Raw genomic sequence first — 81,792 nt, 5'->3', positions numbered from 1 at the left:
CCTGCGGGAACCAACCCACAACATTTTGTGCTTCGCGAAGTACTGTAATCAGCGCTCCGGGAGTTTCACGATGGCGCTCGATAACACAATCAACCTCTTTCCACATTTCTTGAGAAATTTCTTCACTGCAGCAGCTCATTGTTCCTCCTTACAGACTGAACGTCAGTCTGTAACACTGCGTGTATGCCGCTTCTCTATTTCCTACCAATCTAATTCAATACTATCAGTAGGACAAAAGGCCGTTAACTCACATACATTCAAGTTAACGGCCTTCTAAAACTATCGTTACAATCGATACCTCTAATCTATACTATCGACAAAGGGACTTATGAAGACCCAAGGTGACGCCATGCAGACGCGACAGTACTTTTCATGAGCATTGCGATTGTCATAGGACCTACGCCCCCGGGAACTGGAGTAATTTTACCGGCAATTTCTTTTGCTTTGGCAAATTCAACATCGCCGCTTAACAGCGCTTTGCCGGATGGTGCAGTACCAATGCGGTTAACACCAACGTCGATTACAGTAGAGCCCGGTTTAATCCATTCTGGTTTCACGAGATTCGGAACACCTGCAGCAACGATAAGAATGTCAGCACGTTTGCAATGCTCTTCTAAATCTTTTGTACGAGTATGAACCATGGTCACTGTACTGTTGGCACCCACGCCTTTTTGTCCCATCATAATGGAAATAGGCTTACCCACAATATTAGAGCGACCAACCACAACAACTTCCGCACCGCTTGTTTCCGTACCGGAACGCACGATCATTTCCTGAATACCCGCAGGGGTACACGGAAGGAAGCCGTCTCTGCCACCAAGAACCATACGGCCGAGGTTTACAGGGTGGAATCCGTCAACATCTTTATCTGGATTGATAGCAGTGATGACTTTTTCTTCATCAATATGCTTTGGAAGCGGCAACTGAACTAAGATGCCGTGAATAGAAGAGTCGTTGTTGTACTTATCGATAAGCGAAAGTAGCTCATCTTCAGTAATATCTTCAGGCTGGTTATCCTGAATTTCGTGAAAACCAAGGCTGAGTGCGGTTTTCACTTTAAGGGTCACATAGCTTATAGAAGCCGGATTTTCCCCGACAAGAATTGTCACAAGACCGGGTACGGTATCGTATTTTTCTTTAATAGCCGCTACTTCTCCGCGCAGTTCTTCAAGAATTGCTGCGCGCATCTCGGTTCCACTGATAATTTCAGCACTCATCGTCTGCTCCTTTTGGCAATGCGCATATAAGCGAGCTCCGTTAAAAACGGAGCTCGACAAAACAGCGCACGCGCGCTTTTTCTTGCTAGAATAACCCTTTTACCTGTCCGGTATCAGGATCAACATCAATTCTTCTAAATGATGGGTTAGAACCTGTGCCCGGCATGAGTGAAATAGCACCTGCTACCGGAACAAAGAATCCTGCGCCACCGAAGATAAGAACATCGCGAATGGTGAGACGCCAACCAGTTGGAACACCTTTTTTTGCTGGAGAATCGGAAAGTGACAAGTGAGTTTTTACCATACACATACCAAGCTCACTTGACTTTGGATCGGCTTCAATAGCCTTCAGCTTCCGAAGTGCTTCAACAGAATAATCAACACCATCTGCTCCGTATACTTCAGTAGCTACCCGCTCAATACGTTCGCGTGCAGGCATATCCCAAGTATACAATGGTGTAAACTCTGTATCATCTTCACAGGCTGCAATTACTGCGTCTGCAAGTTCAAGAGCACCGTCACCGCCGTGTTCCCAATGACGGGAAAGTGCTACACGGGCACCGGCTGCTTCACAAAGTTCACGTACTTTTGCAATTTCTGCATCAGTATCGGTAACAAATGCGTTGATACAAACAACAGGAGAAACGCCAGATTTTTTAACGATGTTAATGTGGTGCAGAAGGTTTGCACAACCTAATTCTACCCATTCAACGTTCTCGCCGTCGTATTCTGCGGGAAGCGGTTTGCCTGGAAGAGGCACCGGAGCACCACCGTGGCACTTAAGTGCACGGATAGTAGCAACAACAACTGCTGCATCAGGCTTAAGGCCTGAGTAGTGGCATTTCAAGTTCCAGAATTTTTCGTAGCCGATATCCGCGCCAAAGCCGGATTCTGTTACGTGGTATTCAGAAAGTTTAAGACCAACCTGATCTGCGATAATGGAGGACTGACCGATTGCAATGTTTGCAAACGGACCAGCGTGTACGATAACAGGCTGTCCTTCCAGAGTCTGGATAAGGTTAGGGTTAACGGCTTCTACAATCCATGCGGTCATAGCGCCGTCAACTTCGAAATCTTTAGTAGTAAGAGGCTTACCTTTCTTATCGTATGCAACGATAATTTTAGCCATGCGTTCGCGAAGGTCTTTAAGGTCTTTAGCTACTGCTAAAATTGCCATTACTTCGGAAGAAACAGCAATATCAAATTTAGAACGCATCATGTAGCCGTCACGCTCGCCATTTACGCCATCAATACCAATAATAATATTACGTAATGACTGACAGCAGAAGTCGATAACCCAGCCCATTTCAACACGACTAGGATCAACATCAAGACGCTTCATGCCAGAGAGTTTTTCCAGCTTCTCATCATCATAGTTACGCTCATGCTGCATACGTGAAGTAACAGCGACCATCGCAAGGTTATGAGCGTTCATGATAGAGTTAATATCGCCGGTAAAACCTAAGGAGAAAGGAGTAAGTGGAATGCACTGAGAGCGCCCGCCACCGGCTGCGCCGCCTTTAACACCCATGGTAGGGCCGCCGGAAGGCTGACGAATAGCAGCAGAAGATTTTTTACCACGCTTGCCAAGTCCCTGTACAAGACCGATAGTCGTTGTGGACTTGCCCTCACCAAGCGGAGTGGGAGTGATAGCGGTTACGTTAATATACTTACCGTTAGGTTTGTTCTCGAGACGTTTAAGTACTGCACGGTAATCAATCTTACCCATGTAGTGTCCGTACGGAAGAAGTTCCTTTTCAGAAAGTCCCATCTCGTCTGCAATCGCATAGATGGTCTTCATCCGTTTCTCAGCATCCTGAGCAACTTCCCAGTCAGCGTGATTCTTTGGATCCAAGGTCTTATGTTCTGTTTCCACAGCGGCCATCTCTTCACCCTCCCTTATAAGGTAAACGAACAGGTATTGCTCTACACAAGAATTTTCACCACATTTATGCGTCTCAACATGAGGATCCGAATCAAGCGCCCATTTCATAATCAAAGAAAAAAGCATTCTGTGTGAGCATTATAGTACATCAAGCCAATCATACAGACTAACACAATCCTAGTTTTGCAGCGTTGGATTAGTCCGCCGTACGAAACGTTATGCAGCTCGATGCGAGGAGAAAGAAAAGTGGCCTTCCCAGTTTGGCTACCTATCTTAGATAAAAGTCTATTTTGCTAAACTTTCATCATTCTGTTCATCCCGCAAACTTTGTGCATATAGCTAAGTAGTTCAATGAGCCATACACATACTTTTGCATTTACGTCAATATGCGTAGAATTTTTTGCAGAAAACTAAAAAATTGAGCGCTAAAATGACGCAAGCCTGCAAAAAGAATTTTTCAGATTGCTTTTTTTATTTTCTTCAACCGCATATTCTCTTACGTTGCGAGGCTTTCTCCGGTATAGAATGCATGTTACTTTATTCACATAAAACACACCTACTTACTGTTTATGCACACAAACTTTTTTGAAAAATTACCACGACTTCCTATCGATTCAAGCCTGTCTGAAATCGTGTCGACTCTTACAAAATCCCCGAATGCCGTGCTTCACGCGCCTCCCGGGGCAGGTAAAACCACACGAGTTCCACTCGCATTACTAAAAAATATTCATCTGACAGAAAAAAAGATTATTATGCTCGAACCAAGACGTTTAGCGGCTCGCACCGCTGCTGCGCGCCTTGCCAGCACCCTTGGTGAGCAAGTAGGCAAAACCATTGGATATCGTGTAAAAAACGATACCAAAATATCTTCTGAGACTAAAATTGAAGTCGTTACGGAAGGAGTTCTGACGCGGATCATCCAGAATGATCCTGAACTTTCCGCATATTCGAGCATCATTTTTGATGAATTCCACGAAAGAAGCCTTCATGCAGATTTAGGCTTGGCACTGGCAATTGAAATTCAGGAAGCTCTGCGCGATGACCTGCGGATTCTTGTCATGTCCGCAACGCTCGACACACAAGAAATTTCCACACTGCTCAACAACTGTCCCGTTATCAGCAGTGAAGGAAGAAGCTATCCTGTTACCATCAAACATGTGCCCATGCCACAAGCTCTTGCCACGCGTGTTGGTCAAAACATCCCCGCTCTACTCAACCACGTGGTCAAAACCATCCAGTACTCCATGACAAACGACGAAGGTAGCATTCTCGTTTTCCTACCCGGTGCCGGAGAAATAACCCGTGTTGCAGACATGCTCAAATCCACGTCACCGCAAAATGTGGACATCGCACCGCTGTACGGGAATCTACCACAGAAACAGCAAGACGCAGCCATTCTTCCAGCAAAAACAGGACGCAGAAAAATAGTTCTCGCTACTTCCATTGCAGAAACCTCCCTCACCATTGAGGGAATCCGCGTCGTTATCGACAGCGGTTTATCGCGTTCCTCACGTTTTTCACCTGCAACCGGAATGAACAGACTCATCACAGAACCTGTTTCCATTGCGGCTGCAACCCAACGAACCGGACGTGCCGGTCGCTTAGAAAGTGGTGTATGTTATCGCTTGTGGTCAGAAGTTCAGGAGAATTCATTCCGTGCATTCGCATCACCAGAAATCAAAGAAACAGACTTGGCACCGCTTGCCCTTGAACTAGCCCAATGGGGTGCCTACGGTGAAAATGGTGTCCACGCTCTCGCATGGTTGGATACTCCACCAGCAAGCAGCTACAGCCAAGCACTCACGCTCCTACAGCAGCTTGGAGCACTCAACACAGATTTTTCCATTACAGATCATGGCAAAACTATCGCAGCACTGCCGCTGCATCCACGGCTTGCACATATGATCGTCACAGCTAAAAACAACGGCTACGGTTACACCGCCTGCACCCTTGCCGCTATTCTCTCTGAAAGAGCACAAGGCTCAGACTTGCGACATCTCGTAGAACAGGCCGCATCCAGCCCTGCGATCGAAAAAACGTCCAAGCATCTTTGCAAACTCTTGAAGATTCCCGCAACAGAAAGGATCGACTCAGACGTAACCGGAGCCTGCCTTGCTCTTGCCTATCCAGATCGCATAGGCAAACTGCACGCTGGCAGCCGTACTGAATACAAACTTACAAACGGACGAAAAGCGCAACTGTCAGAAGACAGCCCTCTCGCCGCCACACCATTCATAGTTGTTGCTGAATTAAATGATGCACATGCTACCAGCCGCATATGGCGCTGTGCCCCCATAGATATTATTGAGATAGAAACACTCTTCCAAAAGCAAATCCGCACACAACATCTCGTAGCGTGGGTCAATAAAACCGCCTCAGTCGCGACCTTGCAAACAGAACAACTTGGCGAACTCATTCTTGCACAACAACCATCTTCAACGACGTCACAAGAGCAAATCCTTACTGCAATGCTTGAAGGCGTTAGAAGCCTTGGCTTGTCCTCATTGCCATGGACTACAGATGCCCTGCGTCTGCGCGAACGTCTTACATTTATGCATACACACCCTCAGTTGCGCAATTCCGCAACAAATCCATATGAATGGCCAGACGTGTCAGAAAAGTCGCTTCTCAGCACCCTCGAAACATGGCTTTCACCATACCTTACAGGAATGCGCAAAGCATCAGATCTACGTAAGCTAGATCTTGAAACTATTTTGCTTGCATCATTAGAATGGGCACAACAGGTCGCACTGCAAAAACTGGCTCCTACCCATTTCACCGTTCCGTCTGGTTCAACCATTCGAATAGACTACAGTGAACCAACTGCACCTACCCTACCTGTAAAACTTCAAGAAATGTTTGGGGCACCGCAAACGCCAACCATAGCAGGTGGACAACTACCATTAACTATACACCTGTTATCTCCTGCCGGAAGACCGCTGCAAGTTACGCGCGACCTCATATCCTTTTGGGGAAACGGATATACCTCAGTCCGGTCGGAAATGCGCGGGAGATACCCAAAGCATCCATGGCCTGAACATCCACTCACCGCAGAACCGACACGCAAAACAAACAGAGCGTTAAAGAAAAAATAAGAGTTCAGTTCTTTGTTTTTTTTGAAATTTTTGATTTTTTTTTGCCTCCGGCGGGCAGGGAGATGATCCCCCTGCACCCCCATGATTCGAGGTCGTATTATTCATAGTCCCAATTGCGGCTTAATCTCCACGCAGACAAGAGAGAGAATTTTCATCTTGGAAATTACAACTTCAACTTAGCAAAAACGATCAAGAAAAAGATTCAGAGTTCAGGCAAGATACATTTCATGGAGACACTGACATGAATGCACACGATCGCATCCGCTGCGCCCTACATTATATAGAGCAGCATTTAGACGAACCAGTATCCCTAGCTATGCTGGCAGAAAAAAGCATGTATGCACCGCATCACTTCCATCATGTATTCAGAGGCCTCGTGGGAGAAGGAGTTGCGGAGTATCAGCGTCGATTGAAAATGCAACGCGCAGCGAATGCGCTACTCTACAGCAACAGGCAGATCATCGATATCGCTCTACAGGCTGAATACGGTTCGCAGGAAGCATTCACTCGTGCATTCAAACGTTGGTGTGGCTACACTCCCAAATATTATAGGAAGTGTTCGCCGGAACATGAATTTATATCAGGAGAAACCCTCATGACAACCAAACATAGCCTGTTGAAAGAACACGATTTAACAGTAGATGTACGCAACATACCGACAATACATGTTGCATGTTTGAGGTATGTCGGAGACTACCAAGGCTGTGGAGAAGTACACGAAGAATTGTGTACTTGGGCTGGAAAGCAAGGTTTGTTTGAAAATCCGCCAGAATTTTTAGGACTCTGCCATGACGACCCTAAAACGACACCAGCGGAAAAATGCCGCTACGATGCATGCATGGTCATACCGGAATCTTTTACGGTGGCAAAAGGTGCAGACAAAAAAGAAATTGCAGGTGGCCGCTACGCCACAGTTACTCATAAAGGCTCTTATGAAACGCTCTACATTACCTATGCTGCGTTACTAGGTGAATGGCTACCTCAATCAGGAGAAGAACTGCAGGAAGCCCCATCAATTCAGGTCTACCTTAATGACATCGAAAAAACACCAGTTGATGAGTTACTGACAGAAATTCGTATTGCACTACAGTAATCATTCTAACAAACTCTATACTAAACAAGCAATTGCTTATTATTTTATTCACTACTACTGCTGTTTAAAAATAAGAAACAACACCTTTATTACAAAAGTCCCTGTTTTGAATATTTTTTAGCTTATTTATCATACACAACAGCATAGTATTTTCTCAAAATATCCCAAACGCAAAAGAGCGTCCTGTAGTAAACAGGACGCTCTTAAGTTATATGGGGTGCATATAAAGTGTAGGGAAGAATTATACGCTGAAGCACCAATAGGCGTAATGATATGCCTCAGCAGCTAAATCCAACTTATTATTTCTACAATTGCAGAAACTTTAATAACTTTGTAAACATCGATTTTCACTATGTCAATAGAGAATATGATTATGAAACAACAAAAAAAATCCATACTGAACAAGTATGTTGCACAAGTACATATCACGTTAGATAGCTATCTGAGTAAATCATAGTCTTTTAAGCATACATCAGAAATGGTATACATTGTAAAACTATCTTTAGAGTATGCATAATAGCCCTCTTATGAAAGCATTAATACTTTTTTTTACTTTAAAGCCCACAATACAAACATATTATAACAAACAATATATACTTTTTACGTATAATGTTTACTTTGTGCACACAACTTAATTGTACCTATCTGTAGGCTCTATCTTTCAATCTCTCTGCATGAAAACTTGTAGATTCATATAACTATCATTTTATTAATTACGATATCCCACAGCATGGATACATTTTAAAACACACTGATGTTGTACAAAGAACACAATGTACCAGCAGTTTCTTGCCAGCATGTGTCTATCGGCGTACAGTTATTAACATTATGAATCGTGAAAAATTACTTATGGATATGTTTACAGCTATCCGAAACGAACTTGGGAACAGTAACTGGTGGCCTGCTGACAGCACGTTTGAAGTGATGGTTGGTGCGGTCCTTACACAGAATACAAACTGGAAGAATGTCGAAAAAGCTATCCAGACCCTGAAGCAACAGAACCTACTCACACCACAGTCCATGCTTGACTTAACACAAGATGAACTGGCAGCACTTATACGCCCAGCCGGTTACTACAACCTAAAAGCAAAACGGCTACAAAATTTGCTCCGCTGGTTTAAGGACATTGCAAACTTTGAATTCTCGGCAGTTGATCATTTATCAATTGATGAATTACGTTCAGAGTTGCTAGCGGTTAACGGCATAGGACAAGAAACAGCAGACTCTATTTTGCTCTATGCATTTGGTCGCCCGTCTTTTGTTGTTGATGCCTACACAAGGCGTATTTTCAATCGCCACAGCTTAATTGAAGAGGACATTTACTACGATGACCTCCGTGATTTTTTCATGGATGTGTTGCCACATGATGTTGCCCTCTTTAACGAATACCATGCCTTCATAGTTCGTATCGCGAAGGAATGGTGTCTAAAAAAAGAGGCACGATGCGAGACATGCCCCTTGCGTAATTTTTTGGAATAAAGAGCAGCTACCCCTAAAAAGCCCTCCATAGCGTATGACTTTGGGGGATGAACTCTTGCACTTTTGCATTCTGCATCAAAAACAGATACGACATAGCAGATAAAGCAATTCAGCATTATTGCTACGCCCCACACGAACAATTTTCGTATGATTCGTAGCATTCTCTATGTCTGACCGGTGTCACGCGAAAGCCCCTAACATCGATGTAGATCTTGCCAGACTTCGGGCTTAACGTTTGCTTATGCATACCGCTGCATAATTATCTCAGCCAGCCATTCGACGTAAAAAAAGCATCAAAACTGTAATTTGATGCACACGTCACAAGTCTACCATACACAGTGATCTAGAATAACAGACTAAATAACACCATGAAGCGTAATTAGTTGCTATATGGGTAACATACCTTATTGTGCCCTAAGAATATATCCCCTCGTTCAAATTCGAGGACGTCCCTACGGGTAAAGGGCAAAGCCCCTCACCGAAGGCATCAAATGAAAAAGAATTTCCTGTACATACTCCTCATACTCATCATGTTGTCCTTTGTAACAACATGCCCCACTGCTTTTGCTGAAGATGCAGCATCTATCACTAAGAAGTTGAAACAGGAAAAACGGCAGGCTGAGAGTAAAAAGAAAAAACTCACAACGCTGAAACGCAAAGCACAGCGCCTACAGCGCACGCTCACTCAAGAAGAAACAATAGCAGCCAAACTTACCCGCACAATCGGCGCTCGAGAAAAAAAATACCTCGAGCTGACCACAAAGAATAAAACCTTGGTACTTGAATACAACAAGCTGAATACCAAGAATAAATTAGCACAAAAAGAATTGATATCATTGGTTAAAAAGTTATGGCCGTTGTACATTAATAGCCGAGTGCTTACCAGCAACGCAGCAGATAACTGGGACGAGCTGGACAGACGCTATACATGGACCTCGACACTGTACACAAAGGTAGAAAAAAAACAGCGCTCACTCTTGGAGCAAGAAGCCAAGCTAAAGCTACTTGCAACAAAACAGTCTGCACTTTCTGCCAAGGCAAAGCGACAACTTGCAGAAGTTAACAAAAAGAAAGATCAACTTTTGCAACAGAAGCTACGCCACCGTAAACAACTTAAAGAAGTCAGCAAGCAGCGAGCTTCAGCAGAATCGTCACTGCGTAACGTTCTCTCAATTATTGAAACGCTGAACTATAAACTTGAAGAGAAGGGAAAGGCAGGTGCAAACTTCCCTCTTCTCAAAGGTGTTCTGCCCTGGCCTGCCCATGGCGTTATCGCCAAGCGGTTCAAACCTAGGAATAAGCCCCCCGTTCGCGGAATCGGACTTGCTCTACAAAAAGGCAGCAAAATTAAGGCCGTCTCCAGTGGCAAAGTTGTGCACAACGATGTCTTACGAGGATTCGGACGAGTTGTTATTGTAATGCACGGTGAAGAGTATTTTTCACTGTATGCATTTCTCGCCGACAGTATGCTCAAAGTCGGCGATGTCATTAAACAAAAACAGATGATCGGCAATGCAGGCTTCTACCCCGCAGTAGATGGGACAGGAGTGTATTTCGAATTGCGCTTTCATCAAAAAGCAATTAATCCAGAGACGTGGCTCTCAGCACTGGATTAAAAATAAAGATCAACATCTGGAGGATCTTTGATAATGCGCATTACTATGTGGTTAGTCGCCATCATGACTACAGCTTTACTTGCTTTCTCTTCTATTCCCGGCATGGCTACCGATGCACAAAGCAAGTTTGAGTCTCTCAAGCGATTTAGCCAGATTCTGGATCTTGTTGAACGCTATTATGTACAGGACGTTCCAAGAACAGACCTCATTAACGGTGCCATTGACGGCATGCTCCAGTCTCTCGACCCGCACTCCACTTTCATGGATCAGGAAGAATACAAGAGCATGCAGGAATCCACCACCGGTGAATTCTTCGGCATCGGCGTAGAAATCACGCAAGATGAATCAGGTGTACTCCGAGTGGTAACACCTATTGAAGATACTCCTGCTGATAAAGCTGGCTTAGCTGCCGGCGATTTAATTCTTGAAGTAAACGGTAGCCTCACACAGGACTTAGGTCTGCGCGAGTCCGTTTCACGTATCAAAGGCGAAAAAGGCAGCAAAGTTAAGCTGACCATTCTTTCCAAAAAAGCAAAAGCTCCTCGCGAAGTAGAAATCGTTCGTGACTCCATTCCACTCATCAGCGCAAAAGTGCGTGAACTCGATGACGGAATCGTATGGATTCGCCTCAGCCGTTTCTCTGAGAACACAACAGACGAGCTTAAAGAAAAACTTACTGCTTACAAAAAGAAACATAAAATTAAAGGCGTTGTTCTCGATTTACGTAACAACCCCGGCGGCCTGCTCGATCAGTCCATTAAAATTGCAGATATCTTCCTTCAGGGCGGCACTGTAGTTTCCATCAAAGGTAAAGGGAATGAATCCCGTAACTTTGATGCTGCTAAACAGTCTGCGGACATCACAGCTCCTATGGTTGTGCTTATTAACGCAGGCTCTGCTTCTGCTTCTGAAATTGTTGCCGGCGCACTGCGCGACCATAACCGCGCACTGATTATTGGTGAACCAAGCTTTGGTAAAGGTTCTGTACAGAACATTATCCCGCTGAACGATGGTAGTGCTATCAAGCTTACCATTGCCCGTTACTATACCCCGAACGGCACCTCTATTCAGGCTAAAGGCATTGAGCCAGACCTTCTGGTTCCATTTGAAATCCCGGCAAAAGAAGAAAAAGATCCTATTAAGTTCCTTAATGCTCCACGCGAAAAAGATCTTAACGGTCATCTTGAAAAAGTTGGCAAAGGCAAAAAGAAATCTGCCTTCAAACGAGATAAAGCTGTGCAGGAACGCCTTGATAAAGACAACCAGCTCAGACTCGCTATGGATCTTGTTGAAACGCTCCCGCGTATCAAAAGCTTACACTAATATACCTACATTCCTAAGGGGAGAGCACAAACCGTGCTCTCCCCTTTTTTTGTATCTTTTAAATCGATCGACTCTGATGTATGAGTTTTGGGTATTTGAATTTTCCTTTAGGGAGCTTAGATGTCTGACTCGCGACAGAACCAGCCGCCGCGCTGGCCTTACTATGCACTTGCGGTTATTTGCTGTATTACCTTGGTCGCTCTTTTTTGCGTACTCACCAGTGCTCCTGATAAAAAGAACATTGAACCTATGGCAGAAATGCGCGCTCCGGTGAGCGCAGCATCCTTGCCGTATGAAGAAAGACTTGATGCCCCGATGGAAGAAGGCGTTAAGCGTATTGACTATGCCATCTTACGTGCATTGCAGGACGCAAAGGTTTCTACCTCCGACATTGAGCTTATAGCTATCGAACAGCAGCGGTTCGGCGATGAGACATTTCACTTCCAACAGTTACGCATTAACTCAAAGTATAATGCTGACGAACTCGTTACGCCGATTGCAACGGCGCTGGTTCAATGGTCAGACAAGGCAAATCTGACCAAACTCTCCGGCACCATGTACCGCGTAACCTTTAACGATGTGGAAACACATCTGCTTAAGTTTAACCAAACCGATGGCACAGTGGATCCCAATAAGATCCCTGCAACATTGGATATTGGCGGCCATCTAACTATTGTGATAGATGACCTTGGTGAAAGCATTTCGGCAGCACATTCGCTTGCAAGCTTAGACTATCCTGTAACCTTCGCCATATGGCCTCGTTCGTCGTATGCAAAAGAGATTGCAGATGTAGCTAGTGCTTTCTCCCGCGAAATCATCATTCATCAGCCAATGGAGCCGATGTCTGCTGATGCTAAGCCGGGACCTGGCGCCGTGTACGTTGATATGACATCTGAAGACATTCGAGCTACTCTCCGTGCTAATTTCAAACTTATTCCCGGGGCTGTTGGGCTAAACAACCACATGGGATCTAAGTTCACACAGAACCGTGAAGCAGTACGAGAGGTTGCACTGGAAGCAAAGGAAAGTGGGTTCTTTGTTCTGGACAGTATGACTCATGCAAAATCAGTGTTTTTCAATGAGGCGAAAAGGCAAGGGCTAATTGCCTTCAGGAGAAATGTTTTCATCGATAATGTGAAGGAAGTTCAGAGCACTTTACACCAGCTGAAAAAAGCTGAACGCATTGCATTGGCTAAAGGTACCGCCATTGCAATCGGGCACCCGTATCCCACCACCTTGTTAGCGCTGCAAGAGTGGGAAAAACAGCGCAACGGAAGGGTTGCGGTTGTCAAGTTGTCGGAGCTTCTGGACTTCTAGCGGGCTTGATACAACGGAAGTCGGATACCACATACATAAATCTCGACAGTTGTATCCTTCAATTACCTTTCTATTTGGAGGATCATTGGCAATGATTCAGAGAACTTTTTCTATCATCAAACCAGATGCAACTGGACGCAACCTCGAAGGCAAAATCCTTGCGCACATCCAAGGTGCAGGCCTTAATGTGGTTGCTATGAAAAAAATTCGCATGACAAAAGAACAGGCGGAAGGGTTCTATAACGTTCATAAGGAACGTCCTTTCTTCCAAAGCCTTATTGAATTCATGACATCAGGTCCTGTTGTCTGCTCTATTCTTGAAGGCGAAAACGCAATTGAAACCTATCGTGCAATTATGGGTGCTACCAACCCTGCAGATGCTGCAGAGGGTACCATCCGTAAAGAGTTTGCAGAAAACATTGAAGCCAACTCAGTTCATGGCTCCGATGCTCCTGAAACAGCTCTGTACGAGATTAATTACTTCTTTAATAATCTGGAGATCACTGGTTAACATGAATACGTTCGGCTGTATCGGTTGCGGTAATATGGGTTCCGCTATTTTAGGCGGTCTTGAGTCCCAAAAGAACATTTCCCTTATTGGATATGATCCAAGTGGTAATGTTCCGTGCACAGCATGCGACTCTAATATCGAACTTGCCCAGCAGGCTGATTTTATATTGCTTGCGGTTAAGCCCGACTATGTCGAAACAGTGCTCGAAGATATCCAGCCTGCACTCACTAAGGACAAGGTCATCATTTCTATTGCAGCAGGTGTTTCCATGGAAACGCTTATTAAACACAGCGGCGGAAACTGCCCTGTAATTCGCTGCATGCCGAATACGCCAGCAATGGTAGGCGAAGGCATCTTTGCTTTCTGCTTTGAAGACCCGTCCCTTACAGAGGTGCAACAGACAGCCATTCAGACCATGTTCAAACAGCTCGGTCAGGTTATGGTCTTGCCTGAATCTAAATTCAATGCATTCACTGCTATTGCCGGTTGTGGTCCTGCTTACGTGCTCTACTTTATTGAAGCCGTAACAGAAGCTGCCGTCAGCGTTGGTTTCCATAGAAACGATGCTACCGAAATGGCGATCAATCTCTTCAAAGGCACTACAAAGCTTGCGGACGAGTCTGATCACCACTTATCTGTACTTCGCGAAATGGTCTGCTCACCTGCTGGTGTTACCATTGCCGCTGTGAACCATATGGACCGAACTGCCATCCGCGGAAATATTATCGATTCTATTTTCAAAGCCCAAGATCGTGGCGTTGAAATGAGTAAGTAATTCGCTGCAAAAGTAAAAGGCGCACCATAATGGTGCGCCTTTTTTTTATGCTAAAAATCAGTCCACAAATTAATATGCTGCCCGCCAAGTATTCTGTAACTATTGCTTTTTAAGTTTTTTCTAGCATTCCGTAATATGTAGATTTTTACACAAGACTATTTCGCAACAAAAAACCCCCGTATCATAAAATGATACGGGGGATATATCTCATTAAGTCTAGGACACCTAGTCAAACGACGCTCTACTCACATAATGCATCAAGAGGTCGTCCCCTCCACAGTGGGAAGGGGTAAGCCATCCAATCAAGAGGTCTAACCTCCTGAGTCAAAGGGCACTTCGCCGGTATCTTACTAAAAGAATCTAAGAGGCTTTGGTTCCTGCTGGAACTTCACCGGAAGCGGTAAGCATTTCCATACCGTCAGCAGTTTTGAGCGCAAGCATCATGCCGTGAGACTCAAGACCGCGAATCTTACGAGGCTTCAGGTTTGCCACAACGACAACCTGACGGCCAAGAAGATCTTCTGCTGTGAAGTGTTCTTTCAGTCCTGCAAGAATCTGACGCGGCTTTTCTTCGCCGAGATCAACTTCGCAACGGAACAAACGATCCGCTTTAGGGTGATCTTCTACAACAAGAACCTTGCCGATACGTAAGTCAACTTTAGCGAAGTCATCAAACTCGATAGGAGCTGCAACTTCCTGCACGGATGTTTCTTCAGCTTTTTCTGCCTGCTTTGCAGCCTTAGCAGCTTCTTCAATTTCTTTACGAAGCTTGTCGACATCAACACGCGGGAACAAGTTGGAACCCGGAGCGATTTCGATGCCTACAGGCAGTGTGCCCCATGAGTCTACTTCGGCTGGCAGATTTGCAGTCAGCGGGTCAAATTCAAGACCAAGCTGCGCAACAAGTTTTTCAGCAGATTCAGGCATTACAGGCCACAGATGTACAGCAACTTTACGCATGCATTCAAGCATGGTGTACATTACGGTACCAAGACGAGCTGTGTCGCCTTCTTTTGCAAGAGTCCAAGGCTGGCTGGAATCTACGTACTTGTTCAACGCACGAACGAGTTCCCAAAGGGATTCAATACCGTAGGAAAAACGTACGTTATCAAACAACTGCTGAAAGTTTTTGCAGGAATTAGAAGCTAAATCACGTAATTCCATATCAGCTTCTGTGTACTCAGCAGGCTGTGGAACAACACCACCGAAGTACTTTTTAACCATGGAAAGTACGCGGCTGAAGAGGTTACCAAGGTCGTTGGCAAGCTCTGCATTGTGGCGCAGTGCAAGAGATTCTTCGGAGAAGCTTGCATCGTTACCAAAGTGCATGTCACGCAGCAGGAAAAAGCGGAAAGTATCGTTACCGTACTTTTTAGCCATATCAAGCGGAGCAACAACGTTACCGATAGATTTTGACATCTTGGTATCGTTCACAAGCCAGTAGCCATGAACGTTAAGGTTGTTGTACGGCTCAAAACCAGCTGCTTTCAGCATGGTCGGCCAGAAAATTGCGTGTGGTTTAAGAATATCTTTAGCAACAATGTGCTGCACGCTAGGCCAGAACTTTTTGAAGTTCTCTCCGTCAGGGTAATCGAGAGCAGAAACGTAGTTAAGCAGTGCATCGAACCATACGTAGGTAACAAAGTTGTTATCAAACGGAAGTTCTACGCCCCACTCAAGACGGGATTTAGGACGGGAGATACACAAGTCTTCCAGTTCACCACTATCAAGCAAAGAAAGTACTTCTTTACGGTAGCGTTCTGGACGAATGAAATCAGGGTTATCCTGAATGTGCTTCTTCAGCCATTCCTGATATTTTGACATTTTAAAGAAGTAGTTCTTCTCTGCAATGTATTCAGGCTTAGTCTGATGCTGTGGGCACAGACCGTCTTCTAATTCTTTTTCTGTGTAGAAACGCTCACAGCCGTAACAGTAATGTCCGCCATATTCACCAAAGTAGATGTCGCCGGTATCGTATACTTTCTGTAATACGTCCTGCACTACTTTTTTATGGGCAGCATCTGTTGTGCGAACAAAATGATCGTTGCAAATACCAAGCTCAGGCCAGAGATCTTTAAAGAGCTGGCTGATCTGATCAACGTATTCCTGCGGAGAACATTCGTTCTTTTCAGCAGCTTGAACAATCTTGTCGCCGTGCTCATCTGTGCCGGTAAGAAAGAAGGTTTCTTTACCCATCATCTGCTGGAAACGTTTCATTGTATCAGCAATGATTGTAGTATAGGCGTGTCCAAGATGCGGCTTAGCATTCACATAGTAAATTGGAGTCGTGATAAAAAAGCGTTCCAAGAGAATCTCCCGACGGCTTCGCCCGCTGGTAGCGGACGCTGGATTCTTTATTTTATTTTCTGGCTGCATACACAGCTGCATACAGCAAACACTCATTCTATAATTTTCGTTGAGAAAGACCTCATTACGGTAAAGCAATGAAGTCTTTTTTCAACGATATATTCTATCTTTAATCGCAACGATTATTCGTCGGACTTAGGCTTGCGTTTACGTTTACGTTTACCGCGGCTAGTGCGTTTCATAGGATCAGCACTCTTTACGCCCGGCTTGCGGACGAGCTGCTCGCGCAGGGTATCCACGTCAACGCCTTCAGCTTCTGCACGCTCTTCAAGTTCTTTTTCAACTTCTACGCGGCGTGCTTCTTCTTCCTCTGCTTCTATTGCTTCCTGCTCTTCGCGGGCAGCATCTTCAGCAGCTTTTTTAGCAGCAGCACGGGCAGCATCTTGCAATGCCTGATCCGGACGTGTTGCTTTCATTTCTGCCCACTCTTCAAGGGTTACTTCCATTTCTTCATTAAACTCAGAGAGCAATGAAACGCTGTTGCGGAACATGTTCGCACGCAGCACTTTAACGGAACCATCCTCAGTAAAGTACTTTTTACCAAGTTTAGGACATGCGCGGTGAAACTCTTCGTAGTTCTGCTGTTCATAAGAAAGGCAGCAAAGCAGTCTTCCGCAAATGCCGGAAATTTTGGCAGGGTTAAGAAACAAATTCTGCTCTTTTGCCATCTTAATGGTTACTGGAGCAAATTTACGTAAAAATCTGCGGCAGCAACAAACCATGCCGCAGTTACCAACCGCACCGACCATCTGTGTCTCATGGCGTACACCAATCTGACGCAGTTCAATGCGAGTGCGATAATTTTTGACGAGATCTTTTACAAGTTCTCTAAAATCTATACGGTTAGGTGCAGTGAAGTAGAAAATGATTTTGCTACGGTCGAAAAATACTTCAACATCAACGAGCTTCATATCAAGCTTACGTTCACGCACACAATCTAAGCAGTACTGAAATGCTTCTCGAGAAAGCCCTTCATTTTCCTGATGACGTGCCAGATCGTCGTTTTCCGCAAGTCTGTTTACTTGTTTAAGCTCATCACTTTCTGCATCTGCCGGTACATCGTCTCGTAGAACAACGACTTCACCAAGTCCCTGTCCCTGATCAACAACGACCCAGTCCCCCATAGAGACTTCAAGATCTTTTATTTCAAAATAGTATATGTTCCCATATTCTCGGAACTTAACACCAGCTATTGATGACATGGCGATCCACTCTTCGCACTGCTGCCACAGCAGCACGTATATGTTGTATGCTGAGCCATAAAGGTCATCAGCATTTATTTATTGAAAGAACATTTTCTTTTCGGCTTTATTGACGCTCGTGTCAACAAATCGAATATATGGTTGTGTTCTAGCGCATTCATGTTTATGAAAAATACGTTCGCATGATTTTGTAAATGTATTTCAGGAGAAGAAAAATGATTGATCGTGAAAGGGCTTTTCAACTACTGGACTCACAAAAACCTGAGCCACATTTGATTCACCATGCCATGCAAACTGAGGCAGTTATGACTGGACTGGCAAGGCATTTTGGTGAAGACGAAGACCTCTGGTCGTTGACCGGTTTACTACACGATCTTGATTTTCCGAGCACAAAGGACACACCTGAAGAACATGGTAAGCAATCTGTAGAACTACTCGAAGGAAAGCTTCCAGAAATAGCACTGAATGCTATTCTCGCCCATAATTCGGAACACACGAACCACGAACCCACTACAAAACTTGATCTGGCACTTCGCTGTGCTGAAACTGTTACCGGCCTTATTGCCACGAATGCGCTTGTTCGACCTAACGGCATGGAAGGCATGACACCTAAAAGCTTAAAAAAGAAAATGAAAGACAAGGCATTTGCTGCGTCTGTCAGTCGTGACCGAATTAAAGAGTGCGAGAAACTGGACTTGGATTTAGGCCAGTTTTTCCAACTGGCAGTTGAATCCATAACTCCCATAGCTGACTCCGTAGGATTAGCTAAACGTGCATAGCATAAGGATTCATAATCATGAAACTTTCTTTTGTTATTGTAACAAATAACACCAGTAAATTTATCGGGCGCTGTCTCGATTCAATTAAGCAAACTATTGAAAACCAAACCGCATCTAAATTTGAAGCAGAGATTATCGTTGTAGATAACGCATCTGCTGATGACTGCGGCACTATAGCAAAAACAGCTCTCCCAGAGATTGAGCTTATCCAAAACTCTGACGATAAGGGCTATGCAGCAGCAGCCAACCAGGCTGTAGCACGCGCAACTGGCGACCTTATTGTTTTCATCGATCCTAAGGTTGAAGTACTTGCAGGCTCCGTCCGCCGCCTTATGGATCAATTTGCTACTAACGCTTCCTGCGCTATCGCTGGAGGTAAAGTAGTTGGTGCAGACAACCTCGGCCTGAAAACCGTTGATCGTCTTCCGGGTATTGTTGCTAACTTTAAGCGCATGTTCGGTTGCACCTGTTCTAAAACTCGCGATGCCGACCAGCCAATGACTGTGAACTTTGTTCCTTTCACTTTTGCTGCTGTCCGTCGTGACATTATTACAAAACTCGGACAGCTTGATGAGCGTTTTTACGCCGGTCTTGCTGATGCAGATTTCTGCCGCCGTATTGTAAAATCACTTAACCCATCCTATGCAATCTACTACGTGCCGCAGGCTACTGCGCGCGTTCTCGATAAATTCTCCTTACAGTGTGAATGCGCTGATTACGCCCTTAACGGTTCAGCAGCGATCAAAGCGCGTACACGCAGCGAGCAGATGTACTTCTGGAAGCACTACTGTCCTTTTACCGCACTCTTTTTTGGCGGCATGGATATGCTCGTGTTCTCCGTTCGGTACGTTGCGTACCTCATTCCAGGAGTGGGAACCAAAGACAAACGTGGCTACGCTTGCACTGTTGTCTGTGAATCTGCAAAAGCGATTCTCTCCACCCAGCTCGGAAGCCAATTCCCTACAGAGTAATTCTGTAAGGCTATCAGCTCACCTAAAAAGGGATGCACTTATTGTGCATCCCTTTTTTTGATCATCACACTATCTTAATTCTACAGACTTCTTCTACGCATCAAGCCAACTTTGTCCGTCAGGCTTACTTTGCTCATCAAGATTACTCTACTCATCAGGCGAACTCTGCCCTTCAGACCCATCTTGCTCTTCAGACCCATTTTGTTCATCAGGCTCATTTTGTTCTTCAGGCGTACTTTGCTCACTAAGCTTTTTGTGCTCAAAATGATCAGCCTGCATAATTTTACGATTCAGCGATCTGCATAAACACATTATCGAGCCTTTTACGCACTTCGCACGCCCAATCGCCCTCTAAATAATCTGAGCATGACTAGACTCTGTATTCTTTCAAGATTGCACTGGAATCCTCTAAGAATTTACTGCTAGAATACCAACAGAGCTATCAGAAATTTTGTTACAGGCGGTATATTATGCTTCAGATATTAGCGCGCGGCGGCGGTGATGCCGTTAGGGACGATACATTCTCAGAAAGACTGGGAACTATCCCACACCCAAAAGGGCAAGAAATTCTTGTAAAAGTTTTAGCAACTTCCATTAACCCAGTTGACACAAAAGTCCGGATGCGTACTCCAAGTTCAACACACGTTGTTCTAGGACACGACACGAATGGAATGATTGTTGATACAGGGGAAGAAGTTACCCGATTTAAAAAAGGCGACCATGTCTACTTCATGGGTCAGGGCAAATATCCCGGTTCCTTTGCCCAGTACCAACTGGCAGACGCGCGCACTGCCGCCCTTACACCAAGAATTTCCTCATACGCTGAAGCCGCCGTACTCCCTGTAGTAACATTTACAGCGTACGACGCCCTCTTCACTCGCCTTGGCTATATTTCCGCAGGTTACGCCAACACAGGAAAGACCATCCTCATCATCGGAGGTGCCGGTGGTGTAGGATCAATGGCGATCCAACTTGCAAAATGGGTGGGGCTTACTGTCATAGCAACAGCATCTCGTGAAGAAACTGTGGACTGGTGCAAAGACATGGGTGCAGATTTCGTCATCACACATCATGGAGATCTTGTTGATCAGGTTCGCGCTCTCGGCATACAGTGGGTAGATTCTATATTCTGCACAACACACCTCAGTGCACATTGGGGAGCAATGGCAGAGTTAATCGAACCACAGGGAGCAATTGCACTTATTGATGACCCTGATGGCCCATTGGATATTCGTTTATTCAAAACAAAATCTGCACGAATATGCTGGGAGTTTGCACTGGTTCGCACCATGTACGAAACATCAGACATGCAAATGCAAGGCTTCACACTCACCAAAATTGCACAACTTATCGACTCCGGAAAAATCAGATCACCGCTGACTGAAACGCTCTACGGTTTGACCGTCAGAAACGTTCAAAAAGCGCACATACGCCAAGAGTCGAACACTATGGTTGGCAAACAGGCAATCATCATTTCACCATAGTTATGGTTTTGAAAGACGCTCTTGTAGTCCCATAAAGAGATGCCACAAAACAGGAACAATGAAGAGTGTAAGCAAGGTGGCAGTGCATAGCCCCGTAACAAAGGTAGACGCCATTGGCCCCCAGTTAAGTGAGTAATACGGGATACCGATAGCCATCGGCAGCAACCCCAAGGTTGTCGTAAGAGTGGTCAGCAAAATAGGACGCAGGCGCATTCGAACACCCTCATACACAGCCTCATCCCTGTGCATTCCGTCCCGGCTCAAATTATTGAGGAAGGCAATAAGCACAAGTGAGTCGTTAACTACAACCCCCGTTACCCCGATGGTCGCAATAAAACTGTTAATGGTGAATAACGTTCGGGTAAAAAAAACGCCATAAACAACACCAATAAAAGCAAAAACCACGGCAGAGAGAATGATAAGCGGCTGCACATATGAATTAAACTGTGTTGCCAAGATCATGTAGATAACAAGTAATGCAATTAAAAATGCGAACATGAGAGATGAGTATGACTTCTGCGTAGATTCATATTCACCCGCGAAGTTAAGCGTCGCTCCGGTATATTTTGTACGAATCGTCGAGTAATATTCCACCACATTATTCACGATATACGGAGGTGAGTACGGAGAACCCGGTTTCAAATTAGCAGAAAGAGTAATAGCCCTTTCTCCCTGAAATCTATTGAACTGTCCCGGCTCTGTGTATGTTTCTATTTTTACAAGATCACCAAGACGAATAGACCCCATATCTTCTTCAATAACAGGAATGCTCAAAGCATCTTCCGGTGCGCGTAAGAAGCGTTGATCCACCCGCATTCGTAAATCAATATCTTCATCATCCGCCCTGAATTCGCCCACAAGGGAACCATCCAAAATCGAGCCTGCCATTCTGGCAACAAGCCTTGGCGTTAGCTCGTACTGCGAAACTCGCATTTCATCCGGTACAAAACGCACAATTCTATTCGGATATCCCGTGTCGGGTCGTAAATCCACCAAGTACTCAGAATATTCTTCATTCGTTTTCATGTAATTCATAATATCACGGGTCAGCATATCAACCTTACCGGTATCAACACCCATAACGCGAATGGTCAAATCTTTCCCCGTCGGTGGCCCGTCAGATTCAGCGCGAACCCGTACCACCCACTGCTTACCCCAATTTTTATGAGCATATTCTGTCAGTTCCTTTCGCATTGTATCCAAATGCGCAATGGGGTCATTCTTTGGATAATCTGCAAATATACGGGTATTAACTTCAGGCAGTTCAACGTTAACCGTGCCATAATTTGATCCGTAAACCTGTTCATAATCTTCATTCACATAGAAACCGGCAAAAGCGGTGGCAGCACGAACAACATTTTTCCCTTTGGAATCAATATTGACCGTCATCTCTTTCAACCTGCGAGAAACCTCCTGAAGAGATGTGCCTGCTGGAGCCTCCACATTCACGTAGAAGATATTGTAGTTATCCGGAAAAAACTTAATACGAAGAAGCGGAAGTGTGCCGGAAACAGAAACACCGAAAATAAAAAAGTGCGCCTATGAATGCCACAAAAACCGCACAAATGCTCTTTGCACGATGTTTCATGAATATGCGCAATATCGCGACAGCAACATCTTTAAATTTGATTAAAAACGGTTGATCTACAGGAGGGGTATAGCCGTGAGCAAACTTCTCCCCCCCCGGCCAATCATAAAAATGTAAGGGAAGAATCAGCAGGCATTCAATAAGAGATGCTGCAATGGCAAAGCTGACAGCGATCGGAATCTGCGCAAAGAATTCACCTGTAGACCCAGACATAATGAGCATAGGTAAAAATGCCGCAACCGTCGTCGATGTAGCAGAAATAACAGGTACGGCCACTTCCGCCGCACCATCGATAACAGCAGTCTTTAATGGCTCTCCCAGCTGAATATGCCTGTAGATATTTTCGATCACTACAATAGCGTCATCAACAATAATACCGGCGACGAGCACAAATGCGAACAATGTAATTTCGTTAAGCGAGTTGCCGGACACCTTCATAAAGATCATCGTTACAAGAAAAGAAAACGGTATGCCCACAGTCGTAATGACGGCATTTCGCAATCCCATTACTATCCAGATAATTACCATTACGAGCGTAATACCAACGAGCAAGTTGGAACCCATAATGTTCATAGATTCATCAATGAATACACGCTGGTCCTGCGTAATAACAGGCTGTACTTTGCTCGCTGCAAGCCGCTCTGTATGTTTCTCTACTATCTCCTCAACAGCGTTACAAATATCGATGGCATTGCCCGTGCTCTGCTTCATAACCGCTATCGTAATACAATCTTTCCCGTTAACAGAAGTGATGACATGAGGGTCGCGATAACTGTACTCCGCCTTCGTCATCACATCGCCTACACGGACAAACGAACCTTCATTGTCTTTCCGCAGAATTACTTTCTCGATATCTTCCTGAGTCTTGAATCGTTCATCCACGACAACTATGTATTCTGTTTTTCCTGTATCAAAATCACCTGCCGGAATAGAAACGTTGGCATCCAATAATGCTTTACGAACCTCTTCCAGCGTAATCATGTATCGATTCATTTTGGCTGGAGACAAGTCGATATGAAATTCACGAGAATATTCACCGTTCAATCGAACGTCTTTTACACCCGGGATACGAGCAAATTCATTTTTAAGTTCTTCAGCAATAAGACTCAGAGCTCTGTTTGACCTCTCCCCAACAAGAATGACGTTCAGCGCTGGCAACCATTCATCAATAGCAATCTCTGTAAATTTAGGCGGGTCCATATCTATGGGTAAATCATTCTGAATAGACAAAACCTTGAAACGTAGTTCGTCATACAGTTTCTGATAGTCTGAATCATCAACAAATTTTACAAGAATGGAGCTGCGTTCACGGTATGAACGGGAGCGGATATATTCAACTTGTTCCAGACTATCGAGCGCATCCTCAATTTCTTTTGTCACAAGAGATTCAACATCAGACGGCGATGCCCCGGGAAGGAAAGTGCTAATATGCACCTTGCCCATTCTTACGTACGGCATCCTGTCCACTGGAATGGTAAGAATACTTATGACACCAAGAATCATAAGTACTAAAAAGGCCAGATTAACCAGCACCTTCTGATTAAGAGTAAATGCAATTACAGCGCGCATAGCATCTCCCTAAAAACCAGTTTGTGTAGGTTCAGTTATAAAGCGTTCTCCTGCAGAAATGTCTTTGGAGCGAACACGTTTTGTCTTCGGCTCATCACCTTTTCCCATTATGATAACCGGAACCTCTTCGCCATTTTCACGAACAAGAAATGCTTCTTCATATCCTTGAACCAGTGCACTGTCCGGAACAATAACGGCACCCTCTGCTTCATCCATCGGAATATAAAGCTCTGCTCGTACCCCGCCACGTTTTTCAATAGGAAACTCGTCTATCGCTAAATCAACCTGAATTTTACGCATGTCAGGATCAAAGTCCGGAGAAATATTTTCAATTCGTGCTGGAACTTTCCCATTCAATTCGGGCAGATCAATCGTAATGTCATCCATTTTTTTCAACGTGATCAATTCGGAAGGAGTAAGGGCAAGGGGGACAATAAGTACATTAAAATTGCCTACTTTTGCTAACACGTCCCCTTTTCGAGCCAACTCACCCGGTTCGAGATAGCGTTCAATCACCCGCCACCCTGCCGGAGCAAGTATGAAGTGACGTTTTTTATGCTCACGCAGAATTAATTCTTCAATTTTCAATGCTTCTGAATCTTCGCGTGCAAAGTCGAGATCACGCTCCAAGGCATCATACGTTGTCTGTGCTGCATATTCTTTTTCAATAAGCGTTTGATATCTATCAGCTTCTTTCGAATAAAAATTGACCGTACTATTGTTTGCCTGCTGCTTATCAAGATTACGACGGATATCAAGTTCGATAAAGGTAGGATCAAGACGTGCGAATAAACCGTCGCGCTTAATGGCATCTCCGATATCAGCATACACAGCAAGGCATCGTGCATTTTCTTCACTGGATATAGTCATCACGGTACGCGGACGAGTGAATCCCGTCATATGGACATGCCGCTTGGCAGCTTTTGCAACAAAAAATTTTTCGCTATGTGCTACTTCAACACCGACAAGAATTATAATCAGGATGAGAAAGAAAACTTTACGCCACATATGCGCTCCTTCAACTCTGACAAATGGTACAAGATGAATACTCATTTGTTATCTAAAAAAGAGCTCTAATAATAGCATTAACTCACTCATTTACTGTTATTTTTTATTCCGCCCCCGCCAGATGCGGAGTATATTCAATTCACTTTTTTTCAAAGAACACAAAAAAAGGCAGCCTTCATATGAAGGCTGCCTTGTACTTTTTATTTTTCAAATCAATGACTATCGAGAAGCCATGGCCTTGCGCAATGCAATTACGGTCGCAGTAATATCTTCTGCACCCACAATCTCGGAAACAATCGCGCAACAACGAGCACCATGCTGGGCTACGTCCTGAATGTTATGCAGTTTGATCCCACCAATAGCTACATGCGGGATATTGTGCTGCTGGGAAACGTACTCAAGGTACTCATACCCAACAGGCGCACAGACATCTTTTTTAGTCTGGGTCGCAAATATCGGCCCAACACCTACATAATCTGCACCAAGCTCAATTGCATGCTTACATTCTTCTGGAGAATGCGTGGATAGGCCGATAATTTTATCTGCCCCGATAAGCTGACGAACCTGCGGAACAGGGATATCTTCCTGTCCAACGTGCACACCATCTGCATCACAAAGCATAGCAATATCCACGTAGTCATTAACAATAAATTTGCAGCCTGCCTGTTTAGTCATGGCACGAATCTGCAAACATTCTTCCAACATTGCACCGGATTTTTTATCTTTTTCTCTGTACTGAAGTACTTTGATGCCTGCTTTAAGCATAGCATCTACAACTTCAACATTAGAACGACCTTTGGACAAGCCTTCGTCGGTCAAAGCGTAAATATCGGTATCTAAAATTTCTTGAAAATTCATGCTACTTCCCCAAAATATGCGTTAGCACTACATCTGCCTGCATAGCGGCTGCCATAAGCACTTTGGGTGCCATAGGCGGATGATCGGCAATATCAGTTGTAAAATCACCAACAAGCACGGCATCATCGCGAATCTGCCGCTTCTGCATGTATGGTTCACCCCACCCCGCCATACCGGAGGCTGAAACGAACAGACGTGCATCAGACAAATACTGCTCTGCCATCATTTTCTTACCGTCAATGCTATCTAGAGCTTCAATAATTATGTCGCTGTCAGCAAAGTATTGCGGTGCGGTGGTCGGCGTTATCTGCCCATTGTGTATCGTAATGTTCAAGGTACTGTCTATGCGAAGCAGATTCGTTTTGCAGATTTCAACTTTCGCCATACCAATCTGATCTTCGAAAAAGAACTGTCGGTTCAGGTTTGATGAATCCACAATATCATAATCTACAATGACAAAATTCCGAACACCACTTCGAGCCAGCATAAAGGCACAGTTAGACCCCAGCCCGCCGCAACCGGCAATGCCTACAGTGACAGAAGCAAGTTTTTCCAACTGCTCTGGTGTAAGATAGCGGGACAGACCTGTCTGCAACACTGAATTGATGGTCATAACGCCTTCCTGCATCGACTAAAAAGGTTGCCAGTCTTTGAATACAGGCTGAAATCCTTTCGATTCAATGGCTCTGCACATTTCCTCAACGCTACGGGGATCTGAAATATCAAACTGCGCAGTGCTTTCGTCATCAGATGTATGACCGCCAACCGCGGTGGTTACTCCGGCAGACATTTTGGTCACACCTAGTGGCATCATGTTATCACGCAGTTCTGCTGATTCCCGTGTGGAAATGGTAATGCCTACGTTATGCAGGAAAATACGTTGAGCCAGAACAAGCTGAACTAAATTTCTGTCCGTTACAATAGATGCAGGCTCATATGCGCCAACATGCGGGCGCATTCTCGGCGGTGAGATGGCAATGTTTGTTGCAGGATATTTACGCTGCAAATACTCCGCGTGTAGTCCTGTATAGAAAGCATCACGCTGCCATACAGATTCCAGTCCGAGTAATGCACCTACGTTTACAGTACGCATTCCTGCCTGACATCCGCGTTCAGGGGCATCGAGTCTAAAATCGTAATCGCGTTTCGGCCCTTTCGGGTGCAATTCAAGGTACAACGACTTGTTGTATGTTTCCTGATAAATTGTCAGTCCGTCAACGCCGCATGTTTCCAGATAAGCGTATTCTTCCTGAGTCATTGCATACACTTCTATGCTGATAGAAGTGAAAAACTCACTCAGGATCTTTGAACAGTCACCAATGTACTCAACTGTAGACTTAGCCGGAGCATCACCTGTAAGGATAAGGATGTGCTTTAATCCGGTTGCCGCAATGGCCTCGGCTTCTGTTCTCAATTCATCCGCAGAAAGCTGTGAACGTTTAATACGGTTTTCTGTATTGAAACCACAGTACACACACTGGTTGGTACAGTAGTTAGCAAGATACAAGGGGGTAAAAAGCTGAATCGTCTTTCCGAAATGACGTAACGTAATCGCATTCGCTTTCTGCGCTATAGCTTCAAGCATGCCCTCTGCTGCCGGAGACAGCAGAGTCAGATAATCGAGTGGAGTCAAAGAATGCTTTGCAAGCACACGCTCCACATCGGCAGCGGTAACTGCTGCCAGATACGCTGCCATGTCCAGCGTATCGTACTTCGAAAGAAGATCAGAAAATCCCATATTACATACCGCCTAAAAAGCCGGTCAGTGGAGATGAGGCATCGGCTGAACCAGTAGAGACTGCCGCTGTCTGCGCAATATACGCAGCACGACCGGCTCGAACAGCTTCACCAAACGCCCGCCCCATTGCCACAGGATCACCGGAAGCTGCAATTGCGGTATTCACCAGACAAGCTGCTGCACCCATTTCCATAGCTTCACACGCCTGTGACGGAGCGCCGATTCCTGCATCAACAATAATCGGTAAAGAAATTTCATCAATCAGAATACGAACCATTTCTTTTGTCATCAGCCCGCGGTTACTGCCAATGGGAGCACCTAACGGCATAACTGCCGCAGCACCCGCATTCACAAGATCGCGTGCAATGTACAAATCCGCATTTACATACGGCAAAACAGTAAAACCTTCTTTTGCAAGAATTTCTGTTGCCTTTGCGGTTTCGTATCCATCCGGCAATAAATATTTATTGTCGGAGATAACTTCAATTTTAATCCAGTCGCCACATCCGGCCGCGCGCGCCAAACGAGCAATTCGTACTGCCTCGTCGGCATTGCGCGCACCGGAAGTATTCGGCAACAACTGCATGTGCTTGGGAATGTGCTGCATTACGTTCCCGGTAGCCGCGTTTGTGTCAACTCTTCGTAACGCTACAGTGATGACCTGAGATCCGGACGATGCACATACATCAGGAATGATTGTATCTGAGCCATATTTGCCGGTTCCGGTTAATAGTCTGCTGGTCAAGCTGACTCCGCCGATAACCAATGCGTCGTTGTTGTTCGCTTCCATTAGCCCCCTCCTACGAATTGCAGGATTTCCAATACATTCCCGTCAGTAAGTACGGTAGTTCCAAAATCATCAGCCTTCACAACGATTCGATTCAGTTCCACGACAACCGCTTTTACATCCACGCCGTTGCCCTGCAGATATTCAAGCAGGGTTGTGTCGTCATTGCACAGTTGCATCTGACCATTTACAGTTAGTTGCATTGTAGGGTTCCTTTGCTGCTTTAATCGCATAAAAAAAGCTTGCACGAAGGCAAGCTTAGAATACGAGTTAAGTACTCAGCCTTCCTCCGGCGGTATAAACCGCGTCAGGTTCAAAGGGTCTGAACGCAATGTTCACTCTCAGCCCGAAGGCTCCCCTAGCTGTATGTAGACACACCCTGTATCCCATAAAACGCTGTGCGTTTTATGCTACAGGCATAAAAAAAAGCTTACCCCTTCGGATAAGCTTGTAGTTCTTGAAACGTAGTTGCTTTCCTCCGGTGGTATAAACCACATCAGGTTCAAGGGTCAGAACTATTACGCTCACTCTCAGCCCGTTAAGGCCCCCCTAGCTGTTCGGACATGTATAGTCAGTATTAACAATCCTGTAAAGCTGTTTATTTGATCAATTACATTTTTTAAGGAATAATACCTTGATTTCCTTACTCTATTCAAATCAAACAGAAGAAACTCAACTCTACAATTCAAATTCATAAAAAAAATATTGGCTTGCATATTTATATCAACAAGCTTGATGCGTGTTACTTTTTTCTATAACGTCACACGAGAAAAACGCCTATCCTAAACCGGACATACACATTCAACCTGCTTTTGTATCCTATATAATAAACAACACCGCAGGAGCCAACATGCGTCTATCAACCATATTTTTTGCATTCATTATTACTTGTATTCTTACCACATCAGCCTTTGCCCACCGAGTTAATATTTTTGCATGGGCAGAAGGGACGACTATACATACTGAGTCCTTTTTCTCCAGCGGTAGCAAAGCACAAAACAGTGCCGTTACCGCTACGGATAAAAAGACAGGGAAAGTAATCGCAAAAGGTATTACGAATAGTAATGGCGAATGGTCCTTCCCCCTTTCCGCTGACGCCATTAAGACCAAAGATCCAATCGTCGTCACTCTGGATGCAGGACAAGGTCACGCGAGTTCGTGGACTCTACAAGCGGAAGACTTTGCTGATGCCGCAGTTAGTGTCGCAACGGAGCAGCTAGCTTCCACAAAAACTACTGCTCCTACTACAGATACAAATGCTCAAGCTTCATCCCAGACGTCACCCCGAACAGCTGAGCAGGAATCTGAACAAAAAACAGCTACTCCCGCCGCAACTGTCACTCTGACAAAAACAGAGCTGGATACACTTATCCGTACCGCCGTGCGACAGGAACTTGTTCCAATTAAAGCACAGGTAGCAAAGCTGAATGCACAGATTCTTCAGCCGACAACAAACATGAAAGATATCTTTGGTGGAATTGGCTATATTTTGGGACTACTCGGACTTGCAGCATTCATGCAGTATCGTAAAAAGTCATAGAGCATTTTCGGGCGCCAATATTCCATAGGTTGTATGTCTGCGTATTGCTCTTCTGTCATAAAAACACTATGACGCGGCAGACATCTTATGAAAAAGGAGCCCCGCATGGCTAATTCCAAAAAAGACCAACAGAAGATTAAAAAACGCATTGCTGCAATTAAACGCCGTAAAGCGTCTACTGCTGACGATTTTTCCGACACCGTAATGAAGTTTTGCAAACCGCTTCTGGCGGAAGCTGAAAGCTTAAGCGGAGACGATAACGCTATCGGTCTTGGCGTATTTGCGTGGAACGCATCATTCCTTCCGCGTGACCGCTGGGAAGACGGCCTGCACCGCTCTCTTGAGCAATTTGAACTTACTGACGAAACAAAAACTACACTTGTTGACATTGTAGAAGAAATGGTTCGTCAGAAAGAAGTTATGCATCCAAATGACCTGCGCGTAATCACAGATTACAAAGTGCACGAAACTGAAGAAGGTCCAATCCTTACAGTAGATGCTAAACTTGCTAAAAAAGCCCTGCTGCCTTCTTTCAAAGGTGTACCGTCTGAATAGATAGTTATCTTCGGAAAAACTCTGCATAGAGACCTCCGACGGACTACCGCAGGAACATCTCCAAAGAACAAGACACTCTCTCCACAGGAGCCACCACCCGTAACGCTTGTTCCTCGTGAACACGTATTGGTGCCCCCAAGAAACGAGTGTAGACCTTGATCCTATTAAAGTGACTACTTTCCAAATCGTTATGTATATAAAAAGCCCGCTGTACTCGTACAGCGGGCTTTCTTTATACTTATTCAGCTACCTACTAGTCCGGACCAGGGCAAGCTACGTTGCTCAGTTCCTCTATTTTACCATTTTTGATACGCCAGTCACGAATGCCCTGCATATCCATGAACATCTGGAACATCTGGAAGAATCCATGCCAGTGTGCATAGTCAGGACCGTTCATTGCTGCACCCTGACGGGCACGACGGCCTTCATGGTGCCAGAGGTAGTACATCATACGCTGGAAGCCATCTCTCCAAGGATCATCACCAAGGAGGTTTTTAGCAGCGAGTTCCTTCTTCATAGCTACTGCTTTATCCCAGTAGATATTGTAGAGCTTCACTGAAGCATCAAGCGTATCCATTGTTGCATTTGTATGGAGTGTAGAATGACAATTCTTACATACTAAGCGCATGCGTTTGCCGCCTTCCACACCGGCACCACGGGTGCCTTCACGAATCTCGGAGCGCTTAGTGTAAAGCGTCCACTTCAGACGGGTTTCAGGGTTATGTGTGGTAGTCAGTTCACCGATACCACTCAAGTGACATACTGCACAGGTAGGTGCATCGTAATCGCCTGGTTCCCATGTATCCGGAGCCGCAGTAAAGTTCCACTTCTCTGAATGAGCAGCATAAACCTGACCGTGCTTGGATTGGTCATAAATTTCAATGTTTGGATGGTCAGGGCCGAGGTGACATGTACCACATGATTCCGGCTTACGTGCTTCCGCAATGGAGAACATATGACGGGTGTGACACACGGAGCAGTTACCTACAGAACCATCAGGATAACGCTGACCAGGACCGCCAGGCCATGTCATGTTGATAGGCTTATTATCAGCACCGAGCTGAATAATTGTACCATGACACATCTGACAACCGGAAGCGCGCGGAGCCATAGCTTCAGGGCTGTTACGGTCAACACCGGCAAACTCTAACCCTTCGTAGTAGTACATCAACTTATCGAAGGTAGGGTTGTTCATAATTGGCTCGGATGCCGGTTTAGCATGAGAGCTTTCAAGGAACTGTGAAACTTCTACAGGGTGACAGCGGGAACATGTCTTAGAAGATACCATCGGGCTGGTATAGATATTTGTTCCACGCACACCTTCACACTGGCTGGCCATTGGAGATGTTTTTTCCACAACGTGACAGTCGTAGCAAGAAACCTGCGCATGAGCCATGCGACCGTTTCTCCAGTTATCTACAATACCAGGGGTTGCTTTTGAGTGACATTCGATACATTTTTTAGCCGCTTCAGAAAAACCACGTTGTACGAGGATCTGCTTATGCAGTCCTCCAAGGGTAGCGTCCCCTTGCGATGTGGCTTTAGGTGTCGTTTGTTGCATCTTCTCCTCAGCCGCGGCAGAGCCTACGACCAACATGCAACAGAGCACCATACCAAGTAGGGTTACCAAAGTCCTCCGTATCTTCATTCCTTTTCCTCCACACACTTTCAGGTTTCCATTCGTAACTACAGTTATGAATCCCTGTTGAAATACTTGTTCACATAGAACATCATGTCCTTATGTCCCACATGCTCGTGGCACTTAACACACCGGAGTTTATTCTCTTCTCTCAGGTATTCGCGATGCGCTAAAATGGCCTTGATGCCCATTTTCGGGGCTAATAACTGGGCGTGACATTTACGACAAGAGTTGTCGTACGTGTAGTTTTCACGACTGTTCGGCCCCGCGCCCCAATCATGCGTATAGGGATCAATGATCATATTCATGATAATATCATGTGTACCGGTATATGCTTTGGCGGCAACGTACTCTACGAGAGTGCCATGTGGCAGATGACAGTCTACGCATTGGGCAACAACCCCCTGTGGGTTATTCCCCCCGTGAACCCCGGCAAGCCATGCCTGCCTGAAAGGTCTCATCACGTGGCACGTTACACAAAAGGTATCAGTGTTCGTCAGTGTAATCATATGACCAGAAGCCAAAACAAGGACGATACTTAATACAACACCGGTTACACCCCCTATCAACAATAGTTTTTTTCGCTTTTTCCTATCGTTGCTCTGAGGCATAAACCTCCCCTTTGCCAATATTTAAAGGGTAAACTCTAGACAATTGATAAATACTACCATGTTAGAGGTGTATACGTATTATATTTTTTGCTCTTATTTCCTAAAAATACGCAGGCGTACTCGCAACAACCCTGAACATCACACTAAGCGTACGATTACTTTTTTCACGTAGATAAACACAGGGCACAAAAAAAGCCCCGCACAAATGCGGGGCTGGAAATGCCAGTAAAGCGTAGTCAAAAATTACGGCACCTGATCCAATGATTCAGGTCTCAAGCTACCAAATTGGTTACTCTTGTTCCACTGCCAACCCTAATCTGGCTGGGCGAATATAGTAGCGGTAGTAACCGATAACATTACTTATGAGGAAAAAGCTCTCAAGCCCAATGGCAGACGGCGACCATACAACAATATTATGAGCAATCCACAGAACTACTCCAAAAAATGTAATTTCTCGCAGCCGCTTATCTGTTTTAGAAAAAGCCGCAATAGTCAGCACAAAGGTTGCACCGAAACTAAGAATGCTGACAAGCCCTGCATATGTCCAAACAGTACCAACCACAGCTAGCACACTGAAAAAATACATCCATCTGCGCTCCGTTGTATACCCACTCACAGCATAGCGTGCACCGGAAACAGCCATAAGCACTGTTGCCGTCCACTGATCGAGAAGCAAAAAGTGCGCTGCCATAAAGAAACAGGCGATTGCAATGGAATGCAGAATATATTTTCGATTCTTAAATTGAAAAGAAAGGATATCAAAAACGAGTGCTACGCCTACGAGCAACTGTGAAATGGCAAATACGGTCATAATAACCCTTAAACAAAAAATTATGGATGTCGTTATACAGCAGTACTCGTCTGTAGAAATCTATTGTAGACCATGGTGGTTGACAAATTAGCTCTCTAAGAAAGACCAGACCACTTTCTTTTTGCACATTACATCAAAAATATCTATTCGGCTATCTATCCTCTATCGCAACAACAGGCATAAACAAATATTTTATAGGTAGTTTTTTATCCATAAAAAAAGCTGACATTATTCCTCGTTGAAAGCTAAAGAGAAACAGAACCCAACCATCTGCATCCTCTCCAAAATACTGCTGGTATTTACAGTGACATACGAGTTAAGCCCCCGAAAAATGTCTTTCTGCATGCATCCCTACAAACCAGTGTACTGAGCGCCTCAACATTAAGAAATAATGTCAGCAACTAGTTACTAAAATGAGAATATCGCCAAGACAAGTAAAAATATCATTATTTTGAGGAAACTATAGATTTGCAAACATAGTACTACTTCGATCTATGCTATACACTACTAGATTTTCCCTTGGCATATCTACTAAAAAACTTTTTTCAACTTAAGCAATAATCAATCGGTGCAGGACTTCCAGATTTTTTATATCTTCGGAAAGATCTTCTCCTTTCGGAGTTTCAAGCACCATAGGCAAATCAATAAACCTTGGATCATTTACCAAGCGTGCAAAAGTCTCTTCTCCCAGTAAGCCCTGTCCAATATGATCATGCCTATCAAGATGACTTCCTAAACCGCCTTTGGAATCATTCACATGCATAAACTTCAAACGATCCATGCCGACAGTTGTTTCAAATTCATCAAAGGTTGCCTTGTACCCTTCTTCAGTTGCGATGTCGTATCCAGCAGCATACGCATGACAAGTATCAATGCACACACCAATCCTGTCTGCATTATCTGAATACTGTATAATAGCAGCCAGCTCAGCAAAAGAGCGGCCAAGCGTTGTGCCTTGCCCTGCCGTATTTTCGAGCAGAACCATTACACGCTCAGTGCGTGACTCAAGCAACGCTCTATCCAGATTTTTCGCAACACGTTCCAACGCTTCATCAACATTACTTCCCAAATGAGCACCGGGGTGCATCACTACATACGGAATATTCAACTGCTCAGCACGCTCAAGCTCATGAGCAAACGCCGCAACAGATTTCTCGACTCCATCTTCCTTAGGGGAGCCCAAATTAATTAAATACGAATCATGCACAGCAATAGGATGATCGCCCCAAACTGCGCAGGCTTCGAGAAAAGCATCTATCTGTTTTTGTTCCAGCGGCTTAGATTTCCACTGTCGCTGGTTTTTTGAAAAAATCTGTAAGGCGGTTCCGTTAACCTGCATTATACGTTCAACAGCTTTTTCCAACCCACCAGTAATAGACATATGAGCACCGAAATTTGGCATCTTTTCCCCTTTATAACTATCAGCAATACATGCTGAAATAAATTCAAAGAATCACGCAGTCCAGTCGTTACCGTTCTCATTGGTCTCGGCACAGCGTGTTAGTATTCATTTATTGTTCACGGCATCCATTGTCCACCGTAAAAACATACGCTATAACGCCTCATTCATAGCATACGGGAGTATATGATGTCGTCATCAATGAAATACAAATTTAATCTTTCCGATACTGTTGGCACTGTGGGATATGTTTCCTGCGAACCGCCAGCAGATATTACTTTTGAAGAAGCACTTGCATACCTTGAAGAGCATCCGCTTGACGAATTTATGCACAAATTTCTGCTGACCAGCGTTCAGAATTTTGATCAAAAGAAATTCAAAACGATGCTGAAAACAGCCGTAGAAGACTACACAATCATCAAACCTGTTCTTGCAGCATTGCTGTATGAAACATGCCTGCTTTACGGGAAATTCTCCAAAACGCTGGCGCTCTTCCCTAATGATGCCTCAGAACAGTTGCAGGAATATACTCCCCTTATCTACATCCGCTGGTTCAAGCGTGAAGATAAGTATGACCACATTGCATGGATCACCAAGTTTAAAGAAAATATCCACGACCACAAAATGCTTCCCTTGCCGGATGTTGCAGAAGACTTTGATCTGCCGATGCTCTACGAGCCTTGCACAGACGAATTTGTAACCGCCGCAACGATTCGTGAAGAACTGCTAAAAACTCCACACAGCAACCCGTGGTCACGCCCACCAGCGCAAGAAACAACAGACCTAGCACTCAGTCGGTTGAACAAAACACCACTGTTTGCCGATGTTGAAATGCGTCATATTGCATCCCTGTCTCCTATCGCGTTGTTACGCAAATGGAACATTGATCTCGCCGTTAAAAACGGTTCTCTAGACTACACACTGCAAGGCCTCGCCACATCATACGGTCGAGGGCTGGCTCTGAATGACGCACGAGTCGGACTTACCATGGAAGTTGTCGAGCGCTCATCTTCGTTTGTCTCTTTTGACAAAGCAGGCGTGGTCAACACTCTCAAAGATCATCCGCTCACACATGCCCGCTACTCTGAACTTACAGCACAGGGCATCGCAGCTTTCGATCCAAATTTACTGTCTCTTGAAGTTCAGTACGAAGATGAAAAACTCTACTGGATGGAAGGACACACGCCAAAGCTCGAAGGTGAAGGATACGAGCCAATCCTTGTGCCCGCGCAGATGGTCTACATGTTCTGCAACCTTGATGAGATTTCTCTACTCTCTTCACCGGGGTCAACCGGACTTGCATCCGGAAACATTCTGGAAGAAGCAAAAGTTTCAGCGCTTATGGAAATCTTTGAACGTGATGCAGAAGCAACAAAGCCGTTCAACAAAAAAGAATGCTTTACCCTTACCACCGAAGATCCAAAACTCAACATGCTGCTTAATGACTATTCAGCACGCGGTGTACATGTCATGTTTCAAGACATAACCACCGAGTTCGGCATCCCCTGCTACTATGCATTCGTCATGGGCAGACTTGGTGAAGTATTCCGCGGTACCGGAGCCGGACTTGATGGAAAAAGAGCCATCGTATCTGCATTAACTGAAACACCATATCCATACCCGCAAAGCCCGCCATCCGCACCAGCGCTTCGTGGTATCGAAACACGCAAGCAGGAAGAGCTTCCAAACGTCTCCATGGAAGATCCTATGCGCAACGTGCAGATGCTCGAAAAAATGCTCATCGCCAACAACAGGCGGCCTGTCTACGTTGAGCTTGCACGAAAAGATTTACAGTTCCCAGTCGTCAAAGCGCTTATTCCAAACATGGAACTTACAGCAGATTTCGACTCGTTTACTCGCGTCAGCCACAGGCTGTTTAGTAATTATTTGCGTATGGAAGACTAACTGTCGGCTGCCGTGTTGTCTGCGACGCTTTTTTGTCTTCGACGAGCCTCCGGCGGCTTAAGAACCCTTTTGAAAAAGGGCTTCTTAAGAATCTCCTAAAACTTTTACTTGCGAGGCCAACCCGTTGTTTCCAAAACCTCGCGGCTTACGCTTCACTACCTTTCAGAAAATAAAAAAAGGGCTGTCCTTAATTTAAAGGACAGCCCTTTTTCATTGTTCAAGTCAGTGGAATTAAGCCGCGTATTTTTTCATTAACGAAAGTTTATCGCATAATAAAAGTCTTTGGAAAGGGGTCTGGGGAAGAACCTTTCTACAGAAAGGTTTTCCCCAGCCGTCGGAGACAAACAAAAGCGTCGCAGACGCCCCGCTGACAAGCGCCGCCAGAGGCTAATAATTTGGCTAGAGCCTATGGCTGTTGAAGTGTCGGGGCAAGAACGATTTCACGGATGCATACAGCCTGCGGCTGTTCGTAAGCAAATACGATTGAGTTGGCTACATGTTGAGCACTCATCACGCCGCCCATTTGTTCTTTCCACTGATTGTAGCCGTCTTTGATTGTATCAGACGTGATATGGCTAAGAAGCTCAGTCTCTGCTGCACCTGGCGCGATGATGATTACACGAACATTATCGGCTGCAACTTCTTCACGGATATTTTCGCTCATAGCGTGCACGGCAAACTTTGTTCCGCAATATACAGCATGATTCGGAAATGTTTTACGTCCGGCAACTGAACTAATGTTTATGATTGTTCCTTGCTTACGTTCACGCATACTTGGGAGAACTGCGTAAATACCATTAAGAAGTCCGACCATGTTAACATCTATCATTTTTTGCCATTCTGCCGGATTCTGCTCATGAGCCTGACCTAACAGCATCACGCCTGCATTGTTTACTATGCAGTCTACAGGGCCGTAAGTAGCTTCGGCATCGGTTATAGCTTTTACCAATGCTTCGCGATCTGTTACATCTACCTTGGCGCAGATAGTATTAGGTAAATTTAATGCTTCAAGTCGATCAAGGCGACGGGCTATGAGAAGAAGCGGAAAACCTTTTGCACTTAAAGTACGAGCTGTTGCTTCGCCGAAACCTGAACTTGCGCCTGTAATGACTACGAGTGGTTTAGTCATGATGTATTCTCCAAATGATTATGGGCAGTGCCCGTTGTTTTTATTTTGGATAAGAATACACCGATTTTTACCTTTGTATAATATAGAGTTCTTTTGTTTATGATAGGCGTAGCCTATGAAACCATATTTTATATAGATTCAATCGATCAGTAGGCAGGGAGTGTTTATGGATTTACGATTATTACGCTACTTCATTGCTGTTTTTGAGGAACAGAATATTACACGTGCCGCTCAGCGCAGCCATGTTTCTCAGCCTTCCATTTCCAGCGCCATAAAACAGCTGGAAGAAATGCTCGGCGTTTCTTTATTCATACGCAGCAAACAAGGTGTGGTTATTACCGACGAAGCACATCACTTGTACCCTCGCGCTAAGCGACTCATAGAACAAGCACATAGCATCGAAGGCCTCTTCAAAGGAAACGATGAAGAGCGACATATTACATTAGGCGTTTTTCCCGATTTAAGCCCCAAGCGCCTTGCAGATGTTCTAGAAACTATGCGTCAACAAATCCCCGGACTCACACCACGGCTGGTTGATGTAAATGCAGACTGTGACATCCGAATCACTGTGGACATTCTCCGTAACCAAGGAGAAACATGGGTTCCGTTATGGGAAGAAGATTATGTACTCTGTATGCGCCCAGATCACGAACTTGCAAATCAGGAATTTGTATTACCTGAAGAGTTGCATCAATTCGATTTTATTGAATGCCCACCATGTGAGGCACATCAGCAGACCATCGGGCTATTAGCCTGCGCAGAATTGCGTATGAATATTGTCGCGAGCGGTGAACATAAGAGTCAGGTAATGCATCTTGTACAAGCAGGATATGGCATATCATTCTTACCAGACGGCGTATTGGAAACAGCATACGATCTGGTTACAGTTCCATTAAAAGCACCACGAATGTTTAAACGTGTCGGGTTTACCTATTCCGCCGATAAAACAACATCTGACGTTGTTTCAAAAGTTGTGGCCACCTTTATGCGATAACAATAATAACCACGCCGGAGTCTTTTAATAAAGCTCCGGCGTTTTCTATCCTGCCCCCTACCCTGCATCAACCTTAAGCTACGCCTTTCCTGTTTTCTAATCCTTATAGGTATTCTTTCTTTTATTTACAGGTAATTGTTGACATTTTCTGCCTTTTACCTCTTATACTATGCAGTAAGTTAGCAGCATGAGCTTCGCTATACTGATTTTCGTACTCCTTCTGTTCTGAACAATTCCTGCTCGATTACTCGTATACTTCGCGTCTAATTTTCCTCTCTCCTTTCTTCACGCTGTCTGCTCACCTGCATTCGTGGTTACTGAGGTATCCGGCATTGTAATGCTACAGGCATCTCCCGTCTGCTTTTCAAAAATGAAGCAGACGAGGGACTTATGCATGTATTATTACTGCCTTGTTTATTGTGGCGTACATGACCTAGCTACTTCTAATAAGGAGGAATGGTAATGGCAGAACAAAACAAGCAACAAGAAGAAGTTGTTGTCGATAAGGGGTATGCCAGTTGGTCTGATTTAGTAAAACTCGAAGACTACTGGGCAATATGGCTTGGCTTTGCAATTCTCGTTATCGGCCTCATTATCTATCTACCTAATGAGCCAAAAAATTTACGTGAAACCATTGCCGAGTCTAATGCGATCATGCAACTGGAAGCAAACAAAGCTCCTTTTAAAACAATTGAATACTACAAGGCTGCTGATGCAAAAGGCATGAAGGCAACGTCCTCTCCTATTGCAAAAACAATTAAAAAATTCCAAAATAAACCGCATGGCTGGTCTACAAACCCGGTCGATGCTTTCTTTATGGACAGCACACAGGCTGATGCTAAAAAAGCCAAAGCTGTTACCAAGTATGAAAAAGTAAAAAAAAGCTGCGGATGAATCTTTTGCCGCCGCAACCATTGCTCAGGGAGCTGCCGCTGAGGCAAACTTTGCCAATGCAGAACTGAACCAACAAGCAACAGACGCAATTAGTGACTGGCGTAACAAAAAGTTCGCTGCCGGTAAGGCTAAAAAGAAAACAAAAGCATCTCCATACAACCAACTTACATGGCTCATCATGCTATGCGTTGCCCTTGGTATTTTCTTTGCCATTGGACGCGCAGCAATGGGACACAGCCCTGTTAAGTTTTTTATCGGATTCTTTTTTGTTTTCGCCATTGCCACGCTTGCATATGTTTCTGCACAACAAAGCACCATGAAAGGACTCGGTATCGGGTACGCAGCATGGGCTATTCTCTTCGGTCTTCTCATCTCAAACACAGTGGGTACACCTAAGTGGGTTATGCCTGCCGTACAAACAGAATACTTCATTAAAACAGGTCTTGTTCTTTTGGGTGCTGAAGTTCTCTTTAGCAAAATTATCGCTATCGGCATTCCAGGCATTTTCGTAGCTTGGGTAGTAACACCAATTGTACTCATCACCACGTACATCTTCGGTCAGAAAGTGGTAAAAATGCCGTCTAAGACACTAAACATTGTTATTTCGGCAGATATGTCTGTTTGTGGTGTTTCCGCAGCTATCGCAACCGCAGCAGCGTGTCGTGCTAAAAAAGAAGAATTGACCCTTGCGGTTGGTCTCTCCCTCGTTTTCACATCTATTATGATGATCCTTATGCCTGCATTCATTAAAGCTGTAGACATGCCGTTTATTCTCGGTGGTGCATGGATGGGTGGTACGATTGATGCGACAGGTGCTGTTGCAGCGGCTGGTGCCTTCCTTTCACAGAAAGCACTGTACGTTGCAGCGACCATTAAAATGATCCAGAACGTACTCATCGGTATCACCGCATTTGGTGTTGCAATTTACTGGTGCACCCGTGTTGATTGCACTCCGGGGCGCTCTGTAAACGCATGGGAAATCTGGTACCGATTCCCTAAATTCGTACTCGGCTTCCTAGCCGCTTCTGTTCTTTTCTCATGGATTTATGGTTCAATGGGACCAGACGTTGGGTACGCAATGGTTGACCACGGCGTAATTCGTGGCTTCTCCAAAGCATTCCGAGGTTGGTTCTTCTGCCTTGCCTTTGTATCCATCGGTCTTGCGACAAACTTCCGCGAGCTCGCTCATTACTTTAAAGGCGGCAAACCGCTTATCCTGTATGTCTGCGGTCAGACTTTCAACCTTCTCCTTACACTGACAATGGCATACATCATGTTCTATCTGGTATTCCCGGAAATTACCGCGAAAATCTAACGTGTAACAATAAAGGATAATTCGTATGCAAAAAAGCAGCGCAAAACGCTTTCTATCGTTCGCATCCGGAGTTTTCATAATCTGGCTGTTTATGTTCGTACTCTCCCCGATGCTGCTTAAACATGTAGAATCTGCCAACACTCTTGCTACCTTCATCGAGCAGAACGACATTAATGCCGGTGCCATTTACTGGACTGATGTTGAAATTACTGCTGATGCCGAGCTTGGGGCAAGGTCGACAGTCACGTATCTCCCGAAAGGGAAATAGCAACATCAAAGGGAGCGGTTGAAACCGCTCCCTTTTTCTTATACCACCACCATAGAAGAACAAAAAAATATTGCATAACCTTCGTTGTCCCTTTGGTGCCTCTTCGATTTTATTGACTGGCCGCCTTTAGAAAACGCGAAGGTTTCACCCCGCCCTTTAACTTTTTAGAAAGACATCTCGCGCGACTCAAAAATAACTCTTTGCCGCACTTCATACCCATTTTGTTTTCACAAGCTAAAAGAGACATCATGAAATACAACCATCTTGGAATCCCCACAGATATTCCACAAAAAGACGAAATTCATCTTCCTCACTTAAAGATGCACGTCACTGATCACGAGAACAATCCATACGGAATTCAGTGGATGCGCTTCGAGACCGATGCCCCTTATCCTGAACTGGTAAAAACAGTTCCACATGTCGCTTTTGTTGTAGAAAACCTTACCGAAGCGCTAGAAGGGAAAAGGGTTATTATTGAGCCGAACTCGCCAAGTGAGGGGCTTACCGTTGCATTCATCGAAGAGAACAACGCACCTGTTGAATTGATGGAATACAAATAACCACAACTGCTTCAATTACATAAGCCATAAAAAAAGCCACTCCCAAAGGAGTGGCTTACTATCATCTATATAATTAAACTTGAAGCTGCCGATAGTGCGGATTGTATCCAAAAGAAATCAGACGCTATCCAGTTAAACCACTGCCCGTCACAACGCTCCTGGAAAAGCAATAGGCTGCAACGTCTACCATGTAGAAACAGATCACGCGTTACTATTCTCTGTTGTTACTCAGCTTTCTTTTTACCGTTCTTACGTGTCCACCAGTTACTATCAGGGCCTTTGTACCACCAGTCGGTGTGGTCTGTTTCACTGATTCGCTGAGCAAGCTCACGACCAAATTCTGTACGCAGACGCGGCAAAGCGCCTTGCATCCATTTACCGGCATATTTGTTACCGAGATCGAACTCTTCTTTAAGGTTCAGAATAAGATCAATCTGATCTGCATCCTGAGCAAGCTTTGCCTCCAGAGATTCCGCTTCTTCAAGCTCATCCCAGTATGGCATTACTAAACACTCAAGGCCTGTTCCTTCAAGGGCATGAGAAAATGCAGCCTTAGGATCGCTGGTGTTATAAATACGGTTTACGTAGTTAAAATCACCAATACGAGCCTCATGAAAATCATGAAAAAGGCACATCATTGCAGTATGTACGGGATCTGCACCTGCTTCGTTGGCGAGAACAAATCCGACAATGGCTGTTCTAAAAGAGTGCTCTGCGACGTTCTCACTACCGGAACCTAAAAACTGGTATCCACTACGCGGAGTTTTGCGCAGCATACCTGCTTCAAACAAAAAGTCAGCGAGGCGGGTAAGCTTCTCGCGTCCTTGTAAATTTACCTGAGGATCGCAGGCTGTCATCATCTCTCTCCTGTGCTAACTAATGCGCAATACTTATTCATTTGAATTCGTTACCGATTGCTTAAACACTTGTGTGTCAAAGCAGTAGCCGCAACTCATACGCCCTTTGCCTATCACTGTACAGCCGCACATTTCTCACGCATGTGTATTGACAACATGCTCATATAGCCATATTGCTAAATGGCTATTCAGGAGAACATATGCACAACTTTATTAGAATCACAAAAGCACTTTCAGACCCAACACGCGTGCGCATACTCGGCTTATTGCTCGGGGGCGAACTGTGTGTGTGTAATATTGTGGAAATTATGGGCCTTGCACAGCCTACAATTTCCCGTCACTTAAAACAGTGTACTGATGCCGATCTTACCATAGGCCGCAAAGCAGGCGGATGGACGCATTATCGCCTCGCAACAGATAGCACTGATATGTATATTTCAACGTTTTTAGATTTGCTGCAGCAAGCTATAAAAACAGATGAAGAGTTTACGGCCCTACAATCAAACCTGCTAACCTTAAAAAAAATTAAGAACATTCTTTAGCGAGGAACTACCATGAAACCACTCGAAATCACTCCTCCAAACAAAAAAGAAGAAGAAAAAAGTTCCTGCTCCATATATGGCTGAAACCCAGATAAAGGTGGCGAGTTCGCTGCCCAGGCTTTCGGAGCTCCTAAAACCGACAATGGCGCGCCGACAAATCCATTTGAATCTCCGTGCGCATGTGGTGCTGCTCCTGTTCAGGGTAAAAAGGCACGTTTTTCACTTACCTTCTACTGCATTGTAGGAACAATTGCCTTGCTCGGGTGGGGACTGCTCTATTCTCAGTTACCGACTATTGCGGATGTCCTGACTGGCATGATCCCAAATGTTGAAGCTGGCAGCCATCTATCAGAATCCATCCGGTTCTTCTTATATGATACTCCGAAAATTCTGCTATTGCTGAGTCTGGTTGTTTTCGCTGTTGGCGTTATGCGTACGTGGATTACTCCGGAACGTAGCCGTAAATATCTCACAGGCAGAGAATCCCTTGGTAACGTCATTGCAGCGTGTGTCGGCATTATTACGCCGTTCTGCTCCTGCTCTGCTGTACCGCTCTTTTTAGGATTCGTAGCAGCCGGTGTTCCGCTTGGTGTGACCTTCTCGTTTTTGATTGCCGCACCTATGGTTAACGAAATCGCCTTAGTTCTGCTGTACGGTCTGTTTGGATTCAAAGTAGCAGCACTGTACCTTGTGACTGGCGTAACCATTGCGGTTATTGCAGGCTGGGTACTTGGCAAGATGAAACTGGATCACATGTTGGAATCTTGGGTTCGTCAGATTCGTGATGATGGCACCAACAAATCCCCATCGTACCCTAGCTTTGCTCACCGCTTAGATTTTGCTTGGGATTCTGTTGTCGATATTCTGGGAAAAACATGGTTGTACATTGTTATTGGTATCGCAATCGGTGCCGGTATCCACGGCTATGTTCCAGAAGGTGCAATGGCATCTATTATGGGTAAAGATGCATGGTGGAGCGTCCCTGCCGCTGTTGCTATCGGCGTACCGATGTATGCCAGTGCCGCAGGCATTATCCCTATTGTCTCTGCCTTGCTAGGCAAAGGCGCTGCACTGGGTACCGCACTTGCATTTATGATGTCTGTTGTAGCACTCAGTCTTCCTGAAATGGTTATTCTTAGAAAAGTACTTAGCGTAAAGCTGATCACTATCTACGTAGCCATTGTTGCTTCCGGCATTCTGGTTGTTGGCTTCTTATTTAACATTGTTATTTAGTCTTGCTAATTAACTTTACTCGTCAACTTAGCTAGTTAACAAAATTCACATCATAGAAAACAAAAAAACGGCATGGAAGATTCCATGCCGTTTTTTTATTCAAGATAAATCAAAAGCCAACATTCATAAACTGTCAAAATTTGTAAAGACTTGCATACAACGAATGTCTTATTTGTAGATGAAGCTAACCGCGACTTCCCCACCGCTTACCAAAGACCCAGAACAAAATCAGTGTAACAACTGCTCCAAGGGTGTCTGCAAGCATATCTTTCTGCGCATCCCAAATGTCTCCCTGACTTCCGAGAAACTCAATGCCAGCTGTGCCGCCTTCAAGCACAGCATATTGCCATTCGATAATCTCATATGCTGCCGCAATGGACATGATGGTGAATAATGCAAAAAGAGTTGTAACTATCGGTCCCGCGAGTTTTCTACGAATAAACAATTCCGCAATCGGGTATGCATAGAATCCTACAGAAAAATGCCCGATCCTATCAAAGTGGTTACGTTCAAACCCAAAAAGATCTGTCACCCATTCAAAAGGCACGCCTGCAAAAGTGTAATGCCCGCCTATTGTATGCCAAAACAGCCAAAACGCCATTAGGCCATATGACACGTTTGAAAATCTAAAAAATGGAAACGTGACACAAAGTAAAATGAAAATTGCTGCAACAGGGATAACTTCCGCAATCCATACTTCTCTTGAAACAGGAGCTATGCCCATTACACCAAAAAAAATTGTAAAGACCGCGGCAAGAATGAATGGAAAATTTTGTGCAGTAAATATTCGACCCATGATTTCCTCCAAAGTAGTGTTTCACGATAATGTATTGCCAAAATCATTTGGAGCCTATAGTACAAAACTACTACATTTAACACACCAAATCATCGTTCAGCATAGATACAATGGGGCACGTTATGCAGCTACGATTTCGTTTTAGTTTAGCATGTACAGTTCTATGCTGTGCGTTCTTTTTCATCATACCGCGTTCTGCACACAGTGAACCTGTGCTCTTCATTACAGAGAGCCTACCACCCATTGTATATACTCAGAATGGTAATTTAAAAGGGTACAATATAGAAGTGGTGAAACGACTCTGGAAGTACATGGGTATGCCAGAGCACGAAATCAAAGTTCAGCCTTGGCCTCGCTCTATCAAAAATTTCGATTCCAGCACGCCAACGTGCCTTTTCCCTGTAGCAATGACGGAAGAGCGAAAGAAAAGGTATCGTTACGTCACAACACCCGTTCTATTTTCCGTAGCTATTCTCACACATAAACGAAACGAAAAACTCTTTTCGACACCTGATCATATTAAACGCGCCCGAATGTGCGTACCAAAAGCTGCGAGCATATTGCCTCTACTCCGCAAGCAGGGGTACATGGATAAAAACTTCGACTTCGGTACGACCTTTCCCTGTAGTGTGAAAAAATTCTTTAAAGGACGCGCTCCACTTATTGTCGGAAGCATTCCCAACATACTCTATAATTATCGACTAATCGGCGGAGATTCCTCAAAGCTGAGAGTGCTCAAGATTGTTGCTAAGACCCCTAACGGCTTCATATTTAACGACGCTGTGCCTCAAGAGTTTATAGATCACTTCCAAGAAGCAATGAACACGTTTGCTGATTCAAAAGAAGCAATAGAAATCTATAACAACTATTATCCCAAGCTATAGTCTGAAAAAAGCATAAAAAAAAAAGCCCACCAATGGTGGGCTTTCACTGTAACTATAGCTTAGTAACGAGGACGACGTTCGCGTGGACGAGCTTCGTTAACTTTGAGGCTACGACCATCGTGCTCGCTACCATTGAGTGCATCAATAGCTTCCTGAGCGCCGTTGTCTTCCATTTCAACAAAACCGAAACCACGGGAGCGGCCGGTTTCGCGATCTTCAACTACACGAGCAGAGATAACTTCACCGTAACCCTGAAAAAGGCCACGCAAATCATCATCACCAACAGACCAGGCAAGGTTGCCAACATAGATATTCTTAGACACGAAAAAACTCCAAAAAATAAAAAACAAGATGCGCGTGCGCACCTACAAAAGAAGTGAACCCCATATGGATCCAGTCCTTCTCCAAAACAACGGCAGAAATTAGAACAAACTGCAATCTGCCTATGCATAACGTAATTGCCTACGGCACACCACGCTTTAACATTTGTCTAAAAATCGAGGCACAACCTAAAGCCGAAGCTTGCTGACACTCGAGAGTACACTTGTAACACAACTGCCAAGCATTTGAAAATAAAATATTTCAAATACTAATTCTCAATACAAAAAATAAAAGGGGCACTTTCTTTGAGAATCTAACAAAATCTATAGCAATATATTTTTAATTTAAGAATTAGAATCTAATTATTTGATTCTAATAAATAAATTGTCGCTGGATCAATCAAAAAAAGTCGACCTTGCTTCAATTCTTCTTCACGGGTGCAAAAGCCATTTTCCGGTAGTGCGTGTGTTGCAGTTTTCTCTAAACTGGAATCAACAAAACGAATCTCACTACCCGCATATTCCTTCACAGCAGTCCAGTGGCTAATCAGTGGTGCACCACGGAATGGCAAATAGCGTTTAAACTGCAAAACAACTCCCTTGCCTCCCGCCTGTTCGAACAAAGTTGGCCCCTTATGTTTATCAACAGGGCTCCATTCGCGAACCACATCAAGCACATCAGCAATACTGGCCTTCCCATCTGGAAAAGGTTGTGTATAGTGTATTGGCGAACCTTCGTTACGAATCACTTTTATAAAGGACTGTATTTCCGCAATGTAGTCAGTGCGGTTGCATACGATTTTTTCCCAGCTTTCAACGTCCTGTGAAAGGCTCATCAGTCCTGCATGGAACAGCTTACGCGCTTCCCAGTGACTAATGCCGTGAGTTCGTTGCATTGCATTAAGTACTGCATATAATGCACAAAAATTATCCAATTTACCTTGAAACAAAGCTTCCATCTGGCAGTATGTCCTCTCTCTAAAATCTTTTACATTGTCTGATGTGACACAAACAATTTGCACTAGCAAGAGCTCTACTCGTTAGTAACTATAATCCCCATTATTCCTTTTTTAACTAGACAAGTTATTCTGATCCGTATATTGATTTCTCAAATATATCTGGATAAATTGATATGCAAATAATTACATTACCTGCTGAACTACAGAAAATTTGTCTCCGATGGCGCTGTGAAGGCGTTAAAGTTGGTCTTGTACCAACCATGGGCTACTTCCATGAAGGGCATAAAAACCTTATGCGCATTGGTCGTGAAAAGTCGGATAAACTCATTGTAACTCTCTTTGTGAATCCGACTCAGTTCGGTGCAAATGAAGACCTTGATGCGTACCCGAAAAATCACGAAGAGGACGCCAATACAGCCCGTGAACTGGGTGCAGATATTTTGTTTATCCCTGAGCCGGGAAGCATGTATGCTGAAGACCATGCAACATGGGTAGAAGTACCACAGCTTGCTCAAGGTCTATGCTCTACCAGCCGTCCAACACATTTTAGGGGAGTATCTACTGTAGTTACAAAACTATTGATACTAACCCTGCCTGAATACGCTGTATTCGGCGAAAAGGACTGGCAGCAGCTTGCAATTATCCGACGCATGACCCGAGATTTGAACCTGCCGACCACTATCATTAATGGTCCACTTGTTCGAGAAAATGATGGTCTTGCAATGAGTTCCCGTAATGCATACCTCACACCAGAGGAACGCGCGCAAGCCAAGCATATTAATGCTGGAATACGAGCCGGTGCAGATGCTTTTACACAGGGCGAGCGCGATGTTGAACAGCTTAAGGCTGTTATCCGTGAGTACTGGAACAAACATCTACCACTAGGCAAAGAAGATTATCTCGAATTTATTGATCCGGATTCTATCGAACCGATCACAAAGATTACCGATAAAGCACGCTGCGCAGTAGCTGTGTTCGTCGGAAAAGCAAGACTATTAGACAACTGGCCATTCTACCTGTAAACGGAGAAACCATGACCAAAACGCCGAAAAAGCGAACCCCATGGCAGCACCTAAAGTACTTTTTACGTGTTAATCTTATTGCCGGTTTTCTTTTTCTTGCGCCCATTGTCGTAACAGTCTTTATACTCCGTGTCCTTCTAAGATGGGCAGACGGTGCTTGGAAATGGGTACCGGACTCCATGAGGCTTCCTGAATATTTAGGAATCCCCGAAACCGGAACAGGTATCATACTTGTTTTTATTATTTTAGTATGCACCGGCTTGCTGGTTCGCAACTATGTAGGGAAAGTAGTCGCACGTACGATTGAAAAAATAATTCTTAAGCTTCCGGGAATAAACCGGTTTTACGCTGCAACGAATCAACTTTTCATTAGCGTCTTTAAACGTCCTGCGAAAGAGTTTAAACAAGTTGTTCTTATTGAATATCCACGCCCTAGGCTATACGCTTTGGCGTTTGTTACAGGTATCGCCGTTGGTGAAATTCAACGAAAAACGGAAGAGAAGGTGCTGAACGTATTCGTTCCTACAACACCGAACCCTACTTCCGGTTTTTATCTGATGGTTCCGCAAGAGGACACCATCAAGCTTGATCTTTCCGTCGAAGATGCATTTAAGATTCTCATTTCAGGCGGTATTCTTAATCCTGAATCACCTGAACTGAAACATAAAAAGAATTTGAATACAAAAACATCATCTGATTAGAGGAGCTTCCATAATGATGATCAACAACAAGGGTAAATACCACTTTACCTCTGAGTCTGTTACTGAAGGTCACCCGGATAAAGTTGCTGACGCGATTTCTGATGCAATTCTTGACACCATCATGGCTCAGGACCCTGAGTGTCGTGTTGCTTGTGAAACTCTTGTTACTACTGGCATGGCTGTTATTGCTGGTGAAATCAGCACCACTGGCTACGCGGACTTCCCTACCGTAGTTCGTGATACCATCCGTGAAATCGGCTACACAAGCTCTGACATGGGCTTTGATGCTGACACTTGTGCAGTTATCTCCTCTATTGATAAACAGTCTCCAGACATCGCACAGGGTGTTGATCAGACCGCTCCTGAAGATCAGGGTGCAGGCGACCAGGGCATGATGTTCGGTTACGCATGTAACGAAACACCAACCCTCATGCCAGCTCCAATTTACTGGTCCCACAAACTTTCCGAGCGCCTCACCGCTGCACGTAAAGACAACGATCTCGACTTCCTCCGCCCTGATGGTAAAACAGAAGTTTCTTTTGAATACCTCGACGGCAAACCGACCCGCATCGATACCGTTGTTATTTCTTCCCAGCACAAAGACGGCGTATCTCAGGACGACATCGTTGAAGGCATTCGTGAAGAAGTTATCAATAAAACTCTTCCTGCAGAGCTCCTCGACAGCGCTACCCGTATCTTCATCAACACCACCGGTCGTTTTGTAATCGGCGGCCCTATGGGTGACTGCGGTCTTACTGGCCGTAAAATCATTCAGGATACATACGGCGGCATGGGTCATCATGGCGGCGGCGCATTCTCCGGTAAAGATCCTTCCAAGGTAGACCGTTCTGCTGCCTACATGGGTCGTTACATTGCTAAAAACGTTGTTGCAGCTGGCCTCGCACCTACTTGTGAAGTTCAGATTGCTTACGTTATCGGCGTTGCTGAACCTGTATCTGTTCTTGCTACATCTTTCGGCACTTCTGAGATTCCAGACGAAATTCTGACTAACGCTGTTAAGGAAGTATTCGACCTGCGTCCTTACGGTATCAGCAAGACTCTTGACCTCAAACGTCCTATCTACAAAAAAACTGCATGCTACGGTCACTTTGGTCGTGAGCTTCCTGAATTCCGCTGGGAAGCAACTGACGCAATTGACGCACTTCGCACTGCTGCGAAAGTATAGCTGCTGTTTATATTGCAAAATAAAAAGGGTGGAGCTTTTGGCTCCACCCTTTTTTTATTCTAACTAGTTACCCGTATGTTTTCGTAGACGCTTTCCGGCAAAAAGACATTCCGTTCTCATCACATGATAAGGAACACCCTCTCATACAATTACATGAAACTACGTTTCACAGAGATACTACACTTCCGCCGTATACGGTGGTGCTGGATCATACTGTAGAATACGGCGTACTTCGCGGGCATGATCATGAGTATGTAACTGCCCAAGCAACCATAACGCCATATCAATCCCGGCAGATACCCCCTGTGCTGTAACAATATTTCCATCACGGACATAACGCATGTCTGGCAGCACTGTGACCGACTCATCTTTCTGCAATTCGGGAATAAGCTGCCAGTGAGTTGTAGCCTTTTTATTTTTTAACAATTCTGCCTTCTGCAAAATAAGTGCACCCGTACAAACCGCCGTGGTGTATTTAGCTGTTTGAGAAACTTTTTTAATCCAGCTCAGTGCTTTTGTACTTTTTAACGCAGAACCCAAGTCCATGGCACCCGGGACTAACAGCACATCAACATCCGGTGCATTTTCAAAGGTGTAATCTGGCAACACCTGTAAACCAGTGGCACTCGCAATTGGCCGTGCATCTTCTGCCACGGTAAACAATTTCCCCTCTCCTAAAAGGTACAAGGAGATACCAAAAGCTTCATGTGCGCCAATGTAGTCAAGATTTGCTACATTATCATATATATACATTCCATATGAAATACTCATTCAACTCTCTCTTTCGCCACTGAAAAGTGCGATCTGTATTGTCGTGGTGAAACGCCGAACGTTCGAATAAATGCCCTTCGCATTCTTTCCTCACGTCCGAAACCAGAGATAAGCGCAACGTGATCAAAGTAGCATTCCCCAGCGTCCAACATGGCACGAGCGTGCTCCAGTCGGACCTCTTCAACATATTTACCCGGAGTTTTTCCGGTTTCCTTTCCAAATACGCGCGCGAAATTTCGAGAGCTCATACCAGCTTTCTCTGCGAGCAGCTCTACAGAAAGCTTTTGAGAAAAATTTTGTAATATCCATTCTTGAAGCTTAGCAAAACGTTTCGTCAAACGAGTCTGCGCTTCCAACAAAGGGCTAAACTGAGTTTGCCAGCCCGGTCTACGGTAATAAACCACCAACAGCCGCGCCACACGCATTGCCAATTCGTGTCCAAAATCTTCTTCTACAATTGAGAGCGCTAAATCTATCCCTGTAGAAACTCCGGCACTTGTGTACACATGTCCGTCGCGTTGAAACAACACACTCGAATCGAAATGCACCTTCGGATACCTTATTGAAAATTCTGAAGTCATTCGCCAATGCGTTGCTGCCGTTCGCCCATCCAATATTCCTGTTGCCGCAAGAATGCCGGAGCCTGTGCACACAGAAATAACTTGTGAACTGGCACTCACGGCAAGATGAACCTTTTTCATAAATTCAACATCCGCAATTGCCGAATCAACTCCAAGTCCACCGGGAATTAAAAGCATATCGTTATAGCCGGTTTCACCGATGACTGAATCAATGCACATTGGAAAATTTCCATCCAAAGTAAATGTGCCCAACTCTTTGGCAGCATAGCAAAAATCATATCCGCCACCCAAGCCTGCTTCCTGCAACAAAGCTGTAGCGGCTGAAAAGACCGCGGTTGCTCCGGATATATCCAATGGCAACGCACCATCAAAAACTATGACTTCTATTTTTTTACGCATAAACCACTCCTCACTAATAGCACTGGCACAACCGTTCTGAGGTTTGTTTTAACAAGCCATCATTTTGTCTACAATGACATAGTTTATGCTTTTTCTGCCAAGTTCCAACTTCAAACTCCATTTGCATATTCAAAAGCATAAAAATACAACTGTAATCACCCTTACTAATTTGTAATCAATGAAGTTAATAGAAATTGATATCTGCAGAAAGTCACGCTACAGTGCGTCCATGCGTATGTATTATTTTTGTATGCTTCGCACTATTGCAGCTATGTCTCTTATACTAGTTGCATGTGCCATGCTCACCCCCACCACCGCAACTGCCAAAGGTAGATTACGCATTGTATACGACCTTCCCGAACCGGAAGATGTGGTTGCTGCACGTATTATTCATCAATCAGAAGTTGCAGAAGAAGTTGCCCAAATAGTTGAAGAATGGAACTTATTAACAGAAGATGTCGTATTGCGATTTGGAACGCAGATCGGACCGCACTTTGCAGTTCTGCATAACGGCAATTTAGAAATTCAAATCCCATACGATTTTTTTAGCAGTACTCAAGCCATGTTCGCTGAAAAAAAATATATTGCTCAAACGAGTCCCGCTACTTCTGCATTAAATACACTTCACCACGCCATATATCATGAACTAGGGCACGCTATAATATATTCCCAGCCAACAGGGATTACAGAAACAATGGAAGAAGAAGCTGTAGACAACCTTTCTGCAATTCTTCTTATCAGCGTGTATGAAGATGGGGCAGAAATCGCAGCAAGCGCTGCCAAAGCATTTCAGTTACTGGCGACCGAGCCTGAATCCAGACTCAATACAAAAGACGACATCCGCCGTGTACAGGAAATTAACTGTCTCATCTACGGCAGCAATCCCGAAAATTACAAAGAACTGTTAACAGATCTCCCTGTAAACAGTGAAGCGCTCTGCCCTGTTCGTTTCCTCAAATACCACAAACAGTGGGAAGATATTCTTAGTCTTCCATTGCCGGATTAACCCTGCTTGTCTGCGTTACGCCTCCCCCTTACATTCCATCATTAATGGTTCTCTAGAAAAAACCCAGCCCCTCAATTTAAAGACAAAAAAAGCCGAAATTCATTTAAATGAATTTCGGCTTTATCATTCTGGTCACTCAGGCAACCTACGACACAGGTTAAACCCGAATAGAAATTTTTGCTTGTGGTTTTGCAGAAGCTCTGTGGCTTCCAGAAGCTGAAGAAATTCGTGTTAGCGATGCAGCAACACCATGTACAACCTCTGTAGGACGTTCTGAGCTTTCCGCAGCACGATCACGGTCAGTAACCGCATCGTTACTACGCCGCACTTCCTTACTTTGATCACGATTCAAAAGTTGTCCAGCTCTAGCACCAATACGCGCACGTCTTGAATACGAAAGATCCAACGGCCCATGGTACGAAGCACTATTTTCAGCCTGACCACTCTCTTCAAAACTCATTTGCGCCTGAAGCAACGAAGTCATTGAACTCATTTTATTATCAAGAGCCTTATGCACAGCCCGTGAAGATTCAATTGATGCTCGAATATACTTAGAATGATCAGTCTGCTGATTCACAAATAAGTTTGAAACACCGCCCGCAGACTTCTTCTGCATGGCTTGCGCAGTTTTTTGAAGCTGTGTCATATCCACAGGCTTACTTAATAAAGAATTTACTAACGACATAACTACAACCTTTATTAAAAAGAATCACACAGACTAAAATCTTTACATACTTAAATAGTTAGTAATTATTTTAGATAGCAGACTACTTCATGACTACAATCTATACTCGAATAGATATCTTAGCCGGAGCTTTCTGCACTTTTACTGCACAGCGGCCACGTTCAGGAGCCGAGGGCACTGGCACAGACCGAGTAGCATCTGCCAATACAGTTTCAACAGCTTCAGAAGCCTCTGCTGCTCGAGCTTTAGTGCGTTCTTTTTCTGTAGTGGAATCATTGTCACTATGTACTTTCTTTGTTTGCTCAAGATCATAAAGAAGGGTAGCACGTTTAGCGACACGGGTGCGTCTTGAGTATGAAAGATCAAGATCTCCAACTTGATGGCTCGCTTCATAGTCCATTTGCATCTGCAACACCGACATAACTGTTGCTTTTCTATTATCAAATGCCTCATGCACAGCCCGTGAAGACTCAATTGTTGCTCGAATATACCTAGAATGATCAGTCTGCTGATTCACAAATAAATTCGAAACACCGCTCGCAGATTTCTTCTGCATGGCTTGAGCGGTTTTTTGAAGCTGTGTCATTTCCACAGGCTTACTTAATAACGAATTTATTAACGACATAACTACAACCTTTATTAAAAAGAATCACGCAGATTAAAACCTTTACATACTTAAATAGTTAGTAATTATTTTAGATAGCAGACTACTTCATGACTACAATCTATACTCGAATAGAAATCTTAGCCGGAGCCTTCTGCACTTTTACAGCACTGCGGCCACCTTCAGGGGCCGAAGGAAGTGGTACTGCCTTCGAAATATTTGCAAGAACTACTTCAACAGCTTCTTGAACTTGTTCCGCTTTATTTTCTTTTTTAACAGTCTCATCATTATCTTGGCGAATTTTTTTATCCCGCTGATTCGAGTAGATAGTCGCTACTCTATTTCTAACAGCAGCCTCACTTGCTTTACCATCTGGAGAATTTGTATCAATAGTAAGCGCCTCTGTGCCTATCAGCGAACTCTCCGCAGCTCGTTTATTTCCAAGTAACACCTCAATCGCTACAATCGCTTTCATTTTTGCTTTGAATGACTGCGAGTAGTCAGTCTGCTGATTAACAAACAGATTGGAAACAACGCTAGGGGCTGTATTTTTTTTTTACAGCCCTTATGGGTTGCTGAAGCTGAGTCACTTCAACGGGTTTTTGTAATAACGAATTTATTAGCGACATACTGATAACCTAGCTTATACTTTAAAGCCCCAAACTATGTGGACTCTAAATACTTATCGCCAGATCCTTATGAAATATTAATAAAAAATCAATATTTCTAAATAGATAGATTCTTAATTCTACACTTACAAAGGAGGAAATAGGTATCCCTATACGTCACCTACCTTTGTTACTTCTTCAGCCCCTTCTTAGGGCAAAATTCTTCCATCTCACAGACACTACATTGTGGGCTACGCGCAATACACACATCACGTCCAAACGAAACCAGCATATGATTTACAAAACCCCATTCTTCTCTTGGAAAAAGTGGAAGTAGCTCTTTTTCCACAATGGTCGGGTTCGTTGCTTTTGTCAGCCCGAGACGAAAAACGATGCGCTTTACATGAGTATCAATAGCAATGCCCTCGTTAATGCCATACCCATTCCAAAGCACAACGTTTGCAGTTTTGCGTGCCGCTCCCGCAAGCGTTATGACTTCTTCCGATGTCTTGGGGATTTCTCCATCGTAAACATCCACCACACGTTGTGCTGCAGCCACAATATTTTTAGCCTTATTCCGATAAAACCCTGTGGAACGCACAACCTCTTCTACATCTACTATGTCTGCCTCTGCCAACTCATAAGGGGTTGGCCAGCGATCAAATAACACTGGAGTAACCATGTTCACGCGCGCGTCAGTACACTGAGCAGAAAGAACGGTGGCCACGAACAATTCCCATACAGTTTTAAAATTTAAATGGGTTGATTTGGTTGGGTATCGCTTATGTAATCGCGCCAGCATTTCCAACGCACGTTCTTTCTTACGCATTATATCTCCAGACAAAGCTCGATGAGCGTTAATAATTCAATCATAACAGTTTAATATATAAATAAAAAAACTGAAGGCTAATTTTCAGTATTTTTGCAGTAGAAAGCCACTTTGGCAAGTTGCGATACCACAAAAAAAATACTCAGTTATATTTTTGTGGCCATCACTTTTTTATGTAAGTGCACGTTGAACAATTGCCCTCGCTCTCAACTTTTTGTACTGTCCTCCAGTTGTTAATGCACTTCAACAAATCGGAGATACCATGTCTTTTATCGTGTATATGACGGCTTCAACTCCAGAAGAAGCACGATCTATTGGTAAAGAGCTTGTTTCACAAAATCTTGCCGCATGTACCAACATTTTTCCCAACGTAGAATCAATCTACAAATGGGAAGGCGAAGTGCAGTCAGCGCATGAAGTTGTTTTGATTGCAAAAACATCGGAAGATAAAGTTACCGCACTCACACAAGCTGTGCGGAAACTTCATAGCTACGATGTACCCTGTATAGTATCTTTACCAATCACAGGCGGAAATCCAGAATTTCTGTCTTGGATTGAACACGAAACACGCTAGGAGCACTAGTTAAATGTCCATTTATGTATTCGGCTCAATCGCCTATGACCGCATTATGAACTTCGAAGGCAAATTTGCTGATCACATTCTTCCTGACAAAATTCACATGCTCAACGTATGTTTCTTCATCGAACGTCTGGAAGAAAAACTTGGCGGTACAGCAGGAAACATTGCTCACTCCCTCGCTCTGCTCGGCGAAAAACCAACTGTTCTCTCCACCGTTGGTAAAGATTTTGACCGTTACAAAAAGGTAATGGAAGAACAGAATCTGCCACTCGAAGGCATCCGTGTTGTTGACGACCTCTTCACTGCAAGTGCTCATATCACAACAGACCAGAGTGACAACCAGATCACTGGTTTCCATCCGGGCGCTATGATTCATCCATGCAACTATGAGTTCCCAAATATTTCTAAGGAAGATGACATCGCGATCATTTCACCGGGCAACAAAGATGACATGATGAATCTGCCTAAATATTTCCGCGAAAACGGCATCCGCTACATTTTCGATCCAGGTCAACAGATTACTATTTTCTCTGGCGAAGAAATGCTTGAATGCATCGAAGGTGCGTACATGCTCGTATCAAATGATTACGAACTTGAACTCATCAAAAATGCTACCGGCCTGTCAAAAGAACAGCTTCTCGAAAAATGCAACTACGTAATCACCACCCTCGCAGAAAATGGTTCCCGTATCGACAACGGCAGCCCTGTAGAAGTTGGTATCGCACAGCCGACCAAAGCTATAGACCCAACCGGTTGTGGCGATGCATTCCGTGCCGGTCTCATCAAAGGTATCATCGACGGTAAATCCGTAGAGGAATCTGCAAAACTTGGCGCGGTGGCCGCAAGTTATTGCGTAGAACACTACGGCACCCGCGAGCACTCCTTCACTCAGGAAGAATTCGACGCTCGTTACGCTGAAGCCTTCTGCTCCTAGTTCGCTTAAACTAGAGCCTGCGGCGCTTTTACGCATCCGGAGGCTGAAAAAAGTGAAGTAACCACAACAACCGTGTGCAGTTACTGTTTCCTATCTTGTTTTTTAAGCGGGTTGCGACTTTGTTGTCGCAGCCCGCTTTTTTATGAATTGTGGCAAAGACAATGTGTAAGTTTGAATAGCATGAAATCCATCGTATACTTTTGCGAAGGTACAGAATCAGCATAAGATACGTAGAGATTGACGACTTGGCCTTTTCCTGTGCACAGTTGTAGTAGATTCCTTCAAATTTCATTAGAACCACATACAGTGCGACGCAAAAAAACGGCACACTGTACATTTCACGCAACAAACAAGACGAGGAGATATCATGGCAAAATTTTTTAAAGCTAACGAAATAGCCACGATTGCAGTAGAAATTGAAAAGAAAGGCCGCGAGTTTTATCTGCGTCTGGAAGAAGCCGCTAAAACTGAAAAAACACGCGAACTCTTTCATTACCTTGCCGTTGAAGAAACAAAACATCAGGGTATCTTTCAGGCACTCGTAGATCGCCTCGGCGATATTGAACTACCGGCTTGGGCTACAACCGACGAGTATAGCTCATACATCGAAGGACTGATCGAATCTCACGCCCTGTTCTCCGACGAAGCCGTTGAAAAACGTATGTCAGCCATGGACGACGAAAAAGAAGCTATCAGAATGGCAATGAGTTTCGAAAAAGACACACTTCTCTTTTTCATCGAAATGGAAACCTTTGTGCCGGACTCTGAAAAAGCAGCAGTTCGAGAATGTGCTCAGGAAGAAAAACTCCATCTCATTAGACTTCAGGCTATGTACTCACAGATGTAATTAATAACATCAGAGTGGCGTTTTAAATTCGTGTAACCACCTCTGCACATAACCAGAAAATGGTTTCAGAATTGGAAACAGAGAATGAAAATGAGTTCTCTTTGCTATCTCACGCTGGATAGCTCTAAAAAGACTCTTTGGGACATACTGTGATGATTTTCATCCACCCAAATACATTCGCACACTCTTTGGTGTATTCGACAAAAAAAGCTTAGAAGGGAAACCTTCTAAGCTTTTATATTATTTTCCAGCTGCAAAAGAAGTCGACTAATCTGCAAGATAGCAAATCGAACCGCACCTCCACCTGCCCCATAGGGATACAGCAAGGTAGATTGCGTGTTTTTCAAATGTTCATCCCGCTCAGACAAGCCTCATCATTCACGACAAGAAACTAATTTTCTTCAGGCTCGTAGCCAGCGTCTTTAATCATTTCAGCGATAATTTCAGGATCAACACACTCAGTCGGGCCGTAAGTAACTTCGCCAGTTGCATAATTTACGTTAACAACTTCAACTCCATCCGCAGTTTTTACAACATTGGAGATGGTAGCAGCGCAATCAGGACTTTTCATTCCAGATACTTTCAAGGTCGCCATAATTTTCTCCTCCAGCTTGTAGAATGGAATACACAAAATAAAATAATCATAAGTAGGTAAAGATATCTTCCACGTATCATAAGAACAGCGCCAGCCCACGGAAGATAACATAATAGAAACAAACTATTATACGTCCCCATTATATCGCGTAATCCCTACCATGCCAATAGGAAATACGACTTGCTTCACTTGCACCCGCTACTGTTATACCGTATTGATACACACCGCAGTTACGCGGCAACGATACATTTTACGGAGAGTTGTCATGAACGATATGCTGGCACTTGATTTTTCCAACACCGGATATATCTACATGTTCCTTATCTGGTCTATCGCAGGATTTATCGGCGCAGGATTTGCTCACAAAAAAGGTCGCAATCCTTTCTTCTGGGGCATTCTTTGTTTGATTGTCCCAATGGCACTTTTCGCCATTGGCGGAATGCGTGCACCTGGCGAAGCTGTCCCTGAACGATTCCGCGAAGAAGACGACACACCCTCTCCTCAATAATACACTTCCCGTCTACCCCACGGACGATAACGAGATTTTTTTATGATTGAACGTAAATTTCATATAATGACATTTGGCTGTCAGATGAATGTCAGCGATTCCGACTGGCTGAAGCGTACTCTTGCATCCAGAGGCTTTACTGAATGCGAAAAACCGGAAGACGCTTCTGTTTTCATCGTAAATACCTGCTCTGTTCGAGATAAGCCTGAACAGAAAGTATACAGCCTCCTCGGGCGCATTAAAGTTATGACCAAAGGTCGCGAGGACGTCATTGTCGCTGTGGGCGGCTGTGTTGCACAGCAAGTAGGTCGTGGATTCTTTAAGCGCTTTAAGCAGGTTCGCCTTGTTTTTGGTACAGACGGACTCTCTTCTGCACCACAGGCACTGGATCGCCTTGTCGATGATCCTTCCTTGCGTATGAGCCTTCTCGATTTTTCTGAAGAATATCCGGATCGCGATGGCAACTGGGATGTTTCAGAAGAAGCACCAGTTTCCAGCTTTGTTAATATTATGACAGGGTGTGATAACTTCTGCGCATACTGCATTGTTCCGTATACACGCGGACGCCAGAAATCTCGCCCGACTCAGGCTATTCTTGATGAATGTAAAGATTTGCTTTCCCGCGGTACCCGCGAGATTACTCTGCTCGGGCAGAACGTAAACTCATTCGGACAGGACAGCCACGGCGACGGAACATCATTCACTCAGTTACTATACAAAATTGCTGAACTGGATGGCCTTAAACGTCTACGCTTCGTAACATCACACCCTAAAGACATTGCGGATGAAGTCATCGAAGCTTTCGGTAAACTGGATGTCCTTTGTCCACGTCTCCACCTGCCGTTACAATCCGGCTCTGATGCCATTTTGAAAAAAATGGGTCGTAAGTACGATATCGAAAAGTACCTCTCCATTGTCGAAAAATTGAAAGCAGTTCGTCCTGACATTCAGTTAACGACAGATATGATCATCGGCTTCCCGGGTGAAACTGAAGAAGATTTCCTTGAAACTATGCGTATTGCTAAATTTGCAGACTACGCACAGAGTTTCTCTTTCAACTACTCCGACCGTCCGGGTACGAGAGCTGAAAAGCTTCCTATAAAAGTTGAAAAGAAAGTTATGCAGGATCGTTTGTCACGCTATCAAGCTTGGCAGACTGATAATACTGAACGTATCCTGCAATCTATGGTAGGTAAAAAACTGGACATTCTTTTCGAAGGAGTCAGCAGACGTCCCGGAACCGAGGGCGTGTCTTGGCAAGGTCGGGATGTATATGGTCAGTTGGTGATCGTTACACTACCAGAAGGTGAAGATGTTACAGGGAAAATTCTTCCTGTGACTGTCACACAAGCCACCAGACACTCTCTCATTGCTGAAAAGGCAGGAGACACATGGTAAGAATGGAAGTCGCCGGACTTTCCCTTGATAAAAAGACCCGAGCCCCCATACTCATGCTGAAAGATCTGGCAGGCGATAAAATGCTGAACATCTGGATCGGTGCAATGGAGGCAATGGCTATTTCCATCTTCCTTAACCAGGTGGAAGTTCCACGCCCTCTGACGCATGACCTTATGCTCAAAAGCATAGAAGAGTTAGGTGCCCAGTTACTGGGAGTGGACATTGTTCGCGTTGAAAACGGAACATACTTTGCGGAATTAGATGTCGACATGGGTGGTAAACGCAGCAGAATTGACTGTAGACCATCCGATGCCGTTGCACTTGCTCTGCGCGCTGGAATACCAATTCTTGTATCCAGAAACGTATTGGAAGCAACGAGCGACGAAACCGGTCGAACTCCGCAACCGAACGATCCTGCAACTGATGGCGCAGCTCAGATGATGCGTTCTGCACAAAACAGCCAGCAGACACAGGAAGATTCAAAACGCTTAGCACAAGCATCTGACCCCAAAAGAGATGATGAATCTCTTGCCGACCTGCTAAAAAAAATGCAGCCAGGCACCAAATATAAAATGTAAAATGAAAGCGCTCTACTCTGTAGGGCGCTTTTTTTATGTATTATTTTTATTTACCTTTACGAATCATAGGATAATAGTCTCCCTTACCCCATACTTCATGCCTCGTTGACGTCTCCGCCACCCGCGCATCTCATTTTTCATCGATTTGGAAACTCACAATGAACTATCATCCACAACGAATTGCCATTCCTGCGCATGTACAAAAGTCAGGAGGAATTATGCTTCGTTACTGGCTGTTTTTGTTAGCAGCAATCGTAAGCGAAATTGCCGGAACAACATCGCTTAAAGCTTTTGATGATATTCATTCCGGACGCGTCGGTGTCGTTGCCACCAGCATATTTATTGCGTTGTCTTACTACCTTCTATCAAAGGCTGTGTTGCGCATTCCCCTAGGCATTGCATACACGTGCTGGGAAGGCGTGGGGCTGGCACTCGTTGCTGTGACAAGTTTCTTTTTATTTAACGAACCAATGCCACCACTTAAGCTCATCGGCATTGCCTGCGTCATGTTCGGCCTCATCTGGTTACACCACGTCATGAGGCGCTCTCATGATTAATGCACTACTCTGGATTCTCGGGTCAGTCGGGCTAGATATTGCCGCGAACTGGGCCATCAAACGTTCTAGAGGGTTCTCCTTAAAACGCTGGGGCATCCTTTCTATTGTCCTTGTCATCTGTGCATTTTTGATGCTTAAACCAGCTCTGTCATATTTCCACCTGTCAGTTGCGTATGCACTTTGGGGCGTAGGCGGTATTATCGGAAGTTTTATTGTAGATCGTATCGCTTTCCATGTTCATCTCAGCCCGCGTATCATTCCGCCAATCCTGCTCATGATTTTAGGAATTATACTTATTAATGTTACAACACCATCTGTACATTAAAAGAAATTAAGTAATAATAGTCTGTTTTTAATCAAGAAAAGGCTTCTATACCCTTTCACTTTTGTTTGTGCTATGACCCCACAAACGTTACAGAATACAGACATAACAGGTGAACACACATGAGTAGACCAGACTCTCCGGCAATCACGACACTCAAAAATATGGCCGCGCTTTTCAACGGCAAAACACTTGCAGACAACACTAACGTCTGGCGTGTTGCCCCACAAATTTCTGATTCATTTATTGAAAAGCTTAAAGTTAAATGGGCGGAAGTTCGTGCAACCGCACTGCCTAAAGAATTCCATTCCAAAAATAAAAAGCGTGAAGCGCTTAGCGATATTTCATTCATAATCGACGGCATTGAGATTTTTCCTAAAATCTACACCCGTAACGATTACAAGCATGCCCTGCTGCATAGCTTCTTCTTTTCTGAAGCACGCCGGAATTTCAGCACCATGTGTTACTTGATGCAAAACAACATTCCAACAACAGAGCCGTTAGCTCTGCTGTCAGGCAATAGATTGCATCCGGGTACAGAAACAGTTCTCTTCACACGAAAACTCGAAGAAACAGATATCTACTTCTATGACTTCCGCGATATGCTTCACGGTTTGACACAAGAAAAACGTAATGCCTTTTTCATCCTGTTTGGGCAAAAAATGGCAGAACTGCATAATCTTGGCATCTACACAGAAGATACTGACAAAAACATTTCTGTCCGTCCAAAAGGCGAGACATATAATCTCCATTTTTATGACTTCGACAACTTCTACCCATGGCGCTTCATGAATTTGAAACGTTCCAAGCATGGGGTACTGCATAGCCTTTTCTGCCCACGTTATGATGCAAGCTTGGAAGAATCAGAAATCTTCATTGAATCATATTTAATAGTCCGGCAACGCCCAGACTTAAAAGAAGCACTGCGTAAGTCAGTTACCGACTTTATCGCAGCTGGCGGCTCTAAAAATAAATAATAAAAAAGGTGAGTGGCATATGCCCCTCACCTTTTTTATTATTTAATTTTCAGAATGCACGCCAATTACATGTGCACACTGTCGTACAATTCTTACCCGCTATGGCATGAACCATTTTTCGAGGCTTACTTCAAAGTACTTCTGCGGATGGTTGCAAGCAGGACAAACTTCCGGAGAAGTTAACCCTTCGTGAACGTAGCCACAGTTAATGCAGCGCCAAACTGCCGGCTTTGCTTTTTTGAAAATGTCACCATTCTCAATTGAGTTCATCATCGCAAGGTAACGCTGTTCGTGATGCTTCTCAGCGATTGCAATAGAATGCATTGCTGAAGCAACTACAGGAAATCCTTCCTGAGCCGCAATTTCTGCAAATTCAGGATACATTTCCATGTATTCGTGACGTTCGCCAGCAGCAGCTTCTTTCAAGTTGGTAACAGTGTCAGCGATAATACCTGCAGGGAATGAGGCTGTAATCTCAGCTTCGCCACCTTCTAAAAACTTAAACAGGCGTTTAGCATGAGCTTTTTCCTGTAATGCAGTTTCTTCAAAGATTTTAGAAATCTGAACATACCCTTCTTTATTTGCAACACCCGCAAAGAAATCATAACGGTTACGAGCCTGAGACTCACCGGCAAATGCTGTTAAGATATTCTTCTCGGTTTTGGTGCCTTTAAGCTTACCCATGTATTTACTCCTAACTAATTAGTAATGATTCTTGTTAAGTTCTTTTTTTTCTTCTATACCAATATGATATCTATGCGCAAGGAAATTTTAATTAAATTATAAATACTTGAGAAAACACGCATTCACACTACACTTCTTTTCAAGATTATTAGTAGGTAAAGCGAATTTTATGCTCCACTCATTGTGGACAAAGTACCTAGCCACCCAGTATACAATAAGGTGTTGCGTTTGCTGCACACTATACCCATTATGCAGACGCATTCAAACAACAGGATATTACGTAATGATTGACCTTCATGTTCACACTTCTCTCAGCACAGGCGACCAGACTCCGGCCGCAGCAATGCGCTTTGCCAAAGCGGCAGGTTATCGGGCTATCGCATTTACAGAGCATGTGGACGCCACCAATATGCAGCGAGTGCTGGAAAGCCTGCTGCCTATGATCCGTACCTACTCCTTGTATTCCGGCATCGATTTATATGCTGGAGTTGAGCTTACACATGTTCCCCCGCAGCTTATTCCCGATACCATTGCAGAAGCAAGGAAAATGGGCGCACAGATTATTTGTGTGCACGGGCAAACCATTGCCGACATTGTGGATGAAGGAACAAACCTTGCTGCAATTGAAGGTGGCGCAGACTACCTTGCTCACCCCGGACTCATTACGGAACAGGAAGCGACGCTTGCAGCTGAAAAAAATGTGTACCTTGAAATTACAGCCCGTGCAGAACATGGGTTAACAAACGGCCACATTGTTAAAGCGGCAGGTCTTACAGGCGCTCCGCTTATTCTTAACAACGGTGGGTACCGAGGGTACGACTTTATAAATAAAGACAGACGACGCGCTATTGCTCTTGGCGCAGGAATGTCTAAAGAACTATATCAACAAACAGAAAACAATTCGCGCATGATCGTTTCTAAAATGATGATGCTGTAATCACACGCCAGCACCTTTTGATTTCAGGAGTTTTTATGAATTCTGCTCAAAACATTATTGCCTCTGCACTGACTTTTCTGCTTGCACTCACTGCGACTCCTGTTTTTGCAGAACAATCAAGTTCAGCAAACGAAAAAAGCACACAGGCATTTTACGAAACCATTCGCACACACCCGCTCACTCTTCGCGGATTTGTTTCCGGCATGCCTAAGGGCGGCGACCTGCGTGTCAGATTAAAAGAATCTATCTATCCGGAAGATTATCTGCTGCTGGCAGAAAGAGAAAACTACTGCATCACCCTGCCCAGCTACTTTGCAGTGCCACCGTTGAATAATACGTGCCCTCCAGGCACATCTCCAGCCAAAAAATTCTTTGATTCTGAAGAAAATTATCAAAAAGCCATTAAACAACTTTCTGCGGCATCATCTTTTAATTCAAAACAAGAACTAATTTCTCTGAGCGAAATAACTCCGGATCAGTTCGGATTCCTACTCGGTTCAGTTGTGGAAAGTGCAGCATACCAGCATTTGGACTATCTTGAAGTACTTCTACCATGGGCTCCGGAAAAGCTTATAAAAGATGCTGGCCAGAAAGAGTGGAAAGGTACACCGAATGATATGTACCCAACGCTGTCTACCCTGCCAGCCATGTTATCTATAGAGACAGGTAAAGAACGCATCGACTCTTTGATGACAAGTACAAAAAAATACCTGCAAAATGGCGTTGAACAATCTGTCATGGTTCGCATGATCGCAAGTGTTGACCGCACACAGCCTGCGCCTGTCGTTTTTGCAGAACTTATCCACGCATTTAAAACAGCCACTGCTGATCCACGATTTGTAGGTGTAGCCCTTACCGGTGACGAAGAACATCCTGTTGCCCTGCGTGACTACAATCTGCAAATAGAGATGCTTAACACGCTCACGAATATGGAAGCTTACGCTGACGTTAAAACGATTATCACTGCCGGTTACCTTGAATTCGGCATGATTCAGCCTTCGAAATTTAAAGATAGGATTCGCATGGCAGTGACCAAGGGAAATGCCACACGCATTAGCCATGGCTCTGCTATCATGTACGAAAACAATCCATTTGAGCTACTTAAAGCTCTTTCCGAGCAGAAAATTCCAGTTGAAATAGCTCTCACCGGCGAAGAAGTTGTACGTTCCATTTCAGCTGCGGATAATCCGTTTCCTGTTTTACAGAAATACAATGTTCCAGTGGTTCTTGTAACTGAAAATGGCGGGTTAACTCGCATTGATATCACTAACGAATACGTACGCGCAGCACATGACTACAATCTGTCTTATACTGATCTGAAAATATTGGTACGAAACAGCCTCGAATACAGTCTGCTTCCGGGTAAAAGTTTATGGAAAAGTGTATGCCCCTACGCCATGGGCAGCGAGTGCAGCGACTCCTTAACAAACAAAAAAACAGGCCTATGCCAAAAGCTGCTGGACGAAAGCCCTAAAGCACTCAAGCAATGGAACCTCGAAGCGAAGTTTGTTGAGTTTGAACGCAAAATCTCTTCCCGTTAATCTTCATTTATTCACGCCAAAGGCTGCACCTCACAGTGCAGCCTTTTTTTTATTCCCAACATCCCGTCATTAAATTACTTTTTTTCTTTGCATATCAAGTATCTTCGTTGACTTCGTGCCTTTTATGATTGTACAGAATACCAGATCTAATAAGAGTATAACGCTTAACCTGTGCCGTTTTTTAAAGATTTCTCTTTGCAATCCGATAGTTGTAGTAAGACAACTTCAAACTCGCATAAGAGGCAGTTAATGCTCGACTACTCTAAATTCAAAGAAGTTAGCGAACTTTATTTGAAAGGAAAAAACCGCGAAGCAAAGCATCTTCTGAAAGAACTTCAGTCGAAGTATATTTCGCTTTGTGATCAGGTATCTACGCTCAAAATTCAGGTAAAAGAATATGATGACATTCTTCACTTTTCTAAAAACCTGATTTTTGACGGTAACTACTATTGGTTAAAAACAGGCAGTGTCCGACACGGTCCGTTCTGCGCAGAATGCTGTAAAGAAGAAGGGATGCTCGTACGTCTGCCTCATGGTAGTACTAAAAAAAATATGCTGGCGCTGCGGTAAACAATACAATGTTCAACCAGTTCAGCAAGCACAGCCAACCGAAAGAAAAATGGGCAAAGTAATTCCCCTACATGCCTATGCAGCTTCTTCCGAAAAACTTGACGACTCTATTACTGAAAAACAGGCGATACACGACTAACTTATTCAGCGACGTTTCCCCAGCACAGAATCCCGAAAACCACTTAGTTAAGTTATACTATAGAGGCGCTACATGAGCACACCCAAAAAACCTGAACATGCACTCATCATCAATGGAAACAGTGCTGAAGCCGCATTGGATAGAAAAATGCTGTTTCGCATTGGAATCCGTAGTGCACTAATAGTAGATTCAGTCTCTGGAACGTTCCGCTCGTTATCCAAGGCTCAGTCAGGTGAAATTGATTCATTTGACTTGATACTCTGCGGTGCTCAGATGAAAGATGGCGATGCTCACTATTTGATAGATAAGCTCAAAAGCATTCGAACCCAAATAGGTGTTCCTGTTCTTGCAGTTTCAACTTCACCGACAAAAGACTTTGTGATGCGTACTCTCACGTTAGGGCACTCATCTTTTTTAGCCCGACCATACACAATGGACGGACTAGTGCAGCAAGTGATTCATGCCGTACGTAATACCTACGGCATAGCAATTCCTACATCTGCACTGCCACAGGGTTCCCAGGATACTAAGGCATTACTTGCACCGGAACCAGACACAGCAGACACTCTTTGCGAACGTGGTAAAAAGCTACTGAAAAATCATCACTGGGACAGCGCTATTGAAACGTTCTCTCAGGCCATTTCCCTTAATCCAAAGCACGGTGCTGCCTATGTTGGACGCGCTAAAGCATGGAAGGGAAAAAGAGACAATGGGCAGTACATTCAGGAACTAAATGCAGCTGGTGACATTTACATGGCTCAACACGACTATGAAGGTGCCGCAAATGCACTGAAGCCACTATATGCCACTCATGAAAAAGAAAACCCGTTGTACTCCACCGCAAAATCACTCCTGCAGGAAGGTGATTTTACAAACGCAGCCTCTGCGTATGTGCACGGTGAAAAATTAAGCCCCGGCATACACCTGCATCAACAAATTTCTCGTGCTTGCATGTTTACAAGAGCCCCGCAGCAAGCTGCAAAAGGGATATGCAAAAAGATTTATGAACAAGGTCACGAGGAAAAAGCAAAGCTCCTATACAAGAGAATTGTAGGTGCCCCTGCCCGGCGGCACCCCTCGAGGCAGAAGAAGGTAAACTGGTTAGACAGCTATCCAGCGTTATCTGAAATTGTTTCTGTAGCTAAATACAGCTATCAGGCCTACCAGTCATTCCAGCACCCATAATGATGCAATGACAGGCCACATGTGACAAAATGCTTTTTTGCTCAATCAGTACCAAAAACAAAATGCCTCGAAAGAAATTCTTTCGAGGCATTTTTATGCACAAAGGTCTGTGTACAAGGAAGGTTATTAGCCTTGATCCAGTTCGCGCAAATAGCGGAAAAGTAATTTAGAAGATTTTAACGGCTTCTCTTTTTCCATTTCTTTTTTTGTATTACGCACAAGTTGACGAAGTTTCTGCATATCCACATTCGGATATGATTCAACAATCGTGCTAAGTACTTCTTTATCACCTTGAATCAAGCGTTCACGCAAGCGCTCCAAGTGATGAAAATCAGCACTCTGAGCAGCTTTACCTTCCTGTGCTTCCTCAATACGCGCCCTAATAGGCTCGATATCTACTTCACGAAGCATTTTGCCAATATACTGCATTTTACGGCGTTTGGCTTCGTGCTTAGTAATTGTGTGCAGTTCTTCATATTCCTGCATCAAGAAATCCGGAAGATTAAAAGAACGAATAGCGCTGATCGGATAAGACGCCAGCTCTTCTCCGATTTTTTGGATAGCTGTGCTGCGACGTTTCTTTTCTGAACGGCTTAAATATCCGTCGTCCTCTTCAAATTCCACATCCTGTTCATTATCTGTAACCATCTTAGACCTCCAAGATGGTCTGCTTCTACCGCAGGGAATTACATTCGTAAAGCCTCTGCATACACAAGAACGCTTTTCCTCACACAAAAACCGTCATTATCTAAAATTCCACAACGCGCTCGGTAGTTCCACATAAAATTCTATATCATGTCTCGGCAATTCAATAAGCAACATCAGAGTATCTGACGGCTCCAATCTGAAAACATTATCGAACAAGCGGGAAATAATTTCATCCCGTGTAACTGCCGACTCACTTGCAACCTGATCTGCGGCCGAGCGCACAACGGTTGTTGCCTCATGGTGCAAAAGAATCCGCTCTGGATCAACAGGAACGGCTATTTCCCCAAACCGTTCTGTTTGCAGTTTCTTTGCTAAATAGTATTGTCTCATTGATAATTGCATACTATCTCCGCGCTTGAACAGCCTACCGATACATATTATACTAAATTACGACACAATGTGTACGGTGGCTGTTTATTTCAGTTTACAAACCTGTTGTTTAATCTAAACGACCACATTGATTGAGGCATCTGTGCAAACATTTCAATTTTTTGTTCTGGCAAAGAGATAGCCACTACAAGCGGCCCTGCGGGTTCAATGTAGTATATATTATTATAAAGGTGCTTTTGGAGGTTATGATGATGTAGCCCCAATCTCTCTGCTAATGTTTCAGCACTCTTGATTAATGCATCTTTTCCATCATCGTTTAGTTTTATATCCTCATAATCAATATGAATCGCACCGGTTGCGTTATACTCAGTCTTAATTTTTTCGATAATCTCTAGTCTGACATTGGATTCTTTCATGTGCTGCTCCTTTTTCTACAATAATAGGATTTTTATCTTACTATAATGCAACACAAAGAATGCTGTATCAAAGGCTTTCAGATATACAATTTTCTTTGTTCTATGTAACTCTCTTAGTCTTTAAGTATTGTTTAGCAACCACGCTTTTTATATTACAACACATCTTATCTCGACCTTACCGTTAATAAATTACATGTAAGCATGACATAGGTACTACAACAGTGCGAACCCCATTATACAGAACTATCATCCGTTACATTAAAGTTGCACCGTTTCCACATGCAACCGCGCTAACATTGTTGTTTGTAGCTACAACACTTTACATAGAGGCCCATTTCATCCTGAATAATGGGGTTTCGGTCTATGGGGCTGTGCTTTTTGTACTTTCTGCACTTTTTGGCTGGGGCGTTATTTTATGTCAGGCTGATGCCTTTTCCCGCTTTAGAGAATTCAAAAGAATCAAAGCTATCTTTTCGCGCAGAGGATTCACCCCGCGTATCCTCAAGCTTCTCTCTACTTCTCGCTGTCAACGCGATGCTGCCCTTCTTGCAGCAAAAGAAACAGGACACCGCCATCTTGCTGCGACCTATTTTAAGAAGCTTGGCTATCGCTGGTATCATGTCATTCCGGATGCAATATCCCGAAATCCTATGAACTTCTTTAGCTCAAATTTTCTGCGAACAACCTTTCTGCCCCGCAAAGACACTTTGCAGCAATAAAACCGTTTTAATAGTGAACAAAGTATGCAACCATGCTGTTTAACAAATATACTACGGCGCAGTGCCCATCATAGCTGCACCGTTGTTGAGCAATACGGAGGCACTATGACAAAAACTATTGATCTGACACTTTCTGTTACTGAATCCCCACAGGATCTCGCCCGCCATGCCGCAACAATCTTTGTTGACCGTTGCCACGACGCAATCGAAAAGCGCGGAGAATACAACGTAGCAATTTCCGGCGGTCATACGCCGAAACTCTTTTTTGAAGTTCTTGCTTCATCGCAGTTCTGCGCGGATATCCCATGGGAAAAGGTAAACTTTTACTGGGTGGATGAACGAAGTGTAGGGCCGGATGATGAGCAATCCAACTATCGTCTTGCAAAAGAAGAGTTACTTCATAAAGTATCAGCAACCCATTTTTATAGAATGAAAGGCGAGATCAATTCGCAGGAAGCTGCGGATGAATACGAAAGCCTTCTCCGCCGCCACTTCCAACTTGGCGACGGCGAAGTTCCACGCTTTGACTTCATCCTGCTCGGGATGGGACCAGATGGGCACACAGCCTCACTCTTCCCAGGGTATGATGGCATCGAGATTACTAACAGACTGGTAACAGATCAGTACATCCGTGAAATGGAAGCTTGGCGCATCACACTCACATTGCCTGTTCTAAACAATGCGCGTGCATGTGTTTTTCTGATTCAAGGAAAAGAAAAACATGGTGTACTCGTAAAGGCACTCGACCTGTTAGGCGAAAGAACACTACCTGCTCAAAGAGTTCAGCCTCATAAAGGAAGACTCTACTGGGTTGTTGATCAAGACGCATACAATGGTTAATTTTACATAAAAAAAAGCCCTTATTCCTGAGAACAAGGGCTTTTTTTATATTCACGTTTATGCGTCAGTAACATCATCTATCAAGGCATTACCGTTTGTAAGTTCCACAACGGCATCAGAAAAATTCTTTCCATGTTCTTTTGGCATCTCAACAACAAAAGTAACATCGGCACCAAACGTTTCTTCAAGCACCTTTATCTCATACTTCGGTAGCATTCGCTTAAATAATGTCACGGCGCTATAGTCCATAATGACCTCAAGCCGTACCGGTGTAATTTTCTCTCGAGTAGGTACTGTTTCCAGTCCAAGCTTCACCATACCGGAATATGCACGAACCAGCCCGCCGGTACCCAACTTTGTTCCGCCAAAATATCTCGTAACAACAGCAGCAACTTCCCCCACGTCAGCATGCAGCAGCATGTTAAGCATGGGTTTTCCTGCTGTACCGTGCGGTTCTCCGTCGTCACTCATGCCTACCATGGCAGTCGTTCCGGGAGGCCCCGCCTGATACGCCCAGCAATTATGCGTGGCATCGGGAAATTCTGCTTTCACAGCAGAGACAAATGCCTTTGCTTCTTCCACAGAGGGAGTATGAGCCAGCGTTACAATAAACTGGCTCTTCTTAATGCTATCTTCAACACGATACTGTTTCGTATCTGGAATAAGGTACCTATCTGACATGCAATGCAAATACCCCTCTGAAGAGCTCCTTGCAATTCTTTTTACGGCAATAAAAAAGAGAGCCTCATTGTGAGACTCTCTTATAACATTCTATAAACTATCCGGCAGCTATATCGCTTTAGATGTCGCCATCAGGTAAATTTCATGCGGATCAAGAATCAGTATTACAGAACCATCGCCCATAATTGTTGCGCCGGAAATACCCTTAAGATCTCCAAGGTATTCACCAAGTGGCTTAATAACGATCTCCTGACGCTCATGCAGCTTGTCTACAACAAGTCCGAGCCTTCTATCGTTATCATGAATAACAACCACTGAGAGCACGCCTGTTTCTTCAGAACGCGGTAAGTCGAGCAGGTCTGACATGTAGACAAGACCAAGAACTTCACCCCGCAATGTAACAGCTTTACGACCATTCACATCCGTAAGACGTTCTGCTTCGATTTTTGTTGTCTCGGAAACAGCATCAAGCGGAATTGCAAATTCTTCTCCGGCAACATTGACCATAAGAGCGTCAATAATAGCCAGTGTAAGCGGCAGAGTAAGAGTAAAACGAGTGCCCTTTCCAAGTTCGGAATTAATGGACACGCTACCCTTAAGGTTTTTAATGTTAGTACGAACAACGTCCATACCAACACCTCGGCCTGAAATATCTGTAATCGTTTCAGCAGACGAGAAGCCCGGTGCAAAAATCAGTTCCATTGCTTCGCGATCATCAAGAAGCTTCGCTTCATCAGCACCGAGAATACCTTTCTTAACAGCAACTTCACGCATTTTTTCAGGATCAATTCCTTTACCATCATCTTCAATTTCGATGGCTACGGAGTTACCCCGGTAATATGCGCGCAGATGGACTGTGCCTTTACCCTGCTTACCTGCTTTCAGACGATCTTCTTCAGACTCTACACCGTGGTCCATTGCATTTCGAATAAGGTGAACAAGTGGATCACCGATAACTTCGACAACGCTTTTATCCAGTTCTGTTTCTTCGCCCTGCATAATCAGTTCGACCTGCTTGCCGCTTTTGCGGGAAAGATCTCGAACCAAACGCGGGAAGCGAGAGAATACTGAAGACACGGGAACCATGCGAACCTTCATGATTGTATCCTGAAGATCGTCAGAAATACGTGCCATTGCGTATGTTGTTTCAGTCAAAGACTGAGCAACTTCCTGAATGTCTACGTTCTGTCCGCTTTCAAGGTTACGGGCAAGCATGGTGTACCTATTTCGGTTAATGATAAGCTCACCGATGAGGTTCATCAAATGGTCAAGCTTTTCATGATCAACACGAATCGTACTGGAAGATTTAGGCTTCTGCTGTTTTGCAGGTGCCTTTTCTTTTGCCTTAGCTGGTGCGGGAGCTGCTGCCGGTTTTGAAGCTACTTTCGCTTCCGGTTTAGGTGCTGGTTTCGGTGCAGGCTTGGGTGCTGGTGTTGCAACTGGCTTAACCGATTCAACGGGTTCAACAGGCTCAACCGGCTTAGTTGGCACAGCAGGTTTTGGAGCTGGCTTAGGAGCTTCCTGAACCGGTTCTGGTTCTGGTTCCGGCTCTTCAACAAGAGCATTAGCAACAAAAGAAACAGGAGAATCGGCGCTGCCGGTATCTGGCAGTTCAAGATTAAGTTCCAATTCTTTTTGTGGCTCAGGGGAACGCTCGCCCACGCCTTTTAATCGCGCACTGGTATCAATACAAAGAGAGAAAACGGCCAACTCTGCATCAATCATATCGTTCAGAATTTCAATTTCCTGAAGCAACAAATCGAGCATGAGTGCAAAGTCCATGTCGGCATTTCGACCGGAATCCACAAGACCCGCCGTACGTTCTGCTTGAACACGAGGCTTATCATATTGCATATAGCTGCATGAATTCTGCGTGGTAACAAGACTGCGATACAGGCTGTTAATAAACTCTTCTTGAGAAGAATCTTTTTCTAATTCTTTGACTGCAAGTTCTACTGCAACACGCTGCTGAGTGAGTGTTACGATGAAGATATCCATGTCTTCTTTGTCGTACTCGGGAATCTCTTCCACTTCTTCAGCTTCTTGAACAGGCTCTTCCGCTGGTGCAGGCGCTGGTGCATCCTTAGCAACTTCAGGGAATTCACCATGCTCTACAGCGTGGCGCAATACAGATAAAATTTCGGAAAGATCAAACTGTGGAACAAGGCCGGATTCAGCATCAATTTTATTAACAAGAGTATCAATAAAATCTACACAGCGAAGCAAGGTATCAATAAGTCCCTGAGTAACAGGAAGCTCACCTTTACGAGTTTGATTAAGCAGTGTTTCAGCTTCGTGTGTAAGGCTGTTCAGCTCATGAAAACCAATAATTCCGCTATTACCTTTCAAGTTATGGAAAAAACGGAACAGGTCATTTACAAGATCATCGTTATCATCTGGATTTTGCTCAAGCTCGAGAAGACCATTACTCAGGTCGGCTGTGTTCTCAATGGCTTCTTCAATAAAGTCACGTAGGTGCCCCTCACCAAAAGACGTGAGCGAGTAAAGCTCGCCTTCCGGAAGGTCTACGACAACACGGCTGCCAGTATCCAGCTCAGCTTCTTCTAATTCAATAAAATTGTCTTCCTGCACAGCTTCGAGAGGCGTATCTTCAACAGCGGCAGGTTCAGGTTCATTAGAGTCAGCAACACTTGCTGCCGGTGCCGGAACATCTCCAGCAAGCAATGCATCAAGTGTCTGATTAATCGGCTCGGTTGCTACGTCGCCTTCCTCCCCCTCATTATCAAGGTTATCGATGATCTTGCGTAAAGCATCTGTAGCCTCAAGAATCACATCCATTATCGCAGGAGTGGCTGCCATAGTCCCTTTGCGCAATTCATCCATGATGTTTTCAGCACGGTGCGCAAGTGTGTTCATTTTATTGAGACCAAGAAAACCGGATGCGCCCTTTAACGAGTGCATCGGCCTAAAGATTTCATTCAATAACGAGGTATCTTCCGGATCTTTTTCAAGTTCCAACAAGTTTGGCTCGATAGTCTCCAGATGTTCTTTTGCTTCGATAATAAAATCAGCAAAAATTTCCGGATCTAAAAAATCTTGGCTCATACTTTGTCCCCAAATGGATGTAGTGAAAAACGCATAATACAGGCAAGCCCAACAACCGCCTGTGCTCTGTCTAATATAGTATCGGTAGTATTTTACAGATAATTAGAAAACATAAAGAAAAAACAAACCGATGACATGCAGAACGCATTTAGGTCACAGAAAAACTACTGCAAGCAACCACTTGCAGTAGCAAAAAGATCACAACGTCGGTTAGCCAAGTAACATTCGAACGTTTCGAACCATTTTTTCTGGCTGTGCTGGTTTTACCATGTACAGGTTCGCTCCAAGGCTCATACCAAGCTTAATATCCTGCTCCTGTCCTTCAGTAGAAAGAACAACAATAGGCATGTCTCGGTATGTGTCCTGCTTGCGCACGTTTTCAATGAAGGTAAAACCATCCATGTGCGGCATGTTGATATCTGTAATAATGAGATCAACAGCTCCACAGGAATACAATTTTTCCAAACCATCAAGACCGTCTTCCGCAGCAGTAACCTTAAAGCCTTCATTTTTCATAATAAACGCTACGAGATTTCGAACTGTCTTGGAATCGTCTACAATCAGAATATGTTTACTCATTTTTAGCGCTCTCTATCCTTCAAGAATGGCTTCAACAATATTATCAACTGAAATAATACTTATGAGCGAGTCTTTAGATTTCATTAAACCAAAGATATACTGAACTGCGATTCCCAGATGAGATTCAACAGCCCAGTCAATGGAATCCTGCGGCACCCTGTACATTGTGTGTACAGTGTCGATAACAAGCCCGAACTGGAGTCCGTGCCGTTTACAAACCACAATAAATTTATCTGCCCGCTCTTGTTCTTCTAAACCAGCAATACCGAGTAATTCCCGCAATTGAATAATCGGCGTTACTATCCCCCGTAAATTAATGACTCCAGTCACAAAAGGTGGTGCAACGGGAAGTTTGGTTGCTGGCAAGCTCCGGATTACTTCCTGAACGGCATTAATTGGAACAGTAAATTCTTGGCGTCCAAGAAAAAAGCTGACCATTTGCAATTCGCTTTCATTACGAAGCTGTTCAAGTAAATCTGGTTCTCTCTCTAAGCCACCATGCCAAGTTCTCTCTCCAGCCACTGGAGCCTGTGTATCAACGTCTGAACTGTCTTCCATAACGGATTTGCTTGCAGAATTTGCAACCTCATCCTGAATAGGTTCAGCAACTGCAATCTCAGGAGCCTGAGCTCTTGGTGCAGTAGACGAGACTTTCACCTCATCTTCTTCAAAAGATGAAGGCGTATTCATCTTTTGGACAAGTTCTTCTGAAGGAGCAGCAAGCGTAACTGTCGGAATCGGTTCTGCAGTTGCGGAAGTCTCATATGATGAGCCAACCGCAGTAAGAACACATTCCGGCTCAATGGATTTATTCAATCCAAGTCGCTCTAATGCTTCTGATTCATTCACCCCAAGGTATTTTGACATAAATGCTGCTTCAGCCGCAGTAAAAGTACTTGCGGGTTCAGCCTGCACAACATCAAATAAATGATCTTCAAAATATTCTTCAGGAGTTTTTACCATAGGCTTTCTACCTCTTTTGCCAAAAGCTCATACCCACGTGCCCCACGGCAGGATGCATCAATTTCATATACACTCTTTCCCAGAGCACTTGCATCCCTAAAGCGGGTATCAATTCCAATTACTGAGGAAAACATTAAATCCCCCATTTTTCTACCGAGCAGATCCAGTACCCTGCGGCACGCCCCCGCTCGCTTATCATACATTGTAGCCAATGCACGGTACGTAACTGGTTTTGGCAAAACCTTATTAAGGGTGCGTAGCGTATCAAAAAGCAATTTCAGCCCATGTAGCGCTAAAAAATCTGTCTGAATGGGTATAATTAACAGATCACAAGCAACAATCGCATTTACCTGAAGCATCCCCAGCTGGGGCGGACAGTCCAAGAGGATATAGTCATACTCATCACGAACCTCTTCGAGCGCAGATTTAAGCAAACTGCCCTTTCCGTGTTTTTCCTTAAGGTCAACCTCGAGCTCTGAAAGCCTGATAGATGCCGGTGCAACGTCAAAATATTGACCGTCTTTTCTATCGATTAACTGCTTCCATAACAACGGCCAAACCTTACGCGGCGCTGTAAACAAATCGTATGTTGTGCGCTGCACTGTATCCGGAAAAAAACGCAAGTGGACAGAAGCACACGCATGAGGGTCAAGATCCATAATGAGAACCTTTTTATTCATACGTGCTAACGCTGCACCGAGGGTGACAGTTGTGGTAGTTTTTCCCACGCCGCCTTTTTGGTTGGCGATAGCCAGAACTTTGGCGTTCAAACTATACTCCTCTACAGGATGCCCCGCTGCTTCAGATTAAGAATCTTTGCGATAAACGATTGCACCCTTATGATGTTCAGGTCTAAATGCCCGAGATATATTATGCAATGACTCAGAATGTCCAATCAACAATGCACCTCCAGGCTGGAGGTTATCGTAGAAAGAACTCATTACCCGAGTCTTCATTTCATCATCAAAATAGATGATTACGTTTCTACAGAAAACAATCTGAGACCGCTCAATCCGTTTCATCTGCAACTTGTCGTTAAGGTTCAACTGATCAAACCTGACAAGTTTTTTCACGTTATCTGCAAGATGATATTCCCTTCCATCCTTCTTGAAATACTTACGAGTAATTTCAGGAGGAGTGGTTCGCAGCGCATAGTCGGAATAAATTCCGCTCTTTGCAGCTCCGAGAACAGCAGTGGAAATATCGCTTGCTGTAATCTTGATGTCCCAGGAAGCAATTTCAGTCTTGAGAACTTCATGCAAAATTATGCCCAAAGTATATGGCTCTTCACCGGAGGAACAGCCAGCAGACCAGATACGGAGCCTACGGCTACGTTTTGCTCTGAGGGTGTCCAACATTTCTTTAAGCACAACCTCTTGGAAAACCTTGAGTTGTGGTGGATTTCTATAAAAGCTTGTCTCGTTTGTCGTAATCACTTCGTAGAGTTTATTCAACTCTTCTCTACGGTTTTTATCGTACCGAAGGTAGTAGTAATATTCACCAAACGTTTTAAGATTTAAATCTTTCAGGCGTGCTGCCAATCTATTTTCAACCAGGTACTTTCTGTTGTCAGCAATATGAATCCCGCACAAATCGTAGATATGATCTCTGATTTGGCGAAACTCTTCATCACTGGCATGAAGCTCCCGCTGAAAACTTGTGGATCTCGAGAAAAGTGATGACACATGGCCCCCCTACTATCTGCTTCTGATTTGATCTGCCGCTCGTTCTGCAGCTTCACAAATCTCCGGATCATCGTGACTCATCATGGTTAACAGTGCACCGAAACAACGTTCTGTGCCCATTTTACCAAGCATTTTTACTACCTTATGCTGAACAAGAACACTTCTTGCCGCAAAAACATTCAGCAATGGCTCCACCACTTCATCAGTGTGCAGTGCACTAAGATGCTCGATTGCGCGTATCGCTACCCAGTCATCTTCGTCATTCAAAGCTTCAATAAGATCAGTCTGGTAGATTTCAGACTGGGTTTTGCCAATCATATCGATGACTGCAAGTCGAATATCTCTATTGCTGTCATGGAGCAGAGCTTGAACTTGGTCTACAAGAGTTGCAGGTTCAGAGCTCAGCGCAATCAGCCCTTCCAGTGCTACAAGTCGAACATCAACAACAGGATCGGAAAGTGCTTCTTTGAGCAGTTCAACATGAACATCATTCATGGATTTACCAAGAGCGTAGACTGCCATCATGCGCTCTGTAGCATCTTCACTTTCCACTCTGGATACAAAACGAATCCAAAGCATTTCATTATTCATGGCAATTGCTGCTTCTAATGCTGCATCCTTCACTTCAAAGGACTCATGAGACAGCATTTCGAAAATCATTTCGGCACTTTTAGGAGAATTTGTATTTTCACCAAGGAAGTACAATGCTTTCTTAATAATCAATTCATCGGTGTGCTCGTTCAACATATTCTGGAAGAACATTTCCTCTGAAGAACTAGCAGCCTTAACAAGCACTGTAATGAGGTCGCGCTGTACAAACAGCCCTTTATCGTTGAATACGGAAAGAAGAGTCGGAATGGCTTTCTTCATCTCGTCTTCAGACATACGGGAAACGGCTTCCGCCGCAACGCGCAAAGCAAGTTCGTTGTCATCAAGGAACACATCCAGCATGGCGTTATTACAACCAAGATGTGCAAGGCACTCTACAGCAGCAATAAGCTTATCGGTATCGCGATCAACATTAAAAGTGGCGACAGTGCTCATCACTTTCTGTGTTGCCTCATCACCTTTGGCGGTTGAAAGACCACGTAACGCTGCAAGCTGTATTTGCTCATCTTCATCTTCAAGAGCAGCAAGCAAAGCATTATTAAACTGATCCCGCTTTTCAGCCGGAAGCAATTCAAGAGTCTTATCTCCCAAAAGCTGTACAACAGCGCGGCAAATTTTATTCTGTAATGGTGCAGGTGCTGTTGCCATCTGCTCTATAAGTAGTGGGACGATCTTAAGGTCACCCATTTCGCCAAGTGCTTCAACAATCATGGAAGCTACAAGCGGAGTGGAATGTCCAAGAGCACGAACTAACGCACCAGCAGTCTGCGCTGCGCCAATTTTAGTAAGAGCTTCGATTACAGAAAACTGTACCCACTCTTCATCTTCCAATGCTTGAATCAGGCTATCTGCTGCATCAGAAAAGCCAAGTTCTCCCAAGCTGACAGCAGCCTGATAACGAACGTTAACTTCTTCATCTTTAAGCAGTGCATCACAGAGTGGTGCAACAGCAAACAGACTGTTGGAAGAACCTAAAATATCCGAAACAAAAATTCGAAGATCAGGATCTGTGCTACCAAGTTGGCTCATCACACTTTCGAGATCGTCTTCGGCAATTTCGCGCAAAATATCCATTGCAGCGTTACGTACCGGAGCTTCTTCGGAAGCAAGTAATGGAATTACTGTTTGAACAGTTTTTTTCCCGCGGATAACACGAAGAGCACGATCTGCAGCTTCCTGCACCCCTAAGTTGCCTTCCTGTATATGCCGGATGAGTTCCGGAACCGCACACTCCATCTTTTCTGAACCTGCAACAAAGGCAGCATCACGAACGGACTCGGAATCATCAGAGCGTAACTGATTTAAAATTTTGTCACATCCAGACATACATGTACCTTCTTCGTTAGCGGAAATCCCGCATACATTATTTGTAAATGCTTGCCATCAGAGCTGCCGCCATATCATCGATATCCAAAATCTCGTCGGTCAGCTTTGCATCCACAATGGCCTTAGGCATTCCGTAAACAACACATGAGGCATCATTCTGAGCTAGAATATAGCCGCCTCTGCTTTTCAATTCACGAATTCCAAGCAAGCCATCATTCCCCATACCAGTAAAAATTGCCCCCACAGCACGACGTCCCTGTGCTTTGGCAACAGACTCGATCAACACGTTAGCAGATGGCTTATATAACGCATCGGCAGGCTCTTCTTTCACCACAACTTCCATTCTGGACCCACGCTGCTGCAACACAATGTGCTTTCCCCCCGGTGCAATATATGCAGTTCCGGGTACGATTGGCTCAGAACCTGATGCTTCTTTCACTTTAATCTGACAAACACTATCAAGGCGTTTGGCAAATGGACCGGTAAACGCAGCAGGCATGTGTTGTGCTATTAAAATAGCAGCAGGGAAATTTGCAGGAAGTTTAGATAACACCTTCTGCACCGCAGGAGGGCCGCCAGTAGAAACACCAATGGCGACAACATCACGCTTAGGTCTCCCGCGCATAACAGGTGGTGCCATGCGTGCAGCAGCCTTTGCCGCAAGCGGCGGACGACTGGTGCGCGGAGCACGTATTTTACGGCGAGATACATGTTTTACTTTTTGTTGAAGGTCTTTTTCAATTTTGACAATCTCAAGAGAAACCTTGGAAAGCTGCTTTGGAATAAAATCAACAGCACCAAGCTCCATAGCTTTAAGTGTTGACTCTGCACCTTCCATAGTAAGGGAACTGATCATCAAAACAGGACGCGGCATCTCCATCATAATATGTCGGAGTGCCGTAAGGCCGTCCATCTGGGGCATCTCGATATCAAGTGTTACAACATCAGGATCGTGCTGTCTGATGACAGTAAGTCCATCTGCACCGTTACGTGCTGTTGCTACAACTTTAATATCTGGATCCTTCTCCAGCATTGTTGTCAGCGCTTTCCGCATAAAAGCGGAGTCATCTATTACTACAACCCTAATCAACAGAATCTCCTGTTCACATTTTTCAACGGATCAGTACAGTATGCACATTCTTCCAACAGCAATATACTGTATGTCGCTACCTGTCTGTTTAGAACACCATAGAGAATTCTAATTATTTTACAATAGGCAACTATTCGCTATTTTAAGGAAAAACATTTTTTAC

Annotated in this window: 80 protein-coding genes, 1 pseudogene and 2 riboswitches; of the genes and pseudogenes, 40 read left to right on the top strand and 41 right to left on the bottom strand. The window is 44.4% G+C overall.

Features of this window, described 5'->3' with window-relative positions:
* Positions 1-326: 326 nt before the first annotated feature.
* Positions 327-1,217 (bottom strand): bifunctional methylenetetrahydrofolate dehydrogenase/methenyltetrahydrofolate cyclohydrolase FolD, encoded by an 891-nt coding sequence (gene folD / locus MKHDV_RS11110; RefSeq protein ID WP_160715275.1) that lies wholly within the window; start codon positions 1,215-1,217, stop codon positions 327-329.
* Between the two features lie 85 nt (positions 1,218-1,302).
* Positions 1,303-3,102, bottom strand: coding sequence for a formate--tetrahydrofolate ligase (locus MKHDV_RS11105; RefSeq protein ID WP_160715274.1), 1,800 nt, complete (start codon positions 3,100-3,102; stop codon positions 1,303-1,305).
* A 569-nt stretch (positions 3,103-3,671) separates the two neighbouring features.
* On the opposite strand from MKHDV_RS11105, the gene hrpB reads away from it, so the two are divergent.
* The 8 genes from hrpB to proC all read left to right on the top strand — a co-directional run bounded on the left by hrpB (position 3,672) and on the right by proC (position 14,311).
* On the top strand, positions 3,672-6,197 hold the full coding sequence (gene hrpB, locus MKHDV_RS11100) for an ATP-dependent helicase HrpB (protein ID WP_160715273.1): 2,526 nt from the start codon (positions 3,672-3,674) through the stop codon (positions 6,195-6,197).
* Between the two features lie 241 nt (positions 6,198-6,438).
* Positions 6,439-7,290: a GyrI-like domain-containing protein gene (locus tag MKHDV_RS11095; RefSeq protein ID WP_160715272.1), complete on the top strand. Its 852-nt coding sequence runs from the start codon at positions 6,439-6,441 to the stop codon at positions 7,288-7,290.
* Between the two features lie 828 nt (positions 7,291-8,118).
* Positions 8,119-8,769 carry an endonuclease III domain-containing protein gene (locus MKHDV_RS11090; RefSeq protein ID WP_160715271.1) on the top strand — a complete coding sequence of 217 codons (651 nt, stop codon included), beginning with the start codon at positions 8,119-8,121 and terminating at the stop codon, positions 8,767-8,769.
* 491 nt (positions 8,770-9,260) lie between these two features.
* The gene (locus tag MKHDV_RS11085) at positions 9,261-10,385 is read left to right on the top strand and encodes a murein hydrolase activator EnvC (RefSeq protein ID WP_160715270.1); all 1,125 of its coding nucleotides are present in this window, start codon (positions 9,261-9,263) and stop codon (positions 10,383-10,385) included.
* Positions 10,386-10,418: 33 nt separating this feature from the next.
* Positions 10,419-11,708, top strand: coding sequence for a S41 family peptidase (locus MKHDV_RS11080; protein ID WP_160715269.1), 1,290 nt, complete (start codon positions 10,419-10,421; stop codon positions 11,706-11,708).
* Positions 11,709-11,828: 120 nt separating this feature from the next.
* Positions 11,829-13,025 (top strand): divergent polysaccharide deacetylase family protein, encoded by a 1,197-nt coding sequence (locus MKHDV_RS11075; protein WP_160715268.1) that lies wholly within the window; start codon positions 11,829-11,831, stop codon positions 13,023-13,025.
* Between the two features lie 91 nt (positions 13,026-13,116).
* Positions 13,117-13,536, top strand: coding sequence for a nucleoside-diphosphate kinase (gene ndk / locus MKHDV_RS11070; RefSeq protein WP_160715267.1), 420 nt, complete (start codon positions 13,117-13,119; stop codon positions 13,534-13,536).
* A gap of 1 nt (position 13,537) precedes the next feature.
* Positions 13,538-14,311: a pyrroline-5-carboxylate reductase gene (proC, locus tag MKHDV_RS11065; RefSeq protein WP_160715266.1), complete on the top strand. Its 774-nt coding sequence runs from the start codon at positions 13,538-13,540 to the stop codon at positions 14,309-14,311.
* A gap of 360 nt (positions 14,312-14,671) precedes the next feature.
* On the opposite strand, the gene metG is transcribed toward proC, so the two are convergent.
* Together metG and MKHDV_RS11055 are read right to left on the bottom strand one after the other, a co-directional pair.
* A complete protein-coding gene (gene metG, locus MKHDV_RS11060; protein ID WP_160715265.1) occupies positions 14,672-16,618 on the bottom strand; it encodes a methionine--tRNA ligase in 1,947 nt (648 codons plus the stop codon).
* Positions 16,619-16,800: 182 nt separating this feature from the next.
* On the bottom strand, positions 16,801-17,880 hold the full coding sequence (locus MKHDV_RS11055; RefSeq protein ID WP_160715285.1) for a regulatory iron-sulfur-containing complex subunit RicT: 1,080 nt from the start codon (positions 17,878-17,880) through the stop codon (positions 16,801-16,803).
* A gap of 215 nt (positions 17,881-18,095) precedes the next feature.
* Here MKHDV_RS11055 and MKHDV_RS11050 point away from each other — a divergent pair, with 215 nt between their 5' ends.
* Both MKHDV_RS11050 and MKHDV_RS11045 read left to right on the top strand, forming a co-directional pair.
* A complete protein-coding gene (locus tag MKHDV_RS11050; protein WP_160715264.1) occupies positions 18,096-18,659 on the top strand; it encodes an HD domain-containing protein in 564 nt (187 codons plus the stop codon).
* A gap of 17 nt (positions 18,660-18,676) precedes the next feature.
* Positions 18,677-19,630, top strand: coding sequence for a glycosyltransferase (locus MKHDV_RS11045; protein ID WP_160715262.1), 954 nt, complete (start codon positions 18,677-18,679; stop codon positions 19,628-19,630).
* 147 nt (positions 19,631-19,777) lie between these two features.
* Here MKHDV_RS11045 and MKHDV_RS19095 read toward each other — a convergent pair whose 3' ends face one another.
* Positions 19,778-19,909, bottom strand: coding sequence for a hypothetical protein (locus tag MKHDV_RS19095; RefSeq protein ID WP_256370009.1), 132 nt, complete (start codon positions 19,907-19,909; stop codon positions 19,778-19,780).
* 191 nt (positions 19,910-20,100) lie between these two features.
* Between MKHDV_RS19095 and MKHDV_RS11040 the strand changes: the two genes are divergently transcribed.
* Positions 20,101-21,114: a zinc-binding alcohol dehydrogenase family protein gene (locus MKHDV_RS11040; protein WP_160715260.1), complete on the top strand. Its 1,014-nt coding sequence runs from the start codon at positions 20,101-20,103 to the stop codon at positions 21,112-21,114.
* On the opposite strand, the gene MKHDV_RS18950 is transcribed toward MKHDV_RS11040, so the two are convergent.
* From MKHDV_RS18950 to thiS, 8 genes are all read right to left on the bottom strand, one after another.
* A complete protein-coding gene (locus MKHDV_RS18950; RefSeq protein WP_254060463.1) occupies positions 21,115-22,557 on the bottom strand; it encodes an efflux RND transporter permease subunit in 1,443 nt (480 codons plus the stop codon).
* 37 nt (positions 22,558-22,594) lie between these two features.
* Positions 22,595-24,271 carry an efflux RND transporter permease subunit gene (locus tag MKHDV_RS18945; RefSeq protein WP_254060462.1) on the bottom strand — a complete coding sequence of 559 codons (1,677 nt, stop codon included), beginning with the start codon at positions 24,269-24,271 and terminating at the stop codon, positions 22,595-22,597.
* Positions 24,272-24,280: 9 nt separating this feature from the next.
* Positions 24,281-25,279 carry an efflux RND transporter periplasmic adaptor subunit gene (locus tag MKHDV_RS11030; RefSeq protein ID WP_160715258.1) on the bottom strand — a complete coding sequence of 333 codons (999 nt, stop codon included), beginning with the start codon at positions 25,277-25,279 and terminating at the stop codon, positions 24,281-24,283.
* Between the two features lie 219 nt (positions 25,280-25,498).
* Positions 25,499-26,137: a thiamine phosphate synthase gene (gene thiE / locus MKHDV_RS11025; RefSeq protein WP_160715256.1), complete on the bottom strand. Its 639-nt coding sequence runs from the start codon at positions 26,135-26,137 to the stop codon at positions 25,499-25,501.
* 1 nt (position 26,138) lies between these two features.
* A complete protein-coding gene (thiF, locus tag MKHDV_RS11020; RefSeq protein ID WP_160715254.1) occupies positions 26,139-26,750 on the bottom strand; it encodes a sulfur carrier protein ThiS adenylyltransferase ThiF in 612 nt (203 codons plus the stop codon).
* Positions 26,751-26,768: 18 nt separating this feature from the next.
* Positions 26,769-27,875, bottom strand: a complete 1,107-nt coding sequence (gene thiH / locus MKHDV_RS11015; protein ID WP_160715252.1) for a 2-iminoacetate synthase ThiH — start codon at positions 27,873-27,875, stop codon at positions 26,769-26,771.
* A gap of 1 nt (position 27,876) precedes the next feature.
* A complete protein-coding gene (locus tag MKHDV_RS11010; protein ID WP_160715250.1) occupies positions 27,877-28,665 on the bottom strand; it encodes a thiazole synthase in 789 nt (262 codons plus the stop codon).
* Positions 28,665-28,865 (bottom strand): sulfur carrier protein ThiS, encoded by a 201-nt coding sequence (gene thiS / locus MKHDV_RS11005; RefSeq protein ID WP_160715248.1) that lies wholly within the window; start codon positions 28,863-28,865, stop codon positions 28,665-28,667. The genes MKHDV_RS11010 and thiS overlap by 1 nt, the downstream gene beginning before the upstream one ends.
* Positions 28,866-28,929: 64 nt before the next feature.
* A riboswitch (TPP riboswitch) is annotated at positions 28,930-29,032 on the bottom strand.
* A gap of 86 nt (positions 29,033-29,118) precedes the next feature.
* A riboswitch (TPP riboswitch) is annotated at positions 29,119-29,223 on the bottom strand.
* A 289-nt stretch (positions 29,224-29,512) separates the two neighbouring features.
* Between thiS and MKHDV_RS11000 the strand changes: the two genes are divergently transcribed.
* Together MKHDV_RS11000 and MKHDV_RS10995 are read left to right on the top strand one after the other, a co-directional pair.
* Positions 29,513-30,202, top strand: coding sequence for a hypothetical protein (locus tag MKHDV_RS11000; protein ID WP_160715246.1), 690 nt, complete (start codon positions 29,513-29,515; stop codon positions 30,200-30,202).
* 105 nt (positions 30,203-30,307) lie between these two features.
* On the top strand, positions 30,308-30,757 hold the full coding sequence (locus MKHDV_RS10995; protein WP_160715244.1) for a hypothetical protein: 450 nt from the start codon (positions 30,308-30,310) through the stop codon (positions 30,755-30,757).
* A gap of 253 nt (positions 30,758-31,010) precedes the next feature.
* Here MKHDV_RS10995 and MKHDV_RS10990 read toward each other — a convergent pair whose 3' ends face one another.
* The 4 genes from MKHDV_RS10990 to MKHDV_RS10975 all read right to left on the bottom strand — a co-directional run bounded on the left by MKHDV_RS10990 (position 31,011) and on the right by MKHDV_RS10975 (position 35,220).
* On the bottom strand, positions 31,011-32,405 hold the full coding sequence (locus MKHDV_RS10990; protein ID WP_254060461.1) for a multiheme c-type cytochrome: 1,395 nt from the start codon (positions 32,403-32,405) through the stop codon (positions 31,011-31,013).
* A gap of 44 nt (positions 32,406-32,449) precedes the next feature.
* Positions 32,450-33,007: a NapC/NirT family cytochrome c gene (locus MKHDV_RS10985; protein WP_160715242.1), complete on the bottom strand. Its 558-nt coding sequence runs from the start codon at positions 33,005-33,007 to the stop codon at positions 32,450-32,452.
* Positions 33,008-33,296: 289 nt separating this feature from the next.
* A complete protein-coding gene (locus MKHDV_RS10980; RefSeq protein WP_160715240.1) occupies positions 33,297-33,818 on the bottom strand; it encodes a YgjV family protein in 522 nt (173 codons plus the stop codon).
* A gap of 550 nt (positions 33,819-34,368) precedes the next feature.
* Positions 34,369-35,220 (bottom strand): deoxyribonuclease IV, encoded by an 852-nt coding sequence (locus MKHDV_RS10975; protein WP_160715238.1) that lies wholly within the window; start codon positions 35,218-35,220, stop codon positions 34,369-34,371.
* A 186-nt stretch (positions 35,221-35,406) separates the two neighbouring features.
* On the opposite strand from MKHDV_RS10975, the gene MKHDV_RS10970 reads away from it, so the two are divergent.
* On the top strand, positions 35,407-37,122 hold the full coding sequence (locus MKHDV_RS10970; RefSeq protein ID WP_254060460.1) for a YcaO-like family protein: 1,716 nt from the start codon (positions 35,407-35,409) through the stop codon (positions 37,120-37,122).
* 406 nt (positions 37,123-37,528) lie between these two features.
* On the opposite strand, the gene MKHDV_RS10965 is transcribed toward MKHDV_RS10970, so the two are convergent.
* Positions 37,529-38,251, bottom strand: coding sequence for an SDR family oxidoreductase (locus MKHDV_RS10965; protein ID WP_160715236.1), 723 nt, complete (start codon positions 38,249-38,251; stop codon positions 37,529-37,531).
* A gap of 166 nt (positions 38,252-38,417) precedes the next feature.
* Here MKHDV_RS10965 and MKHDV_RS10960 point away from each other — a divergent pair, with 166 nt between their 5' ends.
* The 4 genes and pseudogenes from MKHDV_RS10960 to MKHDV_RS10945 all read left to right on the top strand — a co-directional run bounded on the left by MKHDV_RS10960 (position 38,418) and on the right by MKHDV_RS10945 (position 42,282).
* A complete protein-coding gene (locus MKHDV_RS10960; RefSeq protein WP_160715234.1) occupies positions 38,418-39,245 on the top strand; it encodes a LysR family transcriptional regulator in 828 nt (275 codons plus the stop codon).
* A gap of 462 nt (positions 39,246-39,707) precedes the next feature.
* Positions 39,708-41,454, top strand: a pseudogene (locus MKHDV_RS10955) (YeiH family protein).
* A 25-nt stretch (positions 41,455-41,479) separates the two neighbouring features.
* Positions 41,480-41,722 (top strand): hypothetical protein, encoded by a 243-nt coding sequence (locus MKHDV_RS10950; RefSeq protein ID WP_160715232.1) that lies wholly within the window; start codon positions 41,480-41,482, stop codon positions 41,720-41,722.
* 248 nt (positions 41,723-41,970) lie between these two features.
* Positions 41,971-42,282, top strand: coding sequence for a hypothetical protein (locus MKHDV_RS10945; protein WP_160715230.1), 312 nt, complete (start codon positions 41,971-41,973; stop codon positions 42,280-42,282).
* Between the two features lie 224 nt (positions 42,283-42,506).
* Here the strand turns inward: MKHDV_RS10945 and MKHDV_RS10940 are convergent, their stop codons facing one another.
* Positions 42,507-43,139: an HD domain-containing protein gene (locus MKHDV_RS10940; RefSeq protein WP_160715228.1), complete on the bottom strand. Its 633-nt coding sequence runs from the start codon at positions 43,137-43,139 to the stop codon at positions 42,507-42,509.
* Between the two features lie 200 nt (positions 43,140-43,339).
* On the opposite strand from MKHDV_RS10940, the gene MKHDV_RS10935 reads away from it, so the two are divergent.
* Both MKHDV_RS10935 and MKHDV_RS10930 read left to right on the top strand, forming a co-directional pair.
* On the top strand, positions 43,340-43,681 hold the full coding sequence (locus tag MKHDV_RS10935) for a metalloregulator ArsR/SmtB family transcription factor (RefSeq protein ID WP_160715226.1): 342 nt from the start codon (positions 43,340-43,342) through the stop codon (positions 43,679-43,681).
* A 255-nt stretch (positions 43,682-43,936) separates the two neighbouring features.
* Positions 43,937-44,914, top strand: a complete 978-nt coding sequence (locus MKHDV_RS10930) for a permease (RefSeq protein ID WP_254060459.1) — start codon at positions 43,937-43,939, stop codon at positions 44,912-44,914.
* Between the two features lie 184 nt (positions 44,915-45,098).
* Here MKHDV_RS10930 and MKHDV_RS10925 read toward each other — a convergent pair whose 3' ends face one another.
* Complete coding sequence (locus MKHDV_RS10925) at positions 45,099-45,710, bottom strand: DUF2238 domain-containing protein (protein ID WP_160715224.1); 612 nt, start codon at positions 45,708-45,710, stop codon at positions 45,099-45,101.
* Between the two features lie 122 nt (positions 45,711-45,832).
* On the opposite strand from MKHDV_RS10925, the gene MKHDV_RS10920 reads away from it, so the two are divergent.
* Positions 45,833-46,594, top strand: a complete 762-nt coding sequence (locus tag MKHDV_RS10920; RefSeq protein ID WP_160715222.1) for an ABC transporter substrate-binding protein — start codon at positions 45,833-45,835, stop codon at positions 46,592-46,594.
* A 59-nt stretch (positions 46,595-46,653) separates the two neighbouring features.
* Here MKHDV_RS10920 and MKHDV_RS10915 read toward each other — a convergent pair whose 3' ends face one another.
* Positions 46,654-46,917, bottom strand: a complete 264-nt coding sequence (locus tag MKHDV_RS10915; RefSeq protein ID WP_160715220.1) for an RNA-binding protein — start codon at positions 46,915-46,917, stop codon at positions 46,654-46,656.
* Positions 46,918-47,273: 356 nt separating this feature from the next.
* Complete coding sequence (locus MKHDV_RS10910; RefSeq protein ID WP_160715218.1) at positions 47,274-47,873, bottom strand: hypothetical protein; 600 nt, start codon at positions 47,871-47,873, stop codon at positions 47,274-47,276.
* A gap of 173 nt (positions 47,874-48,046) precedes the next feature.
* Here MKHDV_RS10910 and panC point away from each other — a divergent pair, with 173 nt between their 5' ends.
* The 3 genes from panC to metK are packed head-to-tail and all read left to right on the top strand — an operon-like array spanning position 48,047 to position 50,782.
* Positions 48,047-48,895: a pantoate--beta-alanine ligase gene (gene panC, locus MKHDV_RS10905; protein ID WP_160715216.1), complete on the top strand. Its 849-nt coding sequence runs from the start codon at positions 48,047-48,049 to the stop codon at positions 48,893-48,895.
* Positions 48,896-48,906: 11 nt separating this feature from the next.
* Positions 48,907-49,596, top strand: a complete 690-nt coding sequence (locus MKHDV_RS10900) for a DUF502 domain-containing protein (protein ID WP_160715214.1) — start codon at positions 48,907-48,909, stop codon at positions 49,594-49,596.
* Positions 49,597-49,612: 16 nt separating this feature from the next.
* Entirely contained in the window at positions 49,613-50,782 is a 1,170-nt protein-coding gene (metK, locus tag MKHDV_RS10895; RefSeq protein WP_160715277.1) for a methionine adenosyltransferase, read from the top strand.
* Positions 50,783-50,959: 177 nt separating this feature from the next.
* Here metK and MKHDV_RS10890 read toward each other — a convergent pair whose 3' ends face one another.
* A complete protein-coding gene (locus MKHDV_RS10890) occupies positions 50,960-51,553 on the bottom strand; it encodes a DJ-1/PfpI family protein (protein WP_160715211.1) in 594 nt (197 codons plus the stop codon).
* Positions 51,550-52,533, bottom strand: a complete 984-nt coding sequence (locus MKHDV_RS10885; RefSeq protein WP_160715209.1) for a GlxA family transcriptional regulator — start codon at positions 52,531-52,533, stop codon at positions 51,550-51,552. The genes MKHDV_RS10890 and MKHDV_RS10885 overlap by 4 nt, the downstream gene beginning before the upstream one ends.
* A gap of 229 nt (positions 52,534-52,762) precedes the next feature.
* Between MKHDV_RS10885 and MKHDV_RS10880 the strand changes: the two genes are divergently transcribed.
* Positions 52,763-53,539, top strand: a complete 777-nt coding sequence (locus MKHDV_RS10880; protein WP_216846905.1) for a DUF4344 domain-containing metallopeptidase — start codon at positions 52,763-52,765, stop codon at positions 53,537-53,539.
* Between the two features lie 157 nt (positions 53,540-53,696).
* Here MKHDV_RS10880 and MKHDV_RS10875 read toward each other — a convergent pair whose 3' ends face one another.
* From MKHDV_RS10875 to nth, 4 genes are all read right to left on the bottom strand, one after another.
* On the bottom strand, positions 53,697-54,224 hold the full coding sequence (locus tag MKHDV_RS10875; protein WP_160715205.1) for a hypothetical protein: 528 nt from the start codon (positions 54,222-54,224) through the stop codon (positions 53,697-53,699).
* Positions 54,225-54,324: 100 nt separating this feature from the next.
* Positions 54,325-54,849 carry a hypothetical protein gene (locus MKHDV_RS10870; protein ID WP_160715203.1) on the bottom strand — a complete coding sequence of 175 codons (525 nt, stop codon included), beginning with the start codon at positions 54,847-54,849 and terminating at the stop codon, positions 54,325-54,327.
* Positions 54,850-54,949: 100 nt separating this feature from the next.
* Positions 54,950-55,303, bottom strand: coding sequence for a hypothetical protein (locus MKHDV_RS10865; RefSeq protein ID WP_160715201.1), 354 nt, complete (start codon positions 55,301-55,303; stop codon positions 54,950-54,952).
* Between the two features lie 323 nt (positions 55,304-55,626).
* Positions 55,627-56,265, bottom strand: a complete 639-nt coding sequence (nth, locus tag MKHDV_RS10860) for an endonuclease III (protein WP_160715200.1) — start codon at positions 56,263-56,265, stop codon at positions 55,627-55,629.
* A 262-nt stretch (positions 56,266-56,527) separates the two neighbouring features.
* Here nth and cutA point away from each other — a divergent pair, with 262 nt between their 5' ends.
* The 3 genes from cutA to MKHDV_RS10845 all read left to right on the top strand — a co-directional run bounded on the left by cutA (position 56,528) and on the right by MKHDV_RS10845 (position 58,626).
* Positions 56,528-56,839 carry a divalent-cation tolerance protein CutA gene (gene cutA, locus MKHDV_RS10855; protein ID WP_160715198.1) on the top strand — a complete coding sequence of 104 codons (312 nt, stop codon included), beginning with the start codon at positions 56,528-56,530 and terminating at the stop codon, positions 56,837-56,839.
* Positions 56,840-56,852: 13 nt separating this feature from the next.
* Positions 56,853-57,779 carry a carbohydrate kinase family protein gene (locus MKHDV_RS10850; protein WP_160715196.1) on the top strand — a complete coding sequence of 309 codons (927 nt, stop codon included), beginning with the start codon at positions 56,853-56,855 and terminating at the stop codon, positions 57,777-57,779.
* Positions 57,780-58,146: 367 nt separating this feature from the next.
* Positions 58,147-58,626: a ferritin family protein gene (locus MKHDV_RS10845; protein ID WP_160715194.1), complete on the top strand. Its 480-nt coding sequence runs from the start codon at positions 58,147-58,149 to the stop codon at positions 58,624-58,626.
* 391 nt (positions 58,627-59,017) lie between these two features.
* Here MKHDV_RS10845 and MKHDV_RS10840 read toward each other — a convergent pair whose 3' ends face one another.
* Positions 59,018-59,221, bottom strand: coding sequence for a heavy-metal-associated domain-containing protein (locus tag MKHDV_RS10840; RefSeq protein WP_160715192.1), 204 nt, complete (start codon positions 59,219-59,221; stop codon positions 59,018-59,020).
* Positions 59,222-59,486: 265 nt separating this feature from the next.
* Here MKHDV_RS10840 and MKHDV_RS10835 point away from each other — a divergent pair, with 265 nt between their 5' ends.
* The 6 genes from MKHDV_RS10835 to MKHDV_RS10810 all read left to right on the top strand — a co-directional run bounded on the left by MKHDV_RS10835 (position 59,487) and on the right by MKHDV_RS10810 (position 63,561).
* Positions 59,487-59,729, top strand: a complete 243-nt coding sequence (locus tag MKHDV_RS10835) for a hypothetical protein (RefSeq protein ID WP_160715190.1) — start codon at positions 59,487-59,489, stop codon at positions 59,727-59,729.
* Positions 59,730-59,771: 42 nt separating this feature from the next.
* On the top strand, positions 59,772-61,127 hold the full coding sequence (gene miaB, locus MKHDV_RS10830; protein ID WP_160715188.1) for a tRNA (N6-isopentenyl adenosine(37)-C2)-methylthiotransferase MiaB: 1,356 nt from the start codon (positions 59,772-59,774) through the stop codon (positions 61,125-61,127).
* Complete coding sequence (locus MKHDV_RS10825) at positions 61,121-61,705, top strand: bifunctional nuclease family protein (protein WP_160715186.1); 585 nt, start codon at positions 61,121-61,123, stop codon at positions 61,703-61,705. Before miaB ends, MKHDV_RS10825 begins: the two co-directional genes overlap by 7 nt.
* A 218-nt stretch (positions 61,706-61,923) precedes the next feature.
* Complete coding sequence (locus MKHDV_RS10820) at positions 61,924-62,262, top strand: multidrug efflux SMR transporter (protein ID WP_160715184.1); 339 nt, start codon at positions 61,924-61,926, stop codon at positions 62,260-62,262.
* The gene (locus tag MKHDV_RS10815) at positions 62,255-62,587 is read left to right on the top strand and encodes an SMR family transporter (protein ID WP_160715182.1); all 333 of its coding nucleotides are present in this window, start codon (positions 62,255-62,257) and stop codon (positions 62,585-62,587) included. Before MKHDV_RS10820 ends, MKHDV_RS10815 begins: the two co-directional genes overlap by 8 nt.
* A gap of 119 nt (positions 62,588-62,706) precedes the next feature.
* Complete coding sequence (locus MKHDV_RS10810) at positions 62,707-63,561, top strand: hypothetical protein (RefSeq protein ID WP_160715180.1); 855 nt, start codon at positions 62,707-62,709, stop codon at positions 63,559-63,561.
* A gap of 99 nt (positions 63,562-63,660) precedes the next feature.
* Here MKHDV_RS10810 and rbr read toward each other — a convergent pair whose 3' ends face one another.
* Positions 63,661-64,245, bottom strand: coding sequence for a rubrerythrin (rbr, locus tag MKHDV_RS10805; protein ID WP_160715178.1), 585 nt, complete (start codon positions 64,243-64,245; stop codon positions 63,661-63,663).
* A gap of 283 nt (positions 64,246-64,528) precedes the next feature.
* Between rbr and MKHDV_RS10800 the strand changes: the two genes are divergently transcribed.
* The 4 genes from MKHDV_RS10800 to MKHDV_RS10785 all read left to right on the top strand — a co-directional run bounded on the left by MKHDV_RS10800 (position 64,529) and on the right by MKHDV_RS10785 (position 68,617).
* On the top strand, positions 64,529-65,182 hold the full coding sequence (locus MKHDV_RS10800; protein WP_160715176.1) for a histidinol phosphate phosphatase domain-containing protein: 654 nt from the start codon (positions 64,529-64,531) through the stop codon (positions 65,180-65,182).
* A gap of 35 nt (positions 65,183-65,217) precedes the next feature.
* Positions 65,218-66,723, top strand: a complete 1,506-nt coding sequence (locus MKHDV_RS10795) for a hypothetical protein (RefSeq protein ID WP_160715174.1) — start codon at positions 65,218-65,220, stop codon at positions 66,721-66,723.
* A gap of 249 nt (positions 66,724-66,972) precedes the next feature.
* Positions 66,973-67,293, top strand: coding sequence for a hypothetical protein (locus MKHDV_RS10790; RefSeq protein ID WP_160715172.1), 321 nt, complete (start codon positions 66,973-66,975; stop codon positions 67,291-67,293).
* A 211-nt stretch (positions 67,294-67,504) separates the two neighbouring features.
* Entirely contained in the window at positions 67,505-68,617 is a 1,113-nt protein-coding gene (locus MKHDV_RS10785; RefSeq protein ID WP_160715170.1) for a tetratricopeptide repeat protein, read from the top strand.
* 126 nt (positions 68,618-68,743) lie between these two features.
* On the opposite strand, the gene yjgA is transcribed toward MKHDV_RS10785, so the two are convergent.
* The 3 genes from yjgA to MKHDV_RS10770 all read right to left on the bottom strand — a co-directional run bounded on the left by yjgA (position 68,744) and on the right by MKHDV_RS10770 (position 70,071).
* On the bottom strand, positions 68,744-69,265 hold the full coding sequence (gene yjgA, locus MKHDV_RS10780; protein WP_160715168.1) for a ribosome biogenesis factor YjgA: 522 nt from the start codon (positions 69,263-69,265) through the stop codon (positions 68,744-68,746).
* A 96-nt stretch (positions 69,266-69,361) separates the two neighbouring features.
* Positions 69,362-69,667 (bottom strand): hypothetical protein, encoded by a 306-nt coding sequence (locus MKHDV_RS10775; protein ID WP_160715166.1) that lies wholly within the window; start codon positions 69,665-69,667, stop codon positions 69,362-69,364.
* A 77-nt stretch (positions 69,668-69,744) separates the two neighbouring features.
* Positions 69,745-70,071 (bottom strand): hypothetical protein, encoded by a 327-nt coding sequence (locus MKHDV_RS10770; protein ID WP_160715164.1) that lies wholly within the window; start codon positions 70,069-70,071, stop codon positions 69,745-69,747.
* Between the two features lie 221 nt (positions 70,072-70,292).
* On the opposite strand from MKHDV_RS10770, the gene MKHDV_RS10765 reads away from it, so the two are divergent.
* Positions 70,293-70,790 (top strand): hypothetical protein, encoded by a 498-nt coding sequence (locus MKHDV_RS10765; protein WP_160715162.1) that lies wholly within the window; start codon positions 70,293-70,295, stop codon positions 70,788-70,790.
* A gap of 105 nt (positions 70,791-70,895) precedes the next feature.
* The gene (gene pgl / locus MKHDV_RS10760) at positions 70,896-71,630 is read left to right on the top strand and encodes a 6-phosphogluconolactonase (RefSeq protein ID WP_160715160.1); all 735 of its coding nucleotides are present in this window, start codon (positions 70,896-70,898) and stop codon (positions 71,628-71,630) included.
* A 57-nt stretch (positions 71,631-71,687) separates the two neighbouring features.
* Here the strand turns inward: pgl and MKHDV_RS10755 are convergent, their stop codons facing one another.
* From MKHDV_RS10755 to MKHDV_RS10720, 8 genes are all read right to left on the bottom strand, one after another.
* On the bottom strand, positions 71,688-72,311 hold the full coding sequence (locus tag MKHDV_RS10755; protein WP_160715158.1) for a YigZ family protein: 624 nt from the start codon (positions 72,309-72,311) through the stop codon (positions 71,688-71,690).
* Positions 72,312-72,419: 108 nt separating this feature from the next.
* Positions 72,420-75,377: a chemotaxis protein CheA gene (locus MKHDV_RS10750; RefSeq protein WP_160715156.1), complete on the bottom strand. Its 2,958-nt coding sequence runs from the start codon at positions 75,375-75,377 to the stop codon at positions 72,420-72,422.
* Between the two features lie 210 nt (positions 75,378-75,587).
* Positions 75,588-75,956, bottom strand: coding sequence for a response regulator (locus MKHDV_RS10745; RefSeq protein ID WP_160715154.1), 369 nt, complete (start codon positions 75,954-75,956; stop codon positions 75,588-75,590).
* A gap of 12 nt (positions 75,957-75,968) precedes the next feature.
* Positions 75,969-76,919, bottom strand: coding sequence for a chemotaxis protein CheW (locus MKHDV_RS18940; protein WP_254060458.1), 951 nt, complete (start codon positions 76,917-76,919; stop codon positions 75,969-75,971).
* The gene (locus MKHDV_RS10735; RefSeq protein ID WP_160715152.1) at positions 76,913-77,689 is read right to left on the bottom strand and encodes a ParA family protein; all 777 of its coding nucleotides are present in this window, start codon (positions 77,687-77,689) and stop codon (positions 76,913-76,915) included. Before MKHDV_RS10735 ends, MKHDV_RS18940 begins: the two co-directional genes overlap by 7 nt.
* Before the next feature lie 36 nt (positions 77,690-77,725).
* Entirely contained in the window at positions 77,726-78,604 is an 879-nt protein-coding gene (locus MKHDV_RS10730) for a protein-glutamate O-methyltransferase CheR (protein ID WP_160715150.1), read from the bottom strand.
* Positions 78,605-78,616: 12 nt separating this feature from the next.
* Entirely contained in the window at positions 78,617-80,539 is a 1,923-nt protein-coding gene (locus MKHDV_RS10725) for a HEAT repeat domain-containing protein (RefSeq protein WP_160715148.1), read from the bottom strand.
* A 37-nt stretch (positions 80,540-80,576) separates the two neighbouring features.
* Positions 80,577-81,629, bottom strand: a complete 1,053-nt coding sequence (locus tag MKHDV_RS10720; protein ID WP_160715146.1) for a chemotaxis response regulator protein-glutamate methylesterase — start codon at positions 81,627-81,629, stop codon at positions 80,577-80,579.
* Positions 81,630-81,792: the final 163 nt, after the last annotated feature.

Origin of the sequence: Halodesulfovibrio sp. MK-HDV, from assembly GCF_009914765.1 — a bacterium.
GTDB lineage: Bacteria > Desulfobacterota > Desulfovibrionia > Desulfovibrionales > Desulfovibrionaceae > Halodesulfovibrio.
Note: the sequence above shows the minus strand (reverse complement) of the source record. Positions and strands in the feature narration are given on the sequence as shown.

Bases quoted from the DNA above. Each gene is read 5' to 3' on its own strand.
- folD (WP_160715275.1), bottom strand. From the start codon at position 1,217: ATGAGTGCTGAAATTATCAGTGGAACCGAGATGCGCGCAGCAATTCTT.
- MKHDV_RS11105 (WP_160715274.1), bottom strand. From the start codon at position 3,102: ATGGCCGCTGTGGAAACAGAACATAAGACCTTGGATCCAAAGAATCAC.
- hrpB (WP_160715273.1), top strand. From the start codon at position 3,672: ATGCACACAAACTTTTTTGAAAAATTACCACGACTTCCTATCGATTCA.
- MKHDV_RS11095 (WP_160715272.1), top strand. From the start codon at position 6,439: ATGAATGCACACGATCGCATCCGCTGCGCCCTACATTATATAGAGCAG.
- MKHDV_RS11090 (WP_160715271.1), top strand. From the start codon at position 8,119: ATGAATCGTGAAAAATTACTTATGGATATGTTTACAGCTATCCGAAAC.
- MKHDV_RS11085 (WP_160715270.1), top strand. From the start codon at position 9,261: ATGAAAAAGAATTTCCTGTACATACTCCTCATACTCATCATGTTGTCC.
- MKHDV_RS11080 (WP_160715269.1), top strand. From the start codon at position 10,419: ATGCGCATTACTATGTGGTTAGTCGCCATCATGACTACAGCTTTACTT.
- MKHDV_RS11075 (WP_160715268.1), top strand. From the start codon at position 11,829: ATGTCTGACTCGCGACAGAACCAGCCGCCGCGCTGGCCTTACTATGCA.
- ndk (WP_160715267.1), top strand. From the start codon at position 13,117: ATGATTCAGAGAACTTTTTCTATCATCAAACCAGATGCAACTGGACGC.
- proC (WP_160715266.1), top strand. From the start codon at position 13,538: ATGAATACGTTCGGCTGTATCGGTTGCGGTAATATGGGTTCCGCTATT.
- MKHDV_RS11055 (WP_160715285.1), bottom strand. From the start codon at position 17,880: ATGTCATCAATAGCTGGTGTTAAGTTCCGAGAATATGGGAACATATAC.
- MKHDV_RS11050 (WP_160715264.1), top strand. From the start codon at position 18,096: ATGATTGATCGTGAAAGGGCTTTTCAACTACTGGACTCACAAAAACCT.
- MKHDV_RS11045 (WP_160715262.1), top strand. From the start codon at position 18,677: ATGAAACTTTCTTTTGTTATTGTAACAAATAACACCAGTAAATTTATC.
- MKHDV_RS19095 (WP_256370009.1), bottom strand. From the start codon at position 19,909: ATGCAGGCTGATCATTTTGAGCACAAAAAGCTTAGTGAGCAAAGTACG.
- MKHDV_RS11040 (WP_160715260.1), top strand. From the start codon at position 20,101: ATGCTTCAGATATTAGCGCGCGGCGGCGGTGATGCCGTTAGGGACGAT.
- MKHDV_RS18945 (WP_254060462.1), bottom strand. From the start codon at position 24,271: ATGCGCGCTGTAATTGCATTTACTCTTAATCAGAAGGTGCTGGTTAAT.
- MKHDV_RS11030 (WP_160715258.1), bottom strand. From the start codon at position 25,279: ATGTGGCGTAAAGTTTTCTTTCTCATCCTGATTATAATTCTTGTCGGT.
- thiE (WP_160715256.1), bottom strand. From the start codon at position 26,137: ATGAATTTTCAAGAAATTTTAGATACCGATATTTACGCTTTGACCGAC.
- thiF (WP_160715254.1), bottom strand. From the start codon at position 26,750: ATGACCATCAATTCAGTGTTGCAGACAGGTCTGTCCCGCTATCTTACA.
- thiH (WP_160715252.1), bottom strand. From the start codon at position 27,875: ATGGGATTTTCTGATCTTCTTTCGAAGTACGATACGCTGGACATGGCA.
- MKHDV_RS11010 (WP_160715250.1), bottom strand. From the start codon at position 28,665: ATGGAAGCGAACAACAACGACGCATTGGTTATCGGCGGAGTCAGCTTG.
- thiS (WP_160715248.1), bottom strand. From the start codon at position 28,865: ATGCAACTAACTGTAAATGGTCAGATGCAACTGTGCAATGACGACACA.
- MKHDV_RS11000 (WP_160715246.1), top strand. From the start codon at position 29,513: ATGCGTCTATCAACCATATTTTTTGCATTCATTATTACTTGTATTCTT.
- MKHDV_RS10995 (WP_160715244.1), top strand. From the start codon at position 30,308: ATGGCTAATTCCAAAAAAGACCAACAGAAGATTAAAAAACGCATTGCT.
- MKHDV_RS10990 (WP_254060461.1), bottom strand. From the start codon at position 32,405: ATGAAGATACGGAGGACTTTGGTAACCCTACTTGGTATGGTGCTCTGT.
- MKHDV_RS10985 (WP_160715242.1), bottom strand. From the start codon at position 33,007: ATGCCTCAGAGCAACGATAGGAAAAAGCGAAAAAAACTATTGTTGATA.
- MKHDV_RS10980 (WP_160715240.1), bottom strand. From the start codon at position 33,818: ATGACCGTATTTGCCATTTCACAGTTGCTCGTAGGCGTAGCACTCGTT.
- MKHDV_RS10975 (WP_160715238.1), bottom strand. From the start codon at position 35,220: ATGCCAAATTTCGGTGCTCATATGTCTATTACTGGTGGGTTGGAAAAA.
- MKHDV_RS10970 (WP_254060460.1), top strand. From the start codon at position 35,407: ATGTCGTCATCAATGAAATACAAATTTAATCTTTCCGATACTGTTGGC.
- MKHDV_RS10965 (WP_160715236.1), bottom strand. From the start codon at position 38,251: ATGACTAAACCACTCGTAGTCATTACAGGCGCAAGTTCAGGTTTCGGC.
- MKHDV_RS10960 (WP_160715234.1), top strand. From the start codon at position 38,418: ATGGATTTACGATTATTACGCTACTTCATTGCTGTTTTTGAGGAACAG.
- MKHDV_RS10950 (WP_160715232.1), top strand. From the start codon at position 41,480: ATGCAAAAAAGCAGCGCAAAACGCTTTCTATCGTTCGCATCCGGAGTT.
- MKHDV_RS10945 (WP_160715230.1), top strand. From the start codon at position 41,971: ATGAAATACAACCATCTTGGAATCCCCACAGATATTCCACAAAAAGAC.
- MKHDV_RS10940 (WP_160715228.1), bottom strand. From the start codon at position 43,139: ATGACAGCCTGCGATCCTCAGGTAAATTTACAAGGACGCGAGAAGCTT.
- MKHDV_RS10935 (WP_160715226.1), top strand. From the start codon at position 43,340: ATGCACAACTTTATTAGAATCACAAAAGCACTTTCAGACCCAACACGC.
- MKHDV_RS10925 (WP_160715224.1), bottom strand. From the start codon at position 45,710: ATGGGTCGAATATTTACTGCACAAAATTTTCCATTCATTCTTGCCGCG.
- MKHDV_RS10920 (WP_160715222.1), top strand. From the start codon at position 45,833: ATGCAGCTACGATTTCGTTTTAGTTTAGCATGTACAGTTCTATGCTGT.
- MKHDV_RS10910 (WP_160715218.1), bottom strand. From the start codon at position 47,873: ATGGAAGCTTTGTTTCAAGGTAAATTGGATAATTTTTGTGCATTATAT.
- panC (WP_160715216.1), top strand. From the start codon at position 48,047: ATGCAAATAATTACATTACCTGCTGAACTACAGAAAATTTGTCTCCGA.
- MKHDV_RS10900 (WP_160715214.1), top strand. From the start codon at position 48,907: ATGACCAAAACGCCGAAAAAGCGAACCCCATGGCAGCACCTAAAGTAC.
- metK (WP_160715277.1), top strand. From the start codon at position 49,613: ATGATCAACAACAAGGGTAAATACCACTTTACCTCTGAGTCTGTTACT.
- MKHDV_RS10890 (WP_160715211.1), bottom strand. From the start codon at position 51,553: ATGAGTATTTCATATGGAATGTATATATATGATAATGTAGCAAATCTT.
- MKHDV_RS10885 (WP_160715209.1), bottom strand. From the start codon at position 52,533: ATGCGTAAAAAAATAGAAGTCATAGTTTTTGATGGTGCGTTGCCATTG.
- MKHDV_RS10880 (WP_216846905.1), top strand. From the start codon at position 52,763: ATGCGTATGTATTATTTTTGTATGCTTCGCACTATTGCAGCTATGTCT.
- MKHDV_RS10875 (WP_160715205.1), bottom strand. From the start codon at position 54,224: ATGTCGTTAGTAAATTCTTTATTAAGTAAGCCTGTGGATATGACACAG.
- MKHDV_RS10870 (WP_160715203.1), bottom strand. From the start codon at position 54,849: ATGTCGTTAATAAATTCGTTATTAAGTAAGCCTGTGGAAATGACACAG.
- MKHDV_RS10865 (WP_160715201.1), bottom strand. From the start codon at position 55,303: ATGAAAGCGATTGTAGCGATTGAGGTGTTACTTGGAAATAAACGAGCT.
- nth (WP_160715200.1), bottom strand. From the start codon at position 56,265: ATGCGTAAGAAAGAACGTGCGTTGGAAATGCTGGCGCGATTACATAAG.
- cutA (WP_160715198.1), top strand. From the start codon at position 56,528: ATGTCTTTTATCGTGTATATGACGGCTTCAACTCCAGAAGAAGCACGA.
- MKHDV_RS10850 (WP_160715196.1), top strand. From the start codon at position 56,853: ATGTCCATTTATGTATTCGGCTCAATCGCCTATGACCGCATTATGAAC.
- MKHDV_RS10845 (WP_160715194.1), top strand. From the start codon at position 58,147: ATGGCAAAATTTTTTAAAGCTAACGAAATAGCCACGATTGCAGTAGAA.
- MKHDV_RS10840 (WP_160715192.1), bottom strand. From the start codon at position 59,221: ATGGCGACCTTGAAAGTATCTGGAATGAAAAGTCCTGATTGCGCTGCT.
- MKHDV_RS10835 (WP_160715190.1), top strand. From the start codon at position 59,487: ATGAACGATATGCTGGCACTTGATTTTTCCAACACCGGATATATCTAC.
- miaB (WP_160715188.1), top strand. From the start codon at position 59,772: ATGATTGAACGTAAATTTCATATAATGACATTTGGCTGTCAGATGAAT.
- MKHDV_RS10825 (WP_160715186.1), top strand. From the start codon at position 61,121: ATGGTAAGAATGGAAGTCGCCGGACTTTCCCTTGATAAAAAGACCCGA.
- MKHDV_RS10820 (WP_160715184.1), top strand. From the start codon at position 61,924: ATGCTTCGTTACTGGCTGTTTTTGTTAGCAGCAATCGTAAGCGAAATT.
- MKHDV_RS10815 (WP_160715182.1), top strand. From the start codon at position 62,255: ATGATTAATGCACTACTCTGGATTCTCGGGTCAGTCGGGCTAGATATT.
- MKHDV_RS10810 (WP_160715180.1), top strand. From the start codon at position 62,707: ATGAGTAGACCAGACTCTCCGGCAATCACGACACTCAAAAATATGGCC.
- rbr (WP_160715178.1), bottom strand. From the start codon at position 64,245: ATGGGTAAGCTTAAAGGCACCAAAACCGAGAAGAATATCTTAACAGCA.
- MKHDV_RS10800 (WP_160715176.1), top strand. From the start codon at position 64,529: ATGATTGACCTTCATGTTCACACTTCTCTCAGCACAGGCGACCAGACT.
- MKHDV_RS10795 (WP_160715174.1), top strand. From the start codon at position 65,218: ATGAATTCTGCTCAAAACATTATTGCCTCTGCACTGACTTTTCTGCTT.
- MKHDV_RS10790 (WP_160715172.1), top strand. From the start codon at position 66,973: ATGCTCGACTACTCTAAATTCAAAGAAGTTAGCGAACTTTATTTGAAA.
- MKHDV_RS10785 (WP_160715170.1), top strand. From the start codon at position 67,505: ATGAGCACACCCAAAAAACCTGAACATGCACTCATCATCAATGGAAAC.
- yjgA (WP_160715168.1), bottom strand. From the start codon at position 69,265: ATGGTTACAGATAATGAACAGGATGTGGAATTTGAAGAGGACGACGGA.
- MKHDV_RS10775 (WP_160715166.1), bottom strand. From the start codon at position 69,667: ATGCAATTATCAATGAGACAATACTATTTAGCAAAGAAACTGCAAACA.
- MKHDV_RS10770 (WP_160715164.1), bottom strand. From the start codon at position 70,071: ATGAAAGAATCCAATGTCAGACTAGAGATTATCGAAAAAATTAAGACT.
- pgl (WP_160715160.1), top strand. From the start codon at position 70,896: ATGACAAAAACTATTGATCTGACACTTTCTGTTACTGAATCCCCACAG.
- MKHDV_RS10755 (WP_160715158.1), bottom strand. From the start codon at position 72,311: ATGTCAGATAGGTACCTTATTCCAGATACGAAACAGTATCGTGTTGAA.
- MKHDV_RS10750 (WP_160715156.1), bottom strand. From the start codon at position 75,377: ATGAGCCAAGATTTTTTAGATCCGGAAATTTTTGCTGATTTTATTATC.
- MKHDV_RS10745 (WP_160715154.1), bottom strand. From the start codon at position 75,956: ATGAGTAAACATATTCTGATTGTAGACGATTCCAAGACAGTTCGAAAT.
- MKHDV_RS18940 (WP_254060458.1), bottom strand. From the start codon at position 76,919: ATGGTAAAAACTCCTGAAGAATATTTTGAAGATCATTTATTTGATGTT.
- MKHDV_RS10725 (WP_160715148.1), bottom strand. From the start codon at position 80,539: ATGTCTGGATGTGACAAAATTTTAAATCAGTTACGCTCTGATGATTCC.